The sequence below is a fragment of the Shinella zoogloeoides genome (assembly GCF_030733845.1).
Taxonomy (GTDB): domain Bacteria; phylum Pseudomonadota; class Alphaproteobacteria; order Rhizobiales; family Rhizobiaceae; genus Shinella; species Shinella zoogloeoides_C.
On record NZ_CP132311.1, the window covers coordinates 221,785 to 333,727 of the forward strand.

Genomic DNA, 111,943 nt, shown 5'->3' on the forward strand with positions numbered 1-111,943 from the left:
GGTAATCCCAGCAACGTTTCGATCGAGGTCAGCGCGATGCCGACCAGTTCGCTCTCGCCGAAGAGCTCGCCCGCAAGGCAGCCTTCGAGCCAGAGGCCGTCGAGCAGGCCGTTGATGGCGATGGCGAGCCGGCGGCAGCGCTCGGGCGAGGCGTCCGCGCCGCGGGCGGTCAGGAAATCGGCAAGCAGGCTTTCCAGCGCGTTGCGAAAGCTGAGATAGCCCTCGCGATGGATCGCGGCGAGTTCAGGATCGACGCTGACGCGGCTGATGAACGAGGCCCAGAGTGACAGGCTGCGGCTGTTGGCGACCGGCTCCGTCAGGTTGATGACGATGAAGTCGCGCAGCCGCGTTTGCGGATCGCCCGTCACCCGCTCGGCCTTCTCGGTGAGCCGGGCGATGACGACTCGGTAGGCCTCCTGGAGGATATGCTCCTTGGACTGGAAATAGTGCCGGATGAGGCCCGCCGTCACGCCCGCCTTGATGGCGATCTGCCGGACCGTCGCACCCTCGAGGCCGTATTCGGCGATGCAGTCGAGCGTCGCCTCGATCAGGTCGTGGCGGCGTTCGGCCTCGGGGGCGCGATGGAAGGTCCGGCGGGCCATCTTGTCCTCTTCTAGTTTCTACGCAATTCCGGACGCAAAACCGCTACACACTTTGCTGGAATTGCTTTAAGCCGCGCGGCGCAGCACCGGCCGCGTCAGGCAGGTCGGGCCGCCCTCGCAGGCGATGCACAGTGCGTCGGCCTCGAACGTCTCTACGGTGCAGCCGGCCGCTTCCATGGCCGCCTTGGTGGCCGGGAAGCCTTCCACCATGATGACCTGGTTGGGGCGAGTGGGCAGCACGTTGAGCGACAGGCCGTTGCTGGCGTGGAATTCGTCGGCCGGCGCCTCGATGAGGCGGACGCCGCGCTTCTTGAGCAACTGGTAGAAGGCAGCGGGCAGGAGCGGCGCGAAGACAAGCGCGAGATCGTCGGCAAGCGGGCTCATCACGCTCATCAGGTGAAGGCAGGCCTCCTCGCCATGCCAGAGCGGCAGGTCGTAGGCGAGCACGGTGACGCCGTGGGGCGCGAGGATTGCCGAGATCTGGTCGATGCCTTCCTGGTTGGTGCGCACGCCGCGGCCGATGACGAGTGTCTTCGCGTCGAGCCAGATGCAGTCGCCGCCCTCGACGGTGCCCTCGCCGGTGATACGGCCGAGAATGGGGATCTGGCGCTCGGCATAGGCCTTCTCGTGCAGGGCGGTTTCGGCGACGCGCAGCGGCTTGCCCATGCGCAGGAGGATCGCGCCGTGGTCGGACATCAGCGACGGGTCGTGGGTGAACATCGCGTCGGCAAGGCCGTCGCCCTCGTCCTCCAGCCAGATGATCTCGGTGCCGGACTTTTCGACGAGGTCGGCGAAGGCCTTGTACTGGTGAACCGCGCGGGCGCCATCGAAGGTCGGGCCGTAATGCCACTTGGCCGGATCGGCGCCCTTCAGGCTGGCGCCGGGACGACGCATCAGAACGCGCAACAGGGGGGCCGACATTTCCTGCGAACCGTAGGCGGTCATTCAATGCTCCTCAAGGAATTGGATCGTGGGCGGGCGCTGGCGGAAAAGTCAGCGATGCACCTATTATACGCTTGAATAATTTCTTAACAAGTGCCACGATGCTTTCCACAAGACGACACGACGGGCCGAAGATGCCCGCGGGAGCGCTGAAAAACAGGGGAAGTTTGGCATGATGCATGCATCGATTTTCCGTGCGCCGGAGACTGCTCCGCGATGACGGAACGCGCCGAGGCAATCGCGGTCAAGGACCTGCACAAGCGCTTCGGACCGCTCGAGGTTCTCAAAGGCGTATCGCTCACCGCGCATGAGGGCGACGTCATCGCCATCATCGGCGGTTCCGGCTCGGGCAAGTCGACATTCCTTCGCTGCATAAACATGCTGGAGCTGCCGAGCGCCGGTTCCGTAACGATCCACGGCGAGACCATCGCCATGAAGAACGACGGTCACGGCGGCATGATGCCGTCGGACCGCCGCCAGGTGCAGCGCATCCGCTCCCGCCTCGGCATGGTGTTCCAGAGCTTCAATCTCTGGCAGCACATGACCATTCTCGAAAACGTCATCGAGGCGCCGGTGCATGTGCTGGGCGTGAAGAAGGACGAGGCTGTCGAGCGGGCCGAGGCGCTGCTGCGCCGCGTCGGCCTCCACGAGAAGCGCGACGCCTATCCCGCCTTCCTTTCCGGCGGCCAGCAGCAGCGCGCGGCCATCGCCCGGGCGCTCGCCATCCAGCCCCATGTCATGCTCTTCGACGAACCGACCTCCGCGCTCGACCCGGAACTGGTCGGCGAGGTGCTCTCCGTCATCGGCGATCTCGCCAAGGAGAAGCGCACGATGATCCTCGTCACCCACGAGATGAAGTTCGCACGCAACGTCGCGAGCCATGTCGTGTTCCTGGCGGGCGGCCTCATCGAGGAACAGGGCCCGCCGGAGGAGATTTTCGGATCACCGAAATCGGAGCGGCTGAAGAAGTTCATCAGCTCCATTCATTGAGAACCATAAGACCAACAGAGGGAAGATCATGAAGAGTGCCTTGAAGACCATCGCCCTTGCCGCCGCCATCGGCCTTGCGGCCATCTCCGGCGCGGCCGCCCAGCAGGTCCGCGTCGGCTTCGCCGCCGAGCCTTATCCGCCCTTCACCTCGCCGGACGCCTCGGGCAACTGGGAAGGCTGGGAAGTGGACTTCATGAAGGCGATCTGTGCCGAAGCCAAGCTCGATTGCGTCGTCACGCCGGTCGCCTGGGACGGCATCATCCCGGCGCTGACCACCAACAAGATCGACATGATCATCGGCTCCATGTCGATCACGCCCGAGCGCCAGCAGACCATCGACTTCTCCGACAAGTACTACAACTCGCTGCCGGGCATCATCGGCCCGAAGGACGTCAAGTTCGAGCCGACGCCGGAAGGCCTCAACGGCAAGACGCTCGGCGTGCAGGTCGCGACCATCCACCAGGTCTACGCCAACAAGTATTTCGCCCCGGCCGGCGTGACGGTGAAGGAATACCAGACGCAGGACGAGGCCAACAACGACCTCGCCGCCGGCCGCATCGACGCGGTGCAGGCCGATTCCGTCGCGATGCTGGAATTCGTCAAGTCCGAGCAGGGTTCTGCCTGCTGCGACATGAAGGGCATGGTGAAGGACGATCCCGAAGTCCTCGGCCTCGGCGTCGGCGTCGGCTTGCGCAAGGGCGAGACGGAGCTGAAGGACAAGATCAACGCCGCGATCAAGGCGATCCGCGAGAACGGCACCTATGACACCTTCTCGAAGAAGTATTTCGACTTCGACATCTACGGCGGCTGATCGGGGGAAAACCCCTCCCCAACCCCTCCCCACAAGGGGGAGGGGCTTTTCTGCCCCGCTCGGTGTTTGGGGTGGGGCAGGTCCTTGCCGCATCTTTTCTCCCCCCTTGTGGGGGAGATGGCCGGCAGGCCAGAGGGGGAAAGGCAAGCGCCGGCTTTCAGGATTTGTCTGCACGGAAGGAAACTGAGACCCCATGGCCGATGCCGGATCGCTGATCAACTGGAGCCTGCTGGCTCTCGAGCCGCCTGGCTGGGGCGGGGTTCTCCTGGCGGGGCTGTGGAATTCCATCCAGATCGCCGTCGGTGGCTATGGGCTCGGCCTCATCCTCGGCACCGGCGGCGCGATGGGCAAGCTCTACGGCGGCCCGGTCACCAGGGACCTGCTGGAGGTCTATACGACGCTGGTGCGGGCGGTGCCGGAACTCGTGCTTATCCTCATTCTCTACTATGCCGGCACGGACGTGCTGAACCAGATCTCCGCCGCCCTCGGCTGGGGCGCGGTCGACATCAGCGGCCTTGCGGCGGGCATCTTCGTCATTGGCGTGGTGCAGGGCGCCTATTCCACCGAGGTTATCCGCGGAGCGATCAAGGCGGTACCGGCCGGGCAGATCGAGGCGGCGCGCGCCTACGGCATGTCGCCGATGAAGATCATGCGCCGCATCACGCTGCCGGCCATGCTGCCGCACGCCATTCCCGGCCTCTCCAATCTCTGGCTGATTGCCACCAAGGATACCGCGCTGCTCGCGGTGGTGGGCTTCAGCGAACTGACGCTCGTCACGCGGCAGGCGGCGGGCAGCACCAAGGCCTATCTTCTCTTCTTCTGCGCCGCGGGCGTGCTTTATCTCGCGATCACGCTCATCTCGAATGTGCTGATCGGCTTCATCGAGCGCCATTACCGGCGCGGCATGGTGAGGCCGGCGTGATGAGCGAGCAGACCGTTTCCGCCCTGGCGCTCACCGAGCTGCCGTCGAAGAAGAGCTTCTTCAAGCCGCACCGCATCGTGCTGATGGCGATCGCCGCCATCCTCGTCTTCTGCGTCGTCTGGTTCATGCGCTGGGATTGGGTGCCGAAATATTCCGGCCGCCTTGCCCATGGAGTCGGCGTCACGCTGCTGATGTTGTTCAGCACCGCGTTCATCGGCTTCCTCCTCGCGGTGCCCATCGGCCTCGTGCAGGTGACGGGGCCGTGGCCGCTGAAGATGCTGGCAAAGATCTTCTGCACCGTCATCCGCGGCACGCCGCTCCTGCTGCAGCTCTGGCTGCTCTATTACGGGCTCGGCTCGCTCTTCCCGCAGTTTCCGGGTATCCGCAGCTCCTTCCTCTGGCCCTATCTGCGCGAGGCCTGGCCCTATGGCGTGGCGGCGCTGACCATTTCCTTCGCCGCCTATGAGGGCGAGGTGATGCGCGGGGCGTTCGCCGGTGTGCCGTCGGGAGAGCTCGAGGCCGCGCGGGCCTACGGCATGGGCCGGTTCACGATGTTCCGCCGCATCTGGTTGCCGCGCGCCGTGCACCGGGCGCTGCCGACGCTGAACGGCGAGACCGTGCTGCAGCTCAAATCGACCCCGCTCGTGGCGACGATCACCGTGATCGACGTCTACGCCGTCATCTCCAAGGTGCGGCAGGAAACCTACATCACCTATGAGCCGCTTCTGCTGCTGGCGCTCATCTATCTTTGCCTGACTGCCATCCTGGTGGTCGCCTTCCGCTATTTTGAAAGCAAGATTCCAACGCGCGGCGCGTGAAAAGGGATAATGACATGACGATCCATTCGACCCTCCTCAATTCCATGCCCGAAATGGTGGCGATCCGCCGCGACCTGCACGAGCATCCGGAACTTGGCCTCGAGGAAGTCCGGACGTCTGATGTCATCACCCGTCATCTTGAAAGCTATGGCTACAAGGTCACGCGCGGCCTTGCGAAAACCGGCCTTGTTGCGACGCTGACCAACGGCACCGGCCGCAAGTCGATCGGCATCCGCGCCGATATCGATGCGCTGCCCATCCATGAGGAGACCGGCCTTGCCTATGCCAGCAAGACGCCCGGCAAGATGCATGCCTGCGGCCATGACGGCCACACGACCATGCTGCTCGGCGCGGCGAAGGCGATTGCCGAGCGGCGCAATTTCGACGGCACCGTGCACCTGATCTTCCAGCCGGCCGAAGAGAATTTCGGCGGGGCGAAGATCATGGTGGAGGAGGGGCTGTTCGACAGGTTCCCCTGCGATGCCGTTTTCGCGCTCCATAACGAGCCGGGCCTGCCGTTCGGCCAGTTCGCGCTGCGCGAAGGTCCGATCATGGCGGCGGTCGATGAGGCGCGCATCACCGTCAACGGCGTCGGCGGCCATGGCGCGGAGCCGCAGGAGACCCTGGACCCCATCGTCTGCGGCGCTTCGATCGTCATGGCGCTACAGACCATCGTCTCGCGCAACATCCACCCGCTCGATCCGACGGTGGTCACGGTCGGCTCGTTCCATTCGGGCTCGGCGAGCAACATCATCCCGTCCCGCGCAGAAATCGTCGTCGGCATCCGCTCCTTCGATGCGGCCGTGCGCGACGAATTGGAGCGCCGCATCCGCCTCATCGCCGAGCGCCAGGCGGAAAGCTACGGCATGAGCGCGAGCGTGAACTACCAGCGCTTCTACGACGCGACGGTCAACCACAAGGCCGAGACGGATCTGGTGCGCGACCTTGCCGTCCGCTTTGCCGGCGCGGACAAGGTCGTCGATCTCGCCCGGCCCTTCATGGGCAGCGAGGACTTCGCCTATATGCTGAAGGAGCGGCCGGGCACCTATTTCTTCCTCGGCGGTAGGAGCGGCGAGAACGACAGGTCGCTGCATCACCCCGCCTACAACTTCAACGACGATCTTCTGCCGGTCGGCGCCGCCTTCTGGACGGAACTGACGGAACATTATCTCCGCTCGGCCTGAAAAGGGCTGGATAGGGGGAATCATCTGCGCCGGATGGGCGATGAGGGGCGGGTCGTGACCCGCCTCGCGCGGCTGCTTTCGTCACGATTTCGTCACAATTGAAATCACGCCACAAGACGTTTTGTGACTGTTTTTTTACATGTCACACATTCGTGAAACTCTTGAAATCGGCATTCGTTCATATACCGCCACATTTCTTGATATGGCGCGTCGGTGCCGCATTTTTTGCGTGCATTAGCGACTTGGCTTTTATCAAAAAAATCTAAATTGGTTGGTAAAACAATTATTTAAAGGAACTTTTCTGCAAAACAATAAACCGTCTGCATGGACGGTTCTTGTGCTTCGGACCGGTTTTGGTTGCAGCGCAAAATGCCGATTTTCACTGTTCAAAAAACGTTGACAGTTGTTTCCAAAAGCAGACCCTTGCGTCCCACAAATTGAGGGACCATCTTTAATTCACGAAAGCGGCACACCCCGCTTCCGGAAGTCAACCGAAGGGAATGACGATGTCGGAACTGTTGAAGCAAAGAGAGCTGTGAGCGCCCCGCACTGGCCCGCCCCGGCAATCGAGCAAGACCACACCGCCGCTTCCACCCACACATATATGGAAAGAGATACGACCATGACCAAGACCCTCAACACCACTTTCGCCGCTGCTCTCGTCGCCGCTTCCGTTTTCGGCGCATCCGCCGCTATCGCCGGTGACGACTATTACCAGGGCGTCTCGCCGCAACAGGTCCAGAACCACCAGATCGACCGCTTCACCACGCAGAGCATCCGCAACGACAATGGCGCCGTGAAGGCCGCTCCGACGAGCGCTGAAGTCGGTGCCGCCCAGGGCGACTACTACCAGGGCGTTTCCAAGCACCAGTAAGCTGCCGCACGCCTGAACAACCTCCCAAGACTGACCTCCATTCAAGGATTACGACCATGACCAAGACCCTCAACACCACCTTCGCTGCCGCTCTTCTTGCCGCCTCCGTCTTCGGCGCTTCCGCCGCTCTCGCCGGTGACGACTACTACCAGGGCGTCTCGCCGCAGCAGGTCCAGAACCACCAGATCGACCGCACGACGACGCAGAGCATCGGCAACGGTGCCGTCAAGGCTGCTCCGACGAGCGCCGAAGTCGGCGCTGCACAGGGCGACTACTACCAGGGCGTTTCCAAGCACCAGTAAGCCGCCGCCACGCCTGAACAACCTCCAAGACTGACCTCCATTCAAGGATTACGACCATGACCAAGACCCTCAACACCACCTTCGCCGCCGCTCTCGTTGCCGCCTCCGTCTTCGGCGCTTCCGCCGCTCTCGCCGGTGACGACTACTACCAGGGCGTCTCGCCGCAGCAGGTCCAGAACCACCAGATCGACCGCACGACGACGCAGAGCATCGGCAACGGTGCCGTCAAGGCCGCTCCGACGAGCGCCGAAGTCGGCGCCGCGCAGGGCGACTACTACCAGGGCGTTTCCAAGCACCAGTAAGCTGTGGCTACGCCTGAACAACCTCCCAAGACTGACTAGCATTCAAGGATTACGACCATGACCAAGACCCTCAACACCACCTTCGCCGCCGCTCTCGTTGCTGCGTCCGTCTTCGGCGGTTCGGCCGCTCTCGCCGCCGGCAAGGGCGACTACTATCCGGGCGTTGCCAACGAACAGGCCCAGAGCCAGTCCGTCGACACGATCCGCACGCACAGCATCGGCAACCGCGTCGTCATCGCCAATGAAACGGCGTCCAATGTCGGCCCGGCCAACGGCGACTACTACCAGGGCGTCAACCGCGACGCCCGCTAACAGGCGGCGCCACTGCGGCATGTCCTCGAAGCCCCCGGTGGAAGCACCGGGGGCTTCGCTCGTTGTGGCGAGCCATAGCGGGACGCGAAATGCCGCACGCGGGCGATTGTCGCGGTGCGGCAACGTGGGCGGGCGGGCGGAATTGACCTTTGCCTATTCCGGACCACATTCTTCGTCGCGGCCACGGGGCAAAATCCGCGGCGCTTCAGAAAGGATGTGGCCAATGTTCGAACAGTTGGACGCAACGCTGCTCGCCCGGTTCCAGTTCGCCTTCACGGTCTCCTTCCACATCGTCTTCCCGGCCTTCTCGATCGGCCTTGCGAGCTACCTCGCCGTCTTGGAAGGGCTGTGGCTCTGGACCAAGGACGAGGTCTACTTCGCCCTCTTCAATTTCTGGAAGACGATCTTCGCGCTCGCCTTCGGCATGGGCGTCGTCTCGGGCATCGTCATGTCCTACCAGTTCGGCACGAACTGGAGCGTGTTCTCCGACAAGGCCGGGCCGGTCATCGGGCCGCTGATGGGCTACGAGGTGCTGACCGCTTTCTTCCTCGAAGCGGGCTTCCTCGGCGTCATGCTGTTCGGCCTCAACCGCGTCGGCCCGAAGCTGCATTTCTTCGCCACCCTCATGGTCGCCGTCGGCACCCTGATCTCGGCCACCTGGATCCTTGCCGCCAATTCCTGGATGCAGACGCCCGCCGGCTTTTCCGTCAACGAGGCGGGCCAGTTCGTGCCCACTGACTGGTGGGCGGTGATCTTCAATCCCTCCTTTCCCTACCGGCTCGTGCACATGGTGCTTGCCGCCTACCTGACGACCGCCCTCGTCGTCGGTGCTGTCGGCGCCTATCACCTCTTGCGCGGCGATGCGCCGAAGCGCGCGAGGAAGATGTTCTCCATGGCCATGTGGATGGCGGCCATCGTCGCGCCGATCCAGATTTTCGTGGGCGATCTGCACGGCCTCAACACGCTGGAGCACCAGCCGGTCAAGGTCATGGCGATGGAGGGGCATTATGAGAGCCATCCGGACGGCGCGCCGCTCATCCTCTTCGGCATTCCGAACGCGGCCGAGCAGCGTATCGACTACGCCATCGAGATTCCGAAACTGTCGAGCCTCATCCTGAAGCACGATCTCAACGCCCCGCTCGCCGGCCTCGACACGGTGCCGAGGGAATTGCAGCCGCCGGTCGCCGTCGTCTTCTGGTCCTTTCGCATCATGGTCGCCATCGGGTTCGCCATGCTCGGCCTCGGGCTCTGGTCGCTGTGGTGTCGCTGGCGCGGCACGCTCGGCCAGAACCGCTGGCTGCACCGCGCCTCGATCCTGATGGGCCCTGCCGGTTTTATCGCCGTGCTGGCCGGCTGGGTGACGACGGAGGTCGGCCGCCAGCCCTATACGGTCTACGGCCACCTCTTGACGGCAAATTCCGTCGCCCCGATCGATGCGCCGGCCGTCGCGACCTCGCTGATCGCCTTCATCGTCGTCTATTTCCTCGTCTTCGGCGCCGGTACCTTCTACATCCTGCGCCTGATGGGTCGGCTGCCGCGTGATCCGATGCCCGATCTTGCCGAAGGCCCGATCCGCTCGGCCGGCATCACGCCTGCCGCCGCCGTCGCCACCAAATCCGGGAGCCACCACCATGGTGCTTGACCTTCCCTTCATCTGGGCGGCGATCATCGCCTTCGCCGTGCTCGCCTATGTCATCCTCGACGGCTTCGATCTCGGCGTCGGCATTCTCTTCCCCTTCTTCAAGGAAAAGCACGACCGCGACGTGATGATGAATTCCGTCGCCCCCGTCTGGGACGGCAACGAGACCTGGCTGGTGCTGGGCGGCGGCGGGCTGATGGCGGTCTTCCCGCTCGCCTATGCGACCGTCCTGCCGGCGCTCTACATGCCGCTCGTGCTGATGCTGCTCGGCCTCATCTTCCGCGGCGTGGCCTTCGAATACCGCTGGCGCACGCGGCGCGGCGAGTTCCTCTGGGATATCGCCTTTGCCGGCGGCTCGATGGTCGCGGCCTTCACCCAGGGCGTGGCGCTCGGCGCGCTTGTACAGGGAATCCCGGTCGAAAACCGCGCCTATGCCGGCGGCTGGTGGGATTGGCTGACGCCGTTCTCCATCGCGACGGGCCTTGCGCTTCTCATCGGCTATGCTCTGCTCGGCGCCACCTGGCTAGTGATGAAGACGAGCGGGCCGCTTGCCGAGCGCGCCCGCGGCTACGCGCTGAAGGCCGGCATCGGCACGCTTGTCGCCATGGGTGTCTTCAGCCTGTGGACGCCCTTCCTCGAGCCGCTCTATTTCGAGCGCTGGTTCGGCTGGCCGACCGTCGCCTTCTCCCTGCTCGTGCCGCTGCTCGTGCTCGGCTGCTTCGCGCTTCTCGTCCACGGCCTGCGCACGCAGCACGATTCGCGGCCCTTCCTCGCCGCGCTCGGCCTCTTCGTGCTCGGCTTCGCCGGCATCGGCATCAGCTTCTATCCCTATATCGTGCCCGCCTCGCTGACGATCTGGCAGGCCGCTGCCCCGGAGGAAAGCCTCGCCTTCCTCCTGGTCGGGGCCGTGGTGCTGGTGCCGATGATCCTCGGCTACACCGCCTATGCCTATTGGGTCTTCCGCGGCAAGGTCGATCCGGAAGAGGGCTATCATTGATGGCGGAGCATTCGACGGCGCGCAAACTCCTCTGGTTCGCCGGCCTCTGGGCCGGCGGCGTTCTGGCGGTGACGATCCTCGGGTTAGCGATAAAACTCGCCATCGGAACCTGACTTCACGTTACGTTACCGCTTCCAGCCTCGCGCCAGCTTGCTTGCCTAGGTTCCGCCTCGGCCAGCATGCAGGCCCGCAGGCGAAAGACAGGACCGCACCCTCCTTTTGCCTAACCCCCGGGCCTGCATGTGGCCTTGTGTCTTGCGACACCTGAGCGCCTTCCCCCAAAAACGTTCCTCTGCTATCCCGTTCCCGACACGAGGAGACCGGAATGGCGAAGACTGCGGCAGACTGCACGACGATGGCGGAGATCCGGGAGAACATCGACCGGGTCGACGACGCGCTGATGTCGCTCTTTGCCGAGCGCTGGAGCTTTATCGGCCGGGCCGCCGAGATCAAGGCCGGCCTCGGCATTCCCGCCGACGTGCCGGAGCGTGTCCGGCAGGTGCGTGACAACGCCCGCCGCAATGCCGAGGCGCACGGCCTCGACGGCGATTTCTACGAAGAGATCTGGGCGCGGCTCATCGACCGTGCCATCGCGCATGAGAAGACGCTGCTCGGGGAACCCTGAAACTCAGCGTTGGTTGCGCTTGCCGAGGTGATCTTCCCAGTCGAGCGCGGTGCGCACGATGAAGGAGAGGTCGTCATGCTGCGGCTTCCAGTCCAGCTCCTTCATGGCGACGGAGGGATTGGCGACGATGAGCACCGCATCGCCCGGCCGGCGCTCGGCAAAGCGCACGGGAAAATCCCTGCCGGAGACGGCCTTGACCTGCTCCAGCACTTCCAGCACGGAGAAACCGCGGCCATAGCCGCAATTGGCGACGATCGAGCCGCCGCCCGCCCGCATGCGCTGCAGGGCTTTGAGATGCGCATTGGCAAGGTCGCTGACATGGATATAGTCGCGGATGCAGGTGCCGTCGGGCGTTGGATAGTCGAGGCCGTAGACATCCATGCCGTCCCGCTTGCCGAGCGCCGCCTCGCTCGCCACCTTGATGAGGTGCGTGGCGCCCTTGGTGGATTGGCCGGTGCGGCCGCGCGGGTCGGCACCCGCCACGTTGAAATAGCGCAGCGCCGTATAGGTGAAGTCATGCGCGGCGGCGGTGTCGCGCAGCATGATCTCGGTCATCAGCTTGGAGGAGCCATAGGGCGATTCCGGCCGGAGCGCCGCGGTCTCGAGCACAGGTTCCGTTCCATCCGGCGTGCCGTAGACGGCGGCGGTGGAGGAGAAGACGAAATGCGGCACCTTGGCCGCGACGGCGGCGGCGATCAGCGCGCGTGACTTAACCGTGTTGTTCTCGTAGTAGGAGAGGGGATCACTCACCGATTCCGGCACGATGATCGATCCGGCGAAGTGGATGATCGCATCGATGCGGTTTTCCGCGAAGATCTTCGCCAGCAGCGCAGCATCGGCGATATCGCCCTCGTAGAAGCGCGCCTCGGGCGCCACCGCCCAGCGGAAGCCTGTGGAAAGCCGGTCGAGCACCACGACCTCCTCGCCGGCATCGACGAGCGCCCACACCATATGGCTGCCGATATAGCCCGCGCCACCCGTTACCAGAACTGCCATGTCATTCTCCGAATCGCCTGAATTGCAGGCATATCACCCCGCTCGCCGGCAAGATGCAACCGGCAGCGGCCGACCCTTCTTCCGTACCGGAAAGGCAACATCATGTCCGATCGTTTCATCGTGCTCTCCGGCTGCTCCGGCGGCGGAAAATCGACCCTGCTGGAGGAACTGCTTCGGCGCGGCCATGCCGTCGTGGAAGAGCCGGGCCGCCGCATCGTGCAGCAGGAGCTGGCGGCGGGCGGCAGCGCCCTGCCATGGCTGGACCTTGAGGCCTTCGCGCGCCGCGCCGTGGCCCTCGCGCTTGCCGACCGCGCGGCGATGCGCGCCCAGTCCGGCCTCGTCTTCTTCGACCGCGGCCTGATCGACGCCGCATCGGCGCTGGAGGAGGCCGGCGGCGAGCGGGTCCTCGCCGCTCTTGGCGCGGAACACCGCTACCACAGCCGGGTCTTCCTCACGCCGCCCTGGCCGGAGATCTATGCCGGGGATCCCGAGCGCCGGCATGGCTTCGACGCGGCGCGCGCCGAATACGAGCGCCTGGAAAGGGCGTATCCGATGCTCGGCTACGAGACGGTCATCCTGCCGAAAGTGCCGGTGGCCGAGCGTGCGGATTTCGTGCTCGCCCGGCTCTGACGCGCCTCAGCGCGCAGCGATGTAGCGGGCGAGCCGGCCGGCCGCCTCTTCCACCTGTTTCGGGTCCCGCAAGAAGCAGGCGCGCATGAACAAATCGCCGCCGGGGCCGAAGGCCGTGCCCGGTGCAAGCCCGACATTGGTGCGGTCGACGATATCGAGCGCGGCCCGCCGCGAATCCGTCACGCCATCGATCTTCAGGAACGCGTAGAGCGCCCCGTCCGGCTTCAGCGTCTCCACCCGGTTGGTGGCGATCAACGCATCGCAGAACACATCGCGGTTCCTCGCCGCCTTGTCGATATTCGCCTGTACGAAGGCGTCGCCCTCGTCGAGCGCCACGATCGCGCCCTGCTGCAGGAACTGCGGCACGCCGGACGTGGAGTACTGGATGAGGTTTTCCAGCACTTGGCCGATTTCCGGAGGCGCGACGATCCAGCCGACGCGCCAGCCGGTCATTGACCAGTTCTTCGAGAAGGAATTGACGAAGATGATCCGGTCGCCCTCCTGCATGACGTCGAGGAAGGAGGGCGCGCGCCCGCCTGCATAGTGATAGAGCGCGTAAATCTCGTCGGCCATGATCCAGAGGTCATGCCGCCGGGCGATGGCGAGCAGGTTTTCGAGGTCCGCGCGCGTCGCCGTCCAGCCGGTCGGGTTCGACGGCGTGTTGACGAAGAGTACGCGCGTCTTCGGCGTGATCACCGCCTCGACGCGGTCGAGATCGACCTGCCAGCGCCCGCCGGCAAAATCGAGCGGCACGGCAATGGGATTGGCGCCGGAAAGCTCGGCCGCTGCCGCGAAGTTCGGCCAGGCCGGTGTCAGGTAGACCATGTCGTCGCCCGGCGAGACGAGCGCCTCGATGGCAAGCTTGATCGCCTGCATGCCCGAGCCGACCGCATAGAAATGCTCGGCCGGCAGCACCGCGCCGAAGCGCCGCGCATAATAGCGCGACAGCGCCGCCCGAAGCTCGGGAATGCCGCGCTGCCATGTATAGAAGGTCTCGCCCCGTAGCAGCGCGTCGGACGCCGCGCGCGCAATGAACTCCGGCGTCGGCAGGTCCCCTTCGCCGACCCAGAGCGGGATCAACCCTTCGCGCCCGCGCGCATAATTGACGACTTCGACGATCCCGCTCTCCGGCGCCCGAAGCGAGCGGGGGCTGAGGCTTTCGACGATGCTCATGAAATTCACTCCGGCAAACCGCAATCCGCCTTCGCCCGGCCGGACGAAGCGGCCAAGGTCTAGCCGGTTTTGCGGCATGGTTCACGCGAGTTTCGCTGACAGATGCATCGGTTTCGGTGATGGGAGTGGCGCGAGGAACGCGCAGCATCGAGAGATGTTGGGCAGCGGCTGCTTGCATGTGGGGGAAGTGATGGTGCCCGGAGGCGGATTTGAACCACCGACACGCGGATTTTCAATCCGCTGCTCTACCAACTGAGCTATCCGGGCATCCAGGTGGATTTCGCTTGGAAATCCGTGGGGCGCTTGGTTTCGCCCCGGAAGCGAGCGGGGTTATAGCATCTTGCAAAAATGTGTCCAGCCCTATCGGCGGTTTTTTGCCGGAAAAATGGGGTGGTTTGCAAGCTATGGAAAAGATTGCGTTTTTGTCGTGTGACAGGGCTGTCACGTCTCGTCGTCTTCGGCCTTTGCCTCGTCGTCGGCAACGGGGATGGCGTAGGAGCCGGAGAGCCAGCGGTTGAGATCGACGTCGCGGCAGCGGTTCGAGCAGAAGGGGTAGTGCTCGCGCGCCGAGGGGCGCTTGCAGATCGGGCAGGGCACGGCCTTGCGCAGCGGCGCCACCTTCGCGGCCGGTTTCGGGGTCTCGTCCGTCATGTCAGGCGTCCGCCCAGCCGGCGTGCACGTCGAAGCCTTCGCCCGACAGGAGCGTTAGGGTCTCGTAGAGGGGAAGGCCCACGACATTCGTGTAGGAGCCGACGAGCTTGACGACGAAGCTGCCGGCAATGCCCTGGATGGCATAGCCGCCCGCCTTGCCGCGCCACTGGCCGGAGGCGAGGTAATGCTCGATGTCGGTGGTCGACAGGCGCTTGAAGCGGACCTTGGTGTCGATGACCTTCTGGCGCACGGTGCGGTCAGGCGTGATGAGGCAGACGCCGGTGAAGACGCGGTGGCTGCGGCCCGACAGGAGGTGCAGCGCGCTCGATGCCTCGTCGATCATCTCGGTCTTCGGCAGGATGCGCCGGCCGACGGAGACGACCGTGTCGGCGGAAAGGATGTAGCTGCCTGCAAAGGCGGGATCGCCCTTGATGGCGGCCAGCGCCGCCTGCGCCTTGCCGGTCGACAGGCGCCGCGCCAGCGAGCGCGGATGCTCGGAGCGCTTCGGCGTCTCGTCGATGTCCATCGGCATCAGGCGCACGGGCTCGATGCCCGCCTGCGCGAGCAGTTCGACGCGGCGCGGCGAGCCGGAGGCGAGGATGAGCTTGTCGGTCTGCGCCATGATGTCTCCGGGAAAGCGCGGGATGCGCCGCTCTTCGCACGACGGCCGTGGCCGGGCGAGGGTACGGCCCCCGGGCCTGCGAGAAGCGGCTTACTTGAAGCGGTAGGTGATGCGACCCTTGGTGAGGTCGTACGGGGTCATCTCGACCAGCACCTTGTCGCCGGCGAGAACGCGGATGCGGTTCTTGCGCATGCGGCCCGCGGTGTGGGCGATGATCTCGTGCTCGTTTTCGAGCTTGACGCGGAAGGTGGCGTTCGGGAGCAGTTCCGTCACGACGCCGGGAAATTCGAGGACTTCTTCTTTTGCCATCTTTGTGCGGTATTCCTTGAGGGTGGATTCGGGGAGGCTCTATGCCCGCCTCGAAAAAGTTGCCGGAAACTACACAATCCCCAGTGCTTTGTGAACACCGAAGCGCCGGCTTTCTGCATTTGCCTTGTTTACGGCTATTTGCGGCTCAGCCGGGGCCTTTCAGCCGCTTCTCGATGAGGAGCTTCAGGTGCTCGCGGACCTCGCGGTAGGAATGCATGATCTGGTCGCGCGTGCCCGTCGCGGCTGCCGGGTCGGGCGTCGGCCAGTACATGACATCGACGGCCATCGAACGGGTGAGTTCCAGCGCGGCATGGTGCGCCTCGGGGGCCAGCGTCACGATGAGGTCGAAATAATCGTCCTCCAGCTCGTCGAGCGAATGGGGCGCATGCCGGCCGAGCGACAGGCCGACTTCGCCGAGAACGGCATCTACGAAGGGGTCGCGCTCGCCGGGGCGGATGCCGGCGGAAGCGACATAGGTTCCGGGCAGCAGGCTGCGGGCCAGCGTCTCGGCCATGGGCGAGCGCACCGCATTCATGCGGCACATGAAGAGGACCGAACCGGGCGTTCGTGACTTGGCTTTGTCAGGCGATGGGAAAACGCCCTCCATCCGCTCACCCGCGCCAGTAGAGAACGCAGACGAGCGTGAAGAGGCGGCGGGCCGTGTCGAAATCGAACTTGATCTTGCCCGAAAGCCGGTCCAGCAGCGTCTGCGAACCCTCGTTGTGGATGCCGCGGCGACCCATGTCGATCGCCTCGATCTGGCTGGGCGTCGCCGAGCGGATCGCCTGGTAGTAGCTCTCGCAGATCAGGAAATAGTCCTTCACGATGCGCCGGAAGGGTGTCAGCGAGAGGATGTGCGTGGCGACGTCGTCGCCGGCTTCCGTGCGGATGACGAAGACGAGCTTGGAATCGAGAAGGGACAGGTTCAGGCGATAGGGACCGCCGGCATGGCCGATCGGCTCGAAGGTGTTTTCCTCGATGAGGTCGAAGATGGCAACCGCGCGCTCGTGCTCGACATCGGGCGTGGCACGGCCGATCGTATCGTCCAGCACCACGTCGCAGAGGCGGAAGCTGCCCTTCGTGCCCATGCCCTATGTCTCCAGGTTGAGCCGGATGGCGACGGAACGGGCATGCGCGCCGAGCCCTTCGGCCTCGGCAAGCGTGATGGCGGCCGGGCCGAGGGCGCGCAGCTGATCGGGCCCGAGGCGCAGGATGGAGGTGCGCTTCATGTAGTCGAGCACGGAAAGGCCGGAGGAGAAGCGGGCCGAGCGCGCGGTCGGCAGGACGTGGTTCGAGCCGCCGACATAGTCGCCGATGACCTCCGGCGTGTGGCGGCCGACGAAGATGGCGCCGGCATTGCGGATGCCGGGCATCAGCGCGTCGGGATCAGCGGTGGCGATCTCCAAGTGCTCGGCGGCGATGCGGTTTGCCAGCGGCACGGCCTTTTCGAGTTCCGGCACGAGGATGACGGCGCCGAAATCGCGCCAGCTGGCGGCGGCGGTTTCAGAGCGCGCCAGCGTCTTCAGCTGCCGCTCGACGGCGGCCTCGACAGCATCGGCAAGCGCCACGCTGTCGGTGACGAGGATCGACTGGGCGCCGACATCGTGCTCCGCCTGGGCGAGAAGGTCGGCAGCGAGCCAGTCCGGATCGTTGTCGCCGTCGGCGATGATAAGTACTTCGGAGGGGCCGGCGATCATGTCGATGCCGACGGTGCCGAAGACCTGACGCTTGGCGGCGGCCACGAACGCATTGCCGGGGCCGGTGATCTTGGCGACGGGGGCGATCGTCCCGGTGCCGTAGGCGAGCGCGGCGACGGCCTGCGCGCCGCCGATGCGGTAGATCTCGTCGACGCCGGCAATGCGCGCGGCGGCGAGCACGGCCGGATTGATCGCGCCGTCCTTGGCCGGCACGACCATGACGAGGCGCGGCACCCCGGCGACCCGGGCCGGCACGGCGTTCATCAGCACGGAGCTCGGATAGCTCGCAGTGCCGCCGGGCACGTAGAGGCCGACGGCATCGATCGCCGTCCAGCGCGAGCCGAGGCCGACGCCGATATCGTCCTGGTAGATGTCGTCCTTCGGCTTCTGGCGGGCGTGGTGCTTCTCGATACGCTGGGCGGCCAGCTCGAGCGCGGCGATGATCTTCGGATCGACCGCGTCGAAGGCGGCGTCGATCTCCTCCAGCGACACGCGCATGGAGGTGGTGGCGAAATCGAGGCCGTCGAACTTCCTGGAATAGTCGGCCAGCGCCGCGTCGCCGCGGGCGCGCACATCCTCGATGATGGTGCGCACGACGGCGTTGACGTCTTCGGAGACCTCGCGCTTGGTGGTCAGGAAGGCAGCGAACCGGCTTTCGAAATCGCTGCTCTGGTAGTCAAGTCTGATCGCCAAGTCGTTCAAGTCCCTGTCGTCCACCGGCGAAAGCGCCGGACCATGCTTCAAACCGCCGGATGGCGGGGCTTCAAGCTGGTTTCCCATGCTCCGCCGGTATCTGCAAGCTGAACTTCGACGCATTCCACATCGAGCGCGATGGAAGCATTGCCGGAGAGCACGAGTTCCAGCGTTCCGTCCGGCCCTTCGCCGTTCTGGGCGAAGTTCACGGCGAGCAGGGAGAAGACGGCGTCCTTATCCTTGCGGTCGATGCCGAGCGAGCGCACGGCGTTGACGCGCTTGAAGGCGACGACGGCGCGGCGGCGCTCGAAGCTCTTGCCGCGCGCGCCCGCCTTTTCCCAGACGAAGCGATTGACGGCGACCGAAAAGACATGGTGGCGGGCGTCATAGGCAAGGCCGTCGGTCTTGAAGACCGCGTCCTGCAGGTGGGCCGAGACGACGGAAAGGTCTTCCGTGTCGAGGGCAAGCAGTTTCAGGCTGTCCATTTTGTGTCCTTCCCGGGAGATGCCGCCGTTGCGCGGCATCCCTATCGTCGTGAACGAGATAGGACGGCGCGCGGCGGTCTGCAACTCCGCCGCGCGAAAGATCAGTCGCTGACGCGCTCGACGACGGCGCCGCAGCGGGTGAGCTTCTCTTCCAGCCGTTCGAAGCCGCGGTCGAGATGGTAGACGCGCGAGACCATGGTCTCGCCCTCGGCGGCAAGGCCGGCGATGACGAGCGAGACGGAAGCGCGCAGGTCCGTCGCCATGACCGGTGCGCCGCGCAGCCGCTCGACGCCCTCGATCTTGGCCGTCTGGCCGGAGAGCGAGATCTTTGCGCCGAGGCGCGCGAGTTCCTGCACATGCATGAAGCGGTTCTCGAAGATCGTCTCGGTGATGTGCGAAATGCCGCTGGACTTGGTCATCAGGCCCATGAACTGCGCCTGCAGGTCCGTCGGGAAGCCGGGGAAGGGATCGGTCACCACGTCGACCGGCTTGATGCCGCCGCCGTTGCGCACGATGCGGATGCCGCTCTCAGTGGCGGTGATCTCGGCGCCCGAGCGGCGGATCGTTTCGAGCGCCGTGTCGAGCAGCGCCGCATCCGTGCCTTCCAGCACGACGTCGCCGCCGGTCATGGCGACAGCCATGGCATAGGTGCCGGTCTCGATGCGGTCGGGCAGCACTCGGTGGCGTGCGCCGGAAAGCTGGGTGACGCCCTTGATGGTGATGGTCGCCGTGCCGGCGCCCGATATCTTCGCGCCCATGGCGTTGAGGCACTTGGCGAGGTCCTGTACTTCAGGCTCGCGGGCGGCGTTGCCGATGACCGTCGTGCCGCGGGCCAGCGTCGCCGCCATCATCATGACATGCGTCGCGCCGACCGAGACCTTCGGGAAGGTGTAGCGCGCGCCGATCAGGCCGCCTTCGGGCGCCGTCGCCTCGACATAGCCGAGATCGATCTCGATCTTCGCGCCGAGGGCGGCGAGCGCCTCGATGAAGAGATCGACTGGGCGCGTGCCGATGGCGCAGCCGCCGGGCAGCGAGACGCGGGCCTTGCCCTCACGGGCGAGCAGCGGTCCGATGACCCAGAACGAGGCGCGCATCTTCGAGACCAGCTCGTAGGGCGCGGTCGTATCGACGATGTTGCGCGAGGTGAAGTGGACCGTGCGCGAATAGCCCTCGCCCTGGCGCTCGCGGCGGCCGTTGACGGAAATGTCGGCGCCGTGATTGCCGAGGATGCGGATAAGCTGCTCGACATCGGCGAGGTGCGGCACGTTTTCCAGCGTCAGCGTGTCGTCGGTGAGGAGCGACGCGATCATCAGCGGCAGCGCGGCGTTCTTGGCGCCGGAGATCGGGATGACGCCCCGGAGCTCGTTGCCGCCTACAATCCTGATACGATCCATATATGACTACGGGCCGGGCCCGCCTTTCTCAAAGAATATCGGCTTTCGGAGATGGCGGCTTCTTTAGAGCATCGCGATCGAAAAATGAAGAGCATGCCGGCCGCGTGGTGAAACGCACGCCGGTCGCGAACCATCCCCGTCGCCTTCGTGATGAAGACATGTGCGACTAACCGTCCGATTCGTCTTTTTTTGCGGCAGGAAGCCCGCCGGGCAGTCCCGTCGTCTCGTCCGCCGCGCCCGCCCGCCGGGCGCGCGCCTGCTGCTTGCGGCGCTGGAGATTGTCGCGCAGCGTCTTGGCCAGCCGCTCCGCCCTTATCTCCGCTTCCGTCCTGATCTTCCCGCTTTTCGTATCGTCCTTGCCGCTCATGCCTTTCCTTCTAGCGAAACCGGCGCTGTGAAAAAAGCATATGCCGCATCCGATTTGTTGCAATAATCGCAAGCGGCGGCTTGCACTGCCCGATCACCTGTGGCAATAGGCCCTCGCTCACGCGAAAGCAGCCTTCTGCTTCGCAAGATGCTGCTATAGCTCAGGGGTAGAGCACTCCCTTGGTAAGGGAGAGGCCGAGAGTTCAAATCTCTCTAGCAGCACCATTTTTCCTCCCCGTTCTTCCATTCTCTGCCGCACCGGTCGTCGCCTTTCTGCGCGCTTTTCCCGGCGGTTCGCCGACGATGCGTTTGAAGGCGCGGGCGAAGGCGGCTTGGGAGCCGAAGCCGAGGCGGCGGGCGGCGGTGTCGATCGACAGCTTGTCGCGGCGGAACCATTGTTCGGCAAGACGCATGCGCAAGACGAGGACATAGCGTTGCGGGGTGACGCCAGTGACCTCGACGAAGCGCTTTGCGAAGACCGAGCGGGAGCTGCCCATCTCGCGCGCCATCTCGGCGAGCGTCCAGCTGCGGCCGGGCTCGCGGTGGAGGGCGGCGATGACGCGGCCGAGGCGCGGATCGCGCAGCGCCTCGATCCAGCCGGTCGCATCGCCGCAGCCGCATTCCACCCAGCCGCGCACGATGGAGGCGGCGATGACGTCGGCAAGGCGCGCGAGGATGCCGGCCGAGCCGACGCGCTCCTCCGCCATTTCCCGCTCCATAGCGTCGAGCAGCGGCATCAGTTCCGGCTGGCGGCCGATCAGCGCGCCGACCGACATGACCTGCGGCATGAGGCCGACCAGCGGGTGCAGCGTGTCGAGCTCGAACTCCATGCGGCCGGTGAAGATCAGCGTGTCGTTCTCCCGGTTCGTCTCCTTGACGCAGGCCTCCACCGCCGCGACGTCCGAGCAGAGCGGCTTGCGCGTGTAGCTTTCATAGTCGCGCAGCGAAACGTTCGGGCCGGTGACGATCTCGTGCGGCTCGCCGCGCGGCAGGAGCACGGCATCGCCGCACCCGAGCTCACGCTGGGCTTCCCCCGGCGAGCGCAGCGTGACCTTGCCGCGTGCGACGAAATGGAAGCGGGCTTCCGGCCCCGCGGGAAAGCGGACGCCGAAGGGTGGGCTGAGCTGAAGGCGGCCGTAGCTCGCCCCGCGCAGGCGCATGCCCATCAGCAGTTCGCTGACGGCGTCATGGGCATTTTTGGAGGCGTCGGACGATGGATCAAACATTGCGGATAAAATGACATTGTGCGTCCTGCATTTCAACCCACCTGTTGGGGCACGCACTGCAACAGGAAAGGGATGGCAGATGACGGATGCAACAATCGTAGCGCCGGAGAGCGAGGCGGATGCCCGCCCGGCCTGGGGGGCGGTTCTGGCGATGACGCTCGGCGTGTTCGGGCTGGTGGGGGCGGAATTCCTGCCGGCCAGCCTCCTGACGCCGATGGCGGCGGATCTTCGGATTTCCGAAGGCATGGCCGGCCAGGCGGTGACGGCGACGGCCGCCGTGGCGCTGGTGACGAGCCTGGTGATCACCGTGATCACGCGAAATCTCGACCGGCGGCTCGTGCTGATCGGTCTTTCGGTGCTGCTGATCTTTTCCAACCTGCTCGTGGCCATGTCGTCTAACCTCGCCATGCTGCTCGTCGGCCGCGTGCTGCTCGGCATGGCGCTCGGCGGTTTCTGGACGCTGTCGGCGGCGACCATGATGCGGCTGGTGCCGGAAGCCTATGTGGCAAAGGCGCTGTCGGTGATGTTCCTCGGCGTCTCGGCGGCGACGGTCTTCGCGGCGCCGGTCGGAAGCTATGTCGGCGACATCGTCGGCTGGCGGAACGTCTTCCTCGGCGCCGCCGTGCTCGGGGCGATCGCCCTCGTCGTGCAGCTTGCGACGCTGCCCTCGCTGCCGCCGCGCGGCCATTCGCGCTTCGGCACATTGGTCGAGGTGCTGGCGCGGCCGGGTGTCGGCTTCGCCATGTTCGCGATCCTGCTCGTCTTCACCGGCCATTTCGCCTTCTTCACCTATATCAGGCCCTTCCTCGAAACGGTGACGGGGGTCGGCGTCGAGGGCGTGTCGGCCGTGCTGCTCGGCTTCGGCATCGCCACCTTCTTCGGCAATTATCTCGGCGCGGTGCTGCTGGAGCGCTCCATGCGCCTCACCCTGTCGATCATGCCGGTGGTGATGGGCGCGCTTGCGCTCTCGCTCTCGGCCTTCGGCGGCAGCCTTGCCGGCGATGCTGCCATGGTCGCGTTCTGGGGCCTTGCCTTCGGCGCCGTGCCGGTCGCCTGGTCGACCTGGATCACCCGCGCCGTGCCGGACGAGGCCGAAAGCGCCGGCGGCCTCTTTGTCGCGGCGATCAACTTCGCCATCGCGACGGGCGCCGCCGCCGGCGGCGCGCTGTTCGATGCGAACGGCGTGACCAGCGTCTTCGTCGCCAGCGGTGTCGTGCTGTTCCTCGCCGCGCTCACCATCGTCTCGGCGGTGCGCACGCGGCCGGCGTAAGGTCAGGGGGATGGCGGCGCGCCCGCCATCCCTTTCCGGTTTGCGCAAATCGTGCCTTCGCCCTGTTCGCTCCCCTCCTTTTCGGTCTAGAACTCCTGACGAGAAATTCGGGAGGAGCGGCGCGTGGCGGTGACGGCAGGAGATTTTTCGCGGGGAACCTATGTCGGCCGCGTCTGGCGGCCCGATGTACAGGGGCCGGCGGTCGTGGTGCTGCGGGAGGGCAGGCTTTGCGACATCACGTCGAGGGACGTGCCGACCATGCGCGATCTCCTGGAAAAGGACGATCCGGCCGCGGCTGCCCGCGCGACGGCGTGCGAATCCCTGGGCACGCTCGATGCCGTGCTGGAGGCCTCCATCGAAGGCGCCGGCAACTTTTCCCGCCTTCACCTGCTCGCGCCCTGCGATCTTCAGGCGGTGAAGGCGTGCGGCGTCACCTTCGCCCGCTCGATGATCGAACGGGTGATCGAGGAAAAGGCGGCGGGCGATCCGGCGCTGGCGGATAAGATGCGCGGTCGCGTCACGGCCATCATCGGCGACAGCCTGCGCGACTTGAAGGCCGGCTCGGAGGCTGCGGCGAAGGTCAAGGCGGCGCTGATCGAGGAGGGCGTCTGGTCGCAATATCTGGAGGTCGGCATCGGCCCGGATGCGGAGGTCTTCACCAAGGCGCCGGTGCTTGCCTCGGTCGGCTGGGGTGCTTCGGTCGGGCTGCATCCGGTCTCGCGGTGGAACAATCCCGAGCCGGAGATCGTGCTTGCGGTGGACAGCCAGGGCCGCGTGAAGGGTGCGACGCTCGGCAACGACGTGAACCTGCGCGACGTCGAGGGCCGCTCGGCGCTGCTGCTCGGCAAGGCGAAGGACAACAATGCCTCCGCCGCCATCGGTCCGTTCATCCGCCTGTTCGACGAGACCTATTCGATGGACGACGTGCGCACGGCCGATCTCGATCTTCTCATCGAAGGCGAGGACGGCTTCGTGCTAAAGGGCCGCAGCACGATGCGCGAGATCAGCCGCGATCCGCTCGACCTCGTTTCCCAGACCATCGGCAGGCACCATCAATATCCTGACGGTTTCATGCTGTTCATGGGCACGCTCTTTGCGCCCGTCGAGGACCGCGACGCGCCGGGGCAGGGGTTCACGCACAAGGAAGGCGACCGGGTCGCGATCTCGAATGCAGCGCTCGGCAGCCTGGTCAACACCGTGCGTCTTTCCACCGAAGCCCCACCCTGGACCTTCGGCATCGCCGCGCTGATGCGCAACCTTGCCTCACGCGGGCTGCTCTGAGATGGGCGATGGCACGCTGGACGAGACGAGCCGCAAGATCCTTCGGCTTCTGCAGACCGAGCCGGAACTGACGGTCGCCGAGATCGGCGAGCGCGTCGGGCTCAGCCATACGCCGTGCTGGCGGCGTATCAAGGAGATGGAAAAGCAGGGCATCATCCGCGGCCGCATCGTCACGATCGAGCCGAAGCTCGTCGGTTTCGAGGTTTCGGTCTTCTGCTTCGTGCGGCTGAAGCAGCACGACGAGGCGACGCTGCTGGAATTCGAGAAGGCGGTGAAGAACATGCCGGAGGTGGTGCAATGCTACTCGATGACCGGCGACCACGACTATGTGCTGCGCGTGCTGACGAGCAGCGTGCGCCAGTACGAGGAGATCCTGAAAAAGGCTTTGCTGCGCCTGCCCGGTGTCGGTTTCGTCAATTCCAGCTTCGCGCTCGACGAGTTGAAGAACACCCATCGGGTCCCGATCTGACGCGTCCTTAGGATGGCGTTGCGAAAAATGGCCCGCTTTGCGGATGCCATCCCTAAATCGTGATGCCGCAAGGATAAAATAAGGACACGCTCCTCCCAATCCTTGGCTAAGCTCCTACATATGGAGGATGGCTTTCGTGGAGGAGGGCCATCGAGGAGGAAGTCATGCTGAAGCAGAGCTTTTCTCTCGAGGACAAGTATACGGCGGAGGAGGGAAGGATCTTCCTTTCCGGCATCCAGGCGCTCGTGCGCCTGCCGATCGTTCAGATGCGGCGCGATCGCGCCGCGGGGCTGAACACCGCCGCATTCATCTCGGGTTATCGCGGATCGCCGCTCGGCGGCTATGACCAGCAGCTTGCGAAAGCCGGAAAGCACCTGGCGGCGCACGACGTCGTGTTCCGGCCCGGTGTGAACGAGGACCTGGCGGCGACCGCTGTCTGGGGCACGCAGCAACTGCACCTGTCGCCCGGCGCGCGCTACGATGGCGTTTCCGGCTACTGGTACGGCAAGGGGCCGGGCGTCGACCGCTGCGGCGACGTGCTGAAGCACGCCAATGCCGCGGGCACCGCGAAACATGGCGGCGTGCTCTGTTTTGCCGGCGACGACCATTCGGCAAAGTCGTCCTCGATCCCGCACCAGTCGGACCACGCCTTCATGTCGGCGCTGATCCCGGTGCTCTATCCGTCCTCGATCCACGAATTCGTCGAATACGGCCTGCTCGGCACGGCCATGTCGCGCTATTCCGGCTGCTGGGTCGGTATGAAGTTCATCTCCGATACCGTGGAGACGACGGCCTCGGTGGACCTTGCGGGCGAGCGCCGCCAGTTCGTGATCCCCGAAAATTTCGAGTTGCCGCCGGGCGGGCTCAACCTGCGCTGGCCCGATCCGCCGCTGCCGCAGGACGAGCGGCTGCAGACCTACAAGGGTTACGCCGCCATTGCGTTTGCCCGCGCCAACCGGGTTGACGAGGTGACGCATGACGTGCCGCGCGCCCGCTTCGGCATCATCGCCTCGGGCAAGGCCTATGAGGATGTGCTGCAGGCGCTGAAGGAGCTTTCGCTCGGACCGGCCGAGATGGCCGAGATCGGCATGCGCATCTACAAGGTCCGCATGCCCTGGCCGCTGGAGCCGGAGGGCGTGCGCGAATTCTCGCAGGGGCTCGAGGAGGTGCTGGTCGTCGAGGAACGCCGCGAGATCATCGAGAACCAGATCAAGCAGCAGCTCTTCAACTGGCATCCCGGCGAACGGCCGCGTATCATCGGCAAGTTCGACCATCAGGATCATGCGTTCCTGCCGCTTTCTCAGGCGCTGACGGTGGGCATGGTGGCGCGGGCGATCGCCGCGCGGCTCCTGCAATTCGAGTTCGACGCGGGCCTCAAGAAGGTGATCGCCGACGAGCTTGCCTATCTTCTGGAGCGCGAGAAGGTCCGCAAGACCCATGCCGCGCCCATCGAGCGCGTGCCCTATTTCTGCTCGGGCTGTCCGCACAATAGCTCGACGAAAGTGCCGGAAGGCAGCCGGGCGACGGCAGGTATCGGCTGTCACTACATGGTGCAGTGGATGGATCGCTCGACCGCCACCTTCACCCATATGGGCGCCGAGGGCGTGCCGTGGTCGGGCATCGCGCCGTTCACCGACGAGAAGCACATCTTCGTCAATCTCGGCGACGGCACCTACTACCATTCCGGCATCCTGGCGATCCGCCAGTCGGTCGCCGCCGGCGTCAACATCACCTACAAGGTGCTCTACAACGACGCGGTGGCGATGACCGGCGGGCAGGCCGTGGACGGGCCGATCAGCCCCGAGGCGGTGACACGCCAGCTCTTCGACGAGGGCGTCGCGCCGATCTATCTCGTCTCCGACCACCCGGAAGCCTATTCGCCCTCCCTCCTCGCGCCCGGCGTCATCGTGCGCCATCGCGACGAGATGGACCGGGTGATGCGCGACATCCGCGAGGCGCCCGGCTGCTCGGCCATCGTCTATGTACAGGCCTGCGCGGCGGAAAAGCGCCGCCGGCGTTCGCGCGGCCTGATGGAGGACCCGCCGGTCCGCCTGATGATCAACCCGGCCGTCTGCGAAGGCTGCGGCGACTGTTCCACCCAGTCGAACTGCGTCTCCGTCGAACCGCTCGACACGGAACTCGGCCGCAAGCGAAAGATCAACCAGTCGACCTGCAACAAGGACTATTCCTGCCTCAAGGGCTTCTGTCCGTCCTTCGTGACGGTGGAGGGCGGGCGGTTGCGCAAGGGCGCGCGCTCCAACCCTGATATGACCGGCGTTCCCGAGCCCGAGATCGTCCGCATCGGCGACCGTTCCTACAACATCGCCATCGCCGGCATCGGCGGCACGGGCATCCTGACCATCAGCGCCATCCTCGGCATGGCCGCCCATCTCGACGGCAAGTCGCCGATGATCCTGGACATGGCGGGCCTTGCCCAGAAGGGCGGGGCGGTGATGAGCCACCTGCGCATCGGCCTTCATGACCAGGACGTCTCCTCGCCGCGCATCATCACCGGCGGCGCCGACCTGCTGATCGCCGCCGACGACGTGGTGGCATCCTCCAAGGATGCGGTGACGCTCTGCGACCACCACCGCACGACGGGCGTCGTCAATACCCGGCTGACGCCGGTCGCCGATTTCGTGCGCAACCGCGACTTCGACTTCCGCCGCCGTGATGTGGAAGGCACTGTACGCGCGGCGCTGCGTGAGACCTCGCATCTCTTCGACTTCACGACGATCGCCGAGAAGGTCGCCGGCAATGCCATGGCGACGAACATCCTGATGACCGGCTTTGCCTGGCAGAAGGGGCTGATCCCGCTCACCCGCCAGTCCATCGAACAGGCGATCGTGTTGAACGGCGTCGCCGTGGATGCCACGCTCTCCGCCTTCGGCTGGGGGCGGCTGATCGCCGCCGACCCGGCCCGCGCCGAACGCCTCCTGCATACGGGCAAGCCCGCCGAGACGCTGGAGACCATGGCAACGGAAGACCTCATCGCCCATCGCATGAAGCACCTCACAGCCTACCAGAACGCCGCGCTCGCCAGCCGCTACAAGGCGCTGGTCGACCGGGTGCGTGCGGCGGAACGGGTGCTCGGGCCGGACGACCGGCTGACGCGCACTGTAGCGCATGTCTACGCCCAGCTCCTTGCCTACAAGGACGAATATGAGGTGGCGCGGCTCTTCAGCGATCCCTCCTTCAAGGCGGGTCTGGCCGAGCAGTTCGAGGGCCAGTACAAAATCGCCTTCAACCTCGCGCCGCCCTTCCTCAAGGGGGAGGACGCGAACGGGCGGCCGCGCAAGCGCCGCTTCGGCCGCTGGATGCTGCCGGCCTTCGGCCTTCTCGCCGGTCTCAAGGGTCTGCGCGGCACCGCCTTCGATCCGTTCGGCCGCACCGCCGAGCGCCGCATGGAGCGCCGGCTCATCGCCGACTACGAGGCGCAAGTGGCGCATGTGCTGCAGGCCCTTCGCCGCGAAACCCTCGACGCCGCCATTGCGCTTCTTTCGCTTTACGGCGAGATTCGCGGTTATGGTCCGGTGAAGGAGGCGGCGGCGGAGCGGGCGAAGGCGCGCGAGGCGGAAATGCGCAAGGCATTCGATATGGCAGGATAGGAAAAGGCAGTCGCCTGAACGACTGCGCGGGGAGGACGGATATGTATGACGCCGGCATGAGCTTCGGGCTCGGGGACGATATCGATGCGCTGCGCGAGAGCGTGCGGCGCTTTTCGGCCGATCGCATCGCGCCGCAGGCGGCGGAAATCGACCGCAGCAACAATTTTCCGATGCCGCTGTGGCGGGAGCTCGGCGATCTCGGCCTGCTCGGCATCACCGCGCCGGAAGGTTATGGCGGCTCCGGCATGGGCTATCTCGCCCATTGCGTGGCGATGGAGGAGATCAGCCGGGCCTCGGCTTCTGTCGGCCTCAGCTACGGCGCCCATTCCAACCTCTGCGTCAACCAGATCATCCGCAATGCCTCGCAGGCACAGCGCGAACGATACCTGCCGAAGCTGATCTCCGGCGAGCATGTCGGCGCGCTCGCCATGTCGGAGCCGGGCGCGGGCTCGGACGTCGTCTCCATGAAGCTGCGCGCGGAGAAGCGCGGCGACCGCTACGTGCTGAACGGCAACAAGATGTGGATCACCAACGGGCCGGATGCGGACGTGCTGGTGGTCTACGCCAAGACCGATCCCGAGGCCGGCTCGCGCGGCATCACCGCCTTCCTCATCGAGAAGGGCTTCAAGGGCTTTTCGACCGCCCAGAAGCTCGACAAGCTCGGCATGCGCGGCTCCAACACCTGCGAACTCGTCTTCACCGATTGCGAGGTGCCGGAGGAGAACGTGATGGGTACGGTGGGGCGCGGCGTCAACGTGCTGATGTCCGGCCTCGACTACGAGCGCGTCGTCCTGTCGGGCGGCCCGCTCGGCATCATGGCGGCGTGCCTCGACGTGGTGGTTCCCTATCTCCATGAGCGAAAGCAATTCGACCGGCCCATCGGCGAATTCCAGCTCATGCAGGGCAAGGTCGCCGACATGTATGTCGCGCTCAACGCCTGCCGCGCCTATGTCTATGCCGTGGCTGCCGCCTGCGACCGGGGCGAGACGACCCGCAAGGACGCTGCCGGCTGCATCCTCTATTCGGCCGAATGCGCGACGAAGCTGGCGCTGGAAGCTATCCAGGCGCTCGGCGGCAACGGCTATATCAACGACTACCCGACCGGCCGCTTGCTGCGCGACGCCAAGCTCTACGAGATCGGCGCCGGCACCTCTGAAATCCGCCGCATGCTGATCGGCCGCGAAATCTTTCAGGAGACGCTGTAATGCCGGTCATCCCCTCGGCCGTGAACACGCGCAGCGAGACTTTTGCAGCGAACCGCAAGGCGATGCTCGATGCGCTCGCGCTCGTCGAGGAAGCCGCGAGCCTTGCCATGGACGGCGGCGGTGCGAAGGCGCGGGATCGCCATGTCTCCCGCGGCAAGCTCCTGCCGCGCGACCGCGTGGCGCAATTGCTCGATCCCGGCTCGCCCTTCCTCGAAATCGGCCTCACCGCCGGCCACGGACTCTATGACGGTGCCTCGCCCTCCGGCGGCATGATATCGGGCATCGGCCGCGTGTCCGGTCGAGAATGCATGATCGTCTGCAACGATGCCACGGTGAAGGGCGGCACCTATTACCCGATCACCGTGAAGAAGCATCTGCGCGCGCAGGAGATCGCCGTGGAGAACCGGCTGCCCTGCATCTATCTCGTCGATTCCGGCGGCGCGAACCTGCCGAACCAGGACGAGGTGTTTCCCGACCGTGATCATTTCGGCCGAATCTTCTACAACCAGGCGCAGATGTCCGCGGCCGGCATTCCGCAGGTCGCCGTCGTCATGGGAAGCTGCACGGCGGGCGGCGCCTATGTGCCGGCGATGAGCGACGAGACCGTCATCGTCGAGAACCAGGGCACGATCTTCCTCGCCGGCCCGCCGCTGGTAAAGGCCGCGACGGGCGAGGTGGTGACGGCCGAAGACCTCGGTGGTGGCGACGTACACACCCGCCTTTCCGGCGTCGCGGATCATCTTGCGCGCGACGACCGTCATGCGCTGGAAATCGCCCGCCAGATCGCCGCCAACCTCAATACGCGTAAGCCGGAGGTTACGAAATCGGGCGACGGTGATGCGCCGCTCTACGACCCGGAAGAGCTGCTCGGCATCGTGCCGGCCGATACGCGCACGCCGTACGATGTGCGCGAGGTCATCGCCCGCGTTGTCGACGGCTCGCGCTTCGACGAGTTCAAGGCCCGCTTCGGCACGACGCTGGTCTGCGGTTTCGCCGCCCTGCATGGATTGCCTGTCGGCATCATCGCCAACAATGGCGTGCTCTTCTCCGAGGCGGCGCTGAAGGGCGCGCATTTCATCGAGCTCTGCGCCCAGCGCGGCATTCCGCTGCTCTTCCTGCAGAACATCACCGGCTTCATGGTCGGCCGCAAATACGAGGCGGAGGGTATCGCCAAGCATGGCGCCAAGCTCGTCACCGCCGTCGCGACGGCGAAAGTGCCGAAGCTCACCGTGCTGATCGGCGGTTCCTACGGCGCGGGAAACTACGGCATGTGCGGCCGGGCCTATTCGCCGCGTTTCCTCTGGACCTGGCCGAACAGCCGCATTTCGGTAATGGGCGGCGAGCAGGCGGCCGGCGTGCTGGCGACCGTCCGGCGCGAGGGCATCGAGCGCACCGGCGGAAGCTGGAGCGCCGAGGAGGAGGCCGCCTTCAAGCAGCCGACCATCGACATGTTCGCCCGCCAGAGCCACCCGCTCTATGCCTCGGCACGGCTTTGGGATGACGGCATCGTCGATCCGCGCAAGACGCGCGACGTGCTGGCGCTCTCGCTTTCGGCGGCGCTCAACGCGCCGGTCGAGCCCACCCGTTTCGGCGTCTTCAGGATGTAGAGGAGGCAATGTCATGAAACGCGAACTGATCAATGCCAAAAACGCCCCCGCCCCGCGCGGCGGCTATACGCAGGCCGTGAAGATCGAGGATTTCAAGACGCTGCTGTTCATCAGCGGCCAGATTCCGGTTTCGGACGACGACAAGGTGCCCGAGACGTTCGAAGATCAGGCGCGGCTCGTCTGGCGCAACATCGACGCGCAGTTGAAGGCCGCCGGCATGTCGAAGGCGGATCTCGTCAAGGTCACGACCTTCCTTGCCGACCGTCACCACGCGACTGCCAACCGCGAGATCCGCAGCGACTATCTCGGCGCGGTCGCCCCGGCGATGAGCGTCGTCATCGCATCGATCTTCGATGGGAAATGGCTGCTCGAAGTCGAAGCCATCGCCGCGCAATGACCGGAGGCCGGATGTTCAGGAAAATCCTCATCGCCAACCGCGGCGAAATCGCCTGCCGCATCATCCGCACCGCCCGGCGCATGGGCGTTGCGACGGTCGCCGTCCATTCCGATGCCGACCGGGCGGCGCTGCATGTCGAGATGGCCGACGAAGCCATCCGCATCGGCCCGGCGGAGGCGGCGAAAAGCTACCTGAACATTCCCGTCATCATCGAGGCCGCCAGGGCGAGCGGCGCGGAGGCGGTGCATCCGGGCTATGGGTTTTTGTCGGAGAACCCCGATTTCGTCGAGGCGGTGGAGGCGGCGGGTCTCGTTTTCATCGGCCCTTCGGCAGGCGCCATCCGCGCCATGGGCCTCAAGGACGCCGCCAAGGCGCTGATGGAGAAGGCCGGCGTTCCTGTCGTGCCCGGCTATCACGGCGAGGGGCAGGAAGCTGCCTTTCTCGCCGGCGAGGCGGAGGCCATCGGCTATCCGGTGCTGATCAAGGCGCGCGCCGGCGGCGGCGGCAAGGGCATGCGCCGGGTGGAACGTTCCGCCGATTTTGCCGCGGCGCTGGAAAGCGCACGGCGCGAGGCGGAAAGCGCCTTCGGCGACGGCCGCGTGCTGGTCGAGAAATACATGGCGAAACCCCGCCATATCGAGGTGCAGGTCTTTGGCGACAGGCACGGCAATGTCGTGCATCTCTTCGAGCGTGACTGCTCGCTCCAGCGCCGACACCAGAAGGTCATCGAGGAGGCGCCTGCGCCCGGCATGACCGAGGAGATGCGCGCGGCGATGGGTGCGGCCGCGGTGCGCGCGGCGGCGGCGATCGGCTATAGCGGCGCGGGCACGGTGGAGTTCATCGTCGACGTGTCCGAGGGCCTTCGGCAGGACCGCTTCTACTTCATGGAAATGAACACGCGCCTGCAGGTCGAGCATCCCGTGACGGAGGCGATCACCGGCCTCGACCTTGTGGAATGGCAACTCCGCGTCGCGGCCGGCGAACCCCTGCCGAAGCGGCAGGAGGAACTGGCGATCGACGGCTGGGCCTTCGAGGCGCGGCTCTACGCGGAAAATCCGGCGCGCGATTTCCTGCCGGCGACCGGCCGCCTTTCCGCCTTCGACATGCCGGACGTCCTCGATCAGGCAGGGGGGGCGCGCGTCGATTCCGGCGTGCGGGCCGGTGATCTCGTCACACCCTACTACGATCCGATGATCGCCAAGGTGATTACTCACGGCCGCACACGCGGGGAAGCGCTTGCGAAGCTGGAAACGGCACTCGAGCAATGCCGCGTCGGTGGCGTGACGATCAATGCCGGCTTCCTCGCCCGCCTATGCCGTCTGCCGGCCTTTGCCGACGGCGATGTCGATACCGGCCTTATCGGCCGCGCGGGCGAGGGGGTGCTGGCCGATCCCGAGCCCTCGGAAGAAGCCTTCGCGCTCGCCGCCCTCTGCGCGCTCGGTTTCCTCGCCGCGCCGGCCGATGCGGACCCATGGGGCCATATCCGCGGTTTCCGCTTGTGGGGCGATGCCACGCGGACGGTGTTTCTCGATCACGGCGGCACGGAGCATGCGCTGCGCGTGGCGACGTCGGGCATGGACCGCTTCCGCATCACGCATGATGGCGTGGCGACCGATATCCATGTGCAGTCGACGGACGGCCGCTCCGTTCGCGCGGATTTCGATGGGCACACGCTTCCGGCAAAGGTGCACCGCGACGGCGCCGACATCGTGGTCTTTTTCGGGGGGCACAGCCATGCCTTCGCGCTCGCCGAAGCGGCCGGCCATCATGGCGAGGCGGCGGCGGGTGGCGACCGGCTGACCGCTCCGATGCCGGGTCTCGTGCGCATCGTGTCGGCAGAGCCGGGCGCGCGGGTCGCCAAGGGCGATGCGCTCGTCACCATGGAGGCGATGAAGATGGAACTGGTGCTGGCCGCGCCGCGCGACGGCGTGGTGGCGGCGGTGCCGGTGGCAGTGGGCGACCAGGTGGCGGAAGGGGCGCTTCTCGTCTCGCTGGAACCCGAGGAGGCGGCATGACGCGGCCTATCGAAATCGTCGAGATGGCGGCCCGTGACGGGCTGCAGAACGAGAAGGCGATCATTCCCACCGCCGACAAGATCGCGCTGATCGACCTTTTGTCCGATTGCGGCTTCCGCCGCATCGAGGCAACGAGCTTCGTCAGCCCCAGATGGGTGCCGCAGCTTGCCGACGGCGCCGAGGTGATGGCCGGCATCCGGCGGCGACCCGGCATTTCCTACGCGGCGCTGGTGCCCAACATGAAGGGCTACGAGGCGGCGAAGGCGGCCGGCGTCGACGAGGTCGCGGTCTTCCTCTCGGCCTCAGAAGGGTTCTCGCGCGCCAACCTCAACTGCTCGATCGCCGAAAGCATCGAGCGTGCCCGGCCGGTCGCGGAAGCGGCCAGGACGGACGGCATCCCCCTGCGCGGCTATGTGAGCTGCGTCGTGCAATGTCCCTATGACGGGCCGGTGGAGCCCGGCGCGGTGGCGCGGGTGGCGGGCCAGCTCCTGCACCTCGGCTGCCATGAAGTGAGCCTTGGCGATACGATCGGCCGCGCGCGGCCCGCCGAGGTGGCGGCCATGCTGGATGTCGTGCTCGCCGCCGCCGCTCCGGAAAATCTCGCCGGCCACTTTCACGATACGAACGGACGGGCGCTCGACAATATCCGCGTTGCGCTCGATCGTGGGCTTTCCGTCTTCGATGCCTCGGTCGGCGGGCTCGGCGGCTGCCCCTATGCGCCGGGCGCGCGCGGCAATGTGGATACGCTTGCCGTCGCCGACATGCTGGCGGCGGAAGGCTACGGGACAGGGCTCGATCGGGAGAAGCTCGCGGCGGCCGCGGCCTTCGCCCGCCAGATCACCGGCAAGGGCTTGCCCTGAAAAACGGCATAGCGTCCAGAATTGCGTGAAAACAGAGAGATAGAGTGTTTTCGCGATTCGGAGAAAAGCGGAAATGCTCGATAGGAGGTGCAGCCATGAATTTCGAGACGATTTCCGTATCCGTCGACCGGCGCGGCGTCGCCGCGCTGACGCTCCGCCGCCATGCGCAGCACAATGCGCTCTCCGGCCTGATGATCCGCGAACTGACCGCTGTCGCCGGTCTTCTGAGCGAGGACAAGGCGGTGCGCGTCGTAGTGCTGACGGGCGAGGGCGAGAGCTTTTGCGCCGGCGGCGACCTCAACTGGATGAAGGAGCAGATCGCCGCGACCCGCGAAGAGCGCATCGCGGAGGCGCGCCGGCTTGCCCTGATGCTGAAGGCGCTGCGCGACCTGCCGAAGCCGCTGATCGCCCGCGTCAACGGCCAGGCCTATGGCGGCGGCGTCGGGCTCATCAGCGTCTGCGATGCGGCGATCGGCGTCGAGGGCGCGCGCTTCGGCCTGACGGAGACCCGCCTCGGCCTGATCCCGGCGACGATCAGCCCCTATGTCGCCGCCCGCATCGGCCCCGCCGCCTTCCTCCGCTTCGCCACGTCCGCGCGCTTGTTCGATGCGCAACTTGCCCGGGAGATCGGCTTGCTGAGCGGGGTCGTGGCGCCGGAAAGGCTCGATGAGGCGTTAGAGGCGGAGATCGCCCCCTGTTTCGCGGCCTCCCCGGAAGCGGTCGCAGCGGCGAAATCCCTTGCGCACGCGCTCGCCCCACCGATCGACGAAAAACTCATCGAGATGACGCTGATGCGGCTTGCCGACACCTGGGAAACGCCTGCAGCGGCTGAGGGCATCGCGGCCTTCCTGGAGAAGCGCAAGGCGAGCTGGGTGCTGGCGGATACGAAGAAGTGACGTTGGCGGGTGCGGCTTGCCCCTCACCCTAACCCTCTCCCCGTAAACGGGGAGAGGGGACTTACCCTGCGAGCGGTCATTGGCTGGGGAAACCGGCGCGACATATCCCTTCTCCCCGCTTGCGGGGAGAAGGTGCCGGCAGGCGGATGAGGGGCAATCCCTCCCCGCTACTCGATGAACACCCGGACGCTCGCCGCCCGTCCGGCCGCATCGATCACCGTCAGCGTGGAAAACCCGGCGCCCTCAGGCATCCATTGCGTCGTGCGCCGGCGCGAGGCTTCCGGCAGGACCTTGCCGTTGGCGAGCCAGCGGAAGGGCGCGCGGCCGCCCTGGAGCTTCAGGACGAGCGGGGAGACGTCTTCGCCCGTCGTCGCGCCGAGCTCGACATGGGCGCCCTCCGGCGGATAGACGATTTCCGGTGCCGGCTCGCGCGCCGCCGTCGCGACGAGGCCGCTTGCGGTGGTCGAGAAACGGCGAAGGCTCGCCGGCAGTTCGGATTGCGCGATGCGCACGGCGCCGGCCGGCGCGCGCGGAAGCGCCGTGATGGCGATGCCCGAGCGCGAGAAGGCCTCGAACAGGATGGGCGCGGCGGCGCCATAGCCGGTCAGGCCCGGCACGGCGCCGTTGTCGGCGCGGCCGACCCAGACGCCGAGCACATGGCGGCCGTCATAGCCGACAGACCAGGCATCGCGGTAGCCGTAGCTCGTGCCGGTCTTGTAGGCGATGCCGAGGCGGCGGCTGCCGGTGGGCGGCGTGACGGCGGAGAGCACGTCGGAGACCTGCCAGACGGCGACGGGATCGAGCAGCGGGTCGCCACCGATCACCTTGGCCTCGCCCGAAATACCGTCGCCGAGCTGCACCGGCATGCCGCGATTGGCAAGCGCCGCATAGAGCTGGGTAAGGTCGCGCAGCGTGATGCCGAGGCCGCCGAGGCCGATGGCAAGGCCGGGCGTCTCGCCCGGCGGCAGAACGGGCCGCACCTCGGCGCGGCGGAACCGCACCATCATGCGTGTCGGGCCGACGGCATCGAGCAGGCGCACCGCCGGCACGTTCAGCGACAGTTGCAGCGCCTTGCGCACGCTGACATCGCCCTGGTAGGTCATGTCGAAATTGCGCGGGCGATATCCGGAAAAGTCGGAGGGCCGATCCTCGACGATCGTCTCCTGCGCGACCAGCCCTTCCTCGAAGGCAAGCCCGTAGATGAAGGGTTTCAGCGCCGAGCCGGGCGAGCGGCGGATGCGCGTCATGTCGATCCAGCCGGCGCGACTGCCGTCGAAATAATCCGCCGAGCCGACCTCGCCGAGGATTTCGCCGGTGCGGGCATCGGCCATCACCATGGCAATGGAGATTTTCGGGCCAAGCCGTTCGGCCGCCTCGCGCGCGACGGTCTCAAGTCCGTCCTGCACGGTGCGGTCGAGCGTCGTGCTGTGCTCGGTCGCCTTCGGGTCCTTGCGCAGCGCCAGTTCCGAAAGATGTGCGGCATGGGAGGGAAGCTGGCGGCGGCGGTCGGGCACGGCCTCGTTGCTTGCGCGTTCGGCCTCGCCTTCGCCGATGACGTCGGAGACGGCCATGCGGGTGAGCACGCGTTCGCGCGCCTTTTCCGCAGCGTCGCGATGCCGGTCGGGCCGGCGCTTTTCGGGAAGCTGCGGCAGGGCGACGAGCAGGGCGGCCTCCGCAACCGAGAGACGCTTCGGCTCCTTGCCGAACCAGGCAAGGCTTGCCGCGCGCACGCCCTCCAGGTTGCCGCCATAGGGGGCGAGCGTCAGGTAGAGGTCGAGGATTTCGGCCTTCGAAAGCCGCCGTTCAAGCTGGACGGCGCGCGCCATCTGGCGCAGCTTGGCCAGCATCGAGCGGTTCTCGCGCGGCTCGATCAGCCGCGCGACCTGCATGGAAAGCGTGGAGGCGCCCGAGACGATGCGGCCGTTGGTGACGAACTGTCCGGCGGCGCGCAGCAGCGCCAGCGGGTCGATGCCCGCATGGTCGTGGAAGCGCCGGTCCTCATAGGCGACGAGCATGCGGATGAACTGCGGATCGACGTCCGCGGCCGTGGTTTTCAGCCGCCAATGGCCCTCGGGCGTTGCGAAGGCGCGCAACAGGCGGCCATCGCGGTCGAGCACTTCCTTCGAGACGGTCTCGGCGATCCCGACCGGCGGCGGATAGGCGCGGTCCGCATGGTCGAGCCCGAAGGCGAGGGCGGCGATCGCCGCCGCCCCGCCGAGGGAGCCGATCAGGAGCTTGCGCCAGAGCGCCATCGCCTTGCGTCCTATTCAGCCTTCACCACCTGCATACGGCCGGTCGCCGTGCGGGCGGAATATTGCGGACGGTACATGTCCTCCACCTGGGCGGCCGGCAGGTCGTAGGTGCCGGGGGTGACGGCTCGCACGACATAGGCGAGCATCACGTCTCGGTTGTCGCCGCCGCTGCGGTTGAAGGCCGCGACGAAACGGTCGTAGCGGAACTCCGTATGCGCCGCCTCGGTCTCGCCGAGCCAGTCGAAGTTGGAAAGCTTCGCGCTGTCGACGAGGCTCGGATTGTCGATCTCGAAGCCGGCCGGCAGGAGGTCGGTGATGATGATGCGCGACGGCCAGTCATTATGCTCCGTCACCTTCAGCACCACGACGTAGCGCTCGTTCTGCGTGGCCTCCGTGATGTTCGCCTCCTCGCCGTCGAGCGTGTAGTAGCTGCGCTCGATGGCAAAGCCGTCGCCGCCGGCCGGCAGCGGATCGGCGGGCGCGGCCACCGTCGTCAGCACGGCGGAGACCGGCTCGCCGGTACGGTTGGCGATGGTCAGCGGGTTTTCGAGCAGGGACTTGCCCGTCATCTGCGCGGCATAGCCGCCGGCGCGTTCAGCGCCGTTGATCTCGAGCTTCAGGTCCTTGTCGGCGTCTTTGACGGACCGCGCGGCGAGCAGCATCCAGGTCTGCTCCTGCGTGCTGGTCCAGCGCTTGGTCTCCCATTGCTTGGCCACGAGCTTGGTCAGCTCCGGAATGACGTCCGGAACCGGCCGGCTTTCGGCCGCCAGCGCCAGGATCGCCGCGCCGTCGCGCAGCGACGAACCATAGTCGGTGCGCGAGAGGCTGGCGGTCATGATGCTGTCGCGCGAAAGGCCGAGCGCATTGGAGAAGATCGTCATCGAGCGCTGGGCATCGCCGTAGAGGCCGAGCGCGCCCGCGATCTGCGCGCGGGCAAGCGGCGAGGAGAACTCCGAGAGCTTCGTGTCGGCATAGTAGCGCAGGTCGCTGATCGCGGCCTTGCGGTTGCGGGCGAGCACGTAGAGCGCATAGGCGATCTCGTTGCCCTGCGTCGAGACGTTGACGTCATAGGAGATCGAATTCTGCAGGTTGGAAAGCGCCTGCAGCATGGCCTGCTCCGGCACGTCGAACTTCTGTTCGCGGGCGCGGGTCAGGAAGTCGGTCACGAAAGAGTCGAGCCACAGGTCGCCGTAACCCGGAGACCAGAGGCCGAAGCTGCCGGAAGAGGACTGGTTGGCAAGAACGCGGTAGATCGCATCCTGCACGCGCTTTTGCGTCTCCGGGTCTTCCGGCAGGCCGGACTGCTTGGAGAGCTCGCTGAGATAGAGCAGCGGCAGCGCGCGGCTCGTCGTCTGCTCCGTGCAGCCATAGGGGTAGCGGTCGAGCGCCATCAGCAGCGCCGGGATGTCGAAGGCCGCGGCGCGCGAGACGCTGAGGCTGACGGAGGCGCCTGCAAGCTGGCTGTCGGCGAGCAACTGGTCATCGATGGTCAGGCTGCCGTTCGCCGCGATCTCGATCGGCCGGCGCGTGGTGATGGGCATGGCGGCCGGGCGCACCGGCACGTTCAGCGCCTGTTCCAGCGACATGCCGGAACCGTTCGAGAGCTTGACCGTGACGAGGCCGTCACCCGCCTCGCCGCCGATGAGCGGCAGGGTCAGCGCCGTCTTGCCGCCGGGCGTAAGCGTGATCGTCTGGCTCGCGCCGGTCTGCTCGACCATGACGGAGGCATTGTGGGTGATCTCGACCGTGTAGTCGCCGGCCGGGGCATCCGTGTTGGCGATGTCGAGCCTCAGGTCCGCGCGGTCTCCGGGGGCGAGGAACTTCGGCAGGCTAGCGGTCACGACGACGGGATCGCGGATGACGACATCTTTCGTCGCGCTGCCGATGCCCGTCTTGGTCCAGGCGACGGCCATGATGCGGGCCGTGCCATTGAACTGCGGGATATCGAAACTGACTTTGGCGTTGCCGTCCGCATCGAGCTTCACGGGACCTGCGAAGAAGGCGACGAGCTTTTCCTTCGGCGGGTTGCCTTGCAGGGCCCCTTCGCCGCCGTCGCCGCCGGTGCGCAGGCGCCCGGTGGCGCCGAGCGAGCCGTCGATCAGTCGGCCGTAGAGGTCGCGGATCTCCATGCCGAGCCGGCGCTGGCCGAAATACCAGCCGGCCGGGTCCGACGCTTCGTAACGCGTGAGGTTGAGGATGCCCACGTCTACGGCGGCGACCGTGATATAGGCCTCCTCGTTGGCGCCGGCGCCCGCGACCTTCAGCGAAATGTCGAGCGGCTGGCGCGGCAGGGTCTTTTCCGGCACGTCGAGCGCGACGTTCAACTTGCGTTCGGCCGGATCGACCTTCAGCCAGGTGATGCCGATGGCGCGCATCGGCATGCGGCTTTGCTGGTCGGAACCGGGGCGGAAGAGCGTCGCGGTGACGTAGGAGCCGGGGCCCCATGCCTCGGTGACCGGGATTTCCACCTCGCCGCCTTCTGCGCCAATCGCGGCGGTCTGGGTGGCGATCAGGCTTTCGGCGCCGACGGTGATCAGGAGCTGGCCGGCATGGCGCGGCGAGACCTTGAGCCTTGCCGTGTCGCCGACCGCGTAGTTCTCCTTGTCGAGCGAGATTTCCAGAGCGTCGGGCGTTTCCGTCGAGGTCGCCGCGACATACCAGCCGGCGTCGAATTCGATGCTGGTCGCCGGACCGTCCGGCTCGGGGCTCTCGACTTCCAGGCGGTAGCGGCCCCAGGTGACGGGCGCCGAGATGCCGCCGCCCTCGGCGGCGACGTCAAGCGTGCCGTTGGCGATCTGCTTCGTCGAGAGCACCGGCTCGTAGCGCCAGGAGCTTCCGTCGCGATACCATTGATAGTTCCGCTCGACGGCAAGCAGCTTCCAGGGCAGGCCCTGCATGGCCAGCCTGGAACCGTCCGCATTGACGGCGACGACATGGAAGTTGGCGACGCTGTTTTCCGAAAGGTCGCCCTTGAATTCCGGCTTGACGCCGATCATCGGGCCGGTCGCCTTGACCGGCAGGGTGAGGCTGCGCTCGACGGCGCGCCCGCCCGCCTCCATCATGCGCAGCGTCACGAGCGCTTCGAGGCGCTGGGTGGTGGAGGGAAGGTCGGTGACGGTGACGTCGAAGGTTGCCTTACCCTCGTCGTCGAGCACGTCGAGCCCTTCGAGCGGCGTCGTGCTCTCCTCGATCGCTTCCTCGTCCGTCAGGCCGAAGACATAGTCGGGATAGGCGGGATCGGCGCGCGTCGGCTTCAGCGCGACGTCGCCCTCGATCTCGAGGCCCGCGCCCGGCGCGCCGTAGAGATAGCGGCCGTCGACGGAGACGGAGGCAGGCACGCCGGATTCGATCACCTTCGCCTCGCTCGTCATGTCGAATTCGATGCGGTCGGGCACGAAATCGTCGACGAGGAACTGCTTTTCGGCGATGGCCGTGCCCTTCGGGTCGGTGAAGACCTGCATGGTCCAGGTGCCGCGCATGCTGTTGGCCTGCAGCGGTAGGTCGACGGCATGGCCGCCTAACGCGGCTCCGTCGGAGACCATGCGGCGGTCTTCCACGCCGTCCGGCCGGTTGAAGATGAAGGTCAGCGGCAGCTTCTCGACGGCGTTCGCCTCGATGTCGCGGGCCAGCGCCGAGGCATGCACCGTCTCGCCGGCGCGGTAGATGCCGCGCTCGGTCCAGGCGAGCACGTCGATGGCGCCCGGCGCCGGGCGGCCGGTAACGCCGCGGTCGGAAAGGTCGAAGCCGGCGCGCGTCATGTCGAGGAAGACGAAGTCGCCTTCACCCTTCCTGGCGAGAATGACGGCGGGCGTCATGGCCGCCGTGCCGCGGATAAGGCCGGCGGTAAAGGTCGCCCGGCCGTCCGCATCGGTCGTCGCGGTGCCGAGCACTTCGTTGTTCTTGGCGATCAGCTGCAGCTCGACGCCTTCCAGCGGACCGGCGCTGTCGAGCGAGCGGGCGAAGACGTTGAGTCCATCCGTGCCGGCATAGGTGGTGAGGCCGACATCCGAGACGACGAACCATTGCGTGGCCTTGGCGTCCCATTCGTTGCTGCGGCCGTTCGAGGCGGCGGCGGTCAGCACGTAGACGCCGGGCTTGCGCTCCGGCAGGGCCTCGTCGACCGGGAAGCTGGTGACGACGTCCTTGTTCAGCTCCGGCGAGATGTCGATCTTGCCTTGCCAGACGATCTCGCCGCTCTGGTTCTCGATATTGCTGGCGGAATAGCCGTCGAGCTGGGTGAGGAAGCGGCTTTCGGCGAGCAGGCCCGCGATGGCGCGGTCGCCGACACGGTAGAGCTTCAGGTCGGCGCTGTCGGTGTTGACCGAGACGATCGGGATGCCGCGGCGCACGCTGCCCGGCAGCACGAAGCCGTCGCCCGTGAAGCGCACCATGGCGGTGCGGTCCTGCACGTAGATGTCGAGATCGACCGGCGCGGCGAGCGCCTCGTCGACGGCGGACGGCAGGCCCGAGCGGAAGGCGATCTTGTAGCGCTGGCCGTGGGTCAGGCCCTCGACGCAGATCTGCCGGTCCTTGGCCTCGACGGCCTTCGGCGCGGCGCCGTCGAGCGTGACGAAGGAGGCGTAGTCCGCGCCGGACTTGACGAGCGGCTCGGAGAACTCGACGCAGGCGCGCGGGCTGGCGCTGTCGGAATCGATCGTGTGGTTCACGATACGGAAGCCCTGCCGGGCGACGAGGCCGAGATAGGCCGAGCGTACCGCGACGTCTTCCTTCAATTCGAGGCTCGCCTTGTAGGCATTGATGCCGGCGCGATAGCTGCCGGACTTGTCGAGCGTGTCGGCAAGCACGGCGAGCGCGCGGGCGCGGGTCTCGGTCGTGCGCGAGAGCTGGTAGGCATTGATCGCGGCAAGTGCGCCCTGGCCGGCAAGATAGCTGTTGTTGACGGCACGGCCCATGGAATCGGCCGTCTCGATCCAGAGATAGTAGTCATCGGGCGCAATCGAGAGCGCGCCCCTGTAGGCGGTGAGCGCATGGTCGAAGCGGCTCGACGCGCTCTCGATGCGGCCAAGCGAGGCAAGGCTCTCGGCGCCCTGGCCCTGCTGGTCGGCAGCGAGCGCGAGGTTGTCGCGGAAGGTGCGGGCGTCGCTCATCATATAGTCGCTGATGAAGGAAAGCGCCGGCGGCGCGCCGATATCGGCGGCATTGTCGGCCTTCAGCACCTTGCCGGCGATGGCGCCCTGGAAATGGTTGAGCTGGTTGAAGTCGCTCTTCAGGAAGCACCACTTCACCTTGGGATTATAGGTGAAGGCGCGGCAGGACATGTCGTCGATGCAGTCGCTCTTGCACTGGTCGAGCGTCACATCCTGCACGGTGCGCAGGTCGAAGCCGAAATAGTCGCCGTTCTCCGTCGTCACGACGGCGCGTGTTTCCTCGGCGCTTGCAGGGAGGGGAGGAGAGGCCACGGCGGAAAGAAGAAGTGCCGAGAAACCCAAGAATGCGCGCATAGACATCAAGTCCTCCTAACGCTGCCCGTCTCGTTGCCGCCGCCACTGTCCCGACCCCGCCCCGGCTTGTCAATCGAAAGACGCCGCTCGCCGGGAGGCCGCATGGGGATGGCGCATGGAACCAGGGGGAAGACGTTTGATCCTGCCGGTTCAATCGCCGGAAATGCGAAAAATTTTCAAAGCGTGCGGCGTTAACCTTTTGTTAACCATATGCGCGCAGACTCCGGATCATCGACGGGTGCCGTTCTGTCATACCGCTGTAACAGGTGGCCGGTAGAACCCTCGTCAGACACTAAAGTCGTGTTTCGGCAACGCAGTGACCACGGATGTACTGGCACCGCGCGAAACACTTCCCCGGCCGGGCCGGGATGAGGAAGCGGGGGGACAACCCTCGCTTTTTTCATTTCTTCTCGCGCGCTTGGCGCTGGACCCCTCCTTCCGATTGCCCTACCCATGACGCAGCAAGGCGACGCGTCTTGCCGTCATTTGTTCCTGCTTTCCGGACGGTTTCATGTCGGACGTCGCCCTCAATGTATTGCCTGTCTTCGCGCTGATCCTGATCGGCTGGCTGCTCGTGCGCACCCGCTATCTCAGGGAAGAACTGGGGGAGGGGCTGGGCGAATTCGTCTTTCGCGTGGCCGTGCCGCTGCTATTGTTCCGCACCATCGCAGAGGCCGATTTCGCCGGCGAAGCGCCTTGGCGGATCTGGGTCGCCTATTTCGGCGGCGTCGCCGTCACCTGGACGGTGGCGCATCTGGTGGCGACCCTCGTCTTTGGCCGGGACCAGCGCATCGGCGTCCTGGCCGGCGTGTCCTCCGCCTTCGCCAACACCGTCTTCATCGGCCTGCCGCTCGTCTCGCGCATCGTCGGCGACGAGGGGCTGGTGGCGATCTCGGTCCTGCTTTCCGTGCATCTGCCGGTCATGATGATCGCCGGCACCATCCTGATGGAGCGGGCCGAACGCAAGGAGGGCACGCGCGAGCCGCAGAGCTTCGCCGCCCTCCTCATGGGCATCGGCAGGAGCCTCGTGCGCAATCCGCTGGTGCTCGGCCTCGTGGCCGGCGCGCTGTTCCATGCGGGAGGCGTGCCGCTCGGCGGGCCGGTCAAGGCGGTGGTCGACCAGCTTGCCGCGACGGCCGCCCCCGCCGCACTCGTCTCCATCGGCATGGCGCTCAACAAGTACAAGGTCGGCGGCAATGCCGGCATCGCGCTTGCCATGACCAGCCTCAAGCTCGTGCTGCTGCCGGGCTGCGTCTATGTCGCCTGCCGGCTGCTCGGCCTCAGCCCGGAATGGACGGCGGCGATGGTGCTGACCTCCTCCGTGCCGACGGGCGTCAATGCCTGGCTGCTCGCCAACCATTTCGGCGTCGGCCACGCGCTCGCCTCCTCCACCATCACCATGACGACGGCGCTCGGCGTCTTCACCGTCTCCTTCTGGGCCTGGCTGCTGGGGTGAGGGCGTTTCGCCGCTGAAAACACCTCTCTCTCGCATGGTCGGGCTAGGCTGGACCTATCCGTCAAGCGGTAAGCGCAGGGCAGGGGAGGTCATCGGCAAAACAAAAAAACCCGGCGCGAGGGCCGGGTTTCGTTATTTGTCTGGCTGGCGCGCCTTACTGAGCGGCCGGCTGTTCGGTCGTGGTGCCCTGGGTCGTGCCGCCTTCGGCCGGGGCAGCGCCCTCGGTCGTGGTCGTCGCAGCGCCGCCTTCGGTTGCAGTTGCGCCATCGGCCGGGGTGGTCGCAGCGCCGCCCTCGGTTGCGGTCGCGCCGTCAGCCGGGGTCGTCGCGCCTTCGGTCGTCGTGGCAGCCGCGCCGCCGTCAGCGGGGGCCGCGCCTTCCGTCGAGGTTGCGCCGCCTTCGGGCGTTGCCGCTGCGCCACCGGCGTCGGCACCTTCGCTCGATGGGGTCGGCAGGGCTGCCGGATTGTCGGAGAGCGTGCGCAGATAGGCGATCAGGTTGGCGCGCTCGTCTTCCTTCTTGATGCCGGCGAAGCCCATGGCAGTGCCCGGGACGTGCTTCTTCGGCGCTTCGAGGAAGTAGTTCAGGTGATCGAAGTCCCAGACGATCTTGTGGCCTTCGGAAAAGGTGGTCATGCCGGCGGAGTAGCTGAAGCCCTCATGCGCGGCGATCGGGCGGTTCACGATGTCCCAGAGACCGGGTCCGACCTTGTTCGGTCCGCCCTTCTCCGAGGTGTGACAGCTCGCACATTTCTTGAAGACGGTTTCGCCTGCGGCCGCATCGGCGCTGGCCAGCAGGGTTGCGATCGGCGTACCCTTGGCTTCTTCCGCGCCGCCCGCTGCCTCGCCGCCCGTTTCCTCGGCAACGATCGCGAAACCTTCCTTCTCGGGATGGCCCGAATGGAAAATGCCTTCAGAAGCGATCGACACGGACATCAGTACGAATACGGTGCCCAGAAGGGCACCCACGCCCATGTTCACATAAGAGTTCATCCAAACGCTCCCCTAGCAACCGGCGGACATGACACCGGCCAGTCTTGAAATCGCGCGGAACCTATGTCTTTTGCTGCTTCGTTGCAACAGTGATTGTAGCCCCCGCACTGAGACCTTTTGACACTTTTCCCGGGGGTTTTGAAGGGCCTGAGATGAATCCCGCCAATTTTGCCAAGACCCTCGTGCTCATTCCCGCACGCATGGCCTCGACGCGGCTTCCGGGCAAGCCGCTCGCCGACATTGCCGGCCTGCCGATGATCGTGCAGGTTGCGCGCCGGGCGGCGGCGGCCGATGTCGGCCGGGTCGTCGTGGCGGTCGATCACAAGGACATTTTCGATGCCGTCGTGGCGGCGGGGTTCGAGGCCGTGATGACGCGCGTCGACCACCAGTCCGGCTCGGACCGCATCCACGAGGCGCTGTCGGCATGCGATGCGGGAGGCAGCGCCGAATTCGTCATCAACGTGCAGGGCGACCTGCCGACCATCGACCCTGAGACGATCCGCGCGGCGCTTCGCCCGCTGGAGAATGCCTCGACCGATATCGCGACGCTGACGACGGAAATCCGCGACGAGCACGAGAAGACCAATCCGAACGTGGTGAAGGTCGTCGGCTCGCCGCTGGGCGACAGCCGCCTGCGCGCGCTCTATTTCACGCGCGCGACGGCGCCGTACGGTGAAGGCCCGCTCTATCACCATATCGGCCTCTACGCCTATCGCCGGAAGGCATTGGAGACCTTCGTCACGCTGAAGCCCTCGACGCTGGAAAGACGGGAATCGCTGGAGCAGCTTCGGGCCCTCGAAGCCGGCATGCGCATCGATGCCGAGATCGTTGACACCGTTCCGCTCGGCGTCGATACTCCCGCCGACCTCGAAAAGGCCCGCGCGATGCTCGCGGCCCACCCCATCTGACACGGACCTCAGCCATGATCATGAAGACCAACAAGATCGCCTTCCAGGGCGAGTACGGCGCCAATTCCGACATGGCCAGCCGCGACATGTTCCCGACCATGGAGCCGCTGCCGTGCCAGACCTTCGAGGATGCCTTCCTTGCCGTCGAGAACGGTGATGCCGACCTCGCGATGATCCCGATCGAGAACACGATCGCCGGCCGCGTCGCCGACATCCACCACCTCCTGCCGGAATCGCGCCTTCACATCGTCGGCGAATATTTCATGCCGATCCGCTTCCAGCTCATGGTGCTGCCGGGCGTGACGCGCGACGAGATCCGCACGGTCCACAGCCATATCCACGCGCTCGGTCAGTGCCGCAAGATCGTTCGCCTCAACGGCTGGAAGCCGGTGATCGCCGGCGATACGGCGGGGGCTGCAAAGCTCGTCTCGGAGACCGGCGACCGCTCGATGGCGGCGCTCGCCCCGCGGCTTGCCGCCGATCTCTACGGCCTGTCGATCATCGCGGAAAATGTCGAGGATACGGAAAGCAACGTCACGCGCTTCGTCGTGCTGTCGCGCGAGGCGGTGCCGATCGCGCATGACGGCGAGGAGATCGTCGTCACCACCTTCGTCTTCAACGTGCGCAACATCCCGGCCGCGCTCTACAAGGCGCTCGGCGGCTTTGCCACCAACGGCATCAACATGACGAAGCTGGAAAGCTACCAGATCGGCGGCAAGTTCACCGCGACGCAGTTCTATGCCGATATCGAAGGCCATCCGGACGAGCCGCATGTCCGCCGCGCGCTTGAGGAGCTTCGCTTCTTCTCCGAGAAGGTCCGCATCCTCGGCACCTACCGTGCGCATCCCATGCGCAGCGCGTTCTGAAGACGGGGAATTGACGATCGTCAGGCGGCACGGAACCGTGCCGCCGTCCTGGCATTTTCCGCATGAAAGGAGATGCCCATGCGCACGATCACATATATCACGATCCTGGTGTCGATGATGGTGAATGCCGTCCTCTTCGGCGCCGGCACCATCGCCATCCTCACTGTTCCGGTGCTCAACGACCAGGCCAAATACCTGCTACCGGCCTGGATCGTCGTCACCTTCCTCGTCAGTCCGGTCATCGCCCGTTTCATGGCGCCGAGCCTCAGGCTGCGCGAACACCCCGGCGACCAGCCGCATTTCGGGCTGCGCTGATCAGCCCTTCCAGTCGAGCCAGTCGCGCATCAGCCGGTGCGCGATGGCACCCTTCGGCGGCGGGGTCGTGGCGCCGGGCGCGACGCCCGACATGGCGCTGCGCTCGATCATCGCCGCCGTCTCCTCGCGGGTGAACCAGCGGCAATCTTCCAGCTCCTGCTCGTCGCGGCGGATCTCGAAGGACATCGCCTCGCCGTAGCAGCCGATCATCAGCGAATGCGGCATCGGCCAGGGCTGCGAGGCGTGGTAGCGCACGCGGCCGACCCTGATGCCGGATTCCTCAAGGGTCTCGCGGCGCACGGTGTGCTCGATCGTCTCGCCCGGCTCCAGGAAGCCGGCAAGGCAGGAATACATGCCCTCGGGAAAATGCGGCGAGCGGCCGAGCAGGCACAGGTCCCGCTCGATGTCGATGATCAGCATGATCGCGACCGGATCGGTGCGCGGGAAGATCGTGTGGCTGCAAGCCTCGCAGACCCGGCGGTAGCCGCCGATCTCCGAGCGGGTCGGCGAGCCGCACTTGCCGCAGAAGCGGTTGTTGGCGTTCCAGGTCATCAGGCTGGAGGCCTGGGCGAACTGGCCGAGCAGATCATCGTCGAGCATCTGCTGGCGGTAGAGCGTGCGCCCGTCCGTCGCCTTCAGCGGCTCGTGCAGCGTGTCTGGATCGGCGCGCACGGGAATGGCCAGCCGCGGTTCGCCGTTCTTGAGGTAGCCGAGCAGGATGGCCTCTTCCGGCACCGGATCCAGCCCCGCCAGCTCGTAGGGGGCGAAGAGCGGATCGATGATCTTCTCGTCATGCTTGACGACCAGCTTGCCGCCGGCGATCGCGAAGGCGTGCACCGTTTCCGCCTTGAAGGCCTGTTCCAGGCAGTCCGGCGCGCGGTGCTCCGACTGGCGGTCGAGGCTGTTTTCCGCAAACGCCACCATGGTGCTGGGTTCGGGGTGCGGGCGGTAGAAATCGAAAAGCGATGGCTTCATGGTGCGAGCGCGTCCAGCAGCTTGGCCGCAAAGGCCTTGGTTTCCTCGGCCGAGCGCGGCTCGGCGGTGCCATAGCCCCAGATCGGGCCGGGCCAGTTCGGGTCGCCCTCGCTGCGCGCGACGACATGGACGTGGAGCTGGCGCACGATGTTGCCGAGCGCGCCGATATTGATCTTCGTTGCCCCCGTCACCGCCTTCAGCGTCTCGGCCACCAGCACCGTCTCGAAGGTCAGCATGGTCTGGTCGAGCGGCGTCAGGTCGAAGATTTCGGTGACATCCGGGCGCTGCGGCACGAGCACCAGCCATGGCCAGCGCGCATCCTTCATCAGGCGCAGTTCGCACAGGCCGATCTTCGTTACGAGATCGCTGTCGCGCGCCAGCCGTTCGTCGAGTTGAAAATCGCTCAAGGGGTTCTCCCGCATGCATCTTTCATAGAGTCATGCCACGCACCCGATTTCCCTCCAACAGTTTTTTGTCGCCCGCGCTTGCATTCGGATGGAATATTGCCGATATGGGGAGCGGGAGGTTGGTGGTGGACGAGCCACTCGCCAACCGGGTCAGGTCCGGAAGGAAGCAGCCCTAACGAGCCCCGGCACGGGTCATCGTGCCAGCCTCCCACCTTACCGTCCTGTCGGGACAGACGTTCGATTAACGGCAGGGTCGATGAACGACGTAACCACAAATCCGTCCAACGAAAAACCGGCCGCCTACCGCGTCCTTGCGCGAAAATACCGGCCGAAGGATTTTTCGGACCTGATGGTCGGCCAGGAGCCGATGGTCCGCACGCTGACCAACGCGTTCGAGACCGGCCGCATCGCGCAGGCCTACATGCTGACGGGCGTCCGCGGCGTCGGCAAGACGACGACCGCCCGCATCCTCGCCCGCGCGCTGAACTACAAGACAGCGGAGATCGACAAGCCGACGATCGATCTTCGTATTCCCGGCGAACATTGCCAGGCGATCATGGAAGGCCGGCATGTCGACGTCATCGAGATGGACGCGGCCTCCCATACCGGCATCGACCACATCAGAGAAATCATTGAGCAGGTGCGCTACCGCCCGGTCTCGGCGCGCTACAAGGTCTATATCATCGACGAGGTGCACATGCTCTCGACGCAGGCCTTCAACGGCCTGTTGAAGACGCTCGAGGAGCCGCCGGAGCACGTCAAGTTCATCTTCGCGACGACGGAAATCCGCAAGGTTCCGATCACCGTCCTGTCGCGCTGCCAGCGTTTCGACCTGCGCCGCATCGGCGCGTCAGACCTCGTCGGCCTCTTCACCACCATTCTCGGCAAGGAAGCCGTCGATTTCGAGCCGGATGCGCTCGCCATGGTCGCCCGCGCGGCCGAGGGTTCGGCGCGTGACGGCCTGTCGCTGCTCGACCAGGCGATCGCCCATGGCGCGGGCCGTGTCGAGGTCGATGCCGTTCGCTCCATGCTCGGCCTTGCCGACCGCGCCCGCATCGTCGACCTCTTCGAGCATATCGTGAAGGGCGATGCAGCCGCCGCGCTTGCCGAATTCGCCGCGCAGTACGAGGCGGGCGCCAGCCCGTCCGTCGTGCTGACGGACCTTGCCGATTTCACCCATCTCGTCACCCGCATGAAATACGTGCCCGATGCGGCCGGCGACCAGTCGCTGAGCGAGGTCGAGCGCGTGCGCGGCGTCGAGTTCGCCAACTCCATCGCCGTCACCGCGCTGTCGCGCATGTGGCAGATGCTGCTGAAGGGCATCCCGGAAACGGAGGCCTCCAGCCGCCCGGCCGGCGCCGCCGAGATGGTCATCATCCGTCTTGCGCATGCCGCCAATCTTCCCTCGCCGGAAGAGGCTGCGCGCCGCCTGGCCGAGCTTTCCAGCGGGGACGGCGGCGGCAACGGCGCCCGCGCGCCGCAATCCGGCGGCAATGGCGGCCAGCCGACGGCACAGTCCGCCGTTTCCGCCGTCGCGCGGCAGCCGGACGCGCCGGCCCAGCGCGCGCAGGCGGGCGGCGGGACGGTGGCCATGCTGCGCTCCGTGCCGCAGGCCGAGCCGGCAGTCCAGCCCGTCGGCCGCACCGAGGCCGCGCCGGCCGCGCAACCCGCGGCCGTGCCAAGCGTGCCGGTCAACTCGATTTCAGACGTGGCCGACCTTTGCACCAGGAATCGCGACATCCGCCTGCGCGCCCTCGTGCGCGCCTTCGTGCGGCCGGTGAAGGTCGAGGCGGGGCGGCTCGAGATCAGCCTGACGAACGATGCACCGAAAACGCTGGTCGCCGACCTCTCCAATCGGCTCCAGGAATGGACCGGCATCCGCTGGCTGGTAATCCTGTCGCGCGAGGCCGGCGGGCCGACCCTGGCCGAGGCCGAGGCGATGGCGCAGGAAGCGCGCGTTGCCGATGCGCGCCAGGACCCGGACGTCGCCGCCATCCTGCAACGCTTCCCCGGCGCCAAGATCACCGACGTGCGCATCAAGGTGCAGGAAACGGAAGACGAGGCCGAGACCGTCGAGGTGGCGGCCGTTGCGGAATCCGCCGAGGGCGACATCCTGCCCGGCGACGATATCGAACACTAGGATAAAAAGAGGAGAGGCCGATGCGTGACATCATGGGCATGATGGGCAAGGTCAAGGAAATGCAGGCCAAGATGGAGAAGATGCAGGAGGAGATCGCCGCGCTCGAAGTGAGCGGCTCCTCCGGCGGCGGGCTCGTCTCGGTCACGCTCGACGGCAAGGGCAACCTCAAGGGCCTGAAGATCGACCCTTCGCTCTTCAAGGAAGACGATGTCGAGATCCTCGAAGACCTGATCGTCGCCGCCCACAAGGACGCCAAGGACAAGGCCGAGGCCGAAGCCGCCGAAAAGACCAAGGCGCTGACCGCCGGCCTGCCGATCCCGCCCGGCTTCAAACTGCCGTTCTGATCCTGTAGGGTCGGGCTTTGCGAGGAGAGATCCGATGAGCCTGACGACCCTGCTTGTCTTTGCCGGCGCGCTGATGATGGCAGCCGGTTCGCCCGGCCCGAGTATCGCTGCGCTGGTCGCCCGGGTGCTCTCGCGCGGGCCGAGGGATGTGCTGCCCTTCCTCGCCGCCATGTGGATCGGCGAGGGTATCTGGCTCACCTGCGCCGTGCTGGGCCTCGCGGCTATCGCCGAAACCTTCCACGGCGCCTTCGTCGCCATCAAATGGCTCGGCGTCGCCTACCTGCTCTATCTCGCCTGGAAGATGTGGTTCGCCCCGACCGAGACGGGCGATGAGGCGCTGCCCGAGGCGCGCTCCGGATTGAAGCTGTTCTTCGCCGGGCTGACGGTGACGCTCGGCAATCCCAAGATCATGATGTTCTACGTCGCGCTGCTGCCGGCGATCATCGATCTTGGCGCCGTCACGCTGGTCGGCTGGGCGGAGCTGGTGGCGACCATGTTCGTCGTGCTCGTCGCCATCGACCTCGCCTGGGTGTTCCTCGCCGCGCGCGCCCGGATGTTCCTGAAGAGCCCGCGCGCCGTGCGCATCGCCAACCGCGTCAGCGCCGGCACCATGGCCGGCGCCGCGGCGGCCATTGCCGCCCGCTAGCCGGTCAGGGCGGCGCGCAGCTTGTCGTTGATCGGGGCGGCGAGGTAGCGGATGCGGTCTTCCTCGGAAATGTTCCTGCCATAGGTGCGCAACAGTTCCGGCATGGTGACCGGCTCGCCGTCGAACGGCGCATAGGTCACGGTATCGCCGGCCTGGATCACCCCGTCGCGCAGGACGCGGCAGTAGAAACCCGGCCGGCCGGCCTGCAGGAAGCGCCGCGCGAAGGCCGGATCGCCCATGCGCGCGGTGAGCGTATTGCAGGGAATGCGCGTCGAGGTCACTTCCAAGAGCACGCTTTCCGTCTCGAACCGGTCGCCGACCGAGACGCCGCGGCTGTCGATCCCTTCGATGATGAGGTTCTCGCCGAAGGTGCCGGGCTCGATGGTGCGGCCGAAGTCCTTCGTCCACCAGTCGAGGTCGATGGAGCCGAGGCCGTAGACCGCCTGCTCCGGCCCGCCGTGGTGCTTGTGGTTGCAGATTGCGTCGCCGAGCAGGCCTTCGCGGTCGACGACCACGGCCGCATCGGTCGGCGTCTTGAAAATGCCGGTCTTGTAGCTTTTGCCGGGAACCGGACGGGCAACGCCCGTGCATACGGCGAGAATTCTGATCAAGCGGCGGTCTCCCGAGATTCCGTTTCCCCTGGATATGGGGTAGATACCGGCAATGGCAAAACGAGTCACCGGCCCCGAAATCGAAAAACTCATCCAGCTCCTGGCGAAGGTGCCGGGCCTCGGGCCGCGCTCAGCGCGCCGCGCAGCGCTGCATCTCGTCAAGAAGAAGGACCAGTTGCTCGGGCCGCTGGCCGACGCGATGGGCGAGGCGCATCGCAAGGTGCGCATCTGCTCGTGCTGCGGCAATGTCGATACGAGCGACCCCTGCACGGTCTGCACCGACGGGCGGCGCGATCATTCGGTCATCATCGTCGTCGAGGACGTCTCCGACCTCTGGGCGCTGGAGCGGGCGGCCGCGATGAACGCCGCCTACCATGTGCTCGGCGGCACGCTCTCGCCGCTCGATGGCATCGGGCCCGACGACCTCAACATCCGCGGCCTCGTCGACCGGGTGGCCAAGGGCGGCGTGCGCGAGCTGATAATCGCCGTCAATGCCACCGTCGAGGGCCAGACGACGGCGCACTACATCACCGACCAGCTCTCCGGCCTGGACGTGAAGATCACCCGGCTTGCCCACGGCGTGCCTGTTGGCGGCGAGCTCGACTATCTCGACGAAGGAACACTGACGGCCGCGCTCAGGGCGCGCACGGCTATCTGAGGAAGGCTTATCATGCTTCAATGGCTGCGGCGCTTCACCCCCCTCTGCCCTGCCGGGCATCTCCCCCTCAAGGGGGGAGATCGACCCGCGGCAGCCTTTCGCCAATCGGCCATGTCGCGGATTGTGGGAAAGGGAGGCTTCTTGCCAATCTCCCCCCTTGAGGGGGAGATGCCCGGCAGGGCAGAGGGGGGTATCGCCGCCCGCCTCGCGCTCGTCATCGCCATGACGTTTGCAGCGTTCCCCGCCCATGCGGCCTCCAAGGCCGAGGTCGAAAGCATGTTCCGCGCCTGGATCGACAACGATCTCTGGCCGGCGGCGCAGAAGACCGGCGTCAGCGAAAAGACGTTTCGCGCGGCGATGGAAGGTGTGACGTTGAGCTGGGACCTGCCCGATCTCGTGCCGCCCGGCTTCAAGCCGAAGAAGGAGCAGGCGCAGAGCCAGGCGGAGTTCTCCTCGCCCGGCGCCTACTTCTCCGAAAAGCGCCTGCAGGGCCTTGCGGGAACGGGAAGTCGGCTGGCCAAGACCCATGCGGGCACGCTGCGCAAGATCGAGCAGCGTTTCGGCGTGCCGGGCGAGATCGTTGTCGCCGTCTGGGGTCGCGAGTCGGGCTTCGGCAGCGCGAAGATCCCCTATTCGGCGGTGGAGGTTCTGGCCACAAAGGCCTTCATGTCGACGCGCAAGGACATGTTCCGCAAGGAGCTGATCGCGGCGCTGCATATCGTCGACGGCGGCGACCGGACGGTCGCGCAGTTGAAGGGCTCGTGGGCCGGCGCGCTCGGCCAGCCGCAGTTCATGCCGACCAGCTTCCTGCAATATGCCGTCGATTTCGACGGCGACGGCGTGCGCGACATCTGGGGCTCGGTGCCGGACAGCCTCGCCTCGATCGCCAACTATCTGGCGAAGAAGGGCTGGCAGGCGGGCCGTGGCTGGGGCTACGAGGTAACGATCCCGGGCGGCGTCTCCTGCGCGCAGGAAGGGCCGGACCTTGCAAAGCCGATCTCGGCCTGGGCGTCGAGCGGTATCACGCGCATTTCCGGCAAGGCGTTTCCATCCGGCGAGGCGAAGGCATCGGGCATGATGCTGGTTCCCGCCGGCACGCATGGCCCGGAATTCATCGTCACGCCGAATTTCTACGTGCTCAAGGAATATAACAATTCCGACCTCTACGCCCTCTTCATCGGCAATCTCGCCGACCGCATCGCCTATGGCAGCGGGCCGTTCCGCGGTGCATGGGGCGACGTCGGCAAGATGCTGCGCTCGGATGTGCTCGCCATGCAGAAGGCGCTGGTCGCCAAGGGCTACGATGTCGGCAAGGTCGACGGTCTGCCCGGCTACAAGACGCGCCGCTCGCTCGGCGACTGGCAGGCCAAGAGCGGGCTTGCGCCGACGTGCTATCCGGATGCCTCGCTCAAGACGAAGCTGCGCTGATCAGTGAATCTCGACCTGCTGCTTGAAGCGCTCGTATTCGTTCGGGATGATCGTCTGCCGTTCGATCATGCGGTGGACACGCGGGTCCTCCGCGCCGCGGTGCAACTGGCGTAGCTTCTCGCCGTTGGCGGCATCGGCATGGGTGCGGCGCTGGTTGTGGCGCACATATTCCACCCAGGTCGGCACATGGTAGGTCTCGGTCCAGATCGTCGGGTTCTCGAGGTCGCGCATCAGCGCCCATTGCCCGGCGCCGTCGCGGATGCGGATGCGCCGCCGTTCGGTCATCGTCTCCAGGAACTCGCGGATGTCGCCTTCCGCGATCTCGTAGTCGATCAGCACGACGATCGGGCCGCTGCGGGGTTTTAGGTCGAGCGGCAGGTCCGGCTCGCTGAAGCGATTGAGCGGGTCGACATTGAGGCTCTGCAATTCGGGAAGGCCGAAGCGCAGGCCGATCGCCGCGCCGGCGATCATCGCGACGGCCGAGGCCAGCAGCGCGGCTTCCGCGCCGTGGGTATCGGCCGTCGTGCCCCAGATCCAGCTGCCGGCCGCGATGCCGCCGAAGGTCGTGGTCTGGTAGAGCGACAGGGCGCGGGCCACCACCCAGCGCGGCGTCGAGAGCTGGACCGTCGTGTTGAAGAGCGAGAGCGCCATGACCCAGGAGGCGCCGGCGACGAGCAGCACGGCGCCGGTCAGCAGCGCCGAGGCGCTGACCGCGCAGACGGAGGCGGCGACGGCAAAGCCCGTGAAGGCGAGGCGGGCGATGGTCTCGCTGGTGAAGCGCTCGCGCAGCCGGGCATTCATCAGGGCGCCGCCGATGGCGCCGAGCCCGAAACAGCCGAGCAGGATGCCGTAGGTCAGCGGGCCGCCGGCCACGAGGTCGCGCGCGATCAGCGGCAGCAGCGAAAGAATGGAGCTGGTGGCAAGGCCGAAGGCGAAGCCGCGTAGCAGCACCTTGCCGATGTTCGGCGACATGGAGACGTAACGCAGGCCCGCCGAGACGGCGCGGCCGAAATCCTCGCGCGGCAGGGTGCGTGGCGAGACGTTCGGCTTCCAGCGGAAGAGCACGAAGAGCAGGGCGAAGTAGCTGAGCGTGTTGGCGGCGAAGGCGGCGGCAGCACCCGCCGCCGCGACGATCGCGCCGCCGATGGCGGGGCCGACGCTGCGGGTCAGGTTGAAGCCCATGCTGTTGAGCGAGACGGCGGCCGGAAGGTCCTCGCGGGGCACCATGTCGCCGACCGAGGCCTGCCAGGCGGGATTGTTGAGCGCCGTGCCGCAGCCGATGAGGAAGGTGAAGGTCAGCAGCAGCCAGGGCGTGATGACCTCGTACCACGCACAGAGCGTCAGGGCGATCGCGACCGTCAGCATGAAACACTGGGCCGTCAACATCAGCTTGCGCCGGTCGAAATTGTCGGCGAGCGCACCGGCGGCGACGGAGAAGAGCATGATCGGCAGCGAGGTCGAGGCCTGCACCAGCGCCACCATGTTGGCGGAGGAGGAGATCGAGGCCATCATCCAGGCCGCGCCCACCGCCTGGATGAGCCCGCCGAAGTTGGACACCAGGCTTGCCGCCCAGATCAGCCGAAAGGTTTCGTTTCTGAAGGGGGCAAGGGGGGATGTCCGATCCGGCACGGTGGGGCACTCATTCTCGACGCAACGTTGTGAGCAATCTAGTCCATCGGCGGAATGCGGCAAGTCGGCGGCGACAAAAGACGGGGAAACATGTCGCCCACAGGCGGCTTTTCAGGCCGTCCTTGCAATTCCGGTGAACTGGGTTTATATCGGCATCAAATTCTTGATCGTCAGATGAAGAGTGGGCCCGCGAGGACCCGCTCTTTTTTATTGCCCCGATCAAGCGCATGATAACGACAGTCCAGGGGAGGGCATGTCATGACTGACACGACCCAGACAGAAACCGCCGCCATCGAGCCGCGGCTGATCGTCGAGACCGGTATCGACCGGCGCGTCGCCGAGATCATCGAGCCGACCATCGAGCAGATCGGTTACCGCCTCGTGCGCGTCCGGCTTTCGGCGCAGAACGGCGCGACGCTGCAGATCATGTGCGAGCGGCCGGACGGCACGATGACCGTCGAGGATTGCGAGCAGGTCTCCATGGCCGTCTCGCCGGTGCTCGACGTTGAGGATCCCATCGACAAGGCGTATCATCTCGAAGTGTCGTCGCCCGGCATGGACCGGCCGATGGTTCGCAAGTCGGACTTCAGCCGCTGGCTCGGCCACCTGCTGAAATGCGAGACGTCGATCCTCGTCGACTCGCGCAAGCGCTTCCGCGGCAAGATCGTCGCGACCGACGAGAACGGCTTCACGCTCGAGCGCGACCAGCCCGCTGCCGGCGAGGAGCCGACGGTCGTCATCCCGTTCACGGCGCTCGCCGAGGGCAAGCTGATCCTGACGGACGAGCTGATCCGCGACGCGCTGGCCGCCGACAAGAAGGCGAAGGCCGCGCAGGCCGCCAACCAGAACGACGAAGACGGCGACGACGAAGAATAAGTTTGTGAGTGCGCTCCGGCCGGAAACGGCGGAGCGGAGAGGACGGAACCGGAGCGGTGCGCCGCTCCAGACATGCCGGCGGCAAGACCCCGGCTCGACCATGGAGACCTGAGATAATGGCAGTCAGTGCGAACCGGCTTGAGCTTCTGCAGATCGCGGATGCCGTGGCCCGTGAAAAGGTCATCGACCGCGAGATCGTGCTTGCCGCGATGGCGGACGCCATCCAGAAGGCGGCCCGCTCGCGTTACGGCACGGAATCGAACATCCGCGCCGACATCAATTCCAAGACCGGCGAAATCCGCCTCCAGCGTCTGCTTGAGGTCGTCGAGCAGGCCGAGGACTATTCGACCCAGATCCCGCTGGAACTGGCGCGCGACCGCAACCCGGACGCCAAGCTCGGCGACTTCATCGCCGACCCGCTGCCGCCGATGGATTTCGGCCGCATCGCCGCCCAGTCGGCCAAGCAGGTCATCGTGCAGAAGGTGCGCGAAGCCGAGCGTGACCGGCAGTTCGACGAATACAAGGACCGCATCGGCGAGATCGTCAACGGCACGGTCAAGCGCGTCGAATACGGCAACGTCATCGTCGATCTCGGCCGTGGCGAAGGCATCATCCGCCGCGACGAGATGATCCCGCGCGAGAACATGCGCTACGGCGACCGCGTGCGCGCCTTCGTCTACGATGTGCGCCGCGAGCAGCGTGGTCCGCAGATATTCCTGTCGCGTACCCATCCGCAGTTCATGGTGAAGCTCTTCACCATGGAAGTGCCTGAGATCTACGACGGCATCATCCAGATCAAGTCCGTCGCCCGTGATCCGGGTTCGCGCGCCAAGATCGCCGTCATCTCGAACGACTCGTCGATCGATCCGGTCGGCGCCTGCGTCGGTATGCGCGGCTCGCGCGTCCAGGCCGTCGTCGGCGAACTGCAGGGCGAGAAGATCGACATCATTCCGTGGTCGCAGGATCCGGCGTCGTTCATCGTCAACGCCCTTCAGCCGGCGGAAGTCGCCAAGGTCGTTCTCGACGAGGATGCGGAACGCATCGAAGTGGTCGTTCCGGACGAGCAGCTTTCGCTCGCCATCGGCCGCCGCGGCCAGAACGTGCGCCTCGCCTCGCAGCTTACCGGCTGGGATATCGACATCCTGACGGAAGCCGAAGAGTCCGAGCGTCGCCAGAAGGAATTCAACGAGCGCACCAACCTCTTCATGGACTCGCTCGATGTCGACGAGATGGTCGGTCAGGTCCTGGCGTCCGAAGGCTTCGCGGCGGTGGAAGAACTGGCCTATGTCGATCTCGACGAAATCGCATCGATCGACGGGTTCGACGAAGACACTGCCCAGGAAATCCAGACCCGCGCCCGCGAATATCTCGACCGCATCGAGGCCGAGATGGACGCCAAGCGCAAGGAGCTCGGCGTTTCCGACGACCTGCGCCAGATCGACGGCATGACGGGCCAGATGCTCGTCGCGCTCGGCGAGGATGGCATCAAGACGATGGAAGACTTCGCGGGCTGCGCCGCCGACGACCTCGTCGGCTGGTCGGAGCGCAAGGACGGCGAGACGAAGAAGTTCGAGGGCTTGTTCTCGAAGTTCGAGGTTTCCCGCGCCGAGGCCGAGGCCATGGTCGTGCAGGCCCGTCTTGCGGTCGGCTGGATCACGGAAGAGGACCTTGCCGTCGAGGAGCCGGCGGTCGAAGGCGGCGAAGAGGACGCCTGATCGGGCGTCCCCAGGGTTTGACATGCCGACTGCCTTTCTGCGCAGCGGTTTGCGTCCGGAAGAACGGAAACCTATATGAGCAAGAAGGACGACGGCGTGAACGACCGCATGTGCATCGTGACGCGCGAAAGCGGCGAGGCGGATGATCTCATCCGTTTCGTCGCGGGGCCGGACGGCAACGTCGTGCCGGACCTCAAGCGTCAGCTTCCCGGACGTGGATGCTGGGTGAAGGCCGAACGGGCGATCGTCGACAAAGCGGTCGCCAAGAAGCTTTTTGCGCGCGCGCTGAAGGCGGACGCCAAGGCGGGTCCGGATCTCGGCGTCGAGGTGGACCGGCTTCTCGCGGCCCAGCTCGGCGGCATGATGAACATGGCGCGCAAGGCGGGCCAGTTCATCACGGGCTCTTCGAAGGTCGACCAGGCGGTGCGTGCATTGGCCGCTCTCGCGGTCTTCCATGCGACGGACGCGGCTGCCGACGGCGTCAGAAAGATAGACCAGGCGCGCAAGGCGGCGAGCTTCCTGCGCGACGACGAGACGGAAATACCCTCCTTCAAGCTCTTCTCCGAGGGCGAATTGGAGGGCCTTTTGGGCCAGAATGCTTTTATCCATGCCGCAGCGCTTGCAGGGCAGGCGGGTGAGGGTGTAGTGAAGCGCGCAATCATGCTCGAAAAATACCGGGGCGGCGACCGGTTGAGAGCACATGGCGGCGCTGGCCAGCCAAACCAATGACGCGGTCACCGGCTTTTCGCCGGCAGGAACCGCATTGGATGAACACAATTGAACGACAGGGCCTGGTGATACGCATCCGGCTCTGATCTTAGGAACGGAACGGAATGACCGACAACAACGACGACAAGACGATCAGCGTGGCAGGCAAGAAGACCCTGACCCTGAAACCCTCGGGGGTTCAGCAGGGGACCGTGCGCCAGGACATGGGTCGTGGCCGCACCAAGGCCGTCGTGGTCGAGACCCGCAAGCGCCGCATCAACCGCCCGGAAGACGAACGTCCGGTGACGCCCGTCACCCCCGTGCAGCGTGCGCCCGAGCCGCAGCAGACGCGTCCCGCGCCGCAGCCCTCCCGCCCGGCGCCGCAGCCTCAGCAGCGTGCCGAGCAGAGCCGTCCGCGCGTCGGTGTCGTGCTGAACCAGCTTTCCCCCGATGAGGTCGAGGCCCGTCGCCGTGCGCTTGCCGAAGCGCAGGTCCGCGACGCCGCCGAAGCGCGCCAGCGCGCCGAGGACGAGGCCCGCCGCAAGGTGGAAGAGGAAGCCCGCCGCAAGGTCGAGGAAGAACAGCGCCTGGTGCGCGAGAAGGAAGAGGCCGAGCGCCGCGCCGTCGAGGCTGCCGCTCCTGCCCCTGCCGTGGAAGAGGCTGTCGCGCAGCCGGTGGCAAAGCCTGCCGCCGCTGTACCTGCCGCCGAAGCGCGTCCCCAGCCGGGCCGCACGCCGGTCGCCACGCCCTCCGTCGTTCCCGGCCGTGGCCGTCGTGAAAACGATGAGGACGACGACAAGCGTCCGCGCGGCGGTGCCCTCGCGAACCGCGGCGCCGTCAAGCGTCCGGAGCCCGCGAAGGTTCCGGCCCGTCCGAAGGCCGACGACGGCCGTCGCCAGGGCAAGCTGACGCTGACGACCGCCTCGACCGACGAGGACGGCGCACAGCGCGGTCGTTCGCTCTCGGCCATGCGTCGTCGCCAGGAAAAGTTCAAGCGCTCCATGATGCAGGAGACGCGCGAGAAGGTCATGCGCGAAGTCATTCTGCCGGAAACCATCACCATTCAGGAACTGTCGCAGCGCATGTCCGAACGCGCCGTCGACGTCATCAAGTACCTGATGAAGGAAGGCCAGATGATGAAGCCCGGCGATCTGATCGACGCCGACCTGGCCGAGCTCATCGCCGGCGAATTCGGCCACACGGTCAAGCGCGTTTCGGAATCCGACGTCGAGGAAGGCATCTTCAACGTTACCGACGAGGAAGGCGACCTGGAATCGCGTCCGCCGATCGTGACCATCATGGGCCACGTCGACCACGGCAAGACCTCGCTGCTCGATGCCATCAGGCATGCGAACACGGTTGCCGGTGAAGCCGGCGGCATCACGCAGCACATCGGCGCCTACCAGGTCGAGCACAACGGCCACAAGATCACCTTCATCGACACCCCCGGCCACGCGGCGTTCACCGCCATGCGTGCCCGCGGTGCGCAGGCGACCGACATCGCGATCCTCGTGGTCGCGGCCGACGACAGCGTCATGCCGCAGACGATCGAGTCCATCAACCACGCCAAGGCGGCGGGTGTTCCGATCATCGTGGCGATCAACAAGATCGACAAGCACGAAGCCGACCCGCAGAAGGTGCGCAACCAGCTCCTCCAGCACGAAGTCTTCGTCGAATCCATGGGCGGTGAAACGCTCGACGTCGAAGTGTCGGCCAAGAACCGCCTGAACCTCGACAAGCTGCTCGAAGCCGTCCTGCTGCAGGCCGAAATCCTCGACCTCAAGGCGAACCCGAACCGCACGGCGGAGGGCGTCGTCGTCGAAGCCCAGCTCGATCGCGGCCGCGGTTCCGTCGCGACCGTCCTGGTGCAGACCGGCACGCTGAAGCCCGGCCAGATTCTCGTGGCCGGCGACCAGTGGGGCCGCGTGCGCGCGCTCGTCAACGACAAGGGCGAACACGTCAAGGAAGCCGGCCCGTCCATGCCGGTCGAGGTGCTCGGACTCTCGGGCACCCCGGCTGCCGGCGACAAGTTCGCCGTGGTCGAGAACGAAAGCCGCGCCCGCGAGATCTCCGAATACCGCCAGCGCCTCGCCCGCGAAAAGCAGGTGGCGCGCCAGTCGGGTTCGCGCGGCTCGCTCGAGCAGATGATGAGCCAGTTGCAGAATACGGGCCTCAAGGAGTTCCCGCTGCTCATCAAGGGCGACGTGCAGGGTTCGATCGAAGCCATTGCCGGCGCACTAGAAAAGCTCGGCACCGACGAAGTGCGGGTGCGCATCGTGCATTCCGGCGCCGGCGCCATCACCGAGTCGGACATTTCGCTCGCCGAAGCGTCCAACGCGGCGATCATCGGCTTCAACGTCCGTGCCAACGCGCAGGCCCGTACCGCTGCCGAACGCGGCGGCCTCGAAATCCGCTACTACAACATCATCTACGATCTGGTGGATGACGTGAAGGCGGCCATGTCCGGCCTGCTCTCGCCGGAGCGCCGCGAAACCTTCCTCGGCAATGCCGAAATCCTCGAGGTGTTCAACATCACGAAGGTCGGCAAGGTCGCGGGTTGCCGCGTCATCGAAGGCAAGGTCGAGCGTGGTGCGGGCGTCCGTCTCGTGCGCGACAACGTCGTCATCCACGAAGGCAAGCTCAAGACGCTCAAGCGCTTCAAGGACGAAGTCGCCGAAGTGCCGATGGGTCAGGAATGCGGTATGGCCTTCGAGAACTACGAAGACATCCGCGCCGGCGACACGATCGAATGCTTCCGCGTGGAGCACATCACCCGTACGCTGTAAGCGTCCGGCGATCCAAACATCGTGCGAGCGCCGGACCATTTCGGCGCTCGCATTTTTTTGAAGGTGACGACCATGACAAGAGCAACATCCTCGGCGCCGTCGCAACGCATGCTGCGCGTGGGCGAGCAGGTGCGCGCGGCGATCACCCAGGTTCTCCAGCGCGGCGACGTGCGCGACCCGCTGATCGAGAAGACCGTGATTTCCATCTCGGAAGTGCGCATGTCGCCCGATCTCAAGCACGCCACGGCCTATGTGACGCCGCTCGGCGTCAAGGACCATGACGTGGTGATCGAGGCGCTCAACCGCAATTCGAAATTCATTCGCGGCCGCCTCGGCCCGCACCTGCGCCAGATGAAGTACATGCCGGACGTGCGCTTCCGCGACGATACGAGCTTCGACAATTACAAGAAGATCGACGATCTCCTGCGCTCGCCGGAAGTCGCGCGCGATCTTTCCGCCGAAGACGGCGAAGACGACAACTAGAGTTTTCACGCAATTCCGGACGCAAAACCGCTTCGCACTTTTGCTGGAATTGCTCTAATCCAGGATACAGATGTCCAGACCCCGCAAACCCAAGGGCCGGCCGGTTTCCGGCTGGCTTATCCTCGACAAGCCTTTCGATTTCGGCTCGACCGAGGCCGTCTCGAAGATCAAGTGGCTCTTCAAGGCGCAGAAGGCCGGCCATGCCGGCACGCTCGATCCGCTCGCCTCCGGCATGTTGCCGATCGCGCTCGGCGACGCCACCAAGACCGTGCCCTATGTCATGGACGGCCGGAAGATATACGAGTTCACGGTCACCTGGGGCGAGGAGCGCACGACGGACGACCTCGAAGGTGAGGTGGTGCGAAGCGCCGACAAGCGTCCCACCGCCGACGAGATCCAGGCGATCCTCGGCGAGTATACCGGCGTCATCCAGCAGATCCCGCCGCAGTTCTCCGCCATCAAGATCGACGGCGAGCGGGCCTACGACCTTGCCCGTGAGGGTGAGACGGTCGAGATCCCCTCGCGCGAGGTGGAAATCCACCGCCTGACGCTGATCGGTTGCCCGGACGAGAACACGGCGGCCTTCGAGGTCGAATGCGGCAAGGGCACCTATGTGCGCGCGCTCGCCCGCGATTTCGGCCGCCAGCTCGGCTGTTTCGGCCATATTTCGGCGCTCCGCCGCACCTTCGTCGCGCCCTTCGGCGAGGATGACATGGTGCCGCTCACCGACCTCGTCGCGCTGGAAAAGATAGAGGACGAGGCCGAACGGCTGGCCGCGCTCGATGCGTTACTGATCGATACGGGCGAAGCTCTCTCCAGCCTGCCGCAGATCGTCATCAACGACGACCAGGCGCACCGGCTGCGCATGGGCAATCCGATCATCCTGCGTGGCCGCGATGCGCCGGTTTCGGCGGACGAAGCCTATGCCACGGCACGCGGGAAGCTGGTCGCGATCGGCGAGATCGGCGGCGGCGAATTCCGCCCGAAGCGCGTCTTCGCCGGCTGAGGCGAAGAACGCCTACGGCCTGTTTCCGCGTTTCGAAGAAGGGCGGAACACCTTAAAATTTGCGGGTCGGAACCAACGGCTGCCGACTTGATTTCACCACAAGCTACAGGCTTTATGGGCCGGCGAGGTTCGTTCGAGGATGGGCCGGGCGGCGCATGCCGTCACGGCCGGCCAAGGGCGAAGGGTGAAAGGGCTGGCCGTTGACGATTGCGCCGACTGACAGGACGGTGTCCGCCGAGGATGCGGGCAAGGGCGCCGCCGTCCCAAGCCGCCGGCGCATGCATCGTCCGGTGGTCTTCTATCTCGTCTGCCTCATCCTCGTCGTCGTCATTCCGGCCTTCCTGTTCTCGATCGTCGTGCTGAAGCGCACCAACGAGGCGCAGGAGCGCATCTTCGAATCGCTGCTGCGCACCTCCACGGGCGCCGTGAACCGGGCCGTCGAGCGCGAAATCTCCGGCATGTTCTCCACGCTCAACTTCCTGTCCACTTCCGACAGCCTGCAGAACGGCGACTATGCGGCGCTGCATGGACAGGCCACGAAGGCGCTGGAAGGCACGGACATCTATTTCCTCGTCATCGACCAGACGATGCGCCAGCTTCTCAACACGCGCGTACCCTACGGCACGCCGCTGAACCCCGCCTCGGAGCCGATCTCGGCCGGCCTGGCGCTGGCGCGCGGCGAACGCATGGTCTCCGATATCTTCTTCGGCAAGACCGCCCAGCAATGGGTGTTCAACGTCTATCTGCCGATGCGCCTGCAAAACGGCCGGCACGAGCTTTTGACGCTGACGAAGAACGCCGAGGCGCTGCGGCGCGCGATCAATCCCGACATCCTGTCGCCGGGCTGGAACGCGGCGGTGCTCGATACACGCGGCACGGTCATCGTATCCACGGACGAAAACCAGAAGACGGGCACGCCATTCTTCCTGCGCGTCGTTCCCTCGCTGCGCCTCGGCGTCAGCACGATGCGGGAGGGCGGCGTCAATTATCAGGTCGTCACGGAATTCTCCTCGCTCGCCGGCTGGCGCATGATCGCCTGGGCGAAGTCGTCCGACGTGCAGGCGCCGGCCGTCTCCTCCTTCCTGTGGTTGACGATCGGCGGATCGATCTTCGCGCTTCTGGCGGCCGTGAGCGCGGCCGGCATTGCCCGCGTGCTCTCGCGCGACGTCCGTCTGCTGGCGCAGGACGCGCGCCGGCTCGGCCGCGGCGAGCGGGTCGCGGCGCGGCGCTATGCCATTTCCGAACTGGAGACCGTCTCGCGCGCGCTGGCGGAAGCCGCCGATGCGCGCGTGAAATCGGAAAACGAGGTGCGTTTCCTGATGCGCGAGGTGGCGCACCGCTCGAAGAACCAGCTCACGGTCATCCAGGCCATGCTGAACCAGTCGGCCGCAGGCGCGGAAAACGCCAGCGATTTCGCCGAGACCTTCCGCAAGCGCGTGGCGGGCCTCGCCCGCTCGACGGACCTGATGATCGCCAATGCGACGCAGGGCGTGAACCTTGCGGAACTCGCCAGGAACCAGTTGAAGCCTTTCACGCCCGACGATGCAGCGCGCGTGCGCATATCCGGTCCTGCCGTTCTGCTCGATCCGCAGGCGTCGCAGACGCTCGGCATGGCGCTGCACGAGCTGTCGACCAATGCCACCAAATACGGCGCGCTCGCCAACGAGGCTGGTATCGTCTCGTTGAGCTGGGTGGCGCAGGGCGAGGACCTCAACCTCGTCTGGCGCGAAAGCCGGGTGGCGATCGACAAGGAGGCCATCGCCGCAAGCCGCAAGGGTTTCGGCAGCGTGGTGCTGGAGCGCATGCTCGGCATGGCGCTCGACGCCAAGCTGGAATTCATCGTGCACGACGACGGCATCGAATGGCGGGTGACGATCCCGCTCGCTCGTCTGCGCGACGAGGAAGCCCACCAGCCGGGAGCCGGTGAATGACGGCGCCGGCTTTCCATCCCCGCAGGTCCATGCCATGAAATCCTTCCTGTCCAGAATGCTGATGGCCGCCGTTCTTTCGAGTGTCGCCGCGCCCGCCATTGCCGCCGGCGAATGCGTGGTCGACGATCCCACGGGCACGCCGCTCAACGTGCGCTCCGCGCCGAACGGAACGATCCTGACCACCATTTCGAACGGCACCCGCGTCGAGGTGGTCGAGGAGATGAGGATCGGCTCGAAGCGCTGGCTTTTCGTCTCGCGGCAGGGCGAGCGGCTGGGCTGGATATTCGGCGCCTATGTGGTCTGTCCCAAGGGCAGCGACGTGCGCGAAGCCGCGCCGAGCCAGCCGGCGGACAGGCGCTAGCCCGGTGCATTGGCCGTTGACGACGGCCCCTTCCATTTCAGCAGGGAATGGTTTATAGGCACCGCCAGCAATGCGGGCCTGCCCGCTTGCCTTCACGGCCATTGCTGGACGACATCCCGGCTTTTGGCGACCTTAAGTTCTCCATTCATGAAAGGACATACGATGTCGATCACTGCTGAGCGCAAGGCTGCGCTGATCAAGGAATACGCAACCGTCGAAGGCGATACCGGTTCTCCGGAAGTCCAGGTTGCGATCCTGACGGAGCGCATCAACAACCTGACCGGCCACTTCAAGGACCACAAGAAGGACAACCATTCCCGCCGTGGTCTGCTGACGATGGTTTCCAGCCGCCGCTCGCTTCTTGACTACCTCAAGAAGAAGGACGAAGCCCGTTACAGCAAGCTGATTGCTGCCCTGGGCATTCGCCGCTAAACAGTTCCGGCGGGCGCTCGTTTCGAGCGCCCGCCGCTTTTTTTCGCGGAAGGCAATTCCGCCATACCGTTTCGCCTGTGTCGGTTGCGACCGCCTCGTGAAACGGGTTTTCCAGCAGGCCGGATGGGCCGGCCCTGCGGAACCAACCGATGACCTGTCATGGGGCAGGATTGCAGGATGCTTCGGTCCGTGCCTTTGCGCGGGTCGCCTTTCGGAAGCCTCCCGTTGTCTTGCCCATGATGCGTCATGAAAGCGGATAGACCACCTGCGCCTTTTGGCGGCGGTGCGCGTATCTGCCTTAGAAGGACAAGACATGTTCGATACCCATACGGTTGAAATCGAATGGGCGGGCCGTCCGCTCAAGCTGGAAACGGGCAAGATCGCCCGCCAGGCTGACGGCGCCGTTCTCGCGACTTATGGCGAAACCGTCGTTCTCGCCACCGTCGTTTCCGCCAAGGCGCCGAAGCCGGGCCAGGATTTCTTCCCGCTGACCGTCAACTACCAGGAAAAGACCTACGCCGCCGGCAAGATCCCGGGTGGCTATTTCAAGCGCGAAGGCCGCCCGTCGGAAAAGGAAACGCTGGTTTCCCGCCTGATCGACCGTCCGATCCGCCCGCTCTTCCCGGAAGGCTACAAGAACGACACGCAGGTCGTCGTCACGGTCGTCCAGCATGACCTCGAAAACGATCCCGACGTCCTGTCGATGGTTGCCGCTTCCGCGGCCCTGACGATCTCGGGCGTTCCCTTCATGGGCCCGGTCGGCGCAGCGCGCGTCGGCTACATCAACGGCGAATACGTTCTCAACCCGCATCTCGACGAGATGGACGAGTCGGTTCTCGACCTCGTCGTCGCCGGCACGCAGGACGCCGTTCTGATGGTCGAGTCGGAAGCCAAGGAACTGAACGAAGACGTCATGCTCGGCGCCGTCATGTTCGGCCACAAGGGTTTCCAGCCGGTCATCGACGCGATCATCAAGCTCGCGGAAGTCGCTGCCAAGGAGCCGCGCGACTTTACCCCGGAAGATCATTCCGAACTCGAAGCCGAAATGCTCGGCCTTGCCGAAACGGAACTGCGCGCCGCCTACAAGATCACCCAGAAGGCCGATCGCTACGCCGCCGTCGACGCCGTCAAGGCCAAGGTGAAGGCACATTTCCTGCCCGAGGGCGTTGAGCCGAAGTACACCGCCGAAGTCATCGGCGCCGTCTTCAAGCACCTTCAGGCCAAGATCGTTCGCTGGAACATCCTCGACACCAAGAGCCGCATCGACGGCCGCGATCTCGAAACCGTCCGCGCCATCGTCTCGGAAGTCGGCATCCTGCCGCGCACCCACGGCTCGGCCCTGTTCACCCGCGGCGAAACCCAGGCGGTGGTCGTTGCCACGCTCGGCACCGGCGAAGACGAGCAGTATGTCGACAGCCTGACCGGCATGTATAAGGAACGCTTCCTGCTGCACTACAACTTCCCGCCCTATTCGGTCGGTGAGACGGGCCGCATGGGCTCCCCGGGCCGCCGCGAAATCGGCCACGGCAAGCTTGCCTGGCGCGCGATCCGCCCGATGCTGCCGACGGCGGAACAGTTCCCCTACACGCTGCGTGTCGTGTCCGAGATCACCGAGTCCAACGGCTCGTCCTCGATGGCAACGGTCTGCGGCACCTCGCTCGCGCTGATGGACGCCGGCGTTCCGCTGGCCAAGCCGGTTGCCGGCATCGCCATGGGCCTGATCCTTGAAGGCGAGCGCTTCGCGGTTCTCTCCGACATCCTCGGCGACGAAGACCATCTCGGCGACATGGACTTCAAGGTTGCCGGCACCGCTGACGGCATCACCTCGCTGCAGATGGACATCAAGATCGCCGGTATCACCGAGGAGATCATGAAGGTCGCGCTCAGCCAGGCGCAGGGCGGCCGCAAGCACATCCTCGGCGAGATGGCCAATGCCATCTCCGAAGGCCGCAGCCAGCTCGGCGAATTCGCACCGCGCATCGAAGTCATGAACATCCCGGTCGACAAGATCCGTGAAGTCATCGGCACGGGCGGCAAGGTCATCCGCGAGATCGTCGAAAAGACCGGCGCCAAGATCAACATCGAAGACGACGGCACGATCAAGATCGCGTCCTCGTCCGGCAAGGAGATCGAAGCGGCCCGCAAGTGGATCCACTCCATCGTCGCTGAACCGGAAGTCGGCATGATCTACGAAGGCACGGTCGTCAAGACCGCAGACTTCGGCGCCTTCGTCAACTTCTTCGGCCCGCGTGACGGCCTCGTGCACATCTCGCAGCTCGCCCAGGAGCGCGTTGCCAAGACCTCCGACGTCGTCAAGGAAGGCGACAAGGTCTGGGTCAAGCTGATGGGCTTCGACGAGCGCGGCAAGGTTCGCCTTTCCATGAAGGTCGTCGACCAGGCCACCGGCAAGGAAGTCGTTGCCGACAAGAAGGGCGACGGCGAAGCCGCCGAATAATCGGACCCTTACCGATCGAGGGGGCGCGGAGCGGCACGTTCCGCGCCCTTTTCTTTGACTGATCTTTTTCCTCCGCCGAAAGCCGACCATGACCCGCGACGCCCTGAAAACCCTGTTCCATCCCTTTGCCGCCGGCACGCTTGCCATGCCGGGCGAGGACGAGCGCTACCTTTTCCTCGGCGCGGAGGCCGGGCAGCGCCCGCCGGAAGGTTTCGGCGCGACGCTCGACGCGGTGCAGCCGCTGCGTTCGCTCTATCGCGGGCTCGAAGCCGTGCGCGTGCCGGTCAAGCCGGCCGTCGAGGGCGACGACTATGACGGCGCCCTCATCCTGATCAACAAGCACAAGGGCGAGAACGAGAACCGGATCGCCGAGGCGCTGCGCCGCGTGCGCACCGGCGGCCTGATCGTCGTTGCCGGCGGCAAGGAGGACGGCATCCAGTCCATGCGCAAGCGCCTGGACCAGCTCGGCCTGACCGGCGACTACACGCCGAAGTACCACGGCCTCGCCATCTGGTTCGCCCGGCCGGAAGACCCGGCCGACGCGATCGCCAAGCTGGCTGCAAAGCCGGTGCGCATCGCCGGCCGCTTCACGGCGGCGCCCGGCATGTTCTCGCATGACCGGATCGACGAGGGCTCCGAGCTACTGGCCACCCGCATTCCCGAGGACTTCCACGGTCACGCCGCCGATTTCGGCGCGGGCTGGGGCTACCTCTCGGTCATGCTCGGCGGCCGCGCGCCGCAGGTCAAGGGCATCGACGTGTTCGAGGCGCACCACGACGCGCTGGAAGCTGCCAGGGAAAACATGGCGGAGAATTGCCCGAACATTCCGGCGCGCTACTACTGGTTCGACCTCACCGCCGAGACGCCGCGCGACCACTACGACCTCATCGTCATGAACCCGCCCTTCCACGAGGGCCATGCAGCCGACCATTCGCTCGGCGCCGGCATGATCCGCATGGCGGCGAAGTCGCTGAAGGCCGGCGGACGCCTGCTGATGGTCGCCAACCGCGGCCTGCCCTACGAGCCGGTGCTGAAGGAAGCCTTCAAGGAAAGCGGCGAAGTCTGCCGCAACGCCCGCTTCAAGGTGCTGTGGGGCCGGCGCTGAGGCGTCGGCCTATAGCGGCAGGGCGAAGGTCTGCTTGATCGTCTCGCTCGGCACGTCCGTCTTGACGGTCTGGATGCCGTTCCGGCGCGTCAGATGCGTCGACTGGAAGCGGCGATAATCCTCGAGATCGGCGACGACGACGCGCAGCAGCGCGTCGCTCTCGCCAAGCATGATGTAGCACTCCACCACCTCCGGCAGCCGCTTCATCGCCGCGATGAAGTGGTCGATCGTCTCGGCGTCCTGCGCGGTGAGCGAAATGCGCGCGAACATGGAAAGCTGCAGGCCGACTTTCGCCTGGTCGATCACCGCGACATAGCGGCTGATCACGCCCGCCTCCTCCAGAAGCTTCACCCGGCGCAGGCAGGGCGAGGGTGACAGCCCGACGCGTCTCGCCAACTCGACGTTCTGCAGCCGGCCGTCCTGTTGCAGTTCGCGCAGGATGCGGCGATCGATGTCGTCAAGCTGCATTGGAATCCTCGCAAGCGTTCGAGCCAATCTCTGGCGTCTTATATCAACATCTTCCTAAATCTTGGCATTTTGGCAACCCGATTGCGCGCGAAGGCGTCTAGGCTGCCGCTGTTTCGGTGGGGAGGACATCATGGATTGGGCGTGGTTTCTGGCGACGTCGGGTTTCGCTTTCGCCATGGCGGGCACGCCGGGGCCGAACAACACGATGGTGACGGCCTCGGGCGCCAATTACGGTTTCCGCCGCACGCTTCCGGTGGCCCTCGGCATGGGCGTCGGGGTCGCCGTCATCATCTTCGCCGTGGCGGCGGCGGGCGGTTCCATCGTCTCCGAGCCAAGCGTGCATCTTGCTCTGAAATGGCTGGGCATCGCCTACCTTCTCTGGCTCGCCTGGCGCATTGCCACGGCGCCGGTGGGTATGGGCGCCGAGAACCACAGGCAGAGGCCGTTCACCTTCATCGAGGGTACGCTGTTGCAGGCGGTGAATCCGAAGCTCTGGGTGATGGTGGCGGGCGCCGTCGTCGCTTATGGCGGCGGTGCGGCCGGAGACCTTTCCGTTCCCGCGGCCTTTGCCGCCATCTTCGGCGGCGCGACGCTTGCGAGCACCATCGCCTGGACATGCGTCGGTGTCGGTGCGGCGCGGTTCATCACGCGAGAGCGCAGCCTGAAACTGTTCAACCGCGCCATGGCGCTGCTGCTGGTGCTTTCGCTCCTGCCCGTCGTGCTGGAATAGGCCGGTTGCCAATTTCCGGAAAGAGGTCCACCATCCCCGGATCGTTCTCGTTCAGGAGACCCGCAATGGCTTTTGGACCTGCAAGACCGCCCATGATGGAAGATGTGGCGGAAGTCATCGCCAAGGATGTGAAGGAAGGGGAGGGGCATACGCCGACCTCCGAGGTGCCGCTCGCCTTTTTGCGGCGCGGTGCGGACGGCAAGCCGCTCGAAATGAACGGCCGCGTGCGCATGCTGCTGCTCGGCGTCCTGGCGGCGGTGATCCTGCTCGTCGTGGTGCTGATGGCACTATGACCGGGAGGAGACGGCGCGAAGGCAAGCTTCGCGCCGCGATTTGTTATTCGCTGTCGGCCTTGGCGAGGCGTTCCAGCGTCGGCATGGAGGTGATGTTGTAGCCGGCATCCACATAGTGGATTTCGCCGGTGACGCCGCTCGACAGGTCGGAAAGCAGGTAGAGTGCCGAATTGCCGACATCCTCGATGGTGACGGTGCGGCGCAGCGGCGCGTTCTTCTGCTGCCAGGAGAGCATCGCGCGCGCATCCGAAATGCCGGCGCCGGCGAGCGTGCGGATCGGGCCGGCCGAGATCGCGTTGACGCGGATGCCCCGCGGGCCGTAGTCACCGGCGAGATAGCGCACGGAGGCTTCCAGCGCGGCCTTGGCGACGCCCATCACGTTGTAGTTCGGCATGAGGCGCACCGAGCCGCCATAGGTCAGCGTCAGCATCGAGCCGCCGTCGGTCATCAGGCCGGCCGCGCGCTTGGCGATTTCCGTGAAGGAGAAGCAGGAGATCACCATCGTGCGCGAGAAGTTGTCGCGCGAGGTGTCGGCATAGAGGCCCTTCAGCTCGTTCTTGTCGGAAAAGCCGATGGCGTGCACGACGAAGTCGAGCTTGCCCCACCTCTCCTTGATCGCATCGATCGTCGAATCGACCGAGGCGATGTCCTCGACGTCGCAGGGAATGACGAAATCGGAGCCGAGTTCGGCGGCGAGCGGCTTCACGCGTTTGCCGAGCGCCTCGCCCTGGTAGGTGAAGGCGAGTTCCGCGCCCTGTCCGGCGAGTTTCTGTGCGATGCCCCAGGCGATGGAGTGGTTGTTCGCGACCCCCATGATGAGGCCGCGCTTGCCTTTCATGATTCCCGTCATTGACGTCATCCGTTGTGGCGCTGGAAGACCAGCGTGGCGTTCGTGCCGCCGAAGCCGAAGGAATTGGAAAGAACCGTGTCGATCTTGGCATTGTCGATGCGCTTGCGCACAATCGGCACGCCGTCGAATTCCGGGTCGAGCTCGGTGATATGGGCGCTTTCGCCGATGAAACCGGCCTGCATCATCAGGAGGCCGTAGATCGATTCCTGCACGCCCGCCGCACCCAGCGAATGGCCGGTCAGCGACTTGGTCGACTGGATGTGCGGGATCCTGTCGCCGAACACTTCGCGGATCGCGCCGATCTCCTTGCTGTCGCCGACGGGCGTCGAGGTGCCGTGCGTGTTGATGTAGTCGACGTCGCCCTTCACGGTGGCAAGCGCCTGGCGCATGCAGCGGATCGCGCCTTCGCCGGACGGGGCCACCATGTCGTAGCCGTCCGAGGTCGCGCCATAGCCGACGATCTCGGCATAGATCTTCGCGCCGCGGGCCTTGGCGTGTTCCAGCTCTTCGAGAACCAGGACGCCGGCGCCGCCGGCGATGACGAAGCCGTCGCGGCTGATGTCATAGGCGCGCGAGGCCGTGGCGGGCGTGTCGTTGTACTTGGAGGACATGGCGCCCATGGCGTCGAAGAGGTTCGACATGGTCCAGTCGAGGTCCTCGTGGCCGCCGGCGAACATGATGTCCTGCTTGCCCCACTGGATCATCTCCGCGGCATTGCCGATGCAGTGCGCCGAGGTCGAGCAGGCGGACGAGATCGAATAGTTGACGCCGTGGATCTTGAACCAGGTGGCAAGCGTCGCCGAAGCCGTAGACGACATCGCCTTCGGCACGGCGAACGGGCCGATGCGCTTGGGCGAGTTGTTCTTGAGGGTGATCTCGGCCGCCTCGATCAGCGTGCGGGTGGAGGGGCCGCCCGAACCCATGATGATGCCGGCGCGCGGATTGGCCGAATATTCGGCCTCCTCGAGGCCGGAATCGGCGATCGCCTGCTTCATGGCGACGTGGTTCCACGCGCCGCCCTGCGAGAGAAAGCGGGCCGCGCGGCGATCGACGAGCTCGGTCGTGTCGATGTTGGGCGAGCCCCAGACCTGGCACTTGAAGCCGTGGTCGGCGAAATCCTGGCTGAAGCTGATGCCGGAGCGTGCATCGCGCAGCGACGCCGTGACTTCGTCAGCATTGTTCCCGATGGAGGATACGACCCCCAGGCCCGTGACAACAACCCGTCTCATGATTTCTGACCTTTTCTGAACTGCGTCTCGTGGTGAAGACGGCGATGGCCGCCCTCAGGCTTCCGGCGGCCGGCGCCGCCTCAGGCTTCCTTGTCCTTCGACAGGCCGACGCGCAGGTCGGACGCCTGGTAGATGGTCTCGCCGTCGGCCTTCAGCCAGCCGTCCGCCGTGCCGAGCACGAGCCGGCCGCGCATGACGCGCTTGAAGTCGATGCCGTATTCGAGCAGCTTCGTTTCCGGGCGCACCATGCCCTTGAACTTCACTTCGCCCGTGGAAAGCGCCATGCCGCGGCCGGGCTCGCCGAGCCAGCCGAGGAAGAAGCCGGTGAGCTGCCACATGCCGTCGAGGCCGAGGCAGCCCGGCATGATCGGGTTGCCCTGGAAGTGACAGGGGAAGTACCAGTCGTCGGGCTTCACGTCGTATTCGGCGCGGATGTAGCCCTTGTCGAAGGCGCCGCCCGTTTCGGAAATGTCGGTGATGCGGTGGACCATCAGCATGGGCGGCAGAGGAAGCTGGGCATTGCCGGGGCCGAAAAGCTCGCCGCGGCCGCAGGCCAGAATTTCCTCGTAGTTGTAGCTGGATTGCCTGGTCGTCATCGAATGTCTCATCCCGGTCTTGAACAACGCTTGGTATGCGTTCGTTTTAGAGGAGGCTGCGTGCGAATTGAAGCACCTCGACCCCTCCCTTTTTGTCGCCGCACCCTGCATGGGCAAGACGTTATTTCAGCAGTCCGCATACATGATGCTCGCCTTGACAGCCAGCGCAAATTGCCGTGACCGGGGTGAAGGCCCCGGTTTTTCCGCACGTTGCGCGCGCTTTGACGGCCGCAATCCTATTGAATCCCGGCACTGCTAAAGTTATATCGAAAGTTCAAGATTGTTGTTCAAGGCCCAGACAAGCGGACCCGTCGCCCATGACGCATGCACACGAGTTGCCCATCGAAGAGCGCCTGCGCCATTCCGGCCTGCGCCCGACGCGCCAGCGCGTGGCCCTCGCCGACCTGTTGTTCGCCAAGGGCGACCGGCACCTGACGGTGGAGGAACTGCACGAGGAGGCCGTCACCGCCGGCGTCCCGGTTTCGCTCGCGACCGTCTACAACACGCTGCACCAGTTCACCGAGGCCGGCCTCATCCGCGTCCTGGCGGTTGAAAGCGCGAAGACCTACTTCGACACCAACGTCTCCGACCACCACCACTTCTTCGTGGAGGGCGAGAACCATGTGCTCGACATTCCCGTGAGCAATATAGCGATCGGTAACCTGCCGGAGCCGCCGGAAGGCATGGAGATCGCGCATGTCGACGTGATCATCCGCCTGCGTCCGCGCAAGGGCTGACCGTCCGCCTCACATCACATCGTCAGGATGGCGGCCCGGCCGCGGCTTGTAGATCGGAAAACGCCAGCCGAATCGCAAGGCTCCGCCGCGCACCACGAAGGCCGCGCCGATGCCGATGGCCGACGCCAGCCAGAGCGGCGCCCCGGCAACCGTCGCGGCAGTGAAGGCGGCCGAGCCGATGAGCGCAGCCGTGACATAGACCTCGGGCCGCAGCAGCACGGAGGGCTCGTTTGCAAGAAGATCGCGGATGATGCCGCCGAAGCTCGCCGTCAGCACGCCGGTCGTGATCGCCACCGTCGGCGAACCGGTCGCGGCAAAGCCCTTGGCCGCGCCCATCACGCAATAGGCCGAGACGCCCATGGCATCGAGCCAGAGCAGCAGGCGATAGCGCGACTCGATGCGGTGCGCGAGCACGAAGACGACGAGCGCGACGACGACGCAGACGATGAGATAGGTCGGGTTCACCACCCAGAAGACCGGCGTCGCGCCCAGGATCACATCGCGGAAGGTTCCGCCGCCGATGCCGGTCGCGGCCGCCAAAAACAGGAAGCCGATGATGTCGAGCTGCTTGCGGGAGGCCGAAAGCGCGCCGGTCGCGGCAAAGACCGCGACGCCCGTATAGTCGAGCAGTTCCAGGATCGACACGTCTTTCCCCCTCTTCGTGCGGCGCGCCCACAGGCCAAGCCTCGCGACAGCTTTGCCGCGGTAGAGTGCGCGCGCCGGCAGAATCACGCCGCGCGCGGCCCCGGCTGCATAATGACCGAATCGCTTGCCATGGAAAGGTTCGAGAGATGGCCATCCGCATGAAGTTCCTTGCGCTGCTCTGCGCCGCCCTGGTTTCGGCCGCCATGCCGGTCCGCGCCGCCGAGATCGTGCCGGATGCGCTGGCCACCGTTCAGGCGGAGGTCGCCAAGCGCTGCAAGACGGCCGTCTATGGCGAGGATTTCGCCGACAATGTCGATTTCAACAACGACCGCCTCGTCGATGCGATCTTCAACCTCGGCGCGGTCAACTGCGACGGTGTGCCGGGCGGCCTGTGCGGCGATGTCGGCTGCCCGCACGAATTCTATATCCAGGTCGCCGAAGGCGGCTATTTCCTCGCCGCCAATGCCGATCTTTACGGCTACGGCATGAAGAAGCGCTTCGGCAATATGGTGCTGGAGCTCAAGGCAAACGCCGCAAGCTGCGGACGCGACGACGACCAATACTGCACCATGACCATCCGCGTGCGGAACGCCCGCTTCGAGACGATTTCGAAGAAGTGAGAACGGCGGCTATTGCGGGAAGAAGGCGTGCGTCCGGCCCGCGAGGTAATAGAACAAGAGACCCGTCCATTCGCGCAGCGCCGTCGTCATCAACTGGCTGTTCGTCGAGGGCTGGGTGAGGTCGAGCGCGAGGCGCGCCGTACCGGTCGTGCGATAGTCCGTCGGCCATGGCAGCACCTCGAGACCGAGCTTGCGGAAGAGTCCGACCGAGCGCGGCATGTGGAAGGCCGAGGTCACCAGCAGGCAGCGTTCGAGGCCGTTTTCCTTGAGAAGCCCCTCCGTGTTCCCCGCATTTTCGAATGTGTCGCGCGATTGCGTCTCGCGGATCACCCGCGCGGCTGGCACGCCGAAAGCCTCGAAGAACCGCGTTCCCACCACCGCGTCGCCTTCATAGGCACCGCTCAGAGAGCCGTCGCCGCCCGAAATCAGGAGGCGCGCTTCGGGAAATTGCATAGCAAGCCGCAAGGTCTCGACGAAACGGTCCCCGGCCTGGGTCATCTCGAAGCCGCCGCGTGCCGCGATGACCTCCGATTCGAAGCCGCCGCCGAGCGTGATGATGCAGGCCGGCCCGCCGGCCGGCAGCTCGGCGCGGGCGATGCGGTCCTCCAGGGATTGCAGGAGCACCGCACCGGTCGAGGTGAAGAGCGTGAGGAACAGCACGAGCGCTGCCGCCACGCTGGCAAGCGCCTTGATGCGGTTCCACTTCAGCAAACCGGCGATGAGGCCGGCAAGGAGCAAGAGCAGGGCGAGCGAGAGCGGCTGGGCAACCAGCCAGAAGGTCTTCGAAATATAGAAGGTCACGCGTCGCTCATCCCGCCTTTGTCGTCATGCCCCGGCGGGAACGGGTGTTGCTGCCGCCTTGCCGCGCCGCAGATAGAGGATGCCTGCCGCAAGCGCAATGCCGATGGCCAGAACCGCGATGGCGATGAGCGGGCGATAGGCGATCCAGGCGATGGCGATGATGGCCGGCCCGATCAGCAGGGTGAAGATGAGCGCGATCGCCGTCGTGCCGAAGCGCACGATCGAGCCGATGAAGGGCACGACGTCGGCGATCACGCCGAGAATGGAGAGGATAGAGGCGAAGCCGACGAAGATGCCGACCAGCCCGCCGATGCGCAGCGCCCAGGTGATGATGGTGTTCTCGCTCTGCGCGGCGTCGAACATGGCAGCGGCATCGACGAGACCGGCATCGCTGAGGAAGAGATCGCGGCCGTTCGTCGTCTTGTAGGGCGTCAGGCCAGTGCCGCGCTGCGCGCCGACGAAGCTCGCCTCTGCAATGTCCGAGCGCTCGAAGCGGATGCGGATATCGCCGACCTGAAGGTTCTGCGGATCGAACGAGAAGACGGCCTGTCCGGCGATCGTCGAGACGGGCTTGCCGAGTGTGACGGCCTCGCCGAGCCGGTTCGCCTCGATGGCCGTCAGCGGCACGGGGCGCTCCTCGCCGAGCCGGGCGACGGCGCGGCCGTCGACGCTGAAGGCGCCGATCGTCGCCGACGGCACGGCGAAGCTCGCATCGTCGATCGGCTTTTGCGGATTGTCGTGGCCCGACTGGCGGAAGCTGCCGGAGCTGACTTCGTTTCGCTTCCATTCCTTGTGGTAGGAATAGGTGGTGACAGTCTCCTCGCTGCCGCCAAGCTGCTTGCGCGTCTCCGATTTCGAGGTCTCGACCCACTGGTACATCTCGACGATGCGCTCGAGGCCCGCAGCGCCGTCGGCAGAGATGCCGAGCACATCGTCCTCCGGCATGCCGACGGGCTTCACCGGCCCGGAAACGTGCACGAGCTTGCCGTCGTTGGCGGGGTCGACGCTGCCGTTGTCGACCGAAACGACGAGGCCGGCGCCCTCGACGAGTGCGCGGTAGGTCTTCACGGAACGCCCCTCGTTCCAGAAGAGCAGCCAGATGCAGGCGAAGAGCAGGATGAAGCCGACCACGATCTTGATCAGCGCCCCCTTCAGCCTGGAGAACCAGAAAGTGGTCGTCGTTTCCGTAAAGCTCATATTGTCCCCCGACAAAGCTGCATCTCCTGCCTGAGACGCCTGAGGAACCATGCTTATTCGCGGTTCCTGAACGACGCAAGCAGGGAACATCCGGCGGGATTGTCCGTTCACCGCGAACGAAGAGAAGGAGCACGTCCATGACCGACGACCGCGAAGACAGGATCCGCAAGCGCGCCCATGAACTCTGGCAGCAGGAAGGCGCGCCGGACGGCAAGCCGGACGACCACTGGTACCAGGCGGAACGTGAAATCGACCAGGGCGACAGCGAGATCGGCGGCGACGACGAGCCGAACCTCGAAGCCCTGCGCGAGGCGGCCCGCCAGCACAACGACACCTTCATCGTAAAGACCGATCTGGAGGATGCCGACCAGCGCGAGGCGGCGCCCGGCACGCGCGAACAGCCGTAGGCAGCCGGACAGTTTAGCGTGCAGCCATATTCGGGCTGTACAAAACCCGCGTCCGCGCCAAAAATCGCCTCTGGTGATTCGGGGGACGCTATGAAGATTTTTCTGGCAGCCGCTCTGACGACGGCGTCGATCGGAGTATATGTTCCGTCTGCCTCGGCCGGCGACCTTGTCGATGAGGTGCGCATCGGCTTGAGCGGAAACCTCGACAGCAGCTCGTCGCAAGACAAGGGCGTCGTCGGATCGGCCGAGGTCTTCATCGCCCCCTTCCAGTCCTCGCAGACCGGCGTGGCGAAGGTCCTGCTGGAGCCGCGGGTACAGGTGGGCGTCTCGGGCGGCGCGGACGCGACCGACCAGGCCTATCTCGGCCTCAACTGGCATCTGCCGATCACCGAGACCTTCTTTGCGGAAATCGGCGCGGGCGGGACCGTTCACAACGGCAACCTGGACAGCGGCACCGGCCCGCTCCTCGGCTGCCGTTTCCTGTTTCGCGAACACGCCGCGCTCGGCATGCGCGTCACGGAAACCGTTAACGTCATGGCGACCGTCGACCATTCCTCGAATGCCAACCTCTGCGACGGCCCGAACGACGGGATCACCCATGCAGGCTTGAGCGTCGGCGTGAAGTTCTAAGAGGCCGATGCAAGGGGCGGCGCCATGGCGAAACGGATAGCCTCCTGCGCCTGCGGCACCCTCAGCGCCTCCGTCGAGACGGAACCGGTCAAGATATCCCTCTGCCATTGCGAGGCCTGCAAGAAGCGCACGGGTTCTGCCTTCGGCGTCGCGGTCTTCTTCGGTCGCGACGACGCGAAGACTACAGGCCCGTCGCACGTCTTCACGCGCCGCGGCGAAAGCGGCAAACGCGTGACCTTCCACTTCTGCCCGGACTGCGGCAGCACCGTCTTCTGGTATCCCGAGTTCCGCCCCGACCGCATAGCAATCGCCCTCGGCGCATTTGGCGACGATCCCGGCCTTGTGCCGGAGCAAGCCGTGCATGGGGAACGGAAGGCCCCGTGGGTGACGATTGACCTGCCATAGCGATACGAACGACCAGCGACCGAACCAGGCCTGATAAAACTACATGGTTTTGAAGAGAAGGTTTGGTGGAGCTAAGCGGGATCGAACCGCTGACCTCTTGCATGCCATGCAAGCGCTCTCCCAGCTGAGCTATAGCCCCATAACGGGTCCGGCTAGGCCGGTTTCCGGGAACCGAAGCGGCGTTGCCGTTCGGTGTGGCGGCTTATTACTTCCGGGCCCCGGAGATGGCAAGCCGAAAAATGAAATCCGGCCGATTTTTTTGAAACCGGCCGGATTATCAAGGTCTTACGCTTCGTCTTCGTCGCCGGTGACGCCGATGAGGTCGCTCATGTCATCATCGTCGTCGTCTTCGTCCTGTTCCAGGAACGTGTCATCGTCGTCGTCGCCGTCGATCTCGACGTCGTCGTCGCCCAGATCCGGCAGGTCGTCGCCGCCTGCTGCATCCTCGTCGGCCTCTTCCAGCGAGACGAGTTCGACTTCCGTGTTCTCCGTATCGACTTCGCTGACGTCCTCGTCCTCATCCTTTTCGAGGACCGCAGCCGCCGAGGTTTCCTCGAAAAAGGAGAGCGGATAGGACTTGCCCGTATAGGGGGACACGATCGGATCGCGGTTCAGGTCGTAGAACTTCTTGCCCGTTTCCGGATCGATGCGTTTGGTTCCGAGTTCCGGTTTTGCCACTGTCAAAGCCTCTAAGGTGCCGTTTGTTTCCGGCGTGGCCGGGGTTCCGGCGCGTTGAAGGGGAAAATGATTAGCCGGTCCCCTTAATAGGCTTGCGCAATCCTGTCAAAGCCTAACTTGGGGAGGGTGCCAACTCGACCTTCCATCCATGCGTCGCGCGAATGCGGATTGTTTGCCGGCGGGAGGATGACGCTTTAAATCGTTTGTGGTAGCAAGCGCGCGTTCTCCCCCAAGCGATCCCGTTGGGGAGCCGCGATATTACTAAGGAAGACGCCCATGTCGCACGGCGCCATTGCACGGCCCGCAACCGCCCGCAAATCCTCCGGCCTTTCCGGAACCGTCCGCATTCCCGGCGACAAATCGATTTCCCACCGGTCCTTCATGTTCGGCGGCCTTGCGAGTGGCGAGACGCGCATCACCGGCCTGCTGGAGGGCGAGGACGTCATCAATACGGGCAAGGCCATGCAGGCCATGGGTGCCAAGATCCGTAAGGAAGGCGACACCTGGATCATCGACGGCGTCGGCAACGGCGCGCTGCTCGCGCCCGAGGCGCCGCTCGATTTCGGCAATGCCGGCACCGGCTGCCGCCTCACCATGGGCCTCGTCGGGGTCTATGACTTCGATTCCACCTTCATCGGCGACGCCTCGCTGACCAAGCGCCCGATGGGCCGCGTCCTCAATCCGCTGCGCGAAATGGGCGTGCAGGTGACGGCCGCCGAGGGCGACCGCCTGCCCGTGACGCTGCGTGGACCGAAGACCCCGACGCCGATCACCTACCGTGTGCCGATGGCCTCCGCGCAGGTAAAGTCGGCCGTGCTGCTCGCCGGCCTCAACACGCCCGGCATCACGACGGTCATCGAGCCGGTGATGACCCGCGACCATACCGAAAAGATGCTGCGGGGCTTTGGCGCCAACCTCACCGTCGAGACGGATGCGGATGGCGTGCGCACGATCCGGCTCGAAGGCCGCGGCAAGCTGACCGGCCAGGTCATCGACGTGCCGGGCGATCCGTCCTCGACGGCCTTCCCGCTGGTCGCCGCGCTGCTCGTGCCGGACTCCGACGTCACCATCCTCAACGTGCTGATGAACCCCACGCGCACCGGCCTCATCCTGACGCTGCAGGAAATGGGCGCCGACATCGATATCCTGAACCCGCGCCTTGCCGGCGGCGAGGACGTGGCGGACCTGCGCGTTCGCTCCTCGCAGCTCAAGGGCGTCACGGTGCCGGAAGACCGCGCGCCGTCGATGATCGACGAATATCCGGTTCTCGCCGTCGCGGCCGCCTTCGCCGAGGGCACGACCGTCATGAACGGCCTCGAGGAACTGCGCGTCAAGGAGAGCGACCGCCTTTCGGCCGTCGCCGATGGCCTCAAGCTCAACGGCGTCGATTGCGATGAGGGGGAATCCTCGCTCGTCGTGCGCGGCCGCCCGGACGGCCAGGGGCTCGGCAATGCCTCGGGCGCCGCCGTCGCGACCTATCTCGACCACCGCATCGCCATGAGCTTCCTCGTCATGGGCCTTGTCTCGGAAAACCCGGTGACCGTGGACGACGCCACCATGATCGCCACGAGCTTCCCGGAATTCATGGACCTCATGACGGGTCTTGGCGCGAAGATCGAACTTTTCGAGGCGAAGGGCGCCTGATGACATTCACGATCGCCATCGATGGTCCCGCCGCCGCCGGCAAGGGCACGCTGTCGCGCCGCATTGCGGATGAATACGGTTTCCATCATCTCGATACGGGCCTGACCTACCGGGCGACGGCCAAGGCGCTTCTCGATCGCGGCCTGCCGTTCGACGACGAAGCCATTGCCGCGGACGTGGCGCAGAACCTCGATCTGGCAGGCCTCGACCGATCGGTGCTCTCCGCCCATGCCATCGGCGAGGCGGCGTCCAGGATCGCCGTCATGCCGTCGGTGCGCCGGGCGCTGGTCGAGGCGCAGCGCGGCTTTGCGGCGCGCGAGCCCGGCACGGTGCTGGACGGCCGCGACATCGGCACGGTCGTCTGCCCGGATGCGCCGGTGAAGCTCTATGTCACTGCATCGCCGGAGGTGCGCGCCAAGCGCCGCTACGACGAGATCCTCGCCGGTGGCGGCGCGGCCGATTACGGGACGATCCTCGACGACATCCGCCGCCGCGACGAGCGCGATATGGGCCGTGCGGACAGCCCGTTGAAGCCCGCCGACGATGCGCACTTGCTCGATACGTCGGAAATGAGTATAGAGGCGGCGTTTTCCGCGGCAAAGTCGTTTATCGACGCCGCGCTTAAGCGCTAGCAACGCCAGGAAAAGCGCGGAAGCGGTTTTCCGTCCGGAGTTGCGCAACATAAGAGCGAAGGCTGTCCCCGCGCCGGATTTGCTGCCCAAGGGTAGCGGATAGTGCTTCGCTCATCATCAACGCTAACCCCCGGCGCCCGTGCCCAAGAGGCACACCAGGAGTTTCAATGTCTCAAGCAAACCCCACGCGCGAAGATTTCGCAGCCCTTCTGCAGGAATCCTTTGCGTCGAACGATCTCGCCGAAGGCTATGTTGCCAAGGGTATCGTTACCGCGATCGAAAAGGACGTCGCCATCGTCGACGTCGGCCTCAAGGTTGAAGGCCGCGTACCGCTGAAGGAATTCGGCGCCAAGTCGAAGGACGGCACGCTGAAGGTCGGCGACGAAGTCGAAGTCTATGTCGAGCGCATCGAAAACGCGCTTGGCGAAGCCGTCCTGTCGCGCGAAAAGGCTCGCCGCGAAGAGAGCTGGGCCAAGCTCGAAGTCAAGTTCGAAGCTGGCGAGCGCGTCGAAGGCGTCATTTTCAACCAGGTCAAGGGTGGCTTCACCGTCGATCTCGACGGCGCCGTTGCCTTCCTGCCGCGTTCGCAGGTCGACATCCGTCCGATCCGCGACGTCACGCCGCTCATGCATAACCCGCAGCCCTTCGAAATCCTCAAGATGGACAAGCGCCGCGGCAACATCGTCGTTTCGCGCCGCACGGTCCTCGAAGAGTCCCGCGCCGAGCAGCGTTCTGAAATCGTTCAGAACCTCGAAGAAGGCCAGGTTGTTGACGGCGTCGTCAAGAACATCACCGACTACGGTGCGTTCGTTGACCTCGGCGGCATCGACGGCCTGCTGCACGTCACCGACATGGCCTGGCGCCGCGTCAACCATCCGTCGGAAATCCTGTCCATTGGCCAGCAGGTCAAGGTTCAGATCATCCGCATCAACCAGGAAACCCACCGCATCTCGCTCGGCATGAAGCAGCTCGAGTCGGATCCGTGGGATGGCATCGGTACGAAGTACCCGACCGGCAAGAAGATCTCCGGTACGGTCACGAACATCACCGACTACGGTGCGTTCGTCGAGCTGGAGCCGGGCATCGAAGGCCTGATCCACATCTCCGAAATGTCCTGGACGAAGAAGAACGTTCACCCCGGCAAGATCCTGTCCACGAGCCAGGAAGTCGACGTGGTCGTTCTCGAAGTCGACCCGACGAAGCGCCGCATCTCGCTCGGTCTCAAGCAGACCCTCGAGAACCCGTGGCAGGCCTTCGCGCACAGCCACCCGGCTGGCACGGAAGTCGAAGGCGAAGTCAAGAACAAGACCGAGTTCGGTCTGTTCATCGGCCTCGAAGGCGACGTGGACGGCATGGTGCACCTGTCGGACCTCGACTGGAACCGTCCGGGCGAGCAGGTCATCGAAGAGTTCAACAAGGGCGACGTCGTCAAGGCAGTCGTTCTGGATGTGGACGTCGACAAGGAGCGCATCTCGCTCGGCATCAAGCAGCTCGGCAAGGACTCCGTCGGCGACGCCGCGGCATCCGGCGACCTGCGCAAGAACGCCGTCGTTTCGGCTGAAGTCATCGCGATCAACGATGGCGGCATCGAAGTGAAGCTCGTCAACCACGAGGACATCACGTCGTTCATCCGCCGCAACGATCTGTCGCGTGACCGTGACGAACAGCGTCCGGAGCGTTTCTCGGTCGGCCAGACCGTCGACGCCCGCGTCCTGAACTTCTCGAAGAAGGATCGCAAGATCCAGCTTTCGATCAAGGCGCTGGAAATCGCCGAAGAGAAGGAAGCCGTCGCACAGTTCGGTTCGTCCGACTCGGGCGCTTCGCTCGGCGACATCCTCGGCGCGGCTCTGAAGAACCGCAACAACGCCGAGTAAGCCTTGCTTGCTTGAAAATCGAAAGGCCCGCGGAGAGCGATCTCCGCGGGCTTTTTCTTGCCGATTGTTAAGCGGTCAGGTCCAGTAGTCGCCGAGCTTCTGGTAGAAGTGGAGGCCGGGCTCCAGAACGCCGACCATCTCCGCCGCCTTCTCGCGCCGCCGCGCCATGTCGGCGCTCTCGGGCTCCTCTTCGGCGGCTTCGCGGTCCGTATCGCCGTTAGCGGCATCACCGCCTTCTTCACCCGCCTCTTCCTCGTCTGCCGTCTCTTCTTCCTCCGCCTCGCGGGCTTCGGGCCAGGCAATGTCCTCTTCGGCCGGCAGGTAGGGCACGAAGGCAAGCGGCACGCCCTCGCGCAACACGGTTGCCGCAAGCAGCTTGTCCGGCAACGCATCGGCGGCGGGCTGGCCTGCGTCGCGCGCCGGGAGCATCGGCAAGGGATCGTCCCGCTCTGCCGCAGGTTGCTGCAGGAGCGATGCGGACTGTGTGCCTTCGGTGCGCGCCTTGCCGGTTTCGGTAGCGGCCTGGGCGGGGTCCTTCGCCTGCGCGGAGGACAGAAGCTCGTCCCCGTCGGCGGTGGAGGGTTGCAACACTGACGATTGGGCGGCCTCGGGCCGGGTCTTGCGAAGGGCCGAACCGAGCCCGTCCTCGATGGCATCGTCCACATGTTCGCGGACGATCAGCGCCAGCTCGTCCTCCATCGCCGGATCGAGCGGGCGCTCCAGCAGCGTGCGCAGGAAGGTCGCTTCCTCAGGCGAGAGGTTTTCGACGAGATGGGCCACCGCCTGCATCAGCACATCGGGGGAAACGTCTCGTGCCACGGCTTGCAGCACGCTGCGGGCCAGCGCCTGTCCGGCCGTATTGGATACGTCGCGCTTCAAGGCCGGCGCTGCCGCCTGAACCTCCTCGGCATCGCCATTGTGGCGAGCCGCTGCCGCGGATGCCTCGACGGGGTGTTCCTGCGTGGCGGCCTTGGCGGCGGATGCCGGCAGATGCGCATCAGTTCGCGTGGCGTTCGGCAGCTTCGCCTCGGCCGCGGGGCGGATCGTCCCGGCGGTCATCTGGAGGTCGGCGCCGCCGTCGGCGGTCCTGCCGGGCAGGGGGCGCGGCTTGCTGTTGCCGTCGAGATCGAAGATGCGCTTCAGCGTCGTCTGGAGCAGGCGGGCATCGCCCAGCATCTGCGCCGTCTGCGCGCTCTGCTGCGTGCCGTGGCGGCCGACGGCGGCAAGCTGCTGGGCGGTCAGGCCGAGCGGCTTTTGCTGGCGCTCCGTGCCGGCCGCCGGAAGATCGTCGAGGTCGAGGTTCGTTGCCAGGAAATGAGCAAGCTTCTGGGCTTCCGGCCCGTTGGGATTGCGAACGATCTCGATGAGGCTGCGCGTCGGCATGGCGGAGAGCACGGTGTTGATCAGCTTCTCCACGCTCGGGCGAAGCTCCGGCGGCAGTCTGGCGATGATGTCGGCGAGCTTGCGGGCGCCTTCGCCCTCGTGGCCGGGCATCGTCTTCAGCGCGGCAAGCAGCGTTTCGATGAGGTCGCGGCCCGGATTGGGCTCCGCCGTGCGCGGCATGTGCTTCAGCATGGTTTCGATGAGGCGCAGCAGCACGTCCGCCTTGAGATTGGCGAGGGCGGCGGCGGAAAGCTGCGGATTTGCGGCAGCATCGCTCGATGCCCCCGGAAGAACGGGGGTGGGCTGCACTGTCCCGGTCGTCGTCGCCACACGCGGCAGCATGCCTGCCTCCTGATCGCATTGCCGATGCCGTCCGCATCGCAAGGCCTGCCAATGTTCCATCGTCCGTCGGATGGCGCATCATGCGCGACGCTGCGAGGTGCTGGGCTTTCGGCCCGGCGAGCCGGGCATTCACGCGGGGAGGCGGCGGTTGGACCGGCGAAGCACTGGACCGCGAACTGTGCCGGACGGGAACCCCGTTACTCCGAACAATTTCCTAGCCCTTACAAATGGCATTTTATGGTTAACGAATTCCTAATGGACGCGGAAATCCTTCGCGCCTGCAGCATCGCGAGGCGAAATTTCCGGTCTCATGCGCCTCTTGCCCCTTATGCTCGGCTCGCGTAAATCTTCCCGGCACTGTCTGGCCGCCAAATATTCGCGGGCCGCGGATGCGGCGGAGACCTTCGATGAACCTCACCAACCTCATCCTCAACACCGACAGCTACAAGTTCAGCCACTACCTGCAATATCCGCCGGAAACCCGCGCCATCTCCTCCTATGTCGAGGCGCGCGGCCATTCGGACCATGCGGAAGTGCTGTTCTTCGGCCTCCAGATGTTCCTCAAGGAATATCTGTCGAAGCCGGTCACCATGGCGGATGTGGACGAGGCCGAGGGCATCGTCACGGCGCACGGGCTGCCGTTCAATCGGGAAGGCTGGACGCATATCGTCAGGAAGCACGGCGGCTTCCTGCCGCTGCTCATCGAAGCGCTGCCGGAGGGCACGCTGGTGCGGCGCGGCGTGCCGGTCGCGCAGGTCGTCAACACCGACCCCGCCTGCTACTGGCTGACCTCCTATATCGAAACGGCGCTGCTGCGCGCCATCTGGTATCCGAGCACGGTGGCCTCCAATTCCCGCAAGGTGAAGCAGATCATCCAGCCGATCCTGGAAAAGACCTGCGACGACCCGGCCGCCGTCCTGCCCTTCCGACTGCACGATTTCGGCGCGCGCGGCACCACGAGCTTCGAGCAGGCGGGCATCGGCGGTGTGGCGCATCTCGTCAATTTCATGGGCACGGACACGGTGAGCGCCGTGCTCTATGCCCGCCGCTACTACGGCGCGGACATGGCCGGTTTCTCGATCCCCGCCTCCGAGCACTCGACCATGACGTCCTGGGGCCAGGAGCACGAGGCCGAGGCCTATGGCAACATGATCGACAAGTTCGGCGGCAAGGGCCTCTATGCCGTCGTGTCCGACAGCTACGACATCAACAACGCCGTTGCGGAAATCTGGGGCAAGCAGCTCAAGGAGCGGGTGCAGAAAGCCGGCGGCACGCTCGTCGTCAGGCCGGACAGCGGCGATCCGGTGGAAACGCCGGTGCAGGTCGTGCGTCAGCTCGCCTATGCCTTCGGCACGCACCTCAACGGCAAGGGCTACAAGGTGCTCGACGACAGCGTGCGCGTCATCCAGGGCGACGGCATCTCCCCGGCCGATATCGGCCTCATCCTCGGCCGGATGGAAGCCTTCGGCTTCTCGGCGGAGAACATTGCCTTCGGCATGGGCGCGGGACTGCTGCAGAAGGTCAACCGCGACACCTATTCCTTCGCCATGAAGGCCAACGCCCGGCAGGATACGGCCGGCGCATGGCACGATGTCTACAAGCGCCCCGCCACCATGAACCTCAAGGCCTCCAAGGCGGGCCGGCAGGCGGTGGTCGAAAGCTATATCGGCCTGGAAGCGGCGCGGGTGGATCAGCTCGCCGGCCGCGAGAACCTGCTGCAGCCGGTCTGGCGCGACGGCAAGCTGCTCGTCGATTGGACCTTCGACGCGGTGCGCGCCCGCGCCGCCTGAGCCCTTGCAGTCGCGCACCTGCCGCTCCATCTTGGGTCCATGACTGGAGACGAGAGATGACGGTTCGCCCGCCACAGGCGCTCGCCCCCTCCTTCACCAAGGAGACGGGGCTCAATATCCTCGAATACGAATTGATGTCCGAGCGGGCGGATTCGCTCGGCCGACATGGCCTGAAGGTCGAGAAGGCGCTGGCGCTGCTTGCCGAGCGTCTTGCCGCGGGCTGCGGCGAGGCCGAGCGCGAAGACCTCCTCAACGACGCCGCCGACAAGGTCTGGGCCTTCTTCATCACGCGGGAAATGTGCGGCCTGCGCAGCCAGAAGGATGCGATCCGCCGCTACGCCATTCCGCCGGAAGTCATCGCGCGGCTCGGCATTGTCAGGAAGAAGCCGTAGCCGTCAGGCGACGAGCTGGCGCGTGATCAGGTCGTAGATGCCGTTGTCGTCGACGCGCAGCACGAAGATGTCCTTCTTCGCCTCTTCCCGCTCCTGCTGCTCGCGCAGGCTCGCCGTGTCGAGATCGCGAAGGGCATCGCCGCTGGTGGCGGCAGGATCGTCCTTGTCCGCGGAAAGGCCACCTTCGGGGACTGCCTCGGTTCTCCCGGCGATTTTCGTCGCCTCGGTTCCGGCGGCCAGCAGTTGGATCGTGTCGAGCGCATCGACGGGCTTCTTGCCGTCCGTCCTGCCCTCGACGGCCTCCTCGTGGGCGCGGCCGACGGCATCCTGGAGCTCCCTTGCATCCTCGAGCTTCTCGCCCGCCTCCAGCGTGAGGATTGTGGCCTCGCGCTCCTGGCGCGTTTGCGCATCCTCGATGCGCGTCGGGTCGCGCCTCGTGCGGTCGAGCTTCAGTTCCTCGATCGTCTTCGGGTCCGCCGCGTCTTCCAGCCGGGCGATGACCTTGCGCATTTCCGGCGTCAGCGCCTTCTCCGCGTCGGCTTTCTCGGCCAGCGCGTCCTTCACGCGCTCGGCTTCGGGGCCGTAGGGATTGCGGATGGCGGCGATGAGATCGTTCGCCTTGAGGCCGAGCTCGGAAAGGCCGGATGTCTTTTCGAGCGCCGCGACATCCGCCGGCAGCTCGCCGCGCTGGCGCGTCAGCATGGCCGAGAGGCGCTGTTCGAAGTCGGCGTCCGTCTCCTTCTCGCCCTGCGTGACGTCCGCCGCGAGCGCGAGGCGGGCGACGAGGTTGGCGGCGGCATCGTCCGAGGGGCCGCTCATCGCCTGCTTGACGGAGGAGAGCGTGGTACCGAGCGAGCCGAGCGTGACGTTGAGCGTGCTGCCCTTGGCCGGCAGGCCGATGCTGTCGACGAGGGCGAGCTTGTCGGCGAGGCGCTGGGCGAAGGCGCGGGCGGTCTCGCCCTCTTGCTGGGCGATGCCGAGCGTGTCGCTGAAACGGGAGATCAGCTTGGCGAGCGTGTCGGCGCCGCGCGCATTGCTGCCGAAGAAGTGCTCGTTGATCCGGGTGTTCGCCTGGCGCGCGGTGTCGTCCGATTGCAGGTGTGCCTGCTCGCGGAAATCGTCGTTCTTGCGCCCACTGGCCTTCTCCGCTTCCTCGCGGCGGCGCTCCTCGAGCGTATCGACGATCGATTGCATTGCCGAGACGGCGGCGGTGGACTGCGCGCTCTGCAAGGGTGTCAACATGGCAAACCTCCAGTTGCCTGGAAGATAACGCCTTGGCCGTTAACCGGACGTTAAGCGTAACCCTGCCGGATCTGAGGGGTATCCGGTGGCTGCGGCCGGCAGACGATCGTCACCAGCACGAAGCTCACATAGAGCAGCAGATACCACGAGCCGAGCTTGGTGAAGGGCACCATGTGCCAGGTCTGCTGGCCGGGATAGAGCCAGACGCCCGTCGCCGTGCCGATGTTCTCGGCGATCCAGAGGAAGATGCTGGTGAAGAAGGCTGCGACGACGAGCGGCATCCAGCGCGGCTTGGCCTCCACCGTGTAATAGATGCGCACGCGCCCGAAGAGCAGCACCGTCGCCGCAAACAGCGCGATGCGGATATCGACGAGATAATGGTGCGTGTAGAAATTGACGTAGATGGCGATCCCCAGCAGCGCGGTCGCCCAGAACGGTGGGTAGTGCGTGAAGCGCATGTCGAAGATGCGGATGGCGCGCGCCATGTAGCTGCCGACCGAGGCATACATGAAGCCGGAAAACAACGGCACGCCGGCAATGCGGATGACCGCCTCCTCGGGATAGGCCCAGGAGCCCATATGGACCTTGAAGATCTCCATGGCGGTGCCGACGAGATGGTAGATCAGGATGACCTTGGCTTCCTCGAAGGTCTCCATCTTCAGCGTCAGGAAGGTGACCTGGATCGCGAGCGCCATCACGAAGAGCGCGTCATAGCGGTGGACCGGCCAGTCGGGCTGCCAGACGAACTTGGTCAGGATGATGAGGCCGAGCATGAGCCCGCCGAAGAGACAGGCCCAGGCCTGTTTCAGCCCGAACAGCAGGAATTCCGCAAGTCCGGGCGGAAGGGCCGCGAGCCGGCCACGGATCAGCCGTCGCAGCGGTTCCAGCGTCGGCCCGGTCTGGTGTTCCACGATGGAACTCAGCTATGGGCGAAGATGTCGGTTTCTTCCCAGCCGAGCAGATCCAGCTTGGCGCGGGTCGGCAGGAAGGTGAAGCAGGCTTCCGCATGGGCAAGCCTTCCGTCGCGCGTAAGGCGGGCCATGAGCTTGTCGCGCAGCGCGTGGAGATGCAGCACGTCCGAGGCCGCATATTCGAGCTGCGCCGGGGAAAGCGTCTCGGCCGCCCAGTCGGACGACTGCTGCTGCTTGGAGATGTCGACCTCCAGCATTTCCTTGAGATTGTCCTTCAGGCCGTGCCGGTCGGTATAGGTGCGGGTGAGGCGCGAGGCGATCTTGGTGCAGAAGACCGGCGTGGTGGTGACGCCGAAGGTGTGGAACAGCACGGCGATGTCGAAGCGGCCGTAATGGAAGATCTTCTGGCGGGAGGGGTCCTCCAGCATCGCGGTCAGGTTCGGCGCCTGCTTCTGGCCGGCGGCGATGCGGATGACATCGGCGGTGCCGTCGCCCGGCGAAAGCTGCACCACGCAAAGGCGGTCGCGGCGCGGGATGAGGCCGAGCGTCTCGGTGTCGATGGCGATCGCGCCGGTATAGCGGGCAGCATCCGCCGCCGGAATGTCGCCTTCGTGATACCGGATTGCACTTGCCATGAAAAACCCCATCTAAGCTGTCTGAACGTCCGCAGGCCTATAGCGCATGTTTCCCGCCTGCGGTACCTTTTTGATGATGCGGAAGGCCGGCCTTGCCGGAAACGACGATGAAAACACGAGCCGCCCTTGCCATTCTGGCCGTCCTGATGTCCGTCTCGGGCGGGCAGGCGCAGGCCTTCAAGGATCTTCCGGGCGTCGTGCCCTCCGACGCCACCGAGGAATACAGCGGCAAAAATTCGGTGGTTTGCGAGCAGAGGGTGATCGTTCCGCCAAGCTCCCGCACCAACTGGATGCCGCGCAATGTCTATGTCTGCGAGCAGAACGGTGTGACGAGCACCGGCACGAACATGCCGCTTTCCCGCGAGCGTTCGATGCGCGGCCTGGACTGGTAGTTCCGGAGTTTTTCGAAATCTGAGCGGAAACGGAAAGGCCGCGGCGGGGAAGCCGCCACGGCCAACGGTTCCTGCGGCCCGGTCAGGCGCGCTTGATGACCTTGATGAGCACGAGCAGGATCACGGCGCCGATCGTGGAATGGATGATGGCGGCGATGATGCCGCTGCCGAGGCTGATGCCGATGGCGGGGAAGAGATAGCCGGCGATGAAGGCGCCGACGATGCCGACGACGATATTGCCGATGAGGCCGAAGCCGAAGCCCGAGACGATGAGGCCCGCAAGCCAGCCGGCAATGGCGCCGACGATGAGGAAAACCAGAATGCTTTCAATGCCCATAATATGCTCCCTTTGACAGTATCATTCTGTCAGGGCTGAATGTGGTAGCCGTTTTCGGGAAAGCAAGTGGGTTTTGGAGCGGTCTTCAGAAAACCCGCGCCTTGGCCGGCGCACGCCCCGCCTCGATATCGAGAAGAAGATAGATGGCGGCAAGCGTTGCCGAAGCGATCAGCGAGGCACCCAGTCCAAGAACAATCATTGTCCATTTCCTCCTGGCGTCATTGCCAGTTCACGACGCTGTCCTACGCGCGCGAGCTTGCGCGTGGCTGACGCAACGTCGGGTCGCGTTAATTTTAGCGAAGCCATAAGCAAGGTATGAACCATTAACCTTCAGGCAAGGAATTAACCATAAACATGGGGTCTACACGTCGGAATGGGAAATTCGCCGTTTCTCACCCAGGCATGATGCCGAACCGCCGTACCGGAACAGAGCCGGTATTCGAGTTTCACCGAATTTGATCATGGATCGCGGGACATGCCGTGCGTGCCGGTTCCCGGCAGCGCACCGCTCGGCCGGACCGCTCCTCCATGAAGAATTCCGTCGGTCCTCTTTAAGGGTGGCCGGGCATCGTTGGTTGGGAGCGAATTGGTGCAGGAAATGCCGGCAGAACAGGCTCGAACGGGACAGGCGGCCAGCCTGCGCGACCGTTTGCGCTTCGCCGGGATGGACAGCGCCGACGGCGAGACGCTTCGCCGTCATCGCCAGACGCTCGAACGGCATGTCGAAACGGCGCTTCGCGATCTCTTCCAGCGTTTCCAGACCTTTCCCGATGCCGCCCGCCACTTCCAGAGCGAGCGCCAGATCGATCGCCTGCACGACCTCCAGAGCTCCCACTGGAGCATCCTGACCGATGCCCGCTTCGACGGTCTCTATGCCGAGCGCGTCAAGGTGCTGTCCGACAGCGAAAGCCAGATGGGGCTCGATCCGCGCTGGCGCATCGCCGGCCATTCGGTGGTCCTCGAGACGGTCGTCACCGGCCTCATCGAGGAATACTGGCCGAAATCCATTCTCGGCGTGGGCAAGGCCCGCCGCAAGGAACTGACGGATCTCGTCGCCGCCTTCCTGCGCACCGCCATGGTCGACGCGGAAATCGGCGTCTCGCTGCGCTTCAACGAGCTGCGCCATGCCCACAACCGGGCGCTCGGCGAACAGCGCCGCGAGGACCGCGCCGAGCTCGACCGCGTCTTCGGCGAGACGATCCGCGGCCTTTCGCAGCTCGACTTTTCGACGCGCGTTTCCGGCGAGATGCCGGAGGCCTGGCGCGCGCTTGCCGAGACGCTGAACGGTGCGCTCGACGAGATCCAGTCCCGTCTTTCCTCCGCCGCCGACCGGGCAGGCGAAAGCGACCGGCTCGTCGGCGCGCTGGCCTCCGGCGCCAGCGCGCTTTCCGCCCGCTCGGCCGAGCAGTCGGCAAACCTGATCGAAACGGCTAACGCCCTCGGCGGCATTGTCGAGCGCGTCCGCCAAACGCTCGGCGAAACCCGCAAGGCGCAGTCCGCCGCCGCATCGACCCAGCAATCCGTGGCGCTTAGCGGCAACATCGTCGGCGAAGCGATGTCGGCCATGGCGGATATCGAGGCCTCGGCGGAGAAGATCGGCCAGATCATCGGCGTCATCGACGAGATCGCCTTCCAGACCAACCTTCTGGCGCTCAACGCCGGCATCGAGGCCGCCCGCGCCGGCGACAGCGGCCGCGGCTTTGCAGTCGTCGCGCAGGAAGTGCGCGCGCTCGCCCAGCGTTCGGCCGATGCAGCGCGCGAGATCAAGCAGCTCGTGACGGGCACCAAGGCGCAGGTCGAGGCCGGCGTCGAACACGTCCACCGCACCCAGGACGCCATCGGCAACATCGTGCGCCAGGTCGAAGGCATCAACGACGCCATCACCGGCATCGTGCGCGAGAGCGCCGTCGATGCCGAAGGGCTGACCGGGGTTTCGGCCGAGATCGGCCGCGCCGGCCGCGCGCTCGAAGCCGATGCCGCCGATGCGAGCCGTCTCGGCGGGGCGGGGGGCGACCTCCACACCGTCATCCTCGAACTCGGCCGCACGATCCGGGAATTCCATGTTTCGTCGCAGCGCGACCTCCGCCGCGCGGCACGCCCCGCGCCGGCAGAGGCGCCTGCGGCGGAACGTACCGAAACGCCTTCCTCGCCCCTCGATTTCCTCTCGGCCCGCGCCGTGGGCTTTGGGGGCTGAAATGACGAGCAGGCGGCCGAGGCACTGGTTTTCGACGGCACGCAGCCGGCTTTCCGATGAGAGCCAGCCGCCCGTCGCTTCGAGCAACGCAATGATGGTTTTGCAAAGACGCAGACAAGGAACACGGTAATGGCGAGCAAGAAAGCCGTTCAGAAAAGTTTAAGCCTTGCCCCCGTCCTCGACCTCAACGAGGCGACGGCGCTGCACACGCAGCTCATGGGCCTCAAGGGCAATCCGCTCGTCATCGACGCCTCGGCGGTCGAGCGGGTCGGCGCGCTCTGCGCCCAGGTCCTGATGGCCGGCGCGAAAAGCTGGGAAGAGGACAGGCAGCCCTTCACCTTCGGCAAGGTGTCCGACCCTTTCATGAAGACATTGCAACTTATCGGTGTGAATATTGATCACTTGCTGGCACAGGAGGCTAGGCAATGAAGAAAAAAGTCCTGACGGTGGATGATTCCCGGACGATCCGGAACATGCTCCTCGTCACCCTCAACAATGCAGGCTTCGAGACCATCCAGGCCGAAGACGGCGTCGAGGGCCTGGAAGTTCTCGAAAACGCAAACCCGGATGTCATCGTCACCGACATCAACATGCCGCGCCTCGACGGCTTCGGCTTCATCGAGGGCGTTCGCCGCAACGAGAAGTACCGCGCCATTCCCATCCTCGTGCTGACCACCGAAAGCGACGCGGAGAAGAAGAACCGTGCCCGCCAGGCCGGCGCGACGGGCTGGATCGTCAAGCCTTTCGATCCGACCAAGCTGATCGATGCAATCGAGCGCGTAACCGCCTAAATCCAGGATTTTCCGCGATGGATATGAACGAAATCAAAGAGATCTTCTTCCAGGAATGCGAGGAGCAGCTCGCGGAACTGGAATCCGGTCTCTTGAAGCTGAATGACGGGGATCGCGACCCGGAGACGGTCAACGCCGTGTTCCGTGCCGTGCATTCGATCAAGGGCGGTGCCGGTGCATTCGGCCTCGACGATCTCGTCTCCTTCGCCCATGTGTTCGAGACGACACTGGATTGCGTTCGATCCAACAAGCTGGAACCCACCCAGGATGTCCTGAAGGTCATGCTGAAGTCCGCCGACGTGCTGGCGGACCTGACCAATGCGGCGCGCGACGGCGGAAGCGTCGACGAGGCCCGCAGCCGCGCCCTGATCCGAGAACTCGAAGCGCTGGCGCACGGCGAGGCCCCGGCCGCCGCCGAAGCTCCGGCCCCGAAGCCCGCAGCCGCTGCTCCCAAGGCGGCCGCACCGGCACCGGTGGTGGAAAAGCCCGCGGTCAACGACGAAGGCTTCCAGCCGATTCCGTTCTCCTTCGGCGACTTCGACGAGGAACCGGCCGCGCACTACGTGCCGACCTGCCAGATCGTCTTCAAGCCCAAGAAGGACCTCTACGCCAAGGGCAACGAAGCGGTTCTCCTGTTGCGCGACGTCTCCCGCCTCGGCGACATGAGCGTCTATTGCGACATGGACAGCCTGCCCCCGCTCGACAAGATGAACCCGGAGGAAGCCTATTTCTCCTGGAAGATCTCGGTGACGACAGACAAGGGCGAGGACGGCGTGCGCTCCGTCTTCGAATTCGCCGAGTGGGACTGCGATCTCGACATCCACACCGTCGAGGAAGAGATCGTCGGCGAGGTGGTCGAGGACGAGGAGCTGCCGATGCAGCCCGTCCCCTTCGACCTGTCGATCCTCGACGACGCGGCTCCGGCCGGCGGTGAGGAAACGCTCGCCGTCGAAAGCGATGCCGCTGCCGCCGTTGCCGCAGCCGAAACCGTCAGCAAGGTCGCGCAGGTCGCCGGCCGCGCCGCCGAGAACGCCAAGGCTGCCGCCGCCAGCGCTGCCCAGGCCAACCAGGCCGCCGCCGCCGGCCAGACGATCCGCGTCGATCTTGACCGTGTGGATCGCCTGATCAACCTCGTCGGCGAGCTCGTCATCAATCAGGCGATGCTCTCGCAGAGCGTCGTCGAGAACGACAACAACGGCACATCCTCCATCAATATGGGCCTCGAAGAGCTGCAGCAGCTCACCCGCGAGATCCAGGATTCGGTGATGGCGATCCGAGCGCAGCCGGTGAAGCCGGTCTTCCAGCGCATGGCGCGTACCGTCCGCGAAATCGCCGACATCACCGGCAAGTCGGTCCGCCTCATCACGGAAGGCGAAAACACCGAAGTCGACAAGACCGTCATCGACAAGCTTGCCGAGCCGCTGACGCACATGATCCGCAACGCGGTCGACCACGGCCTCGAAATGCCGGAGAAGCGCGAGGCGCTCGGCAAGAATCCCGAGGGCACGGTCCGCCTCACGGCGAAGCACCGTTCCGGCCGTATCGTCATCGAGCTTGCCGACGACGGCGCCGGCATCAACCGCGAGAAGGTGCGCCAGAAGGCCATCGACAACGACCTGATCGCGGCGGACGCCAACCTGTCGGACGAGGAAATCGACAACCTGATCTTCCACGCCGGCTTCTCCACCGCCGACAAGGTCTCGGACCTTTCCGGCCGCGGCGTCGGCATGGACGTGGTCAAGCGCTCGATCCAGGCGCTCGGCGGCCGCATCTCCATCTCCTCGAAGCCGGGGCAGGGCTCCGTCTTCACCATGAGCCTGCCGCTGACGCTGGCCGTTCTCGACGGCATGGTGGTCACGGTCGCCGGCCAGACGCTCGTCGTGCCGCTGACGGCCATCGTCGAGACGCTGCAACCGGAAGCCTCGGCCATCCACTCCTTCGGCGCCTCGCAGCGGCTGATCTCGATCCGCAACTCCTTCTGCCCGCTGGTGGATGTCGGCCGGATCCTCAACTTCCGCGCCACGCAGGCGAACCCGATCGAGGGCGTCGCACTGCTCGTCGAATCGGAAGGCGGCGGCCAGCGTGCCCTGATGGTCGATGCCATCCAGGGCCAGCGCCAGGTCGTCATCAAGAGCCTGGAGGCGAACTACACCCACGTTCCGGGCATCGCCGCCGCGACCATTCTCGGCGACGGGCGCGTCGCGCTCATCCTGGACGTCGACGCGGTGGTCGCCGCCTCGCGCGGCCAGTCCCTGAAACAAGACATCTCGCTTGCTGCCACCGGTTGATAGAGCATGACGTACGCGGTCAAGAATCTCTCCCACGGACGCGAACTGATCGCCTTCAGGATCGGCGATCAGGAGTTCTGCGTGAACATCATGTCGGTTCGGGAAATCCGTGGATGGACCCCGGCCACCGCGATGCCGCATGCGCCGCCCTACGTCCTGGGCGTGATCAACCTTCGCGGCGCGGTGCTGCCGATCGTCGACATGTCGCTTCGGCTCGGCATGAAGCCCGCCGAACCGACCGTGCGCCACGTCATTATCGTCGCGCAGGTCGGGCACAAGGTGGTGGGGCTGCTCGTCGATGCCGTCTCCGACATCCTGACGATCACCGACGAGAACGTGCAGCCGACGCCCGATATCGCCAATGAGGCGGAAAAGTCCTACGCCCGCGGCATCCTCGCCATCGAGGGCCGCATGATCTGCCTCATCGAGCTGGATGCCCTGTTCCCGCATACGGAAAGCGAAGCCGCATGACCTATTCCCCGGCCATCGACACAAGACAGTCTCCGGACGAGTGCCTGGCGAGCGGCGAATATCCGCTGACCCGCAAGGACCTATCCGAGATTGCGGCCATGATCTATGCGGATGCAGGCATCTACCTCAACGAGACCAAGGCCTCGCTCGTCTATTCGCGCCTGTCCAAGCACATCCGCCAGCTCGGCCTGAAGGGGTTCCGCGACTATTGCGCGCTGGTATCCTCGCCGGCGGGCGCGTCGGCGCGGAAAGAGATGCTGTCGCACCTGACGACGAACTTCACGCGCTTCTTCCGCGAGAACCACCATTTCGACCACATGAAGAGCGACGTCCTGCCGGAGCTTCTCGCCCGCGCCCGCAATGGCGGCCGGGTACGCATCTGGTCGGCCGCCTGTTCGGACGGGCAGGAGCCCTATTCCATTGCGCTCACCGTCCTCTCGCTGATGCCCAACGTCGCCGACTACGACTTCCGCATCCTTGCGACCGACATCGACCCGAAGATCCTCGCCATCGCCAGGGCCGGCGCCTATGACGCCAATGCGCTGGAGACGGTGAACCCGGCCATGCGCAAGCAGTTCTTCCGCGAGGTGGATGCGGGCGGCCGGCAGAAATGGCAGGTCGATGACCGCGTGAAGCGGTTGATCACCTTCAACGAACTTAACCTGATGGCGCAGTGGCCGTTCAAGGGCCCGTTCGACGTCATCTTCTGCCGCAACGTCGTCATCTATTTCGACGAGCCGACGCAGATGAAGATCTGGTCGCGCTTCGCCGGCATGCTCGGCGACAACGGCCATCTCTATATCGGCCATTCCGAGCGCGTCTCGGGCGAGGCGAAGAACCAGTTCGACAATATCGGCATCACCACCTACCGCTATACCGGCAAGCACAGGAGGGGCGCATGATGGCACCCGCTCGCGTCCTCGTCGTCGACGATTCGCCGACCATGCGCGGCCTGATCACGGCCGTGCTCAATTCCGATCCTGATGTGAATGTCATCGGCCAGGCCGGCGACGCCATGGAAGCCCGAAACGCGATCAAGCAGCTCAATCCGGATGTCGTGACGCTGGATATCGAGATGCCGAACATGAACGGGCTCGAATTCCTCGACAAGATCATGAAGCTCCGGCCGATGCCGGTCATCATGGTCTCGACGCTCACCCATCGCGGCGCCGAGGCCTCGCTGATGGCGCTGGAAATCGGCGCCTTCGATTGCGTCGGCAAGCCGCAGCCGGGCGATGCCCGCCCCTTCGGCGACCTTGCCGAGAAGGTGAAGGCCGCCGCCCGCTCGCAGCGCCGTTTCCATGCGGAGCCGCCGCCGCTCGCGCCGACCTCGGCAAACGTCAACCCGGCCGCAAGCTACAAGCCCGGCCGCAGGGTCGTGGCCATCGGCTCATCGACAGGCGGTGTCGAAGCGCTGATCGCGGTGCTGCAGAAATTCCCGGTCAATTGCCCGCCGACCGTCATCACGCAGCACATGCCGCCGACCTTCACCAAGAGCTTCGCCGAGCGGCTGAACCGCCTCTGCGCGCCGGTGGTGCAGGAGGCGACGGACGGTGCGCGGCTGGAGATCGGCAAGATCTACCTCGCGCCCGGCGGCGACCGCCATCTCCAGATCGCCAACGCGCATGCGCCGTGCTGCCGGCTGGTGGAGCGCGATCCGGTCAACGGCCACCGCCCCTCGGTGGACGTGCTGTTCGATTCGGTCGCCGAACTCGCCGGCCGCAACGCCGTCGGCGTCATCCTGACCGGCATGGGCCGGGACGGGGCGGCCGGCCTTCTGAAAATGCGCCATGCAGGGGCGCGGACCATCGGTCAGAACGAAAAAACCTGCGTCGTATATGGAATGCCGAGGGTGGCTTTCGAGCTGGGTGCCGTCGAGCACCAGTTTCCGCTCTCCTCGATAGGGGAGGAAATCTTGAAGATCACTGCGGCCCGTAGAGAAGGGAGCGAATAATGTCTATCGCTGAAAAAATCAAAGTACTCATCGTCGACGACCAGGTGACGAGCCGCCTGCTGCTGGGCGACGCCCTGCAGCAGCTCGGCTTCAAGCAGATCACCGCGGCCGGCGACGGCGCGCAGGGCATGGCCATCATGTCCCAGCAGCCGCACCACCTCGTCATCTCGGACTTCAACATGCCGAAGATGGACGGCATCGAGTTCCTGCAGGCGGTGCGGTCGAACCCCAACACCAAGAAGGCGGCCTTCATCATCCTGACCGCGCAGGGCGACCGTGCCCTGGTGCAGAAGGCGGCGGCGCTCGGCGCCAACAACGTGCTGGCCAAGCCGTTCACCATCGAGAAGATGAAGGCGGCCATCGAAGCCGTGTTCGGGGCCTTGAAATGATATCAGAAGCCGCGCCGCGCCGCGTCCATGTCATCCAGGGCGAATACAAGGTCCTCAACGATCCGAATGTGGTGCTCACCACCATTCTCGGCTCGTGTGTGGCCGCCTGCATGCGCGATCCGGTTGTTGGCGTCGGCGGCATGAATCACTTCCTGCTGCCGGGCTCGGCCGAGGCGCTCGCCTCTGGGGGCGACGCCACGCGCTACGGCGTGCATCTGATGGAACTTCTGATCAACGGCCTCCTGAAGCAGGGCGCCCGGCGCGACCGGCTGGAGGCGAAGATCTTCGGCGGTGCGCGGACGATCGCCCGCTTTTCCAATGTGGGTGAGCAGAACGCCCTGTTCGCCCGTCAGTTCCTGATGGACGAGGGCATCAAGGTCGTCGGCGAGAGCACCGGCGGCGAGCATGGGCGCAAGCTGGAATACTGGCCGTCGAGCGGCCGGGCGAGGCAATATGCGCTGACGGGCGTCGAGACGCAGAAGACGGTGGCGCTGGAGCAGCGGCCGGCACCCGTCGCAAGGCCGGTGGAAAGCTCTATCGAATTCTTCTGAGCGGCCGTTCCGCCGCAGGGAAGCGAAGTACGAAATGTATTGCGTTGCCGGTCGGGACAGTCGATCCGCCGGCCCGTACGGGTAAAAAGGGTAACCCATGCAAGCCGAGTATCTGAGTGCAGCGACTGCCATGGAGGAAGCCCTTCCGGATGTCCTGATGCGGATCGTGTCCGAACTGCACGATGTCGCCTACCTTATGGAACGCATCGAGCCGCAGCTCGCCGCCATCCATGGCGAGGGAGCGGGCGACGCCAACGAGCGCATGATGGTGCTGCAGGGCATCGACCTTGCCGTCCAGAAGACGCGGGGGCTTGCCGAGTTCATCGACACGATCACCGGCAGCATTCCCGAAAGCTGGGTGGTCGACGTCACGACGGCGCTCAACCTCGTCAAGCTTGCCGACATGCAGAAGGCGCTGAGCAACGGCCTGCGCCACGGCCATTCCCAGCCGCTCGGCAAGGCGGCCGGCGATTTCGAATTCTTCTGAGCGGCCCGGAAAATCGTCTCCAGACGGCGCCGCAAGGCGCCGTTTTGCATTTCTCTACCCCTTTTCGCACGCGCGGCAACGACATGCTCGCGCAAGTTTCGCGGTCTAGTTTCCAGGCCGGATCAGTTAGGTCCGCGTATTCCATGGGGCAGGCCGGCGCGTGCGGAAATGTGCCGGCATCGTCCCACGAGATTGAAAATGCGTCTGATCGCGCCGGCATGGTAGGCCGGAGTCCAGGCGACTAGTCCGTGCGGGAACAGAATGAATCTGTTGGAACAGCTGACGAAAGTCTACAGGAACCTGGCTTCGCTGGGACAGGCGAAACTTGCGATGCTGGCGGGAGCCGCCGTCGTTTCGATCGGTCTCGTGCTCGCCGCCGGGATATTGGTGAACAAGCCCGCCTACGAGACGCTCTATGTCGGCCTGGAGAAGACCGACGCGAACCAGATAAGCCTGGCACTCGCCGAGGCCAACATCGATTTCAACACCGGAACCGACGGCGCAAGCATCGCGGTCCCGGTGGGCCAGACTGGCAAGGCGCGGCTCTATCTCGCCGAACGCGGCCTGCCGAGCAGCGCCAATTCCGGCTACGAGCTTTTCGACAAGGTCGGCTCGCTCGGCCTCACCTCCTTCATGCAGGAAGTCACGCGCATTCGGGCCCTCGAAGGCGAAATCGCCCGCACGATCCAGCAGATCAGCGGCATCGCCGCCGCCCGCGTCCATATCGTGATGCCGGAGCGTGGCAATTTCCGCAAGGCCGACCAGGTGCCGACCGCCTCGGTCATGATCCGCGCCAGCGCGCAGGCCGGCCGCGAATCGGCCGCCGCCATCCGCCATCTCGTCGCCGCCTCTGTCCCGGGCCTGGAAGTGGACGGGGTGACCATCCTCGATTCGGCCGGCCAGCTCCTTGCCTCCGGCGACGACCCGGAGAACGGTGCGGTCAACCGTTCGCTGACGGCGGTCCAGACCGTCCAGAGCGAAATCGAGCGTAATATCGAAAAGGCGCTCGCGCCCTTCCTCGGCATGGACAATTTCCGCGCCAGCGTCACCGCATCGCTCAACACCGATACGCAGCAGATCCAGGAGACGGTCTACGATCCGGAATCGCGCGTGGAGCGCTCCGTCCGCGTGACGCGCGAAAGCCAGAAGTCCAGCCAGCAGGCATCGAACAAGGCGGCGACTGTCGAGCAGAACATTCCGCAGGGCGGCCCGGAGGGCAACGGCGACGGGCCGCAGTCGAGCGACGAGGCGGACAAGAAGGAAGAGCAGACCAACTACGAGATCAACAGCAAGACGGTCGCCACCGTCCGCAACGGCGTCGCCGTCGAGAAACTGTCCGTCGCGGTCGTCGTGAACCGGGCGCGCGTCGCCACCATGGTCGGCGAGCCGGTCGAACAGGCGAAGATCGACGCCTACATCGCCGACATGCAGAAGATCGTCTCCTCGGCCGCCGGCCTCAACAGCGACCGCGGCGACGTCGTCACGATCACTGCCATGGAATTCCTCGACCACCAGCTGCTCGACGAAGCGGTGCCGGGCCCGGGCGTGACGGAAGTGCTGACGCGCAACCTCGGCGGCATCATCAATGCGCTTGCCTTCGTCGGCGTCGCATTCCTCGTGGTCTGGTTCGGCCTGCGCCCGGCGGTCCGCTCGGTCACCGGCGGCGGTGCTTCCGCCGGCGCGCTGGAAAGCGATGCAGCCGGTCTCGAGCTTCCCGACTTCTCTCCGGCCGCCGGTATCGGCGGTCCCGGCGCCACCCTCATGGACGGCTTCGGCGCGGACTTCGGCTTCGACAGCACCGACGACCTGCTCAATGCGGGCGATGACGGGGAGGGCACCTTCAACCGCCGCGTCAAGGAAGGTCCGGAGCGCCGCCTCAGCCGCATGGTCGAGATCAGCGAAGAGCGCGCCGCCAAGATCCTGCGCAAGTGGTCCGCGGAGAAGGAAGCCGCCTGACGGCTGCCCCCGAAGGAAAAGACAGCGACGCGGCCGGAAACGGCCGCGTTTTCGTTTGCGCAGGAAAAGCCGCCACGCCGTTTTTTGCCCCGCGCCTGTCGCTTTTCGGCAACGCTGGTTCGACCCGTTTGTAGCAATTCCGTCGTATTCGGGGGCGGCATGATCACCGTTCGCTTCACGGCCGCGTGATCGGTGAAAATATTTTATCGTCACACCAGTTGCAGGATACCGGCCGGCACCGCAATTTTCGCTCGAATTAGCGCTGCCTTTTGTTTCGGATGCCGCCGCGACATCGCAAATACTGTATGGTTAACAAATATTTACCCGGACGGCTATCGCCAGATGGCAGCAAGCAAATCAGTGTTCGCAAAGCGACTCACAGTTGCCGTCAAAAGTAAATCCCGAGAAGATGGCGATGGTTTTTAGCGATGGGCGATGTACACTTTAGTCACTGATTCGCTTGGTGATTCTCGCAGATGCGGCCTGACTGGAAGGTGCTCGGATGGTTCCGGACACCGGCGGGAAGGAAGCGTGAATTTCCGTTCGGAATCGGAACAGGGGGCTATCATGGAAACGATCCGGTCGGATGTCTCGGCCTGGGAGTCCTATGGATTCTCAGCCGAGTCGGGTGAGCGTAAGAGTACGCGTGAACTTCTGGTTCAACACCTGGGACGCTGTGCGGATCGCGCCGGCCTGTCCACGGGCCTGAGGGCGCTGACCGATTATGTCAGCGCTTCCCATTATCTTCTCGTCCGCCACGATGTCTCGCCTGAGGCAAGCCTTGAGATCGTGGTCGCATCCGACTGGCCCTTCAACATGGTGCGCGGCATTGCCGGCGCCATCGTTGCTTCCCAGTCCCGCATGAGCGAACTTGAAAAGTGCCTGACGCTGCTGAAGCCGAGCTTCAGCCATCTGGCGGACGACGTGGCCGTTCCCAAGGGCATCAGCCGCGAATATTGCCTCATCGCCTTCCATGTCGGCCGGGTCCGCATGTCGCTGCTGCTCCTCTTTCCGGAGCATTTCATCCTGTCCCAGAGCAAGTTGCGCGATGTCGGCGTCATGACCGGCTACTTCGCCAGCGTCTGCTGCCAGGGCGCGATCCTTCGGCAGGATCGCGAGTTGGAACTGACCGAACGCGAGATCGAGTGCCTGTACTGGATCGCCGAAGGCAAGACGAGCGACGAGATCGCCGTCATCCTCGGCATCTCGCGCAACACGATCAACAACTACATCACCAGCGTGATGCGCAAGACCGCGACCAAGACGCGGTCGGAAGCGATCGCCTGGGCCGTTCGCAACAGCCTGGTTTGAGGAGGACTGCCATGGGTATCCAGCTTTCCGCCCCCGTCGCGATGGAACCGGAAATCCGGCTGGCGCGGCCGCCGAAGGCGGCGCGGGCGGCGGACTTCGTCTCCCGCCTGCAGGTGATGCAGACGGTCGTCGGCGCCGAGCATTTCGCGGTGCTGCGCGTCTCCGGCCACGGCCTGCCATCGGCCCGCAAGCTGACGCTATCGCTGCACAACTGGGCGAATGATGTCGAAGAGAACGGCCGGGTGCTTCTCGAAGCCTACGGCCCGGCGATGCTCGCCCATCTCGAAGCCTCCATGCTGCCGCTCATCTGGGAAGGGGCGGGTGACAACCAGTTTGCCGCCTCGGGCGCCGAACCCTTCACCACGCGCCTTCCGCCCCGTCTCCTGCCCTGGTCCGGCACGGCCTTCCCGGTCCGTCTCGGCGCGCACGGCAATGGCTACGTCCTCTTCATGGGCGTCTTCATCGCACCTTCCAGCGATCTCATCATCGACATGCACATGAAGAGCTGCCAGGTGCTGATCGACATGCTGGCCGGCGAGGAGCGCAAGCTCGGGCCTTCCGAAGCGCTCAGCGAACGTGAGATCGCCTGCCTCCAGATGGCCGGCGACGGCTGCATCTCGGAGGCGATCGCCGAGAAGATGGGCCTTTCCGTGCACACGGTGAACGCCTATCTCGGCACCGCGACGACGAAGCTGGACGCGGTGAACCGTATCCAGGCGATCGCCAAGGCCATCCGCCTCGGCTACATCACCTGACAGAAAACGGCCGTGTCGTGCACGGCCGTCCTTGCTGTACGGTTCGTCAGTGCGCGTGCTGTGACGGCGCGTCGGATTTGACGTAACGCGCTTCCGCCAGGCTCTTGCGCAGGAAGGCGGTATTGTCGTCGGGATCGGCGGACGGGTCGTTGAAGGCGACATGGGTGACCTCCACGCCCGCCTTGTCCTTCTGGAGCATGAGCCGCGCATAGACCGTCACGCCCTGCGGGCGGATTTCCATGTCGAGCGTCACTTCCGGCTCGGTGTCCCAATCGAGACGATAGTCGCCGCCGGCGCCGAAATTGACGGTGCCCGGCAGGAAGTAGAGCTCGGCCGCCGAGGAGACCAGGTCGGCGAGGTTGCCGTAGCACTCGAAACGCAACAACGAGACGAGATCGGCGGCATCGAGCAGTCTGAGCTCAGTGGCGACCGGGCAGATTGCTTCGGCAACAATCTTCTCGCGCTCTGCGGAAAAGGTGCATTTTCTCATCGGATCTAGTTTACCCGTCTGGTCTGGGGCGAGGCTGCATAAACCCGGTGAATCAGCTCCGCCACGGCTTTGTAGAACACCGGTGGAATGACACTATCTACCGAGACTTGCGCAAACATTGAGCGTGCGAGCGGCGGATCCTCGAAGACGGGAATTCCGTTCTCCTCCGCGATCTCGCGAATCTTGAGCGCGACGAGGTCCTGGCCCTTGGCGACGACGACCGGCGCATCGCCTTCCTCGCGCACATAGCGCAGCGCGACGGCGAAGTGGGTCGGGTTGGCGATGACGAGGGTGGCGCGCGGTACGGCGGTCATCATGCGGCGGCGGATGCGATCGCGCTGGATCGAGCGCATGCGCGCCTTCACGATCGGATCGCCCTGCGCCTGCTTCATTTCCTCCTTCACCTCCTGCTTCGTCATCATCAGTTCGGAGAACCAGTGATGGCGGGTCCAGGCGAAGTCGAGCGCGGCGATGATGGCGGTGGCGAAGAGGACGATCAGCAGGACTTTGGTGACATCGGACGTCATCATGTAGATCAGCGCGGCGGGCTCGGAGAACATGGTGTCCAGCGAGGCGAAGTAGTTTGTGCGCATGGCGAGCGCCACGACGAGCGACACGAGCACGATCTTGATCAGCGACTTGCCGAATTCGACGAGGCCGGGCTTGCCGAACAGGCGTCCGAGGCCCTTCACCGGGCTCAGCCGGCTGAGCTGCGGGCGCACGCGCTCCATCACCGGGCTCGGCATGTTCTGGAAAACCGAGGAAGCGATGCCGAAGACCATCATCATCGCGAGGATCGGCAGCAGCAATGCGCCGGCCTCCCAGCCGAGATGGCGGAAGATCGCGATGACGTCCGTGCCCGTCTTCAGGTTCCAGGCTTCCGGCTGCTCGAAGAAGTCGCGCAGCGTCTCGTTCATGCGGGCGATGCCGTCAGGCATGAAGAAGACGAGGTAGACGTAGATCGCCAGCGTCGAGGCGAAGATGGTGATTTCGCGCGAGAAGGGCGTATTGCCTTTTTCCATCGCGTCACTGAGCTTCTTCTCGGTCGGAAGCTCTGTTTTGCTGTCCTTGTCTTCGTCCGACACGTCGCGCTCCCCGGCCATCCGCAGCGGGCCAAAAACAAACGGCCCGAACCCCATGTCTGGAGATTCGGGCCGTAAATACGCTCCGCTCGCGGCGGGATCGTGTCAAGCAGGATCAGGCCGCCTGGGCTTCCTGTTCCTTTTCCTTCAACTGGATTTGTCCGGCGGCGGCAAGGCGGATGGCTTCCTGCGTGATCGAGCGGCGGGCTATCGCCACCTCGCGCGGGTTGACGCCCTGGTCGCCGGCGGCGAGGTCCGATTCGATCATGCGGCGCTGGCGCGCGCCGATCGAGGACAGTACCGATTCGCGCAATTCCATCGAGGCGCCACGCAGCGCCGAGGTGATGATGTCGCCGGAGACGTCGTTGAAAAGCGACACGCGGCTCCTCTGCGGCATGTAGAGCACGTCCTCGAAGAGGAAGATCTTCGGGCGGACCTTCTTGACCGATTCGGTCGAGACCGTTTCGAGCGAAGCGAGCATCTCGTCGACCTGCGACTTCTCCAGCTCGTTCATGAGATCGGCGACCTTGTTCGAACCGACCGAGTTGCGCTCCGCATCCAGCGCATTGATCATCTCGATGACGCGCGCCTCGACGATGGCGGTCGCCTTGGGGCTCGCGTCCTTGAGGTTGACGGTGCGGTTGATGATCTCGGCGCGGTGATCGTCCGGAATTTCGAGCAGCACCTTGGCGCCGAAGGAGGACGGCATCATCGACAGGATGTAGGCGATGGTCTGCGGGTGCTCGTTGAGCAGGAATTTTGCGACGAAGACCGGATCGGCATCCTGCAGGCGGTCCCAGATCGTCGTCTCGAAGGCCTGGAAGGCGGCGCGGCGGCCGAGCAGGCCGTCCACTTCGTCCGGCGTCAGGCCCTCTTCGAGGATGCCTTCCATCATCTTGGCGTTGTCCATCAGGCCCGCGCCCTCGGTGAAGAGGTCTTCGAACTCGTTGATGAGGTCGATCAGTTCATGCGGCGGGATGGCGCGCAGGTTCTGCGCGGCGGCGATGATCGCCTGGAGCTCGCTTTGGGTGAAATATTTCAGCAGCTTGCCGGCCACACCCTTGCCCATGGCGAGAAGGACGGCTGCTGCCTTCTCGACCGGCGAAAGCGGTGTACCGACCGCCGTGGATGTGCCGAAATTCTCAAAATCCATCATGGATTATCCCCCTGAACCCTCGACCGGGTATCAGATCTTGCGTGTACTCTTTACTTCGATGAGCTTGACCCCGAAGCGGGTGTCGTCGTTTTCCAGAACGGTGATTTCGCCGCGGCCGATGATCCGGCCGTTGACCATGACCTCGACCGGCTCGCCGATGCGGCGGTCGAGCGCGATGGTGGCGCCTTCGCTGAGGTTCATGAGGCTGGAGACCTGCATCTGCGAGGAACCCAGAACGATCTGCAGATCGATCGGGATGTCCATGATGAGGTCCATGTTGGACTGCATGGCGCTGCCCGGACGCGGGGCCTCGCCGAGATCGGCGGAAAAATCGTTACCGCCGCCGAAATCGCTGCCGCCAAAATCCGAGCCGCCGAAGCTGGCATCCGCGCCGAAATCCGACGTGGCCGCGCTGGCGCCGAAGTCCGATGTGCCGAAATCGCCGCCGAAGGCGGCAAGCGGGTCGTCCTCTACCGTCGCCGGGAGATCGGCGCCGGCGGAACCTGCGGCATCCTTCTGAAGAACGCCGCGCAGGTCGTCGATCGCCTGCTCCAGTTCCTGGTCGCCTGCATTGATGGAAGACATGATGTCGTCAGCGATGGGTGTTTTCTTCGGTGCCATAAGATCACTATTCCATTTGAAACTTGCCTGAGGCGTGCCGCCCCGCAGGCTTCATGCGCAAAACTAGCCGATGATGTGCTGGAGAAGGTCTTCCTCCGAGCCGTAGGTATCCTTGACGCGAACCGTGTAGCGGGCGCCCGAGCGGCCGAATTCGCAGACATAGAGGTCGCGGCCGTTGGCATTCACCTCCACGCGCACATCGCTTGCCTCGTGGAACGGGATGATGTCGCCCGCCTGCAGCCGGCTGATCGTGTCGAGCGTCTGGGATTCGAGGCGGATGCGCGCCTCCAGCGTCACCTTGGAGCGCCGCACCTGCTCGCCGAGCTGCTCGCTCCATTCGACGCGGGTCTTCGGCGTGTTGGCCGGCTTGGGCGCCGCGATGGTCGACTTCAGCAGCACGCCCTGCGGAACGACGACATGGAAGGTCGAGAGCACCGGGCCGATGCCGACGGCCATGTTGACCATGGCGACGAAATCCTCGTCGCTGCCGTCTTCCGAAGGCTTGCGGGTCTCCGCGTTGTGTGCGCTGCCGAGGAAGGGCTCGAAGCCGTTCGCGCCGTTGACGGCCGTCTTCAGCACGCTGGAAATGCGGTCGAACATCATCGCCGCGACGTCGAGCTCGATCTTGGAGAGCGGGCGCGCCTCCGGGTCTTCGATCGAATCGCTGACGGCGCCGAGCATGTTCTCGACGAGCGTGATGATCATCGGGCTGTCGCAAATCAGCGTGAAGCGCTCGCACCAGTCGCGCAGCGACGCATCGCAGCAGGCCATCGCGCCGCCGAGGCCGGAGACGAGCGCGCCGTAGCGCCCGGTCGTAAAGCCGGCATAGGAGACGGCGACCTCGAAGCCGAGTTCGCTTTCCAGCATGTCGGGCAGGAATTCGGAAAAGACGTCGCCGAGGCTGGCGCAGAGCCTGGAAATGGTCGCCTGGTCGCCGAGCTTGCCGGTAAGGCGCGCCAGGACGACGGGGTCCATAGTGGGAAGGGAGGTCACGGTCGCTGCGCTCATCTATCAGGCCGCCTTCGTGTCGCCGCCGCCGGGGTTCATCATTTCTTGCTCCACCGCGTCGATCGACGGGCGCTCATAGGAGGAGATGGTCTTGCGGCCGTATTCCAGCGCGACCTGCGGAACCGAGCCGTTCATGTAGGCGAGCAGCGTCTGCTTGACGATCACATAGAGGCGGTTCTGCTTCTCGCGTACCACCTTGATGTTGGTGGTGATGGGGGTGACGATCGAATAGGACAGGAAGATGCCGAGCATGGTGCCGACGAGGGCCGAGCCGATCAGGCCGCCGAGCACTTCGGGCGACTCGTTGATCTTGCCCATGGCCTTGATGACGCCGAGAACGGCCGCGATGATGCCGATGGCCGGGAAGGCGTCGCCCATGGTCGAGAGCGCCTGGTAGGGCTTCATCTTGTCGCGCGTGATCGTCTGGATCTCCTCGTCCATCAACGCCTCGATCTCGTGGCTGCGGGCATTGCCGATGATGATGAGGCGGACGTAGTCGCAGATGAAGGCGGTCAGTTCCTTGTTCTTCAGCACGGTCGGCGCGGACTGGAAGATCGGGGATTCCTCGGGATTGTCGATATGCGCCTCGATCTCGTTGCGCGATTTCGTGCGCAGGTCCCGCATCAGGCTGTAGAGAACGCCGAGCGTGTCGAGGTAGTCGCGTTCCTTCGGCACCTTGTGCTTGAAGGCCTCGCCCAGCGCCTTGCCGGTTTCCTTGATCACCTTCATCGTGTTCGCCACGATGAAGCCGCCGACGCCGGCGCCGCCGATGATCAAGAGTTCGAACGGCTGGTTGAGCACTTCGACATGCCCGCCCATGGCCATGAAGCCGCCCAAGACGCAGCCGACGGTAACGATGAGACCGATAATGATGTTCATGAGCGCAGGTGTCCCGACACAATTCTGACCGTTCCGGGAATACGGTTCCAGCCTTGCGTGAAGCTGTACCTTGCGGCGTGTTCGCCGATCAGGTTCGCACAAGCAAAACCCGCAAGGATCATGGTTCAAAACGGGCATTCATGTCTTCTTGAACCTGATCGGCGGCCTATCGTGACGACCACCTATACGAGCTACAAGCTGATTTCCTCCGACCTCCCGACGTCGCTGAAGCGCGTCTCGGAGCAGCCGGACGTCAAGCGCGAGACGGAGTACTACCTCGACAGGATCGGCAGCATAAAGTCGATCGACGAGTTCTTCGCCGACAGCCGGCTCTACAACTATGCGATGAAGGCGCACGGGCTGGAGGACATGGCCTATGCCAAGGCCTTCATGCGCAAGGTCCTGACGGAAGGCATCGACGACAAGGACGCCTTCGCCAACCAGCTCAGCGATACCCGCTACAAGGAACTGGCCGAAGCGCTGAACTTCGCCCGGCACGGCGAGCTTGCCACCACCTTCGAGCGCGCCCAGAAGGGCGTCGTCGACAAATATGCCCGCCAGACGCTGGAGATCGGCGCGGGCGAGGACAATACGGGTGTGCGCCTGGCGCTCTATTTCGAACGCATGGCGCCTTCCATCACGTCGGGCTATTCCATCATCGCCGACGACGCGCTGGCGCAGGTCGTGCGCACCGCCTTCCAGCTTCCGGCCGAATTCGCAGCCACGGATATCGACCGGCAGGCGGCCTATTACGAGGACATTCTGAAAATCGAGGAATTCAAGGACCCCTCGAAGATCGGCAAGTTCCTCGAGCGCTTCACCGCGATGTGGGAACTCGAAAATCCCGTCGGCAGCTACGATCCGCTGACCGCCTTCCAGCCGTCGAGCCTCACCGGCATTTCGACGGACCTGCTGCTTTCCATCAACAACCTGAAACTCGGAGGTCGCTGAGATGCAGACCGGGCTCTATGTATCGCTTTCGTCCCAGCTTGCGCTCGAACGCCGCATGACCACGCTTGCCGACAATGTGGCGAACTCGACGACGGTCGGCTTTCGCGCCACGGAGGTCAAGTTCAACCAGGTCGTCAGCGACCAGAAGAACGCCGACGTCGCCTTCGTCTCGCAGGGCAACGAGTTCATCTCGACGCGCAGCGGCGGCATCACCGAGACCGGCGGCACGCTCGATTTTGCGATCAAGGGCGACGCCTGGTTCCAGGTGGAGACGCCTTCCGGCCCGACGCTGACCCGCGACGGCCGCTTCACGCTGACGGATGCCGGTGAACTGGTGACGCTCAACGGCTATCCTGTCCTCGATGCGGGCGGCGGTCCCATCCAGATCGACGCGGCGGCGGGCCCGATCCTGCTCAGCGCCGACGGCCAGCTCAACCAGAACGGCCGCCCGGTGGCGGCGCTCGGCATTTTCGAGGCCGATCTTTCGGGTGGTTTCGTGCGCGCCGGCAACAGCGGCATCATTCCGGCCCTCCAGCCCCAGCCCATCGTCGACCGCGTCGATGCCGGCGTGGTGCAGGGCTATGTGGAAGAATCCAACGTCAACGCCATCGGCGAGATGACGCAGCTCATCCA

General features: G+C 65.3%; 111 protein-coding genes, 3 tRNA genes and 1 other RNA gene (2 of these 115 running past the window's edge). 73 read left to right on the forward strand and 42 right to left on the reverse strand.

All coding sequences use genetic code 11. The features are described from left to right. Together Q9316_RS02040 and Q9316_RS02045 are read right to left on the reverse strand one after the other, a co-directional pair. A protein-coding gene (locus Q9316_RS02040; protein WP_306033604.1) for a TetR family transcriptional regulator C-terminal domain-containing protein crosses the window boundary here: on the reverse strand, window positions 1-602 show its 5' portion. The gene continues 37 nt to the left of window position 1, outside the view; the window shows 602 of its 639 coding nt (coding positions 1-602); its start codon is at window positions 600-602; its stop codon lies beyond the left edge, outside the window. A 66-nt stretch (window positions 603-668) separates the two neighbouring features. Then, a complete protein-coding gene (locus tag Q9316_RS02045) occupies window positions 669-1,547 on the reverse strand; it encodes a dimethylarginine dimethylaminohydrolase family protein (protein WP_306033605.1) in 879 nt (292 codons plus the stop codon). 213 nt (window positions 1,548-1,760) lie between these two features. Here Q9316_RS02045 and Q9316_RS02050 point away from each other — a divergent pair, with 213 nt between their 5' ends. From Q9316_RS02050 to Q9316_RS02105, 12 genes are all read left to right on the forward strand, one after another. After that, window positions 1,761-2,534 (forward strand): ABC transporter ATP-binding protein, encoded by a 774-nt coding sequence (locus Q9316_RS02050; RefSeq protein WP_306033606.1) that lies wholly within the window; start codon window positions 1,761-1,763, stop codon window positions 2,532-2,534. A gap of 28 nt (window positions 2,535-2,562) precedes the next feature. Continuing rightward, window positions 2,563-3,345: a transporter substrate-binding domain-containing protein gene (locus Q9316_RS02055; RefSeq protein WP_306033607.1), complete on the forward strand. Its 783-nt coding sequence runs from the start codon at window positions 2,563-2,565 to the stop codon at window positions 3,343-3,345. A gap of 193 nt (window positions 3,346-3,538) precedes the next feature. Next, the gene (locus tag Q9316_RS02060; RefSeq protein WP_306033608.1) at window positions 3,539-4,267 is read left to right on the forward strand and encodes an ABC transporter permease; all 729 of its coding nucleotides are present in this window, start codon (window positions 3,539-3,541) and stop codon (window positions 4,265-4,267) included. Then, the gene (locus Q9316_RS02065; protein WP_306033609.1) at window positions 4,267-5,085 is read left to right on the forward strand and encodes an ABC transporter permease; all 819 of its coding nucleotides are present in this window, start codon (window positions 4,267-4,269) and stop codon (window positions 5,083-5,085) included. Before Q9316_RS02060 ends, Q9316_RS02065 begins: the two co-directional genes overlap by 1 nt. 14 nt (window positions 5,086-5,099) lie before the next feature. Then, window positions 5,100-6,269 (forward strand): M20 aminoacylase family protein, encoded by a 1,170-nt coding sequence (locus Q9316_RS02070; RefSeq protein WP_306033610.1) that lies wholly within the window; start codon window positions 5,100-5,102, stop codon window positions 6,267-6,269. 622 nt (window positions 6,270-6,891) lie between these two features. After that, window positions 6,892-7,143 (forward strand): hypothetical protein, encoded by a 252-nt coding sequence (locus Q9316_RS02075; protein WP_306033611.1) that lies wholly within the window; start codon window positions 6,892-6,894, stop codon window positions 7,141-7,143. A gap of 56 nt (window positions 7,144-7,199) precedes the next feature. Then, window positions 7,200-7,445 carry a hypothetical protein gene (locus Q9316_RS02080; protein WP_306033612.1) on the forward strand — a complete coding sequence of 82 codons (246 nt, stop codon included), beginning with the start codon at window positions 7,200-7,202 and terminating at the stop codon, window positions 7,443-7,445. 56 nt (window positions 7,446-7,501) lie between these two features. Next, window positions 7,502-7,747, forward strand: a complete 246-nt coding sequence (locus Q9316_RS02085) for a hypothetical protein (RefSeq protein WP_306033613.1) — start codon at window positions 7,502-7,504, stop codon at window positions 7,745-7,747. 57 nt (window positions 7,748-7,804) lie between these two features. After that, window positions 7,805-8,059: a hypothetical protein gene (locus Q9316_RS02090; protein ID WP_306033614.1), complete on the forward strand. Its 255-nt coding sequence runs from the start codon at window positions 7,805-7,807 to the stop codon at window positions 8,057-8,059. 223 nt (window positions 8,060-8,282) lie between these two features. Then, window positions 8,283-9,701, forward strand: coding sequence for a cytochrome ubiquinol oxidase subunit I (locus Q9316_RS02095; protein ID WP_306033615.1), 1,419 nt, complete (start codon window positions 8,283-8,285; stop codon window positions 9,699-9,701). Continuing rightward, the gene (gene cydB, locus Q9316_RS02100; protein WP_306033616.1) at window positions 9,691-10,695 is read left to right on the forward strand and encodes a cytochrome d ubiquinol oxidase subunit II; all 1,005 of its coding nucleotides are present in this window, start codon (window positions 9,691-9,693) and stop codon (window positions 10,693-10,695) included. Before Q9316_RS02095 ends, cydB begins: the two co-directional genes overlap by 11 nt. A 325-nt stretch (window positions 10,696-11,020) precedes the next feature. Further along, window positions 11,021-11,320, forward strand: coding sequence for a chorismate mutase family protein (locus tag Q9316_RS02105; protein WP_306033617.1), 300 nt, complete (start codon window positions 11,021-11,023; stop codon window positions 11,318-11,320). Window positions 11,321-11,323: 3 nt separating this feature from the next. Here Q9316_RS02105 and galE read toward each other — a convergent pair whose 3' ends face one another. After that, window positions 11,324-12,316: a UDP-glucose 4-epimerase GalE gene (gene galE / locus Q9316_RS02110; protein WP_306033618.1), complete on the reverse strand. Its 993-nt coding sequence runs from the start codon at window positions 12,314-12,316 to the stop codon at window positions 11,324-11,326. Between the two features lie 102 nt (window positions 12,317-12,418). On the opposite strand from galE, the gene Q9316_RS02115 reads away from it, so the two are divergent. Continuing rightward, a complete protein-coding gene (locus Q9316_RS02115) occupies window positions 12,419-12,946 on the forward strand; it encodes an AAA family ATPase (protein ID WP_306033619.1) in 528 nt (175 codons plus the stop codon). A 6-nt stretch (window positions 12,947-12,952) separates the two neighbouring features. On the opposite strand, the gene Q9316_RS02120 is transcribed toward Q9316_RS02115, so the two are convergent. The 11 genes from Q9316_RS02120 to Q9316_RS02170 all read right to left on the reverse strand — a co-directional run bounded on the left by Q9316_RS02120 (window position 12,953) and on the right by Q9316_RS02170 (window position 20,337). Continuing rightward, complete coding sequence (locus Q9316_RS02120; protein ID WP_306033620.1) at window positions 12,953-14,119, reverse strand: pyridoxal phosphate-dependent aminotransferase; 1,167 nt, start codon at window positions 14,117-14,119, stop codon at window positions 12,953-12,955. Window positions 14,120-14,310: 191 nt separating this feature from the next. Next, window positions 14,311-14,386: transfer RNA gene (locus tag Q9316_RS02125), tRNA-Phe, on the reverse strand. A gap of 174 nt (window positions 14,387-14,560) precedes the next feature. Continuing rightward, a complete protein-coding gene (yacG, locus tag Q9316_RS02130; protein ID WP_306033621.1) occupies window positions 14,561-14,770 on the reverse strand; it encodes a DNA gyrase inhibitor YacG in 210 nt (69 codons plus the stop codon). A gap of 1 nt (window position 14,771) precedes the next feature. After that, on the reverse strand, window positions 14,772-15,392 hold the full coding sequence (locus Q9316_RS02135; RefSeq protein WP_306033622.1) for a Maf-like protein: 621 nt from the start codon (window positions 15,390-15,392) through the stop codon (window positions 14,772-14,774). Between the two features lie 90 nt (window positions 15,393-15,482). Then, entirely contained in the window at window positions 15,483-15,701 is a 219-nt protein-coding gene (gene infA / locus Q9316_RS02140) for a translation initiation factor IF-1 (protein ID WP_004435948.1), read from the reverse strand. Window positions 15,702-15,846: 145 nt separating this feature from the next. Continuing rightward, entirely contained in the window at window positions 15,847-16,308 is a 462-nt protein-coding gene (locus tag Q9316_RS02145) for an arsenate-mycothiol transferase ArsC (RefSeq protein ID WP_306033623.1), read from the reverse strand. Window positions 16,309-16,312: 4 nt separating this feature from the next. Continuing rightward, complete coding sequence (locus tag Q9316_RS02150) at window positions 16,313-16,789, reverse strand: UPF0262 family protein (RefSeq protein WP_306033624.1); 477 nt, start codon at window positions 16,787-16,789, stop codon at window positions 16,313-16,315. Between the two features lie 3 nt (window positions 16,790-16,792). Continuing rightward, window positions 16,793-18,091 carry a histidinol dehydrogenase gene (gene hisD / locus Q9316_RS02155; RefSeq protein ID WP_306033625.1) on the reverse strand — a complete coding sequence of 433 codons (1,299 nt, stop codon included), beginning with the start codon at window positions 18,089-18,091 and terminating at the stop codon, window positions 16,793-16,795. 47 nt (window positions 18,092-18,138) lie between these two features. Next, window positions 18,139-18,576 (reverse strand): DUF2948 family protein, encoded by a 438-nt coding sequence (locus tag Q9316_RS02160; protein WP_306033626.1) that lies wholly within the window; start codon window positions 18,574-18,576, stop codon window positions 18,139-18,141. A gap of 101 nt (window positions 18,577-18,677) precedes the next feature. Continuing rightward, on the reverse strand, window positions 18,678-19,970 hold the full coding sequence (gene murA / locus Q9316_RS02165) for a UDP-N-acetylglucosamine 1-carboxyvinyltransferase (RefSeq protein ID WP_306033627.1): 1,293 nt from the start codon (window positions 19,968-19,970) through the stop codon (window positions 18,678-18,680). A 166-nt stretch (window positions 19,971-20,136) separates the two neighbouring features. Beyond that, a complete protein-coding gene (locus Q9316_RS02170; RefSeq protein ID WP_306033628.1) occupies window positions 20,137-20,337 on the reverse strand; it encodes a hypothetical protein in 201 nt (66 codons plus the stop codon). A gap of 149 nt (window positions 20,338-20,486) precedes the next feature. On the opposite strand from Q9316_RS02170, the gene Q9316_RS02175 reads away from it, so the two are divergent. Beyond that, window positions 20,487-20,561 (forward strand) — tRNA-Thr (locus Q9316_RS02175). Here Q9316_RS02175 and Q9316_RS02180 read toward each other — a convergent pair. Then, a complete protein-coding gene (locus Q9316_RS02180) occupies window positions 20,540-21,562 on the reverse strand; it encodes an AraC family transcriptional regulator (protein ID WP_306033629.1) in 1,023 nt (340 codons plus the stop codon). The genes Q9316_RS02175 and Q9316_RS02180 overlap by 22 nt on opposite strands. Before the next feature lie 79 nt (window positions 21,563-21,641). Between Q9316_RS02180 and Q9316_RS02185 the strand changes: the two genes are divergently transcribed. From Q9316_RS02185 to Q9316_RS02230, 10 genes are all read left to right on the forward strand, one after another. After that, window positions 21,642-22,832 carry an MFS transporter gene (locus Q9316_RS02185; RefSeq protein ID WP_306033630.1) on the forward strand — a complete coding sequence of 397 codons (1,191 nt, stop codon included), beginning with the start codon at window positions 21,642-21,644 and terminating at the stop codon, window positions 22,830-22,832. Between the two features lie 123 nt (window positions 22,833-22,955). Beyond that, window positions 22,956-24,113: a fumarylacetoacetate hydrolase family protein gene (locus Q9316_RS02190; protein WP_306033631.1), complete on the forward strand. Its 1,158-nt coding sequence runs from the start codon at window positions 22,956-22,958 to the stop codon at window positions 24,111-24,113. A 1-nt stretch (window position 24,114) separates the two neighbouring features. Beyond that, window positions 24,115-24,582 carry an Lrp/AsnC family transcriptional regulator gene (locus Q9316_RS02195; protein ID WP_306033632.1) on the forward strand — a complete coding sequence of 156 codons (468 nt, stop codon included), beginning with the start codon at window positions 24,115-24,117 and terminating at the stop codon, window positions 24,580-24,582. Window positions 24,583-24,746: 164 nt separating this feature from the next. After that, entirely contained in the window at window positions 24,747-28,190 is a 3,444-nt protein-coding gene (locus Q9316_RS02200) for an indolepyruvate ferredoxin oxidoreductase family protein (protein WP_306033633.1), read from the forward strand. Between the two features lie 56 nt (window positions 28,191-28,246). Beyond that, window positions 28,247-29,395 carry an isovaleryl-CoA dehydrogenase gene (locus tag Q9316_RS02205; RefSeq protein WP_306035384.1) on the forward strand — a complete coding sequence of 383 codons (1,149 nt, stop codon included), beginning with the start codon at window positions 28,247-28,249 and terminating at the stop codon, window positions 29,393-29,395. Then, the gene (locus tag Q9316_RS02210) at window positions 29,395-31,002 is read left to right on the forward strand and encodes a carboxyl transferase domain-containing protein (RefSeq protein ID WP_306033634.1); all 1,608 of its coding nucleotides are present in this window, start codon (window positions 29,395-29,397) and stop codon (window positions 31,000-31,002) included. The genes Q9316_RS02205 and Q9316_RS02210 overlap by 1 nt, the downstream gene beginning before the upstream one ends. A 13-nt stretch (window positions 31,003-31,015) precedes the next feature. After that, window positions 31,016-31,399, forward strand: coding sequence for a RidA family protein (locus Q9316_RS02215; RefSeq protein ID WP_306033635.1), 384 nt, complete (start codon window positions 31,016-31,018; stop codon window positions 31,397-31,399). A gap of 11 nt (window positions 31,400-31,410) precedes the next feature. After that, window positions 31,411-33,414 (forward strand): acetyl-CoA carboxylase biotin carboxylase subunit, encoded by a 2,004-nt coding sequence (locus Q9316_RS02220; protein WP_306033636.1) that lies wholly within the window; start codon window positions 31,411-31,413, stop codon window positions 33,412-33,414. Continuing rightward, entirely contained in the window at window positions 33,411-34,274 is an 864-nt protein-coding gene (locus tag Q9316_RS02225; protein WP_306033637.1) for a hydroxymethylglutaryl-CoA lyase, read from the forward strand. The genes Q9316_RS02220 and Q9316_RS02225 overlap by 4 nt, the downstream gene beginning before the upstream one ends. 95 nt (window positions 34,275-34,369) lie before the next feature. Then, window positions 34,370-35,170 carry a crotonase/enoyl-CoA hydratase family protein gene (locus Q9316_RS02230; RefSeq protein WP_306033638.1) on the forward strand — a complete coding sequence of 267 codons (801 nt, stop codon included), beginning with the start codon at window positions 34,370-34,372 and terminating at the stop codon, window positions 35,168-35,170. Window positions 35,171-35,337: 167 nt separating this feature from the next. On the opposite strand, the gene pbpC is transcribed toward Q9316_RS02230, so the two are convergent. Together pbpC and Q9316_RS02240 are read right to left on the reverse strand one after the other, a co-directional pair. Then, on the reverse strand, window positions 35,338-37,422 hold the full coding sequence (gene pbpC / locus Q9316_RS02235; protein ID WP_306033639.1) for a penicillin-binding protein 1C: 2,085 nt from the start codon (window positions 37,420-37,422) through the stop codon (window positions 35,338-35,340). 11 nt (window positions 37,423-37,433) lie between these two features. Then, the gene (locus Q9316_RS02240) at window positions 37,434-42,884 is read right to left on the reverse strand and encodes an alpha-2-macroglobulin family protein (protein ID WP_306035385.1); all 5,451 of its coding nucleotides are present in this window, start codon (window positions 42,882-42,884) and stop codon (window positions 37,434-37,436) included. Between the two features lie 511 nt (window positions 42,885-43,395). Here Q9316_RS02240 and Q9316_RS02245 point away from each other — a divergent pair. Continuing rightward, the gene (locus Q9316_RS02245; RefSeq protein ID WP_306033640.1) at window positions 43,396-44,340 is read left to right on the forward strand and encodes an AEC family transporter; all 945 of its coding nucleotides are present in this window, start codon (window positions 43,396-43,398) and stop codon (window positions 44,338-44,340) included. A gap of 154 nt (window positions 44,341-44,494) precedes the next feature. On the opposite strand, the gene Q9316_RS02250 is transcribed toward Q9316_RS02245, so the two are convergent. Beyond that, complete coding sequence (locus tag Q9316_RS02250; RefSeq protein WP_306033641.1) at window positions 44,495-45,331, reverse strand: c-type cytochrome; 837 nt, start codon at window positions 45,329-45,331, stop codon at window positions 44,495-44,497. A gap of 152 nt (window positions 45,332-45,483) precedes the next feature. On the opposite strand from Q9316_RS02250, the gene Q9316_RS02255 reads away from it, so the two are divergent. From Q9316_RS02255 to Q9316_RS02265, 3 genes are all read left to right on the forward strand, one after another. Further along, window positions 45,484-46,239: a 3-deoxy-manno-octulosonate cytidylyltransferase gene (locus Q9316_RS02255; RefSeq protein ID WP_306033642.1), complete on the forward strand. Its 756-nt coding sequence runs from the start codon at window positions 45,484-45,486 to the stop codon at window positions 46,237-46,239. A gap of 14 nt (window positions 46,240-46,253) precedes the next feature. Then, window positions 46,254-47,105, forward strand: coding sequence for a prephenate dehydratase (locus tag Q9316_RS02260; protein ID WP_306033643.1), 852 nt, complete (start codon window positions 46,254-46,256; stop codon window positions 47,103-47,105). A gap of 78 nt (window positions 47,106-47,183) precedes the next feature. After that, window positions 47,184-47,420: a hypothetical protein gene (locus tag Q9316_RS02265; RefSeq protein WP_306033644.1), complete on the forward strand. Its 237-nt coding sequence runs from the start codon at window positions 47,184-47,186 to the stop codon at window positions 47,418-47,420. Here the strand turns inward: Q9316_RS02265 and nudC are convergent, their stop codons facing one another. Together nudC and Q9316_RS02275 are read right to left on the reverse strand one after the other, a co-directional pair. Further along, window positions 47,421-48,395: an NAD(+) diphosphatase gene (gene nudC, locus Q9316_RS02270; protein WP_306033645.1), complete on the reverse strand. Its 975-nt coding sequence runs from the start codon at window positions 48,393-48,395 to the stop codon at window positions 47,421-47,423. It lies immediately after the preceding gene. Next, entirely contained in the window at window positions 48,392-48,817 is a 426-nt protein-coding gene (locus Q9316_RS02275; protein WP_306033646.1) for an HIT domain-containing protein, read from the reverse strand. Before Q9316_RS02275 ends, nudC begins: the two co-directional genes overlap by 4 nt. A 99-nt stretch (window positions 48,818-48,916) precedes the next feature. On the opposite strand from Q9316_RS02275, the gene ffs reads away from it, so the two are divergent. The 4 genes from ffs to Q9316_RS02295 all read left to right on the forward strand — a co-directional run bounded on the left by ffs (window position 48,917) and on the right by Q9316_RS02295 (window position 51,932). After that, an RNA gene (ffs, locus tag Q9316_RS02280) (signal recognition particle sRNA small type) lies at window positions 48,917-49,014 on the forward strand. A 44-nt stretch (window positions 49,015-49,058) separates the two neighbouring features. Continuing rightward, a complete protein-coding gene (locus Q9316_RS02285; protein ID WP_306033647.1) occupies window positions 49,059-50,942 on the forward strand; it encodes a DNA polymerase III subunit gamma/tau in 1,884 nt (627 codons plus the stop codon). A 20-nt stretch (window positions 50,943-50,962) separates the two neighbouring features. Beyond that, window positions 50,963-51,286: a YbaB/EbfC family nucleoid-associated protein gene (locus Q9316_RS02290; protein ID WP_306033648.1), complete on the forward strand. Its 324-nt coding sequence runs from the start codon at window positions 50,963-50,965 to the stop codon at window positions 51,284-51,286. Window positions 51,287-51,320: 34 nt separating this feature from the next. Next, the gene (locus tag Q9316_RS02295; RefSeq protein WP_306033649.1) at window positions 51,321-51,932 is read left to right on the forward strand and encodes a LysE family translocator; all 612 of its coding nucleotides are present in this window, start codon (window positions 51,321-51,323) and stop codon (window positions 51,930-51,932) included. On the opposite strand, the gene Q9316_RS02300 is transcribed toward Q9316_RS02295, so the two are convergent. Further along, a complete protein-coding gene (locus Q9316_RS02300; RefSeq protein ID WP_306035185.1) occupies window positions 51,929-52,540 on the reverse strand; it encodes an MOSC domain-containing protein in 612 nt (203 codons plus the stop codon). The genes Q9316_RS02295 and Q9316_RS02300 overlap by 4 nt on opposite strands. A 55-nt stretch (window positions 52,541-52,595) precedes the next feature. On the opposite strand from Q9316_RS02300, the gene recR reads away from it, so the two are divergent. After that, window positions 52,596-53,201 carry a recombination mediator RecR gene (recR, locus tag Q9316_RS02305; protein ID WP_306033650.1) on the forward strand — a complete coding sequence of 202 codons (606 nt, stop codon included), beginning with the start codon at window positions 52,596-52,598 and terminating at the stop codon, window positions 53,199-53,201. Between the two features lie 222 nt (window positions 53,202-53,423). After that, complete coding sequence (locus Q9316_RS02310; RefSeq protein WP_306035186.1) at window positions 53,424-54,629, forward strand: lytic murein transglycosylase; 1,206 nt, start codon at window positions 53,424-53,426, stop codon at window positions 54,627-54,629. On the opposite strand, the gene Q9316_RS02315 is transcribed toward Q9316_RS02310, so the two are convergent. Continuing rightward, window positions 54,630-56,258, reverse strand: coding sequence for an MFS transporter (locus Q9316_RS02315; RefSeq protein WP_306033651.1), 1,629 nt, complete (start codon window positions 56,256-56,258; stop codon window positions 54,630-54,632). It lies immediately after the preceding gene. 258 nt (window positions 56,259-56,516) lie between these two features. Between Q9316_RS02315 and rimP the strand changes: the two genes are divergently transcribed. From rimP to Q9316_RS02370, 11 genes are all read left to right on the forward strand, one after another. Further along, window positions 56,517-57,134, forward strand: a complete 618-nt coding sequence (gene rimP / locus Q9316_RS02320) for a ribosome maturation factor RimP (RefSeq protein ID WP_306033652.1) — start codon at window positions 56,517-56,519, stop codon at window positions 57,132-57,134. Window positions 57,135-57,250: 116 nt separating this feature from the next. Continuing rightward, window positions 57,251-58,849, forward strand: coding sequence for a transcription termination factor NusA (nusA, locus tag Q9316_RS02325; protein WP_306033653.1), 1,599 nt, complete (start codon window positions 57,251-57,253; stop codon window positions 58,847-58,849). Between the two features lie 75 nt (window positions 58,850-58,924). Further along, window positions 58,925-59,578, forward strand: a complete 654-nt coding sequence (locus tag Q9316_RS02330) for an RNA-binding protein (protein WP_306033654.1) — start codon at window positions 58,925-58,927, stop codon at window positions 59,576-59,578. Window positions 59,579-59,682: 104 nt separating this feature from the next. Next, window positions 59,683-62,343, forward strand: coding sequence for a translation initiation factor IF-2 (gene infB, locus Q9316_RS02335; protein ID WP_306033655.1), 2,661 nt, complete (start codon window positions 59,683-59,685; stop codon window positions 62,341-62,343). Between the two features lie 72 nt (window positions 62,344-62,415). Then, window positions 62,416-62,826 (forward strand): 30S ribosome-binding factor RbfA, encoded by a 411-nt coding sequence (gene rbfA / locus Q9316_RS02340; protein WP_306033656.1) that lies wholly within the window; start codon window positions 62,416-62,418, stop codon window positions 62,824-62,826. A 70-nt stretch (window positions 62,827-62,896) separates the two neighbouring features. After that, window positions 62,897-63,832, forward strand: coding sequence for a tRNA pseudouridine(55) synthase TruB (gene truB / locus Q9316_RS02345; protein ID WP_306033657.1), 936 nt, complete (start codon window positions 62,897-62,899; stop codon window positions 63,830-63,832). A gap of 200 nt (window positions 63,833-64,032) precedes the next feature. Continuing rightward, window positions 64,033-65,763, forward strand: coding sequence for a sensor histidine kinase (locus Q9316_RS02350; RefSeq protein WP_306033658.1), 1,731 nt, complete (start codon window positions 64,033-64,035; stop codon window positions 65,761-65,763). Window positions 65,764-65,797: 34 nt separating this feature from the next. Next, complete coding sequence (locus tag Q9316_RS02355; protein WP_306033659.1) at window positions 65,798-66,124, forward strand: SH3 domain-containing protein; 327 nt, start codon at window positions 65,798-65,800, stop codon at window positions 66,122-66,124. A gap of 162 nt (window positions 66,125-66,286) precedes the next feature. Then, on the forward strand, window positions 66,287-66,556 hold the full coding sequence (gene rpsO, locus Q9316_RS02360; protein WP_230807809.1) for a 30S ribosomal protein S15: 270 nt from the start codon (window positions 66,287-66,289) through the stop codon (window positions 66,554-66,556). A 313-nt stretch (window positions 66,557-66,869) separates the two neighbouring features. Then, window positions 66,870-69,011: a polyribonucleotide nucleotidyltransferase gene (gene pnp, locus Q9316_RS02365; RefSeq protein WP_306033660.1), complete on the forward strand. Its 2,142-nt coding sequence runs from the start codon at window positions 66,870-66,872 to the stop codon at window positions 69,009-69,011. A gap of 88 nt (window positions 69,012-69,099) precedes the next feature. Then, window positions 69,100-70,116: a class I SAM-dependent methyltransferase gene (locus Q9316_RS02370; protein ID WP_306033661.1), complete on the forward strand. Its 1,017-nt coding sequence runs from the start codon at window positions 69,100-69,102 to the stop codon at window positions 70,114-70,116. A 9-nt stretch (window positions 70,117-70,125) separates the two neighbouring features. Here Q9316_RS02370 and Q9316_RS02375 read toward each other — a convergent pair whose 3' ends face one another. After that, window positions 70,126-70,584, reverse strand: a complete 459-nt coding sequence (locus Q9316_RS02375) for an Lrp/AsnC family transcriptional regulator (protein WP_306033662.1) — start codon at window positions 70,582-70,584, stop codon at window positions 70,126-70,128. Window positions 70,585-70,714: 130 nt separating this feature from the next. Between Q9316_RS02375 and Q9316_RS02380 the strand changes: the two genes are divergently transcribed. Together Q9316_RS02380 and Q9316_RS02385 are read left to right on the forward strand one after the other, a co-directional pair. Next, window positions 70,715-71,314: a LysE family translocator gene (locus tag Q9316_RS02380; protein WP_306033663.1), complete on the forward strand. Its 600-nt coding sequence runs from the start codon at window positions 70,715-70,717 to the stop codon at window positions 71,312-71,314. Between the two features lie 65 nt (window positions 71,315-71,379). After that, complete coding sequence (locus tag Q9316_RS02385) at window positions 71,380-71,607, forward strand: hypothetical protein (protein WP_306033664.1); 228 nt, start codon at window positions 71,380-71,382, stop codon at window positions 71,605-71,607. Between the two features lie 43 nt (window positions 71,608-71,650). Here Q9316_RS02385 and fabI read toward each other — a convergent pair whose 3' ends face one another. The 3 genes from fabI to fabA all read right to left on the reverse strand — a co-directional run bounded on the left by fabI (window position 71,651) and on the right by fabA (window position 74,282). Next, window positions 71,651-72,457 (reverse strand): enoyl-ACP reductase FabI, encoded by an 807-nt coding sequence (gene fabI / locus Q9316_RS02390; RefSeq protein ID WP_306033665.1) that lies wholly within the window; start codon window positions 72,455-72,457, stop codon window positions 71,651-71,653. A 5-nt stretch (window positions 72,458-72,462) separates the two neighbouring features. Beyond that, window positions 72,463-73,686 carry a beta-ketoacyl-ACP synthase I gene (gene fabB, locus Q9316_RS02395; RefSeq protein ID WP_306033666.1) on the reverse strand — a complete coding sequence of 408 codons (1,224 nt, stop codon included), beginning with the start codon at window positions 73,684-73,686 and terminating at the stop codon, window positions 72,463-72,465. Window positions 73,687-73,766: 80 nt separating this feature from the next. Further along, the gene (fabA, locus tag Q9316_RS02400) at window positions 73,767-74,282 is read right to left on the reverse strand and encodes a 3-hydroxyacyl-[acyl-carrier-protein] dehydratase FabA (RefSeq protein ID WP_306033667.1); all 516 of its coding nucleotides are present in this window, start codon (window positions 74,280-74,282) and stop codon (window positions 73,767-73,769) included. 317 nt (window positions 74,283-74,599) lie between these two features. On the opposite strand from fabA, the gene irrA reads away from it, so the two are divergent. Next, complete coding sequence (irrA, locus tag Q9316_RS02405) at window positions 74,600-75,019, forward strand: iron response transcriptional regulator IrrA (protein WP_306033668.1); 420 nt, start codon at window positions 74,600-74,602, stop codon at window positions 75,017-75,019. Window positions 75,020-75,028: 9 nt separating this feature from the next. Here the strand turns inward: irrA and Q9316_RS02410 are convergent, their stop codons facing one another. After that, window positions 75,029-75,664 carry a trimeric intracellular cation channel family protein gene (locus Q9316_RS02410; protein ID WP_306033669.1) on the reverse strand — a complete coding sequence of 212 codons (636 nt, stop codon included), beginning with the start codon at window positions 75,662-75,664 and terminating at the stop codon, window positions 75,029-75,031. Window positions 75,665-75,810: 146 nt separating this feature from the next. Between Q9316_RS02410 and Q9316_RS02415 the strand changes: the two genes are divergently transcribed. After that, window positions 75,811-76,284 (forward strand): hypothetical protein, encoded by a 474-nt coding sequence (locus Q9316_RS02415; RefSeq protein WP_306033670.1) that lies wholly within the window; start codon window positions 75,811-75,813, stop codon window positions 76,282-76,284. 9 nt (window positions 76,285-76,293) lie between these two features. Here the strand turns inward: Q9316_RS02415 and Q9316_RS02420 are convergent, their stop codons facing one another. After that, window positions 76,294-77,085, reverse strand: coding sequence for a YdcF family protein (locus Q9316_RS02420; RefSeq protein WP_306033671.1), 792 nt, complete (start codon window positions 77,083-77,085; stop codon window positions 76,294-76,296). A 24-nt stretch (window positions 77,086-77,109) separates the two neighbouring features. Beyond that, a complete protein-coding gene (locus tag Q9316_RS02425) occupies window positions 77,110-78,282 on the reverse strand; it encodes a TMEM43 family protein (protein WP_306033672.1) in 1,173 nt (390 codons plus the stop codon). A gap of 137 nt (window positions 78,283-78,419) precedes the next feature. Here Q9316_RS02425 and Q9316_RS02430 point away from each other — a divergent pair, with 137 nt between their 5' ends. From Q9316_RS02430 to Q9316_RS02440, 3 genes are all read left to right on the forward strand, one after another. Next, entirely contained in the window at window positions 78,420-78,689 is a 270-nt protein-coding gene (locus Q9316_RS02430) for a DUF2934 domain-containing protein (protein WP_371877945.1), read from the forward strand. Window positions 78,690-78,779: 90 nt separating this feature from the next. Further along, window positions 78,780-79,319 carry an acyloxyacyl hydrolase gene (locus tag Q9316_RS02435; RefSeq protein WP_306033673.1) on the forward strand — a complete coding sequence of 180 codons (540 nt, stop codon included), beginning with the start codon at window positions 78,780-78,782 and terminating at the stop codon, window positions 79,317-79,319. A 24-nt stretch (window positions 79,320-79,343) separates the two neighbouring features. After that, window positions 79,344-79,724 (forward strand): GFA family protein, encoded by a 381-nt coding sequence (locus Q9316_RS02440; protein ID WP_306033674.1) that lies wholly within the window; start codon window positions 79,344-79,346, stop codon window positions 79,722-79,724. A gap of 63 nt (window positions 79,725-79,787) precedes the next feature. Here the strand turns inward: Q9316_RS02440 and Q9316_RS02445 are convergent. Next, window positions 79,788-79,863, reverse strand: a tRNA-Ala gene (locus tag Q9316_RS02445). Between the two features lie 146 nt (window positions 79,864-80,009). Then, entirely contained in the window at window positions 80,010-80,402 is a 393-nt protein-coding gene (locus tag Q9316_RS02450) for a TIGR02300 family protein (RefSeq protein WP_306033675.1), read from the reverse strand. 276 nt (window positions 80,403-80,678) lie between these two features. On the opposite strand from Q9316_RS02450, the gene aroA reads away from it, so the two are divergent. The 3 genes from aroA to rpsA all read left to right on the forward strand — a co-directional run bounded on the left by aroA (window position 80,679) and on the right by rpsA (window position 84,552). Then, entirely contained in the window at window positions 80,679-82,046 is a 1,368-nt protein-coding gene (gene aroA / locus Q9316_RS02455; protein WP_306033676.1) for a 3-phosphoshikimate 1-carboxyvinyltransferase, read from the forward strand. After that, window positions 82,046-82,678: a (d)CMP kinase gene (cmk, locus tag Q9316_RS02460; protein WP_306033677.1), complete on the forward strand. Its 633-nt coding sequence runs from the start codon at window positions 82,046-82,048 to the stop codon at window positions 82,676-82,678. Before aroA ends, cmk begins: the two co-directional genes overlap by 1 nt. 167 nt (window positions 82,679-82,845) lie before the next feature. After that, window positions 82,846-84,552, forward strand: a complete 1,707-nt coding sequence (gene rpsA / locus Q9316_RS02465; RefSeq protein ID WP_306033678.1) for a 30S ribosomal protein S1 — start codon at window positions 82,846-82,848, stop codon at window positions 84,550-84,552. A 75-nt stretch (window positions 84,553-84,627) separates the two neighbouring features. Here the strand turns inward: rpsA and Q9316_RS02470 are convergent, their stop codons facing one another. After that, window positions 84,628-86,277, reverse strand: coding sequence for a hypothetical protein (locus tag Q9316_RS02470; protein WP_306033679.1), 1,650 nt, complete (start codon window positions 86,275-86,277; stop codon window positions 84,628-84,630). Between the two features lie 407 nt (window positions 86,278-86,684). Here Q9316_RS02470 and Q9316_RS02475 point away from each other — a divergent pair, with 407 nt between their 5' ends. Further along, complete coding sequence (locus Q9316_RS02475) at window positions 86,685-88,067, forward strand: nicotinate phosphoribosyltransferase (protein ID WP_306033680.1); 1,383 nt, start codon at window positions 86,685-86,687, stop codon at window positions 88,065-88,067. A gap of 56 nt (window positions 88,068-88,123) precedes the next feature. Beyond that, window positions 88,124-88,459, forward strand: coding sequence for a DUF6665 family protein (locus tag Q9316_RS02480; protein ID WP_306033681.1), 336 nt, complete (start codon window positions 88,124-88,126; stop codon window positions 88,457-88,459). 3 nt (window positions 88,460-88,462) lie between these two features. Here Q9316_RS02480 and Q9316_RS02485 read toward each other — a convergent pair whose 3' ends face one another. Genes Q9316_RS02485 through Q9316_RS02495 form a run of 3 tightly spaced genes read right to left on the reverse strand, consistent with a single transcriptional unit; the run spans window position 88,463 to window position 91,247 of the window. Next, window positions 88,463-89,701 carry a hypothetical protein gene (locus Q9316_RS02485; protein WP_306033682.1) on the reverse strand — a complete coding sequence of 413 codons (1,239 nt, stop codon included), beginning with the start codon at window positions 89,699-89,701 and terminating at the stop codon, window positions 88,463-88,465. 50 nt (window positions 89,702-89,751) lie between these two features. Beyond that, window positions 89,752-90,612 (reverse strand): DUF817 domain-containing protein, encoded by an 861-nt coding sequence (locus tag Q9316_RS02490; RefSeq protein WP_306033683.1) that lies wholly within the window; start codon window positions 90,610-90,612, stop codon window positions 89,752-89,754. An 8-nt stretch (window positions 90,613-90,620) separates the two neighbouring features. Next, window positions 90,621-91,247 carry a ribonuclease D gene (locus Q9316_RS02495; RefSeq protein ID WP_306033684.1) on the reverse strand — a complete coding sequence of 209 codons (627 nt, stop codon included), beginning with the start codon at window positions 91,245-91,247 and terminating at the stop codon, window positions 90,621-90,623. Window positions 91,248-91,354: 107 nt separating this feature from the next. On the opposite strand from Q9316_RS02495, the gene Q9316_RS02500 reads away from it, so the two are divergent. Beyond that, on the forward strand, window positions 91,355-91,639 hold the full coding sequence (locus Q9316_RS02500; RefSeq protein WP_306033685.1) for a hypothetical protein: 285 nt from the start codon (window positions 91,355-91,357) through the stop codon (window positions 91,637-91,639). A gap of 82 nt (window positions 91,640-91,721) precedes the next feature. Here the strand turns inward: Q9316_RS02500 and Q9316_RS02505 are convergent, their stop codons facing one another. Then, complete coding sequence (locus tag Q9316_RS02505; RefSeq protein WP_306033686.1) at window positions 91,722-91,976, reverse strand: GlsB/YeaQ/YmgE family stress response membrane protein; 255 nt, start codon at window positions 91,974-91,976, stop codon at window positions 91,722-91,724. 598 nt (window positions 91,977-92,574) lie between these two features. Between Q9316_RS02505 and Q9316_RS02510 the strand changes: the two genes are divergently transcribed. The 13 genes from Q9316_RS02510 (at window position 92,575) to visR (ending at window position 105,123) form a co-directional block, all read left to right on the forward strand. Beyond that, window positions 92,575-94,170: a globin-coupled sensor protein gene (locus Q9316_RS02510; protein WP_306033687.1), complete on the forward strand. Its 1,596-nt coding sequence runs from the start codon at window positions 92,575-92,577 to the stop codon at window positions 94,168-94,170. Window positions 94,171-94,299: 129 nt separating this feature from the next. Beyond that, entirely contained in the window at window positions 94,300-94,599 is a 300-nt protein-coding gene (locus Q9316_RS02515; RefSeq protein ID WP_306033688.1) for an STAS domain-containing protein, read from the forward strand. Continuing rightward, window positions 94,596-94,961, forward strand: coding sequence for a chemotaxis response regulator CheY1 (cheY1, locus tag Q9316_RS02520; RefSeq protein WP_024270516.1), 366 nt, complete (start codon window positions 94,596-94,598; stop codon window positions 94,959-94,961). Before Q9316_RS02515 ends, cheY1 begins: the two co-directional genes overlap by 4 nt. 17 nt (window positions 94,962-94,978) lie before the next feature. Beyond that, window positions 94,979-97,249: a chemotaxis protein CheA gene (locus tag Q9316_RS02525; RefSeq protein WP_306033690.1), complete on the forward strand. Its 2,271-nt coding sequence runs from the start codon at window positions 94,979-94,981 to the stop codon at window positions 97,247-97,249. Window positions 97,250-97,255: 6 nt separating this feature from the next. Continuing rightward, a complete protein-coding gene (locus tag Q9316_RS02530) occupies window positions 97,256-97,720 on the forward strand; it encodes a chemotaxis protein CheW (protein ID WP_306033691.1) in 465 nt (154 codons plus the stop codon). Continuing rightward, window positions 97,717-98,622 (forward strand): protein-glutamate O-methyltransferase CheR, encoded by a 906-nt coding sequence (gene cheR, locus Q9316_RS02535; protein WP_306033692.1) that lies wholly within the window; start codon window positions 97,717-97,719, stop codon window positions 98,620-98,622. The genes Q9316_RS02530 and cheR overlap by 4 nt, the downstream gene beginning before the upstream one ends. Further along, window positions 98,619-99,674, forward strand: a complete 1,056-nt coding sequence (gene cheB / locus Q9316_RS02540) for a protein-glutamate O-methylesterase CheB (RefSeq protein ID WP_306033693.1) — start codon at window positions 98,619-98,621, stop codon at window positions 99,672-99,674. The genes cheR and cheB overlap by 4 nt, the downstream gene beginning before the upstream one ends. Continuing rightward, complete coding sequence (locus tag Q9316_RS02545; RefSeq protein WP_298099611.1) at window positions 99,674-100,063, forward strand: response regulator; 390 nt, start codon at window positions 99,674-99,676, stop codon at window positions 100,061-100,063. Before cheB ends, Q9316_RS02545 begins: the two co-directional genes overlap by 1 nt. Continuing rightward, window positions 100,060-100,614 (forward strand): chemoreceptor glutamine deamidase CheD, encoded by a 555-nt coding sequence (gene cheD / locus Q9316_RS02550; protein ID WP_306033694.1) that lies wholly within the window; start codon window positions 100,060-100,062, stop codon window positions 100,612-100,614. Before Q9316_RS02545 ends, cheD begins: the two co-directional genes overlap by 4 nt. Window positions 100,615-100,711: 97 nt before the next feature. Then, complete coding sequence (cheT, locus tag Q9316_RS02555; protein ID WP_306033695.1) at window positions 100,712-101,101, forward strand: chemotaxis protein CheT; 390 nt, start codon at window positions 100,712-100,714, stop codon at window positions 101,099-101,101. 261 nt (window positions 101,102-101,362) lie between these two features. Beyond that, window positions 101,363-103,057 (forward strand): flagellar basal-body MS-ring/collar protein FliF, encoded by a 1,695-nt coding sequence (gene fliF, locus Q9316_RS02560; protein WP_306033696.1) that lies wholly within the window; start codon window positions 101,363-101,365, stop codon window positions 103,055-103,057. Between the two features lie 567 nt (window positions 103,058-103,624). Further along, the gene (gene visN / locus Q9316_RS02565; protein ID WP_306033697.1) at window positions 103,625-104,368 is read left to right on the forward strand and encodes a transcriptional regulator VisN; all 744 of its coding nucleotides are present in this window, start codon (window positions 103,625-103,627) and stop codon (window positions 104,366-104,368) included. Window positions 104,369-104,379: 11 nt separating this feature from the next. Beyond that, on the forward strand, window positions 104,380-105,123 hold the full coding sequence (gene visR, locus Q9316_RS02570) for a transcriptional regulator VisR (protein WP_371877946.1): 744 nt from the start codon (window positions 104,380-104,382) through the stop codon (window positions 105,121-105,123). 46 nt (window positions 105,124-105,169) lie between these two features. On the opposite strand, the gene Q9316_RS02575 is transcribed toward visR, so the two are convergent. From Q9316_RS02575 to motA, 6 genes are all read right to left on the reverse strand, one after another. After that, window positions 105,170-105,613 (reverse strand): hypothetical protein, encoded by a 444-nt coding sequence (locus Q9316_RS02575; protein ID WP_306033698.1) that lies wholly within the window; start codon window positions 105,611-105,613, stop codon window positions 105,170-105,172. A 5-nt stretch (window positions 105,614-105,618) separates the two neighbouring features. Continuing rightward, a complete protein-coding gene (flhB, locus tag Q9316_RS02580; protein ID WP_306033699.1) occupies window positions 105,619-106,716 on the reverse strand; it encodes a flagellar biosynthesis protein FlhB in 1,098 nt (365 codons plus the stop codon). 94 nt (window positions 106,717-106,810) lie between these two features. Beyond that, window positions 106,811-107,851: a flagellar motor switch protein FliG gene (gene fliG / locus Q9316_RS02585; RefSeq protein WP_306033700.1), complete on the reverse strand. Its 1,041-nt coding sequence runs from the start codon at window positions 107,849-107,851 to the stop codon at window positions 106,811-106,813. A gap of 30 nt (window positions 107,852-107,881) precedes the next feature. Continuing rightward, complete coding sequence (fliN, locus tag Q9316_RS02590; RefSeq protein WP_306033701.1) at window positions 107,882-108,472, reverse strand: flagellar motor switch protein FliN; 591 nt, start codon at window positions 108,470-108,472, stop codon at window positions 107,882-107,884. A gap of 63 nt (window positions 108,473-108,535) precedes the next feature. Next, window positions 108,536-109,480: a FliM/FliN family flagellar motor switch protein gene (locus Q9316_RS02595; RefSeq protein WP_306033702.1), complete on the reverse strand. Its 945-nt coding sequence runs from the start codon at window positions 109,478-109,480 to the stop codon at window positions 108,536-108,538. Between the two features lie 3 nt (window positions 109,481-109,483). Next, the gene (motA, locus tag Q9316_RS02600) at window positions 109,484-110,359 is read right to left on the reverse strand and encodes a flagellar motor stator protein MotA (RefSeq protein WP_306033703.1); all 876 of its coding nucleotides are present in this window, start codon (window positions 110,357-110,359) and stop codon (window positions 109,484-109,486) included. A 171-nt stretch (window positions 110,360-110,530) separates the two neighbouring features. Between motA and Q9316_RS02605 the strand changes: the two genes are divergently transcribed. Next, a complete protein-coding gene (locus tag Q9316_RS02605; protein ID WP_306033704.1) occupies window positions 110,531-111,310 on the forward strand; it encodes a DUF1217 domain-containing protein in 780 nt (259 codons plus the stop codon). A gap of 1 nt (window position 111,311) precedes the next feature. Beyond that, window positions 111,312-111,943 carry the 5' portion of a flagellar basal-body rod protein FlgF gene (gene flgF, locus Q9316_RS02610; RefSeq protein ID WP_306033705.1) on the forward strand. 91 nt of this gene lie beyond the right edge of the window, so 632 of the gene's 723 nt are visible here — the first part of the coding sequence; its start codon is at window positions 111,312-111,314; its stop codon lies off the right edge, out of view.

Coding starts and splice junctions, on each gene's coding strand:
- Q9316_RS02290 (WP_306033648.1), top strand. CDS start 50,963: ATGCGTGACATCATGGGCATGATGGGCAAGGTCAAGGAAATGCAGGCC.
- Q9316_RS02115 (WP_306033619.1), top strand. CDS start 12,419: ATGTCCGATCGTTTCATCGTGCTCTCCGGCTGCTCCGGCGGCGGAAAA.
- Q9316_RS02525 (WP_306033690.1), top strand. CDS start 94,979: ATGGATATGAACGAAATCAAAGAGATCTTCTTCCAGGAATGCGAGGAG.
- nudC (WP_306033645.1), bottom strand. CDS start 48,395: ATGAAGCCATCGCTTTTCGATTTCTACCGCCCGCACCCCGAACCCAGC.
- irrA (WP_306033668.1), top strand. CDS start 74,600: ATGACGCATGCACACGAGTTGCCCATCGAAGAGCGCCTGCGCCATTCC.
- motA (WP_306033703.1), bottom strand. CDS start 110,359: ATGAACATCATTATCGGTCTCATCGTTACCGTCGGCTGCGTCTTGGGC.
- cydB (WP_306033616.1), top strand. CDS start 9,691: ATGGTGCTTGACCTTCCCTTCATCTGGGCGGCGATCATCGCCTTCGCC.
- Q9316_RS02090 (WP_306033614.1), top strand. CDS start 7,805: ATGACCAAGACCCTCAACACCACCTTCGCCGCCGCTCTCGTTGCTGCG.
- Q9316_RS02200 (WP_306033633.1), top strand. CDS start 24,747: ATGCTGAAGCAGAGCTTTTCTCTCGAGGACAAGTATACGGCGGAGGAG.
- Q9316_RS02185 (WP_306033630.1), top strand. CDS start 21,642: ATGACGGATGCAACAATCGTAGCGCCGGAGAGCGAGGCGGATGCCCGC.
- truB (WP_306033657.1), top strand. CDS start 62,897: ATGTCCAGACCCCGCAAACCCAAGGGCCGGCCGGTTTCCGGCTGGCTT.
- Q9316_RS02440 (WP_306033674.1), top strand. CDS start 79,344: ATGGCGAAACGGATAGCCTCCTGCGCCTGCGGCACCCTCAGCGCCTCC.
- Q9316_RS02065 (WP_306033609.1), top strand. CDS start 4,267: ATGAGCGAGCAGACCGTTTCCGCCCTGGCGCTCACCGAGCTGCCGTCG.
- Q9316_RS02180 (WP_306033629.1), bottom strand. CDS start 21,562: ATGTTTGATCCATCGTCCGACGCCTCCAAAAATGCCCATGACGCCGTC.
- Q9316_RS02330 (WP_306033654.1), top strand. CDS start 58,925: ATGAGCAAGAAGGACGACGGCGTGAACGACCGCATGTGCATCGTGACG.
- cheB (WP_306033693.1), top strand. CDS start 98,619: ATGATGGCACCCGCTCGCGTCCTCGTCGTCGACGATTCGCCGACCATG.
- Q9316_RS02120 (WP_306033620.1), bottom strand. CDS start 14,119: ATGAGCATCGTCGAAAGCCTCAGCCCCCGCTCGCTTCGGGCGCCGGAG.
- Q9316_RS02505 (WP_306033686.1), bottom strand. CDS start 91,976: ATGGGCATTGAAAGCATTCTGGTTTTCCTCATCGTCGGCGCCATTGCC.
- Q9316_RS02055 (WP_306033607.1), top strand. CDS start 2,563: ATGAAGAGTGCCTTGAAGACCATCGCCCTTGCCGCCGCCATCGGCCTT.
- Q9316_RS02150 (WP_306033624.1), bottom strand. CDS start 16,789: ATGGGCACGAAGGGCAGCTTCCGCCTCTGCGACGTGGTGCTGGACGAT.
- galE (WP_306033618.1), bottom strand. CDS start 12,316: ATGGCAGTTCTGGTAACGGGTGGCGCGGGCTATATCGGCAGCCATATG.
- Q9316_RS02425 (WP_306033672.1), bottom strand. CDS start 78,282: ATGAGCTTTACGGAAACGACGACCACTTTCTGGTTCTCCAGGCTGAAG.
- Q9316_RS02105 (WP_306033617.1), top strand. CDS start 11,021: ATGGCGAAGACTGCGGCAGACTGCACGACGATGGCGGAGATCCGGGAG.
- Q9316_RS02095 (WP_306033615.1), top strand. CDS start 8,283: ATGTTCGAACAGTTGGACGCAACGCTGCTCGCCCGGTTCCAGTTCGCC.
- Q9316_RS02435 (WP_306033673.1), top strand. CDS start 78,780: ATGAAGATTTTTCTGGCAGCCGCTCTGACGACGGCGTCGATCGGAGTA.
- fliN (WP_306033701.1), bottom strand. CDS start 108,472: ATGGCACCGAAGAAAACACCCATCGCTGACGACATCATGTCTTCCATC.
- Q9316_RS02285 (WP_306033647.1), top strand. CDS start 49,059: ATGAACGACGTAACCACAAATCCGTCCAACGAAAAACCGGCCGCCTAC.
- visR (WP_371877946.1), top strand. CDS start 104,380: ATGGGTATCCAGCTTTCCGCCCCCGTCGCGATGGAACCGGAAATCCGG.
- Q9316_RS02245 (WP_306033640.1), top strand. CDS start 43,396: ATGTCGGACGTCGCCCTCAATGTATTGCCTGTCTTCGCGCTGATCCTG.
- Q9316_RS02500 (WP_306033685.1), top strand. CDS start 91,355: ATGAAAACACGAGCCGCCCTTGCCATTCTGGCCGTCCTGATGTCCGTC.
- Q9316_RS02210 (WP_306033634.1), top strand. CDS start 29,395: ATGCCGGTCATCCCCTCGGCCGTGAACACGCGCAGCGAGACTTTTGCA.
- Q9316_RS02170 (WP_306033628.1), bottom strand. CDS start 20,337: ATGAGCGGCAAGGACGATACGAAAAGCGGGAAGATCAGGACGGAAGCG.
- nusA (WP_306033653.1), top strand. CDS start 57,251: ATGGCAGTCAGTGCGAACCGGCTTGAGCTTCTGCAGATCGCGGATGCC.
- Q9316_RS02060 (WP_306033608.1), top strand. CDS start 3,539: ATGGCCGATGCCGGATCGCTGATCAACTGGAGCCTGCTGGCTCTCGAG.
- cheR (WP_306033692.1), top strand. CDS start 97,717: ATGACCTATTCCCCGGCCATCGACACAAGACAGTCTCCGGACGAGTGC.
- Q9316_RS02205 (WP_306035384.1), top strand. CDS start 28,247: ATGAGCTTCGGGCTCGGGGACGATATCGATGCGCTGCGCGAGAGCGTG.
- pbpC (WP_306033639.1), bottom strand. CDS start 37,422: ATGGCGCTCTGGCGCAAGCTCCTGATCGGCTCCCTCGGCGGGGCGGCG.
- cheT (WP_306033695.1), top strand. CDS start 100,712: ATGCAAGCCGAGTATCTGAGTGCAGCGACTGCCATGGAGGAAGCCCTT.
- Q9316_RS02370 (WP_306033661.1), top strand. CDS start 69,100: ATGACCCGCGACGCCCTGAAAACCCTGTTCCATCCCTTTGCCGCCGGC.
- Q9316_RS02545 (WP_298099611.1), top strand. CDS start 99,674: ATGTCTATCGCTGAAAAAATCAAAGTACTCATCGTCGACGACCAGGTG.
- rbfA (WP_306033656.1), top strand. CDS start 62,416: ATGACAAGAGCAACATCCTCGGCGCCGTCGCAACGCATGCTGCGCGTG.
- Q9316_RS02230 (WP_306033638.1), top strand. CDS start 34,370: ATGAATTTCGAGACGATTTCCGTATCCGTCGACCGGCGCGGCGTCGCC.
- Q9316_RS02375 (WP_306033662.1), bottom strand. CDS start 70,584: ATGCAGCTTGACGACATCGATCGCCGCATCCTGCGCGAACTGCAACAG.
- Q9316_RS02145 (WP_306033623.1), bottom strand. CDS start 16,308: ATGGAGGGCGTTTTCCCATCGCCTGACAAAGCCAAGTCACGAACGCCC.
- Q9316_RS02495 (WP_306033684.1), bottom strand. CDS start 91,247: ATGGCAAGTGCAATCCGGTATCACGAAGGCGACATTCCGGCGGCGGAT.
- cheD (WP_306033694.1), top strand. CDS start 100,060: ATGATATCAGAAGCCGCGCCGCGCCGCGTCCATGTCATCCAGGGCGAA.
- Q9316_RS02530 (WP_306033691.1), top strand. CDS start 97,256: ATGACGTACGCGGTCAAGAATCTCTCCCACGGACGCGAACTGATCGCC.
- cmk (WP_306033677.1), top strand. CDS start 82,046: ATGACATTCACGATCGCCATCGATGGTCCCGCCGCCGCCGGCAAGGGC.
- Q9316_RS02515 (WP_306033688.1), top strand. CDS start 94,300: ATGGCGAGCAAGAAAGCCGTTCAGAAAAGTTTAAGCCTTGCCCCCGTC.
- Q9316_RS02355 (WP_306033659.1), top strand. CDS start 65,798: ATGAAATCCTTCCTGTCCAGAATGCTGATGGCCGCCGTTCTTTCGAGT.
- Q9316_RS02310 (WP_306035186.1), top strand. CDS start 53,424: ATGACGTTTGCAGCGTTCCCCGCCCATGCGGCCTCCAAGGCCGAGGTC.
- Q9316_RS02480 (WP_306033681.1), top strand. CDS start 88,124: ATGACGGTTCGCCCGCCACAGGCGCTCGCCCCCTCCTTCACCAAGGAG.
- Q9316_RS02510 (WP_306033687.1), top strand. CDS start 92,575: ATGCCGGCAGAACAGGCTCGAACGGGACAGGCGGCCAGCCTGCGCGAC.
- Q9316_RS02255 (WP_306033642.1), top strand. CDS start 45,484: ATGAATCCCGCCAATTTTGCCAAGACCCTCGTGCTCATTCCCGCACGC.
- Q9316_RS02050 (WP_306033606.1), top strand. CDS start 1,761: ATGACGGAACGCGCCGAGGCAATCGCGGTCAAGGACCTGCACAAGCGC.
- Q9316_RS02240 (WP_306035385.1), bottom strand. CDS start 42,884: ATGCGCGCATTCTTGGGTTTCTCGGCACTTCTTCTTTCCGCCGTGGCC.
- Q9316_RS02385 (WP_306033664.1), top strand. CDS start 71,380: ATGGCTTTTGGACCTGCAAGACCGCCCATGATGGAAGATGTGGCGGAA.
- Q9316_RS02195 (WP_306033632.1), top strand. CDS start 24,115: ATGGGCGATGGCACGCTGGACGAGACGAGCCGCAAGATCCTTCGGCTT.
- rpsA (WP_306033678.1), top strand. CDS start 82,846: ATGTCTCAAGCAAACCCCACGCGCGAAGATTTCGCAGCCCTTCTGCAG.
- Q9316_RS02135 (WP_306033622.1), bottom strand. CDS start 15,392: ATGGCGCAGACCGACAAGCTCATCCTCGCCTCCGGCTCGCCGCGCCGC.
- fabA (WP_306033667.1), bottom strand. CDS start 74,282: ATGACGACCAGGCAATCCAGCTACAACTACGAGGAAATTCTGGCCTGC.
- rimP (WP_306033652.1), top strand. CDS start 56,517: ATGACTGACACGACCCAGACAGAAACCGCCGCCATCGAGCCGCGGCTG.
- cheY1 (WP_024270516.1), top strand. CDS start 94,596: ATGAAGAAAAAAGTCCTGACGGTGGATGATTCCCGGACGATCCGGAAC.
- Q9316_RS02485 (WP_306033682.1), bottom strand. CDS start 89,701: ATGTTGACACCCTTGCAGAGCGCGCAGTCCACCGCCGCCGTCTCGGCA.
- fabI (WP_306033665.1), bottom strand. CDS start 72,457: ATGACGGGAATCATGAAAGGCAAGCGCGGCCTCATCATGGGGGTCGCG.
- flhB (WP_306033699.1), bottom strand. CDS start 106,716: ATGGCCGGGGAGCGCGACGTGTCGGACGAAGACAAGGACAGCAAAACA.
- fabB (WP_306033666.1), bottom strand. CDS start 73,686: ATGAGACGGGTTGTTGTCACGGGCCTGGGGGTCGTATCCTCCATCGGG.
- aroA (WP_306033676.1), top strand. CDS start 80,679: ATGTCGCACGGCGCCATTGCACGGCCCGCAACCGCCCGCAAATCCTCC.
- Q9316_RS02075 (WP_306033611.1), top strand. CDS start 6,892: ATGACCAAGACCCTCAACACCACTTTCGCCGCTGCTCTCGTCGCCGCT.
- visN (WP_306033697.1), top strand. CDS start 103,625: ATGGAAACGATCCGGTCGGATGTCTCGGCCTGGGAGTCCTATGGATTC.
- Q9316_RS02250 (WP_306033641.1), bottom strand. CDS start 45,331: ATGAACTCTTATGTGAACATGGGCGTGGGTGCCCTTCTGGGCACCGTA.
- Q9316_RS02260 (WP_306033643.1), top strand. CDS start 46,254: ATGATCATGAAGACCAACAAGATCGCCTTCCAGGGCGAGTACGGCGCC.
- Q9316_RS02595 (WP_306033702.1), bottom strand. CDS start 109,480: ATGAGCGCAGCGACCGTGACCTCCCTTCCCACTATGGACCCCGTCGTC.
- Q9316_RS02415 (WP_306033670.1), top strand. CDS start 75,811: ATGGCCATCCGCATGAAGTTCCTTGCGCTGCTCTGCGCCGCCCTGGTT.
- murA (WP_306033627.1), bottom strand. CDS start 19,970: ATGGATCGTATCAGGATTGTAGGCGGCAACGAGCTCCGGGGCGTCATC.
- Q9316_RS02275 (WP_306033646.1), bottom strand. CDS start 48,817: ATGCGGGAGAACCCCTTGAGCGATTTTCAACTCGACGAACGGCTGGCG.
- fliF (WP_306033696.1), top strand. CDS start 101,363: ATGAATCTGTTGGAACAGCTGACGAAAGTCTACAGGAACCTGGCTTCG.
- Q9316_RS02475 (WP_306033680.1), top strand. CDS start 86,685: ATGAACCTCACCAACCTCATCCTCAACACCGACAGCTACAAGTTCAGC.
- Q9316_RS02225 (WP_306033637.1), top strand. CDS start 33,411: ATGACGCGGCCTATCGAAATCGTCGAGATGGCGGCCCGTGACGGGCTG.
- Q9316_RS02215 (WP_306033635.1), top strand. CDS start 31,016: ATGAAACGCGAACTGATCAATGCCAAAAACGCCCCCGCCCCGCGCGGC.
- Q9316_RS02045 (WP_306033605.1), bottom strand. CDS start 1,547: ATGACCGCCTACGGTTCGCAGGAAATGTCGGCCCCCCTGTTGCGCGTT.
- Q9316_RS02085 (WP_306033613.1), top strand. CDS start 7,502: ATGACCAAGACCCTCAACACCACCTTCGCCGCCGCTCTCGTTGCCGCC.
- Q9316_RS02575 (WP_306033698.1), bottom strand. CDS start 105,613: ATGAGAAAATGCACCTTTTCCGCAGAGCGCGAGAAGATTGTTGCCGAA.
- rpsO (WP_230807809.1), top strand. CDS start 66,287: ATGTCGATCACTGCTGAGCGCAAGGCTGCGCTGATCAAGGAATACGCA.
- Q9316_RS02080 (WP_306033612.1), top strand. CDS start 7,200: ATGACCAAGACCCTCAACACCACCTTCGCTGCCGCTCTTCTTGCCGCC.
- yacG (WP_306033621.1), bottom strand. CDS start 14,770: ATGACGGACGAGACCCCGAAACCGGCCGCGAAGGTGGCGCCGCTGCGC.
- pnp (WP_306033660.1), top strand. CDS start 66,870: ATGTTCGATACCCATACGGTTGAAATCGAATGGGCGGGCCGTCCGCTC.
- recR (WP_306033650.1), top strand. CDS start 52,596: ATGGCAAAACGAGTCACCGGCCCCGAAATCGAAAAACTCATCCAGCTC.
- Q9316_RS02380 (WP_306033663.1), top strand. CDS start 70,715: ATGGATTGGGCGTGGTTTCTGGCGACGTCGGGTTTCGCTTTCGCCATG.
- infB (WP_306033655.1), top strand. CDS start 59,683: ATGACCGACAACAACGACGACAAGACGATCAGCGTGGCAGGCAAGAAG.
- Q9316_RS02430 (WP_371877945.1), top strand. CDS start 78,420: ATGACCGACGACCGCGAAGACAGGATCCGCAAGCGCGCCCATGAACTC.
- Q9316_RS02160 (WP_306033626.1), bottom strand. CDS start 18,576: ATGGACAGCCTGAAACTGCTTGCCCTCGACACGGAAGACCTTTCCGTC.
- Q9316_RS02220 (WP_306033636.1), top strand. CDS start 31,411: ATGTTCAGGAAAATCCTCATCGCCAACCGCGGCGAAATCGCCTGCCGC.
- fliG (WP_306033700.1), bottom strand. CDS start 107,851: ATGATGGATTTTGAGAATTTCGGCACATCCACGGCGGTCGGTACACCG.
- Q9316_RS02265 (WP_306033644.1), top strand. CDS start 47,184: ATGCGCACGATCACATATATCACGATCCTGGTGTCGATGATGGTGAAT.
- infA (WP_004435948.1), bottom strand. CDS start 15,701: ATGGCAAAAGAAGAAGTCCTCGAATTTCCCGGCGTCGTGACGGAACTG.
- Q9316_RS02295 (WP_306033649.1), top strand. CDS start 51,321: ATGAGCCTGACGACCCTGCTTGTCTTTGCCGGCGCGCTGATGATGGCA.
- Q9316_RS02470 (WP_306033679.1), bottom strand. CDS start 86,277: ATGCTGCCGCGTGTGGCGACGACGACCGGGACAGTGCAGCCCACCCCC.
- Q9316_RS02070 (WP_306033610.1), top strand. CDS start 5,100: ATGACGATCCATTCGACCCTCCTCAATTCCATGCCCGAAATGGTGGCG.